68 protein-coding genes, 2 pseudogenes and 1 riboswitch (1 of these 71 running past the window's edge) are annotated in these 115,343 nt (G+C 65.4%); of the genes and pseudogenes, 36 read left to right on the forward strand and 34 right to left on the reverse strand.

Features of this window, described 5'->3' with window-relative positions:
* The 3 genes and pseudogenes from A8G18_RS06085 to A8G18_RS06095 all read right to left on the reverse strand — a co-directional run.
* Positions 1–182, reverse strand: a pseudogene (locus A8G18_RS06085) (excalibur calcium-binding domain-containing protein); the annotation flags it as partial.
* Positions 183–372: 190 nt separating this feature from the next.
* Complete coding sequence (locus tag A8G18_RS06090; protein WP_064063148.1) at positions 373–2,256, reverse strand: ketoacyl-ACP synthase III; 1,884 nt, start codon at positions 2,254–2,256, stop codon at positions 373–375.
* 46 nt (positions 2,257–2,302) lie between these two features.
* Positions 2,303–3,136: a 3-oxoacyl-ACP reductase family protein gene (locus A8G18_RS06095; protein WP_064063149.1), complete on the reverse strand. Its 834-nt coding sequence runs from the start codon at positions 3,134–3,136 to the stop codon at positions 2,303–2,305.
* A gap of 674 nt (positions 3,137–3,810) precedes the next feature.
* Between A8G18_RS06095 and A8G18_RS06100 the strand changes: the two genes are divergently transcribed.
* Complete coding sequence (locus tag A8G18_RS06100) at positions 3,811–4,590, forward strand: alpha/beta fold hydrolase (RefSeq protein ID WP_064063150.1); 780 nt, start codon at positions 3,811–3,813, stop codon at positions 4,588–4,590.
* Positions 4,591–4,674: 84 nt separating this feature from the next.
* Here the strand turns inward: A8G18_RS06100 and A8G18_RS06105 are convergent, their stop codons facing one another.
* Positions 4,675–10,152, reverse strand: a complete 5,478-nt coding sequence (locus A8G18_RS06105; RefSeq protein ID WP_064063151.1) for an ATP-binding protein — start codon at positions 10,150–10,152, stop codon at positions 4,675–4,677.
* Between the two features lie 836 nt (positions 10,153–10,988).
* Between A8G18_RS06105 and A8G18_RS06110 the strand changes: the two genes are divergently transcribed.
* From A8G18_RS06110 to ctaD, 7 genes are all read left to right on the forward strand, one after another.
* Positions 10,989–12,167, forward strand: coding sequence for a hypothetical protein (locus A8G18_RS06110; RefSeq protein ID WP_064063239.1), 1,179 nt, complete (start codon positions 10,989–10,991; stop codon positions 12,165–12,167).
* A 185-nt stretch (positions 12,168–12,352) separates the two neighbouring features.
* On the forward strand, positions 12,353–12,778 hold the full coding sequence (locus A8G18_RS06115; RefSeq protein ID WP_245207783.1) for a hypothetical protein: 426 nt from the start codon (positions 12,353–12,355) through the stop codon (positions 12,776–12,778).
* A gap of 95 nt (positions 12,779–12,873) precedes the next feature.
* Complete coding sequence (locus A8G18_RS06120) at positions 12,874–13,731, forward strand: ParA family protein (RefSeq protein ID WP_064063152.1); 858 nt, start codon at positions 12,874–12,876, stop codon at positions 13,729–13,731.
* Entirely contained in the window at positions 13,728–14,240 is a 513-nt protein-coding gene (locus A8G18_RS06125; RefSeq protein ID WP_064063153.1) for a hypothetical protein, read from the forward strand. The genes A8G18_RS06120 and A8G18_RS06125 overlap by 4 nt, the downstream gene beginning before the upstream one ends.
* Before the next feature lie 145 nt (positions 14,241–14,385).
* On the forward strand, positions 14,386–15,111 hold the full coding sequence (locus A8G18_RS06130) for a hypothetical protein (protein ID WP_064063154.1): 726 nt from the start codon (positions 14,386–14,388) through the stop codon (positions 15,109–15,111).
* Between the two features lie 136 nt (positions 15,112–15,247).
* Positions 15,248–16,231 (forward strand): TauD/TfdA dioxygenase family protein, encoded by a 984-nt coding sequence (locus tag A8G18_RS06135; RefSeq protein ID WP_064063155.1) that lies wholly within the window; start codon positions 15,248–15,250, stop codon positions 16,229–16,231.
* 422 nt (positions 16,232–16,653) lie between these two features.
* Complete coding sequence (gene ctaD, locus A8G18_RS06140) at positions 16,654–18,402, forward strand: aa3-type cytochrome oxidase subunit I (RefSeq protein WP_064063156.1); 1,749 nt, start codon at positions 16,654–16,656, stop codon at positions 18,400–18,402.
* 3 nt (positions 18,403–18,405) lie between these two features.
* On the opposite strand, the gene A8G18_RS06145 is transcribed toward ctaD, so the two are convergent.
* Both A8G18_RS06145 and A8G18_RS06150 read right to left on the reverse strand, forming a co-directional pair.
* Positions 18,406–18,612 carry a hypothetical protein gene (locus A8G18_RS06145; RefSeq protein ID WP_064063157.1) on the reverse strand — a complete coding sequence of 69 codons (207 nt, stop codon included), beginning with the start codon at positions 18,610–18,612 and terminating at the stop codon, positions 18,406–18,408.
* Positions 18,609–19,295: a TetR/AcrR family transcriptional regulator gene (locus A8G18_RS06150; RefSeq protein ID WP_064063158.1), complete on the reverse strand. Its 687-nt coding sequence runs from the start codon at positions 19,293–19,295 to the stop codon at positions 18,609–18,611. The genes A8G18_RS06145 and A8G18_RS06150 overlap by 4 nt, the downstream gene beginning before the upstream one ends.
* A gap of 174 nt (positions 19,296–19,469) precedes the next feature.
* Between A8G18_RS06150 and A8G18_RS06155 the strand changes: the two genes are divergently transcribed.
* From A8G18_RS06155 to A8G18_RS06180, 6 genes are read left to right on the forward strand one after another with little or no spacing between them, the layout of a single operon-like run.
* Positions 19,470–20,318, forward strand: a complete 849-nt coding sequence (locus tag A8G18_RS06155; protein WP_064063159.1) for an urea amidolyase associated protein UAAP1 — start codon at positions 19,470–19,472, stop codon at positions 20,316–20,318.
* Positions 20,315–20,965, forward strand: coding sequence for an urea amidolyase associated protein UAAP2 (locus A8G18_RS06160; protein ID WP_064063160.1), 651 nt, complete (start codon positions 20,315–20,317; stop codon positions 20,963–20,965). The genes A8G18_RS06155 and A8G18_RS06160 overlap by 4 nt, the downstream gene beginning before the upstream one ends.
* A 7-nt stretch (positions 20,966–20,972) precedes the next feature.
* Entirely contained in the window at positions 20,973–22,943 is a 1,971-nt protein-coding gene (locus A8G18_RS06165; RefSeq protein ID WP_064063161.1) for a 5-oxoprolinase/urea amidolyase family protein, read from the forward strand.
* Positions 22,940–23,707, forward strand: a complete 768-nt coding sequence (locus tag A8G18_RS06170; protein WP_064063241.1) for a hypothetical protein — start codon at positions 22,940–22,942, stop codon at positions 23,705–23,707. The genes A8G18_RS06165 and A8G18_RS06170 overlap by 4 nt, the downstream gene beginning before the upstream one ends.
* Positions 23,704–24,735 (forward strand): isopenicillin N synthase family dioxygenase, encoded by a 1,032-nt coding sequence (locus tag A8G18_RS06175; protein ID WP_064063162.1) that lies wholly within the window; start codon positions 23,704–23,706, stop codon positions 24,733–24,735. Before A8G18_RS06170 ends, A8G18_RS06175 begins: the two co-directional genes overlap by 4 nt.
* A 21-nt stretch (positions 24,736–24,756) precedes the next feature.
* Complete coding sequence (locus tag A8G18_RS06180; RefSeq protein WP_064063163.1) at positions 24,757–26,238, forward strand: high affinity choline transporter 1; 1,482 nt, start codon at positions 24,757–24,759, stop codon at positions 26,236–26,238.
* A gap of 52 nt (positions 26,239–26,290) precedes the next feature.
* Here the strand turns inward: A8G18_RS06180 and A8G18_RS06185 are convergent, their stop codons facing one another.
* The gene (locus A8G18_RS06185) at positions 26,291–27,187 is read right to left on the reverse strand and encodes a type IV toxin-antitoxin system AbiEi family antitoxin domain-containing protein (RefSeq protein WP_064063242.1); all 897 of its coding nucleotides are present in this window, start codon (positions 27,185–27,187) and stop codon (positions 26,291–26,293) included.
* Positions 27,188–27,812: 625 nt separating this feature from the next.
* Between A8G18_RS06185 and A8G18_RS06190 the strand changes: the two genes are divergently transcribed.
* Positions 27,813–28,733: a phosphodiesterase gene (locus A8G18_RS06190; protein WP_064063164.1), complete on the forward strand. Its 921-nt coding sequence runs from the start codon at positions 27,813–27,815 to the stop codon at positions 28,731–28,733.
* Here A8G18_RS06190 and A8G18_RS06195 read toward each other — a convergent pair.
* Entirely contained in the window at positions 28,730–30,226 is a 1,497-nt protein-coding gene (locus A8G18_RS06195; protein WP_064063165.1) for a stealth family protein, read from the reverse strand. The two genes, A8G18_RS06190 and A8G18_RS06195, sit on opposite strands and share 4 nt — an antisense overlap.
* A 262-nt stretch (positions 30,227–30,488) precedes the next feature.
* Positions 30,489–30,580: riboswitch (TPP riboswitch) on the forward strand.
* Positions 30,581–30,635: 55 nt separating this feature from the next.
* Between A8G18_RS06195 and A8G18_RS06200 the strand changes: the two genes are divergently transcribed.
* Both A8G18_RS06200 and A8G18_RS06205 read left to right on the forward strand, forming a co-directional pair.
* Positions 30,636–31,400 (forward strand): 3-oxoacyl-ACP reductase, encoded by a 765-nt coding sequence (locus tag A8G18_RS06200; RefSeq protein ID WP_064063166.1) that lies wholly within the window; start codon positions 30,636–30,638, stop codon positions 31,398–31,400.
* Positions 31,400–32,704 carry an LLM class flavin-dependent oxidoreductase gene (locus tag A8G18_RS06205; protein WP_064063167.1) on the forward strand — a complete coding sequence of 435 codons (1,305 nt, stop codon included), beginning with the start codon at positions 31,400–31,402 and terminating at the stop codon, positions 32,702–32,704. The genes A8G18_RS06200 and A8G18_RS06205 overlap by 1 nt, the downstream gene beginning before the upstream one ends.
* A gap of 15 nt (positions 32,705–32,719) precedes the next feature.
* Here A8G18_RS06205 and A8G18_RS06210 read toward each other — a convergent pair whose 3' ends face one another.
* Positions 32,720–33,664 carry a PDDEXK family nuclease gene (locus tag A8G18_RS06210; protein WP_064063168.1) on the reverse strand — a complete coding sequence of 315 codons (945 nt, stop codon included), beginning with the start codon at positions 33,662–33,664 and terminating at the stop codon, positions 32,720–32,722.
* A 61-nt stretch (positions 33,665–33,725) separates the two neighbouring features.
* Positions 33,726–35,006, reverse strand: coding sequence for a serine hydrolase domain-containing protein (locus A8G18_RS06215; RefSeq protein WP_064063169.1), 1,281 nt, complete (start codon positions 35,004–35,006; stop codon positions 33,726–33,728).
* Between the two features lie 180 nt (positions 35,007–35,186).
* Here A8G18_RS06215 and A8G18_RS06220 point away from each other — a divergent pair, with 180 nt between their 5' ends.
* Positions 35,187–36,233, forward strand: coding sequence for a zinc-dependent alcohol dehydrogenase family protein (locus A8G18_RS06220; protein WP_064063243.1), 1,047 nt, complete (start codon positions 35,187–35,189; stop codon positions 36,231–36,233).
* A 3-nt stretch (positions 36,234–36,236) separates the two neighbouring features.
* Here A8G18_RS06220 and A8G18_RS06225 read toward each other — a convergent pair whose 3' ends face one another.
* Positions 36,237–38,465, reverse strand: a complete 2,229-nt coding sequence (locus A8G18_RS06225; RefSeq protein WP_064063170.1) for a glycoside hydrolase family 3 C-terminal domain-containing protein — start codon at positions 38,463–38,465, stop codon at positions 36,237–36,239.
* A gap of 126 nt (positions 38,466–38,591) precedes the next feature.
* Here A8G18_RS06225 and A8G18_RS06230 point away from each other — a divergent pair, with 126 nt between their 5' ends.
* Positions 38,592–40,445, forward strand: a complete 1,854-nt coding sequence (locus tag A8G18_RS06230; RefSeq protein WP_064063244.1) for a TerD family protein — start codon at positions 38,592–38,594, stop codon at positions 40,443–40,445.
* 68 nt (positions 40,446–40,513) lie between these two features.
* On the opposite strand, the gene A8G18_RS06235 is transcribed toward A8G18_RS06230, so the two are convergent.
* The 5 genes from A8G18_RS06235 to A8G18_RS06255 all read right to left on the reverse strand — a co-directional run bounded on the left by A8G18_RS06235 (position 40,514) and on the right by A8G18_RS06255 (position 43,134).
* The gene (locus A8G18_RS06235) at positions 40,514–40,876 is read right to left on the reverse strand and encodes a hypothetical protein (RefSeq protein WP_064063171.1); all 363 of its coding nucleotides are present in this window, start codon (positions 40,874–40,876) and stop codon (positions 40,514–40,516) included.
* 24 nt (positions 40,877–40,900) lie between these two features.
* Positions 40,901–41,488 carry a DUF3558 domain-containing protein gene (locus A8G18_RS06240; protein WP_064063172.1) on the reverse strand — a complete coding sequence of 196 codons (588 nt, stop codon included), beginning with the start codon at positions 41,486–41,488 and terminating at the stop codon, positions 40,901–40,903.
* 85 nt (positions 41,489–41,573) lie between these two features.
* Complete coding sequence (locus A8G18_RS06245; RefSeq protein WP_064063173.1) at positions 41,574–41,933, reverse strand: hypothetical protein; 360 nt, start codon at positions 41,931–41,933, stop codon at positions 41,574–41,576.
* 20 nt (positions 41,934–41,953) lie between these two features.
* Positions 41,954–42,541, reverse strand: coding sequence for a DUF3558 domain-containing protein (locus A8G18_RS06250; RefSeq protein WP_064063174.1), 588 nt, complete (start codon positions 42,539–42,541; stop codon positions 41,954–41,956).
* 161 nt (positions 42,542–42,702) lie between these two features.
* A complete protein-coding gene (locus A8G18_RS06255; protein WP_064063175.1) occupies positions 42,703–43,134 on the reverse strand; it encodes a hypothetical protein in 432 nt (143 codons plus the stop codon).
* Between the two features lie 514 nt (positions 43,135–43,648).
* Here A8G18_RS06255 and acnA point away from each other — a divergent pair.
* Entirely contained in the window at positions 43,649–46,444 is a 2,796-nt protein-coding gene (gene acnA, locus A8G18_RS06260) for an aconitate hydratase (RefSeq protein WP_064063176.1), read from the forward strand.
* A 22-nt stretch (positions 46,445–46,466) separates the two neighbouring features.
* Here the strand turns inward: acnA and A8G18_RS06265 are convergent, their stop codons facing one another.
* Positions 46,467–47,378 carry a LysR family transcriptional regulator gene (locus A8G18_RS06265; protein ID WP_016934079.1) on the reverse strand — a complete coding sequence of 304 codons (912 nt, stop codon included), beginning with the start codon at positions 47,376–47,378 and terminating at the stop codon, positions 46,467–46,469.
* Between the two features lie 175 nt (positions 47,379–47,553).
* Here A8G18_RS06265 and A8G18_RS06270 point away from each other — a divergent pair, with 175 nt between their 5' ends.
* From A8G18_RS06270 to A8G18_RS06280, 3 genes are all read left to right on the forward strand, one after another.
* Complete coding sequence (locus A8G18_RS06270; RefSeq protein ID WP_064063177.1) at positions 47,554–48,756, forward strand: Glu/Leu/Phe/Val dehydrogenase dimerization domain-containing protein; 1,203 nt, start codon at positions 47,554–47,556, stop codon at positions 48,754–48,756.
* A 153-nt stretch (positions 48,757–48,909) separates the two neighbouring features.
* Positions 48,910–49,512, forward strand: coding sequence for a hypothetical protein (locus A8G18_RS22720; RefSeq protein ID WP_147290690.1), 603 nt, complete (start codon positions 48,910–48,912; stop codon positions 49,510–49,512).
* Between the two features lie 284 nt (positions 49,513–49,796).
* Positions 49,797–54,140 (forward strand): AAA domain-containing protein, encoded by a 4,344-nt coding sequence (locus tag A8G18_RS06280; protein WP_064063245.1) that lies wholly within the window; start codon positions 49,797–49,799, stop codon positions 54,138–54,140.
* A 50-nt stretch (positions 54,141–54,190) separates the two neighbouring features.
* Here the strand turns inward: A8G18_RS06280 and A8G18_RS06285 are convergent.
* The 5 genes and pseudogenes from A8G18_RS06285 to A8G18_RS06305 form a co-directional block, all read right to left on the reverse strand.
* Positions 54,191–55,179, reverse strand: a pseudogene (locus tag A8G18_RS06285) (linear amide C-N hydrolase).
* Positions 55,180–55,360: 181 nt separating this feature from the next.
* The gene (locus A8G18_RS06290) at positions 55,361–57,097 is read right to left on the reverse strand and encodes an alpha/beta hydrolase (protein ID WP_064063179.1); all 1,737 of its coding nucleotides are present in this window, start codon (positions 57,095–57,097) and stop codon (positions 55,361–55,363) included.
* Positions 57,098–57,206: 109 nt separating this feature from the next.
* Positions 57,207–58,922, reverse strand: a complete 1,716-nt coding sequence (locus A8G18_RS06295; protein ID WP_064063180.1) for an alpha/beta hydrolase — start codon at positions 58,920–58,922, stop codon at positions 57,207–57,209.
* A gap of 305 nt (positions 58,923–59,227) precedes the next feature.
* A complete protein-coding gene (locus tag A8G18_RS06300; protein WP_064063181.1) occupies positions 59,228–59,668 on the reverse strand; it encodes a hypothetical protein in 441 nt (146 codons plus the stop codon).
* A complete protein-coding gene (locus A8G18_RS06305; RefSeq protein WP_064063182.1) occupies positions 59,649–60,650 on the reverse strand; it encodes a hypothetical protein in 1,002 nt (333 codons plus the stop codon). Before A8G18_RS06305 ends, A8G18_RS06300 begins: the two co-directional genes overlap by 20 nt.
* Positions 60,651–61,129: 479 nt before the next feature.
* Here A8G18_RS06305 and A8G18_RS23310 point away from each other — a divergent pair, with 479 nt between their 5' ends.
* The 8 genes from A8G18_RS23310 to A8G18_RS06345 are packed head-to-tail and all read left to right on the forward strand — an operon-like array spanning position 61,130 to position 77,507.
* Entirely contained in the window at positions 61,130–61,477 is a 348-nt protein-coding gene (locus A8G18_RS23310; protein ID WP_245207785.1) for a hypothetical protein, read from the forward strand.
* Entirely contained in the window at positions 61,474–64,221 is a 2,748-nt protein-coding gene (locus A8G18_RS06315) for a vWA domain-containing protein (RefSeq protein ID WP_064063184.1), read from the forward strand. The genes A8G18_RS23310 and A8G18_RS06315 overlap by 4 nt, the downstream gene beginning before the upstream one ends.
* Positions 64,222–64,263: 42 nt before the next feature.
* Positions 64,264–67,839: a tubulin-like doman-containing protein gene (locus tag A8G18_RS06320; protein ID WP_064063185.1), complete on the forward strand. Its 3,576-nt coding sequence runs from the start codon at positions 64,264–64,266 to the stop codon at positions 67,837–67,839.
* Between the two features lies 1 nt (position 67,840).
* Positions 67,841–70,570: a magnesium transporter gene (locus A8G18_RS06325; RefSeq protein WP_064063186.1), complete on the forward strand. Its 2,730-nt coding sequence runs from the start codon at positions 67,841–67,843 to the stop codon at positions 70,568–70,570.
* Between the two features lie 14 nt (positions 70,571–70,584).
* The gene (locus A8G18_RS06330) at positions 70,585–72,597 is read left to right on the forward strand and encodes a SaeA-related protein (protein ID WP_064063187.1); all 2,013 of its coding nucleotides are present in this window, start codon (positions 70,585–70,587) and stop codon (positions 72,595–72,597) included.
* Between the two features lies 1 nt (position 72,598).
* Entirely contained in the window at positions 72,599–75,328 is a 2,730-nt protein-coding gene (locus A8G18_RS06335) for a GAP1-N2 domain-containing protein (protein ID WP_064063188.1), read from the forward strand.
* Complete coding sequence (locus A8G18_RS06340; RefSeq protein WP_064063189.1) at positions 75,328–76,344, forward strand: hypothetical protein; 1,017 nt, start codon at positions 75,328–75,330, stop codon at positions 76,342–76,344. Before A8G18_RS06335 ends, A8G18_RS06340 begins: the two co-directional genes overlap by 1 nt.
* Positions 76,344–77,507 (forward strand): TRAFAC clade GTPase domain-containing protein, encoded by a 1,164-nt coding sequence (locus A8G18_RS06345; RefSeq protein ID WP_064063190.1) that lies wholly within the window; start codon positions 76,344–76,346, stop codon positions 77,505–77,507. The genes A8G18_RS06340 and A8G18_RS06345 overlap by 1 nt, the downstream gene beginning before the upstream one ends.
* A gap of 292 nt (positions 77,508–77,799) precedes the next feature.
* Here the strand turns inward: A8G18_RS06345 and A8G18_RS23315 are convergent, their stop codons facing one another.
* Positions 77,800–77,970 carry a hypothetical protein gene (locus A8G18_RS23315; RefSeq protein ID WP_245207787.1) on the reverse strand — a complete coding sequence of 57 codons (171 nt, stop codon included), beginning with the start codon at positions 77,968–77,970 and terminating at the stop codon, positions 77,800–77,802.
* Here A8G18_RS23315 and A8G18_RS23320 point away from each other — a divergent pair.
* Positions 77,969–78,172: a hypothetical protein gene (locus A8G18_RS23320; protein WP_060651576.1), complete on the forward strand. Its 204-nt coding sequence runs from the start codon at positions 77,969–77,971 to the stop codon at positions 78,170–78,172. The genes A8G18_RS23315 and A8G18_RS23320 overlap by 2 nt on opposite strands.
* A 1,056-nt stretch (positions 78,173–79,228) precedes the next feature.
* On the opposite strand, the gene A8G18_RS06355 is transcribed toward A8G18_RS23320, so the two are convergent.
* From A8G18_RS06355 to A8G18_RS06375, 6 genes are all read right to left on the reverse strand, one after another.
* Positions 79,229–81,469, reverse strand: coding sequence for a 3'-5' exonuclease (locus A8G18_RS06355; protein ID WP_064063191.1), 2,241 nt, complete (start codon positions 81,467–81,469; stop codon positions 79,229–79,231).
* Positions 81,470–84,214: a DUF262 domain-containing protein gene (locus tag A8G18_RS06360; RefSeq protein WP_064063192.1), complete on the reverse strand. Its 2,745-nt coding sequence runs from the start codon at positions 84,212–84,214 to the stop codon at positions 81,470–81,472.
* 62 nt (positions 84,215–84,276) lie between these two features.
* Positions 84,277–90,612 carry a DEAD/DEAH box helicase gene (locus A8G18_RS06365; RefSeq protein WP_064063193.1) on the reverse strand — a complete coding sequence of 2,112 codons (6,336 nt, stop codon included), beginning with the start codon at positions 90,610–90,612 and terminating at the stop codon, positions 84,277–84,279.
* On the reverse strand, positions 90,612–92,354 hold the full coding sequence (locus tag A8G18_RS22335; RefSeq protein ID WP_084421551.1) for an ATP-dependent nuclease: 1,743 nt from the start codon (positions 92,352–92,354) through the stop codon (positions 90,612–90,614). The genes A8G18_RS06365 and A8G18_RS22335 overlap by 1 nt, the downstream gene beginning before the upstream one ends.
* Positions 92,345–96,985, reverse strand: a complete 4,641-nt coding sequence (locus tag A8G18_RS06370) for a DNA methyltransferase (protein WP_064063194.1) — start codon at positions 96,983–96,985, stop codon at positions 92,345–92,347. Before A8G18_RS06370 ends, A8G18_RS22335 begins: the two co-directional genes overlap by 10 nt.
* A 2-nt stretch (positions 96,986–96,987) precedes the next feature.
* The gene (locus tag A8G18_RS06375; RefSeq protein WP_064063195.1) at positions 96,988–99,888 is read right to left on the reverse strand and encodes a helicase-related protein; all 2,901 of its coding nucleotides are present in this window, start codon (positions 99,886–99,888) and stop codon (positions 96,988–96,990) included.
* A gap of 140 nt (positions 99,889–100,028) precedes the next feature.
* Between A8G18_RS06375 and A8G18_RS06380 the strand changes: the two genes are divergently transcribed.
* Both A8G18_RS06380 and A8G18_RS06385 read left to right on the forward strand, forming a co-directional pair.
* Positions 100,029–103,442 (forward strand): hypothetical protein, encoded by a 3,414-nt coding sequence (locus A8G18_RS06380; protein WP_064063196.1) that lies wholly within the window; start codon positions 100,029–100,031, stop codon positions 103,440–103,442.
* Entirely contained in the window at positions 103,442–108,346 is a 4,905-nt protein-coding gene (locus tag A8G18_RS06385) for a DEAD/DEAH box helicase (RefSeq protein ID WP_064063197.1), read from the forward strand. Before A8G18_RS06380 ends, A8G18_RS06385 begins: the two co-directional genes overlap by 1 nt.
* Positions 108,347–108,444: 98 nt before the next feature.
* Here the strand turns inward: A8G18_RS06385 and A8G18_RS06390 are convergent, their stop codons facing one another.
* The gene (locus A8G18_RS06390; protein ID WP_064063246.1) at positions 108,445–108,795 is read right to left on the reverse strand and encodes a hypothetical protein; all 351 of its coding nucleotides are present in this window, start codon (positions 108,793–108,795) and stop codon (positions 108,445–108,447) included.
* Between the two features lie 82 nt (positions 108,796–108,877).
* Here A8G18_RS06390 and A8G18_RS06395 point away from each other — a divergent pair, with 82 nt between their 5' ends.
* Positions 108,878–109,639, forward strand: a complete 762-nt coding sequence (locus A8G18_RS06395; RefSeq protein ID WP_245207788.1) for a ScoMcrA-related endonuclease — start codon at positions 108,878–108,880, stop codon at positions 109,637–109,639.
* 39 nt (positions 109,640–109,678) lie between these two features.
* Here the strand turns inward: A8G18_RS06395 and A8G18_RS06400 are convergent, their stop codons facing one another.
* From A8G18_RS06400 to A8G18_RS22725, 3 genes are all read right to left on the reverse strand, one after another.
* Positions 109,679–110,878 (reverse strand): DUF3761 domain-containing protein, encoded by a 1,200-nt coding sequence (locus A8G18_RS06400; RefSeq protein WP_209447001.1) that lies wholly within the window; start codon positions 110,876–110,878, stop codon positions 109,679–109,681.
* Between the two features lie 352 nt (positions 110,879–111,230).
* The gene (locus tag A8G18_RS06405; protein ID WP_084421556.1) at positions 111,231–112,001 is read right to left on the reverse strand and encodes a helix-turn-helix domain-containing protein; all 771 of its coding nucleotides are present in this window, start codon (positions 111,999–112,001) and stop codon (positions 111,231–111,233) included.
* 269 nt (positions 112,002–112,270) lie between these two features.
* Positions 112,271–113,272 carry a hypothetical protein gene (locus tag A8G18_RS22725; protein ID WP_147290691.1) on the reverse strand — a complete coding sequence of 334 codons (1,002 nt, stop codon included), beginning with the start codon at positions 113,270–113,272 and terminating at the stop codon, positions 112,271–112,273.
* Between the two features lie 316 nt (positions 113,273–113,588).
* On the opposite strand from A8G18_RS22725, the gene A8G18_RS06415 reads away from it, so the two are divergent.
* Positions 113,589–114,971, forward strand: coding sequence for a T3SS (YopN, CesT) and YbjN peptide-binding chaperone 1 (locus A8G18_RS06415; protein WP_147290692.1), 1,383 nt, complete (start codon positions 113,589–113,591; stop codon positions 114,969–114,971).
* A 147-nt stretch (positions 114,972–115,118) separates the two neighbouring features.
* Here A8G18_RS06415 and A8G18_RS06420 read toward each other — a convergent pair whose 3' ends face one another.
* Positions 115,119–115,343: the end of a M12 family metallopeptidase gene (locus tag A8G18_RS06420; RefSeq protein ID WP_064063201.1), read on the reverse strand. 1,647 nt of this gene lie beyond the right edge of the window; only the last 225 of its 1,872 coding nucleotides appear in the window; its start codon lies off the right edge, out of view; the stop codon is at positions 115,119–115,121.

The following is a 115,343-nucleotide window of genomic DNA, read 5'->3' on the forward strand; positions in this document are numbered from 1 at the left end:
GCGGGGGGAGCAGGGGCAGGTGCCGGCGGAGGCGCGAACGGGTTGAACGACCCGCTCGGGACGAGATCGGCGATGCCCTTCGGGAGCAGGTCCACGAGAGGGAAGGCACCTGCGGTCGAGGGCGCGGTGACCGTCAGGGCCACACACCCCAGCGTCGCAGCGACAATGCGGCGGAACTTCATGCGCGAGGCCTTTCTGTACTTCGTCAGGATCCGATGTGCCGGATTCGGACGGAATGTCGGATTGAGCGCCGCGCGTGTTACGTCGCCGGGTGACAGACGACGATCGGTCCGCCCGCGACCGGATGTCGCGAGCGGACCGATGTTCTCCGGACCTGCCGGGGGACGGCCCGGATGTCTTGTCGTACGCCGGTCAGCCGGCGTCCGTCGTCTCGAACGGCACGACCACCTTCGGGTCGATCCGCATGACGGTGTAACCCGCCACCGCTCCCGCACCGAAGCCGGGGGCGAATATGCGCACCGGTTCGGTGATCACCCCGTCGCGGACGGCGTCGTGGATCGCGAGCGGGATGCTCGCCGACGATGTGTTGCCGACCTTCTCGATGTTGAAGTACAACCGGTCGGCCGAGAGTCCCGCGTTCGCGGCGAGCTCGATGACCATCGTCTTGTTCGCCTGGTGGGGAACGATGAGATCGATGTCGTCGAGCAGCGACCGCTCGGCGTCGTCGGGGGAGGGGATGGCCTTGATCTCGTCGAGCATCTGCGCCAGGTAACGACCGGCAAGCGTCTTCACCTCCGGTCCGTAGACCGTGATGAAGTTGTCGAAGTCCGGGTTCGGCCAGATGATCGAGTTGACCTCGCTCGTCGGACCGCTCGCGTAGCTGTTGAAGAACTCGAGATCGGGGGCATCGCCCTCGGCGGCGGGCGAGACGACGATCGCCGCGGCACCGTCACCGAAGATCATGCGGGACGGCCGGACGTTGCCGATCTTGTCCGAGAACTTCTCGACGCACACCACGAGGACGGGACGTTTCACCTGCTGCAGGATGCGGGTCGCCTCGGCCAGGCCGTAGGGCATGCCCGCGCACGCCGCGATGAGGTCGAACGAGGCATGGGTCTGGCCGATACCGAGTTCACCCGAGATCCACGTGGCGAGCGACGGGATCAGCCGTCCGCTCGTGCACGTGCAGGTGATGACCGCGCCGATGTCCTGCGGACCGATACCGGCGTGGGCGACCGCCTGCTTCGCCGCGATCAGGGCCAGTTCCTCGAAGGTTCCCGAGGTGTACCGGCGCTGTTCGATCCCGGTCTTCGCCGTGATCTCGTCGGCCGACATCGGCGACCAGTTGTAGGCGGTGTTCCGGATCAGGTCCTCGTTGGTGCACACCTGATCGCCGTGGGCCACCGCGATCGCATCGATGTGCGGTGCGACCGTGAACTCCGAGCGCACGTCGACGGCCGGGTAGGGCGTCGACGGGGCAACCGGTTCGTGCCGCGTGAACGAGGTGGCCTTGCGGGTCTTCCCGGAGGCGACCCGGTTGATGAACCGCTGCACCTCACGATTGCGTGGGTGCGACACCACGACGTAGTCGTCGTCCTTCAGATCCGCCACCCGGGCGAGTTCGATTTCGTTTCCGTCCCAGGGCTGCTGGTTGTGCAGCACCATCGACCACCGGCTCAGGGCCTCGAGTTCGGCGACGTCCTCGTGGCAGTCGAGGATCTCGTCGTATCCGAACACGGGGTGGTTCGGATCGTAGTGGCGGATACGCAGGGTGATGTTCTCCGGATCGGAGAGCAGCTGCGCAACAGTGGGTTTGACGCTCGGCAGGTCGCCGGCGAAATGACGTCGCGAGCCGAAGACCGCGAAGAGCCGGTCGAAGATGTGATCCTCCGCGGCGCTGTCCCAGGCGCGGGGGAGCGAGTGGTAGGCCTCCTCGACGGCCCCCAACCGCTCCTCGGCCTCGGGCCAGGGAGTCAGGCGGGGCATGTAGACGTCGTCACGGTTACGGGGCACGTCGCCCCAGCGGGTGACCCGCCGCTCGAACATCATCAGGGCGAAGCGGTCGGCCCAGAACACGTTGAGGGCCATGTCCCGCATGATCTCGAACTTCGAACCGTAATTACCCAGTTCGTGCCGGGCGAGGATCTCCGAGACCGTGGGTGCCTTGGTGTCGAAGTCGCGGCGGATGACGGCGTCGAGATGTTCGACGCTGCTCAGTGTGGAGAAGTCGAGTTCGGGAACGAAATTGGAGGGAAAGACGATTCGGCCGTGCCGGTTGAGCTCGAAGGGCTGCATGTGCGAGAGGGACCGTTCGATTCGAAGTTGTGGTGGGAAAGCCGGATCACATGTCCAGCCCGCCGTTGACACCCCACACCTGACCGGTGATGTACGAGGAGGCGTCGGCGGCGAGGAAGTGCACGACCCGGGCGATCTCCTGGGGGTCGGCGAGTCGCTTCACGGGGATGGTGTCCGTGATGCGCGCGAGCACCTTCTCGGGGATGGCTTCGACCATCTCGGTGGCGACGAAGCCCGGAGTGACGGTGTTGACGGTCACGCCGATGCCGTTCGGATCCAGCTTGTCGTTCTTGGCCAGATGGAAGGCCGCTTCCTTGGCGAGGGTCTTGGTGAGGCCGAACAGACCGGCCTTCGACGCCGCGTAGTTGGCCTGGCCGATGTTTCCGGTCTCACCGATGACGGAGGAGACGTTGACGATGCGTCCGGTGCCGCGCTCGAGCATGTGCCGCAGTGCTGCCTGTGCCAGGTAGAACGCGCCCGAGAGGTTCACCCCGAGGACGGTGTCCCAGTCCTCGTCCTGCATCTTCAGCACCGTGCGGTCGATGGTGATGCCCGCGTTGTTGACCAGGATGTCCAGGCGGCCGTGTGTGGCGATGACCTCGTCGATCGTGCGCCGGCAGTCGTCGGCGTCGGCGACGTCGCCGCGATGCACCGAGTAGCGGACGTCCTTGCGGCCGTTGTCGTTCAGGTCTGCGAGGAACTGGTCCGCCTGAGCGGTGTTACGTCCGTAACCTGCGGCGACGGTGGCGCCCTGGCTCGCCAGGCTGCGGCTGATCGCCGCTCCGATGCCGCGCGTGCCGCCGGTGACGAAGGCGACGCGTCCGCGGAGCTTGTTTCCGCCGGCAGCGATCTGTGAGGTGGGTTCGATGGTGCTGGTCATGCTGATCTCCTCGCTGTGCGAGGGGGCGACGGGCGCGGCTGGTCGCCGACGTCGCACAAACGCCCCCTGCGCATTGATTTCCCTGTGGAGGAGCACGTTTCGAATCCCCCTGACTCGAACGCGTGTCCCCGTGAAACGAGCCCTCGTTGGCTCGTATCTCCCTGCGGAAACAATCATGCATCACGTCGAACATGTTGTCACCAGGAACAATTCGATCTTCGAATTTCGTCAATTTGTCCGAATGTCTCGAAAAATGTTGTGCGACAACGAGATATGTAGTTCATGCGGGGTTACCTCACGGTACGAACATGCTGAATGTCCGTAGCCGACCTGGACGTACAGCCTGCACGGATCGGGCCGTTCCGGAATGGCACACCGTGTTACCGGGGAGTCGGCCACAACTGTGTGCACATGGCGTGAACGTGATCGGTCTTCACGAAATGTTCCGAAATGTGTTTCGGCAGAATCGATTCGGAGACGATGCTCGGCCGGGGGATTGCCGCCGGCCATTGCTCGGGGAGGGCGCACTGCGTGCCGCCCGAGTCCGGCCGGCCGTGCGCCTCTCGGCATTCCCCGTTCGAGAACGAGCCACACCCCGTGACGGTGTGATCCTCGACACTACCGTGGGTGATTGTGTCGAAGCACAGCTCGTCCGGCGGTGAGAGGATGGCCCCGTGAGCAGCACTCGTCTTGTCGAAACACCCGTGGCAGAGCTCGAGGTGCGTGTCGACGGGGAAGGGCCGGCGGTCGTCCTGCTTCCTTCCCTGGGACGCGACTCCTACGAATTCGATCCCATTGCCGGCGATCTCGCGGCAGCCGGATTCACCGCTCTGCGACCGCAACCCCGAGGTATCGGAAGCAGCCGCGGGCCCATGGCCGGCCTCGACCTCCACGACCTCGCCGGCGACGTCGCCGGCGTCATCGAGAACTTCGACGCCGCACCCGCCGTGGTGGCCGGCCACGCATTCGGGCATTACGTGGCCCGGGTACTCGCCGCCGACCGGCCCGACCTCGTCCGGGGGGTCGCCGTGCTCGCCGCCGGTGCCCGCCGATTCCCGGCTTCGCTGACCGAGCGTGTCGCCAAGTGCTCCGACCTGTCGCTTCCCGACGGCGAACGGCTCGTGCACCTGCGCGACGTCTTCTTCGCCGAAGGGCACGATCCGGCGGTGTGGCTCGACGGGTGGTGGCCCGAGGCGATCGTGTCGCAGCGGGCCGCGATGGCCGCGACGGACAAGGAATCGTGGTGGACCGTGGCGTCGTCACCTCTGCTCGACGTACAGGCGGAAGAGGACGTCTTCCGGCCCGCGGAGACCCGAGGTGAGCTCGTCGACGAGTTCGGGAGCGAACTCGTCTCCACGGCCGTCGTGCCGGGTTGTGGGCACGCCCTCGTGCCGGAGGCGCCGCACGAGGTGGCCCGGATCCTGGTCGAGTGGATCCGTACGCGTCTCGAATGACGACCTCGTAGCATCGCTCCGGCCCCCACGACGACGAGACCCCACCGGAAGTGTCCCGGTGGGGTCTCGATCCGTCTGCGTGGGTTACGCGAGCGTGCGTGCCATGCCGCGCTCGACGGCCGCGATGATCTGCGGCCGCAGCTCGACCGCCGGCACGATCGCGTCCACGGACCCGACCTGCTGCGCCCGCTGGATGTTGTGGATCGCCTCGAACTCGGCCGCCACCTCACCGAGCTTCTCCGACCGCACCGCGGTACGCAGCGCGGTGAGTTCGACACCCAGACGCGCCTTGTCGCCGTCCTCCGCGGCCCGCAGCTGGGCTTCGAGTTCCACGACCCGCGGATCGCTCGCGGTGCGCTTGTTGACGTCGCGGGTGAAGACGACCGCTGCCGCGGGAGCGCCACCGAGCACGGAGGCGAACGAACCCTCCACGGCGAGGACTTCCATGTTCTCGTTCAGTGCGCCCGAGAACACCACGAAAGCACCACCGTGGTAGCGGGAGACCACGACGAACACGATCGGACCGTCGAAGTTGACGATGGCCCGGCCGATCTCGGCGCCGTACTCGAGCTGCAGGTTGCGCAGCGACTCGGGGGAGCCGTCGAAGCCCGACAGGTTGGCGAGCACCACGAGCGGACGATTGCCGCTCGCCGCGTTGATCGCCCGCGCCGTCTTCTTCGACGACTTCGGGAACAGCGTGCCCGACGTCCACTGATCCGGTCCGTCGGCGGGGAACCAGCCCTTGCGCGGGATCGCGCGGGACTCGATACCGATGACGCTGACGGGGATACCGCCGAGATGCGCGTCGAACACGACCGAGGTGTCGGCGTCGGCCATGTCGGCCCACCGTTCGAGCACCGCGTGGTCCTGGTCGACCACGGAGCGCATCACCGTGCGGATGTCGAACGGCTTCTTGCGATCCGGGTTGGTCTCGGACGAGAAGATGTCGCCGACGGTGGTGAAATCGCTGGACGGATGCACGTGCGGGTACACGCACACGTTCCGGTCCACCGGGTCGGCGGACACGGCCTTGCGCGGGAAGCGCTCGCCCGGTGCGACGTAGGCGTGGGCGTAGTGCGCGAACAGCGTCTCGATGGCAGCGCTGAGGTTGGGGGCCCAGTACTGCGCCTGGCCGTTGGGGCCCATGACGCGGTCGTATCCGCCGATACCGAAGTTGTCCTCGGCGGAGACGCCACCCGAGTAGTCGAGCGACTGCTTGCCGGTGAGCACCATGGCACTGTCCGGAGTCATGACGAGGATGCCCTTGGTGTGCATGAGCATCGTCGCCTCGGCGTTCCAGTACGGCTGCGCGCCGACGTTGATGCCGGTGACCACGACGTTGATCTCGCCGCCGTCCTGCGTGAACGTGATGATGCGACGCAGACCGCGCGACACCCAGTCCATGTTCTCGGTGCCCGAACCCATCGAGATCGTCGCGCCGGACGACAGGGCGAACCACTCGACGGGGGCGCCGAGGCTTTCGGCGAGATCGATCGCGGCGACCACGCGGGAACATTCCGCTTCCGCGACGGTGCCCAGCGCCTTGGTGGGATCACCGAACAACGCGACGCGCTTCATGCCCTCGGGATAGCGCGGGGTGGGGGTGTCGACGACGCCGACGATCAGACCGGCGGTGTTACGGCCGTAGGGGCGGTCCACCGGCACGAGTGCGCCCTGCTCGTCGAAATCGTATTCGACGAAGCTGCCGTCGCCGCCGGTGAGCAGCGGGATCAGCTCGTACGGGTAGACGGTGCCGCGGGCGCGCGAGCGCTGCACCTTCTGGGTGTACTCGTCGAGCGGCTGCAGCGGCTCCTTCGGAGGCTCGGTGACCCGCACGATGACGCCGGCGCCGGACCGGTACGAGAAGCGCAGAGCGACCTCACGTACCGGCTCGTCGTGGCGCTCGCGCCACGAACCGATGACGGTGATCTCCTCCAGGCCGGCACCCACGGTCAGCGGCGCGGCGTTGTTGCCGATGCGGCGCAGGTCCTCCATGTCGAGATCGACGACGGGCCACACGTAGAGCACCACGCGGTTCGCGTCGAGACGTCGCCCACCGCGGTTCGCCTGGGCGCGGCGCATGCCGTCGAGCGAACCGGCCAGTGCGCGTTCGAAGGCCGGAAGTCCGACGATCCTGCCGGTCTCGTCGCGCTGCGGCGTCAGGTCGCGCACCTCGGCCAGCGCGATGAATCGCTCGTCGGACGGATTGTCCTGCGACACCAGGTGATACAGGTAGGTGTCCGGATTGGCGGGCAGGCGGGTGCCGTCGAAGTTCTTCAGACGCCACAGATCCAGACGCTGACCCGTGAGCGGGTGGATGTCGCGGATGTTGGTCTCCTCCGCGTATCCGGTCTCGTAGGGGCGGAAGGTGAACACGTGCTCTTCGGCGGTGTCGGTGTGGCAGACGGTCACGGTCACGCGTCGGGCCGCACCCGTCACCGTGCGGGCGGCGAGTGCGGTGCGCAGCGCGTCCGCCTGGGCGTCGGCATCGGCCGGAGCGTCGTCCCACGCGAGATACAGGTCGATCACCAGGTTCTTCGTGTCGGGAACCGATGCCGCCGACTCCTCGACGGCGGCGAGCAGCGAGGCGAACTCGGCGTGCGGTGCCTCCGCGGAGATCAGGTACAGACGGGTGCCGCGCAGATCGAAGTTGCCGGTGACGAACTGGTGCTCGGCGACCGTGCACGAGCAGACGTCCTCGAGGGTGCGGATCTTGTACGCCCGTCGGGTGATGACCTCGAGCAACGGACCCGGAACGGTCTCGGGACGCGTGATCTGCTGTGCGAGAAGGTCGATCAGCGGCTCGGGGGTAGCGACCAGCGACTCGATGCGCTGCGCGTAGTCCGCCGCCTGCGCATGCTCGGCGAGGTACGCGAGCGAACCGCGGACCCCGTCGTAGACCTGCTCGCGGGCCTTGCGGATCACGGGTTCCTCGAAGTAGCGGTATCGCAGGTTGCGGGCGGTGTCACCGATGACGGGGAACCGGACCTGGGTCGCGACGATCAGACGGTCGAGGACCTCGTTGAGTTCGTGGGAGATGCCCACCTCGGTGTCGTCGCGTTCGATCCAGCGGTCGAGCAGCGCAGTGACCACGGGAACATGGGCTTCGATGCGCTCGAGTGCGAGGAACAGCCGGTAGACGGCCTCCTCGAGATCCGGGGTGCGATCGAGTTCGAGGACGTCGTAGTGCCGCAGGGCCCGTGCGAGGCGAGCACGGAAGCTGTCGGGCAGCCCTCCGACCTCGACGTCGAGCGACTGCAGGTAACCGTGGAAGAACTCGCGGGGGCTGTGCACCCGATCGTCGCTGTTCTTCTCGTCCTCGGTCGGGCGGTTGCGCGACAGTTCGCACACGTCGGCGAACGTCGTGAGCAGCGCCAGTTCGGCGCGGACGATATCGCACGAGTCGACGGCGCCGGAGAGCTGCTCGTAGTCGGCGATCAGGGCCGCGGTGCGCTTGGCGGACACGTCGTATCCGGTGACCAGCGCGGCCAGCGAGTCGAGGCGGGCAAGGGCGTCGGCGGCGACGTCGTCGCTCAGCGAGGGCGCCGGTGCGGCGAACTCCACCCGCTCGACGGCTTCGGTGACGACCTCCTCGACGATCTGGTCGACCCGCAGGAGCGGGGCACCCGCGTCGACCTGGGCGTTGACGACGGCCAGGATTTCGCGGACCTTCCCGGCGAAGGGGGCGCGGACCGCGGTCTCCATCTTCATCGACTCGAGCACGACGAGGGTCTGACCGGCCTCGACCTCGTCACCGACGGCGACGGGGACCGCGACCACCACGGCGGGGGCGGGTGTGCGCACCACACCGGCCTCGTCCTGGCTGATCTGGTGGCTGATGCCGTCGACCTCGACGAGGAAGTGGGCGGGACCGGCGATCGACACCACGTTGTGGCGGTGGCCGCCGACGGTCAGACGCGACTCGTAGGCGCCGAGCCGCTCGACGTCGACGTCGAACTCGGAGGTGCCGGTGTCGACCCGGTAGCGGTGCGGACCGACCTGTCCGACGACGAGTTCGTAGGCCTGTCCCTGGTAGCTCAGTTCGACCTTGCGTCCGACGGTGTGGCCGGCGCGCGGGCGGCCACCGCGGGCGGAGGCGAGGAAGGCGGCGCGTTCGCGGGCCTCGTCGGTGTCGTAGACGTCGACAGCGGTCGCGATGAGTGCGACGTCGGCGACCTTGGACGGTCCGGTCTCGGTGCCGGCGCCGGTGCGGTCGAGCCAGCCGGTGTCGGCGGAGGCGTCGATCACCTCGGGGCGATCGAGCAGATCGAGCAGGAACGACTTGGTCGTCGTGCCGCCGTCGAGGACGACGGTGGTCTCGCGCAGAGCGGTGCGCAGGCGGGCGAGCGCCTCGTCACGGTCGCGGCCCCACGCGATGATCTTGGCGACCATCGAGTCGTAGTCGGGCGGGATGACGTCGCCCTGGGCGATGCCGGTATCGACGCGCAGGCCGGACCCGAGCGGGAACTTGAGCAACTGCACGGTGCCGGGAGCGGGTGCGAAGCCGTTGGCAGCGTCCTCGGCGTTCAGACGGGCTTCGACGGCGTGCCCGAACTCGCCGGGGCACTCGCCGGGCAGCTTCTCGCCGGAGGCGACGAGGATCTGCAGCTTGACGAGGTCGATGCCGGTCGTGGCCTCGGTGATGGGGTGCTCGACCTGGAGGCGGGTGTTGACCTCGAGGAAGGTGAAGATCTTCAGGTCGGGCTGGTAGAGGTACTCGACGGTGCCGGCACCGGCGTATCCGGCCGCGCGGACGAGATCCGCGGAGACCGCGCGCAGGTGGTCCGACTGCTCCTTGGTGAGCAGGGGAGAGGCCGACTCCTCGATGACCTTCTGGTTCTTGCGCTGGATCGAGCAGTCGCGCACCCCCGGGGCCCACACGTTGCCGTGCTTGTCGGCGATGACCTGGACCTCGACGTGGCGCGCGTCGGTGACGAGACGCTCGATGAACACGACGGGGTCACCGAAGGAACGCTCGGCCTCACCCTGGGTGCGTTCGAGGGCGAGTTCGAGCTCGTCCTCCGCATAGACCTTGCGGATGCCGCGGCCGCCGCCGCCGGAGCGGGCCTTGATGATCAGCGGATAGCCGATGGCCTGCGCGTGGCGGCGGGCGTCGGCGCGGGACTCGACCGGTCCCCCGGACCACGGTGCGACGGGAACGCCGACCTTCTCGGCGAGGATCTTCGCCTCGACCTTGTCGCCGAGCAGACGCATGGCGTCGGCCGAGGGACCGATGAAGGTGATGCCGAGGCGGGCGCAGAGCTCGGCGAAGGCAGGGTCCTCGGCGACGAAGCCCCAGCCGACCCAGACGGCGTCGGCTTTCGCCTCGAGCAGAGCGCGCTCGAGTTCGGCGTGATCGAGGTAGGGGGTCGCCGCCGTGGTCGACGGGCGGAGGGTCACTCCTTCGTCGGCCTGACGGACGAACATCGCCCGTCGTTCGGCGTCGGTGTGCAGAGCGATCGTCCTGATGTCGTAGCCGTGCTCGGAGTTGAGCTCCCGGACTGCCCGGATGAGGCGTACGGCCGCCTCACCGCGATTGACCACTGCGATCCGCTTGAACATACTCGTTGCCACCGTTCTCCATGGTTTGTGCACGCATCGGGCGCGCGTCTCGAAGCTCCACCCCAATGAGGAGGACAAACTAACCGGTCCTACGTTCCACGTCTCGTGTTGGCGGCGCGAGCGGGAACATGTAGCGGTCGGCTCCTCGTGGTTGGCATGGGCATGCGTGTTCGTCGTCGATCCACCGGGCAGCATCCGCGGTGTCCGAAGGACCGTTTCGAACAGATCTTCGCAGCTACGGCCACCGGTTGCGGCGGTCACGTCCCCCAGGGCGAAGGCTCCGTTCGGATAACAGCATGGAGGAAACATGAGGGTTTGTCACGTTTCGCCTCCCGGTGGAAGGTCTCGCTGCGCCTCCTCGGCCGCAGTCTCCCACTGCCTCTCGGGCGCAGGGACTTTCGGTCGGGAGCGGGGCGCGGGAGGGGGCATCGCGCGTGAGGGCGCGGCCGGTACTGTGCAGTAACACCCATCGGTAACTTGCGGGACCGTTCGTGGCCCGCCTCGAACGACTCCTCGTTTGCGCTGGTACGCAGAGGTTTTCGGGTGCTCTGAACCGGTCCGCGATCCGGGACCGGGCACATCGTGCCGCACTCGGCCGGAAGTCCTGTGACATCCGTCACGAGATGCGAAAACGTGCAGCTTTCAACCGAACCGGGACGCGCGTGGCGATGCCCCGAATCGGGAGCGTCGGCGGTCCGGGTTCCGGGCCGGTTCCGGGCATTCCTCCGAGTCCTTGCGGAATCTGGAACAGTGGAAGTGTGCGCCTGCGACCCGAGTCGCAGGAGCGTGTACGGCGGACGAGCCCGCGAGGAGGATCCGTGCCCGATCGACCCCACATCCCCGACCGCGACGACGCGCCGGACCACGACGGCACGCCGGTGGACCGGCGCGCCCGGATCGCCGGGCAGGTCCGCCGATGGTGCGAGAGCGGCAGCATCGAGGGCCGGCACGCGCCGCTGTCGGATGCCGCAGCCGTCGCGCTGGCCGCCGGCCACCTCGACGAATCTGCACGCGCGATAGTGGCGAACCGCCGGCGGGCCGGACGCCGCCTGCCCGCGCTCGACGGCTTCGGGGAACTGCGCCGTCTCTCCGACGACCACGCTCGTATCCGCGCGCGCATCGCCGGTCAGCGGCCCGGCGCCGCGCGACTCGCGCTCGAGTACCGGGCCAACGAACTCGGCAAGCGCATCCGGATGGCGCGGCAGACCGTCGTGCACTCGCCGTTGCACTACGCCCAGGGGGTCCGCGCCGTGCGCCGCGACCGGCGCGACGGACTGCACCTCGAGATCGAGCAACGCGAAGCGCTGTTCGCCGCCCTGCAGCGCACCCCCGCACCCCTGCCGGTCGCTCCGGTGGAGCAGGCGCGCGAAATGGTGCTCGGTGTCGCCGTCGATCGTGTGAGCCGCTGGTCCGAGCACACCCCGCTGGCCGAGGCCGGACGCCGCGTGGCCGAACGGCTCGGGCAGGAGAGACCCGCCGGCGACGATCGCTTCGTCGACCGCTACGACACTCTGCTGTTCCTCGCCGGGTCGCTGTACGACCGCATCGAGGCCTCGGCGGCGTGGCGTTCGGATTATTTCGAGGTTCAACGAGCCCAGCTCGATCTCGCCGAGGAACTCACCCAGATCGCGGTGGACACCGTCGCCCTGCGCGATCTGCTCGACGAGCTGCGGGCCGCCGTCCGATCGGCGCCGGAAGCGCGTTCCGGGCTCGAATCGCGGGTGGCCGCGCTCGCGCCGGTATGGGATCAGATTCTCGCGCGCGTCACAGCCCTCGCGCGTATCGGAGACCTCCTCACGCGGGCCGAGGACCACCTGCACCTCGCGCACATCGCGCAGCGCACCGCGAATCTCGACGAGCGGATCGACGATCTGATCGGAAGGTCGGGTGTGCGCGAGTTGTCTGCGGAGAACACCGATTTCGTGGTCGACCAGCTCGGGGCGGCGGCCGGGTCGATGGTCGCCCTCCGCAGTGCCCTGCGAACGGACATCGCGGAGCTCACCGGGAAGGAGTGACCCGGAGTCACTGTCACCGCTCACACCGATTCGGCTGCAGGTCGGGGCGGATACCCGAAGTCGCGGGACGTGACCCGCCTCACTGGTGTATTTGTCCGAACCGGTGGTAGCTTCCTCGGGTCCGGTCGGGGGTCGATCCACAAGGGGGCGCGGTGGCGTCGCGGTTCGTGCGTACAGGTTCTGCGTTGGCTGTCGCTGTGGCGCTGGGTGTCTCGGGATGTTCGGGGTCGACGAGTGTGTCGGTCGTCGACGACCCGAGGCTCGAGGCCGAGTTCGAATCCGTCCTCGTCTCGGGGCAGACCCGCACGCTCGGGGAGATCACGGCCGCCGCGGGCATCGAGTCGTGGGACCGGATGTACTACTTCCGGGTGCCGGTGCTCATGAGCGAGCTCAACCGGATGATGCACACGCCGGGCGTGACCTGGCGCAACCTGCCGGGGGCCGATGCCGAAGGGTTGATCGTCTTCGTCTCGCAGGAGCAGGTCGTGCGCGCGGTCGCCGACCGCGAGCCGTCGCTGTACCTGAGCGGCTTCGGGACCTCCGATTCGAGCGTCACGCCCGATGTGCTCGCCGGAATTCCTCGTCTCGCCGTCGAGTCCAGGGGGCGCTGATCCGGTAGGCGGCACCCGGCTGCCCTGTATGTCCGCTCTCGGGTAGTTTTTCTCGCAACAACGAGTGAAGACTTTCTTTCCCGAAGAGGTGTGGGGTGGCACGGGTAATCGCGACGATCAACCTGAAAGGTGGCGTCGGCAAGACCACGACGACAGCAGCGCTCGGCGAGTTCATGGCGGCGGAGTTCGGGCAGCGAGTGCTCCTGATCGACCTCGACCCGCAGACCAACCTCACCACGATGATGGTGGGGGAGGAGCGTTGGCAGGAACTGAACGAACTCGGGCGGACCCTCGCGACGCTCTTCCGGAAGGCGATCGATCCCGATGCCGACGAGTTCGACATCGAGAAGGCCGTCCAGCGTGGTGTCTCGCCCGTGCGTACGGTGCGTGATCTCGACCTGCTCGCGTCGTCCCTGGACCTCATGGACATCCAGGAAGGTCTCACCCATCAGCAGTACGCCGATCCCGGCTCGCATCGTCCCGTCGAGATCCTGCTGTCGGCAGTGCGGCCCATCGCCGATCGATACGACTACATCCTCGTCGACTGTCCGCCGAATCTCGGCATCCTCACGCTCAACGGGTTGCGTCTCGCCGACGGGTATCTGATCCCCACGATCCCCGACATCCTGTCCACCTATGGAATTCCACAGTTGCAGAACAAGATTCGGGAGCTTGCGAAGCGGACCGGGCACTCGGTGCGGGAGATCGGTCTCGTCATCACGAAATATCGCAGTGCGTCGAATCTGCACCGCACCATCATCGAGCAACTCCAGCGCGACGATCGCATCGCGAACGTCGTTCCCGCCTGGGTGCCCGAAGCCAACCAGATCGCGGCGTCCGCCGAGTACGTGCCCTACGGCACGCTCAAGCGCAAGTACGGCAACACCGGCCAGTACGACGCACTCCGTATCCTCACCGAGACGATCATGATGAATGCGCAGGTGTACCTGTGACGAATCCCGGCACCGATACCGACATGGCACAGGCGCGTCTGCGGGTGCGCATCGGCGAGGCGAGTTCGGCGCTGCTCCGCCTCGACGAGACGGCCCCCGGAACAGCGGGCGCACTGGTCGCCCTCGTGCAGGTGATCGCCGACGAGGCGGCGCGCACGCCGCGCTTCGCGAAGGCGCTGGCAACGGCGCTCTCGGTCACCACCGACGCAGCGGTCCCGGTGTCTGTTCCCGCCCTTGCTGCTCCTGCCGCTGCAGCCAGGACGCCCGCACGCCGCAGTCGGCGTGCACCCGGAGCATTCGATCCGTTCGCGGTGTACCGCGAGAACGGAGAGGCGATTCTGCGGGAGAGGCTGTCGTCCCTCGGCGTCGAGCAGCTCAAGGACATCATCGCCGAGCACGCCATGGACTACGACAAGCTCGCGATGCGTTGGCGCACGCCGTCCAAACTCCAGGACCGCGTCGTCGAACGGGTCAAGGCGCTCACCACGAAGGGTGATGTGTTCCGGTGACAGGTCACAGACGGTTCTTGTTCTGTTCATAGCCACGTATGGTCGGTCGAGACCTCCGGTCTCGACAGAGACCGCAGGACGTGGGTGCATCGAGTCGCGGATCTCGCTCGACCGCTCGATGTGCGCACCGAGAAGAGGAGCCTACATGGGGGACATCGTCCGACAGGGAGTCACGGCCTTCGTCGCCGAGGTATCGGCGCGTGGCGGCCGGGCCGAGCCGATTTCCGGGCAACGGGACGTCCGCGTACGCGGGACGGACGGCTCCGAACGAGTGGTGCGGGTGTGCTCGACGGCGAGCGATCCGTGGCTCGCGCGACGCCGGGACGGAGTTCCCGCCGCCGACGGCTCCGGGGTGTCGCACTGGGTGTTCGTCGACCTCGCGCCTCCCGCACCCGAGTTCTTCGTGGTGGACGCGGACGATATCGAAGCGGGAATCGAGGAGGAGGTCGCTCTCTGGCTCGCCGACCGTCCCGGCCGGACACCCACCGGTAGCCATCCGATCCAGCGCAGCAACGTCCTTCACGGTCGCGATCACTGGGATCTGCTCGGTCTCGCGAAGACCAGGGATCCCGGGCACGACCCGGCGCCCGCGCCCGAAACGGGCGCCCGCGTGGAACGCCCGGCCGCACCGGCGGTCGCGGAACCCGAGGCCGACGACGGGCGGCTCGCGGTGGTGGCCGACATCGGGGGTTACCGCGTCCAGGGGCGCGTCGATCCGGCGTCGGGGATGCTCGAGATCACCCGGGGGCCGATGGAGGGGCGTCGCTTCCCCGACGCCACGGCCGCGGCACGGGCGCTCGTCGCCTTCTTCGACGACCACGAGACGCTGCCCGACGGAGACACCTTCTGGCGCAGCGAGGTCCTCAAGTGAGAGTGCGCGCTCCCGGCAACGGGGGCGATTCGTTTCGATCTCGGTGACCACAACCGTCGACTCGGACGACGGATGGCGGTGAACTGGTCCGGCGCAGTACACGACGCCCGGTTCAGCTCACCGAAGGGGAGATCGCATGACCATCACCGAACTCGATCGCGACACGACCACCGCCGAATCCGTCTATGCGGCCGGGGGTATCGCGGTCACCCGGCTGGGGCAGCACATCGGTGCTCGCATCGACGGAGTGCGCTTGTCCGGGTCGTTGTCGCCCGAGACGGTCGAGGCCGTCCGCTACGCGCTCGCCGTGCACAAGGCGATCGTCTTCCGCGGTCAGCATCATCTCGACGACGAGGAGCAGTGGGCCTTCGCGGGTCTGCTCGGAACACAGACCCAGTCGCACCCCACGGTCCATTCGAAGGGCACGCGGTTGTTGCCCATCGAGGGTGCCGCCAACAGCTGGCACACCGATGTCAGCTTCGTCGACCGCATTCCGAAGGCGTCGATCCTGCGTGCGGTGACCCTGCCGCCGTACGGTGGTGCGACGACGTGGGCGTCCACGACCGCCGCCTACGAGCAGTTGCCGGGCGCATTGAAAGCGCTCGTCGACAACCTGTGGGCCCTGCACACCAACCTCTACGACTACGCCGAGAAGCTCGACGTGGGCAGTTCGGATCCGGCACTGACCGAGGAACGCCGTCTCTATCAGGACGAGTTCCGCCGCACCACCTACGAGACGATCCACCCGGTCGTGCGGATTCATCCGGAAACCGGTGAGCGCACCCTGCTGCTCGGTCACTTCGTGAAGGAGTTCGTCGGCCTGAAGCCGTCGGAGACCGCGGCGCTGTTCCAGCTCCTCCAGAGCCGGATCACGAAGTTGGAGAACACCTTCCGGTGGTCGTGGGAGAGTGGCGATGTCGCGATCTGGGACAACCGTGCCACACAGCACTACGGCATCGCGGATTTCGGCGACCACACCCGGCGGCTGCAGCGCATCACTCTCGCCGGCGACATCCCCGTCGGCGTCGACGGCACACAGGCCCGGGTCGTGCAGGGCGACGCGCGCGAGTACTCCGTGGTGGAGGAGCCGTCGCGGTTGCCCGGTTTCGGCGAGCGCTGAGCCACCGGAACGCGACACGGTCGTCGGAGCGCGAAGCATCCCGCGTCCACGACCGTGTCGCGCTCCTCGCGCCGGCTGTGTCGCGTCGTCGAGGTGAAGATCGGCATGAACGGATCGGTCGGCCCCTTTTCCCGGTACGGCTCGAGCGGGCCGGCGCCGTCGACGAGTGCCCGCCACTCGGGACTCGCGACGTCGACGACGGTCACGTGGTAGAACACGTTCTCGTCCGGACACGGGAGGAGTTCCGGCGGCCCGTTCCCGTGCGGATATCCGAGTCGCACTTCCGTCCGCGAACCCGGTGCGTATGTGTGACGGAACGCATACTCTGGGTGCACCTGCAGCATCGCGGGTGGTGATCGTCGCGCGCGCCGATCCCGTCCGCGCCGCACCGTTGCCGCCGCACGGCGGCTCGAGGAGGCCCGATGAACGCGGTTGTCGCTCCCGTCAAGCCCACGCGGCCGTATCCGCCGCGAGCGCACTCCAAGGGGGCGGTCCTTCACGACCTGATCACCACGACGGACCCGAAGAAGCTCGGACTGATGTACATCTTCACATCGTTCGCGTTCTTCCTGTTCGGTGGTCTGCTCGCCCTGTTGATGCGCGCGGAGCTCGCGGTCCCCGGCCTGCAGTTCCTGTCGAACGAGCAGTACAACCAGCTGTTCACCAACCACGGCGGCATCATGCTGCTGATGTATGCGACGCCGGTCGTCTTCGGTTTCGCGAACTACATCCTGCCGCTGCAGATCGGCGCTCCCGACGTCGCCTTCCCGCGCCTGAACGCCTTCAGCTACTGGCTGTACCTGTTCGGTGCGCTCACCGTGGCATTCGGGTTCATCACTCCCGGTGGTGCCGCGGACTTCGGCTGGACGTCCTACATGCCGCTCGCCGACGAGATCCATTCACCCGGTATCGGCGGCAACCTGTGGTTCCTGGGTCTGGCGGTGATGGGTCTGGGCACCATCCTCGGCGGCGTCAACATGATCACCACCGTGGTCTGTATGCGTGCACCGGGGATGACCATGTTCCGCATGCCCATCTTCACGTGGAACATCTTCATCACGATGATCCTCGTGCTCCTCGTCTTCCCCCTCCTCGCCGCAGCGTTCATGGGGGCTTTCGTCGACCGCGTGATCGGTGGCAACATCTACGATCCCGCCACCGGCGGCGTGCTCCTCTACCAACACCTGTTCTGGTTCTTCGGTCACCCCGAGGTGTACGTCGTCGCGCTGCCGTTCTTCGGCATCGTCTCGGAGATCTTCCCGGTGTTCTCCCGCAAGCCGATCTTCGGATACAGCGGCCTGGTCTATGCGACCATCGCGATCGCGGCGCTGTCCATCGCCGTGTGGGCACACCACATGTACGCCACCGGCGCGGTGCTGCTGCCGTTCTTCTCGTTCATGACCTTCCTGATCGCCGTCCCCACCGGTGTGAAGTTCTTCAACTGGATCGGCACGATGTGGAAGGGCCAGATCACCTTCGAGACGCCGATGCTATTCGCCGTCGGCTTCATCGTCACCTTCCTCTTCGGGGGTCTGACCGGTGTCATCCTCGCGAGCCCGCCGCTGGACTTCCACCTGCACGACTCGTACTTCGTGGTGGCGCACTTCCACTACGTGCTCTTCGGCACCATCGTGTTCGCGACCTACGCCGGCATCTACTTCTGGTTCCCGAAGATGACCGGACGCATGCTCGACGAGCAGCTCGGCCGCTGGCACTTCTGGCTGACCTTCATCGGCTTCCACACCACCTTCCTGGTGCAGCACTGGCTCGGTAACGAGGGCATGCCGCGCCGCTACGCCGACTACCTGCCGTCCGACGGGTTCACCACCCTGAACACGATCTCCACCATCGGTGCGTTCATCGTGGGCGCCTCGACGCTGCCGTTCCTGTGGAACGTCTTCAAGAGCTACCGCTACGGCCAGGTCGTCACGGTCGACGACCCGTGGGGCTACGGCAACTCGCTCGAGTGGGCGACGACCTGCCCGCCGCCACGGCACAACTTCTACGAGCTGCCGCGGATCAGGTCCGAACGCCCGGCCTTCGAGCTGCACTATCCCGACATGGTCGAGCGGATGCGCGCCGAGGCACACGTGGGCCCGGGCAGCGACAAGCACGAGGTGAACGTGCTCGAAGGCGCCGACCGCACACCGGGCGACCTTCCTCGTAAGTGATCGTCACGCGTAGAACCACCGACCGAACGCACCCGCCGAGGGGCGGAGCCGAGCGAACACGACCGGAGTCGAACTCGGCGGGAGCGTGCCCGCCGAGGCGGATGTCCTGATCGTCGGCGCCGGTATCTCCGGCATCGACACGGTGTACCAGCTGAAGACGAAGCGCCCGTCGACGACCTTCGCGGTCGACGAGCCCGCAGGGCGCTTCACGCGTATGGCGGAGACGGGGGATTCATCGATCCCAGCAGATCGTCGGGAACCCCCACCACGAGTGCCCGAGCAACGCTCGTCACTGCCGCAACGTCGCCGACACCGAGAACGGTCAGCGACGCCGTCGCCAGCGCTTCGGAGAGCCCCGCGTCGATGTCTGCGTTGTCGGCGCGGATCCCGATGACCGATTCGACGATCCGGAACGGCAGGTGGGTGCGGGGATCGCCGTCGCCGACGATCCGGGCCGCGAGACGCCGGTAGCGTTCCATCAGTTGCCGGCGCTCGTCCCGGAAACGATCGAACGGCTCGGTGCGGATCTCCGGAAGGTGGTACAGCGCTCCGAGATTCCATTTGCCCGAGCACAACTGGGCGGTGTCGAACCAGGCGAGTGCGCACAGGCGCACCTCGGGCGGCAGCGTGTCGTCGAGATGGTCGTCGAAGTCGAGGGTCGGTTCGACGGTGCCCTCGAGCAAGGCGACGAGGATGTCGTTCTTCGTGGCGAAGTGGTTGTACAGCGACGCCTGCCGGATCCCGACCGCCTCGGCGATCGACCGGGTCGACGTGGGGGAGAACCCGCGGGTGGTGAACAGTTCCGCTGCGGCATCGAGGATCTCGGCACGCGCGGTCGGTCCGGGCCGACGCGGCGCGTGGAGACGGGGGCGTCCCGGTCCTGCATGGGTCACCTCTCCACTCTGACACGGCGAAAGTGACTGCAGCACCATGGTCTTCGGTCGTGAAGATTTCGTCACACGGATGAAACACACGTCACGGACTCGTTACGCCGGGGACATTCCCCGAAGATGAGCGATCGGAAAACTGTCGATCGACAGTTTCCCCGGACCGCCGATCGGAGCGCCATGACCGAGACCCTCGCGACCGCCACCACGCACGCCGCTCGTGCCCACGCCCGAGCGCAGGCCGGAACCGTCACGGACGCGATGCCGATCGTCCCCGCCTCCTCCTGGCCCGCCCCGCCGAACGGCCGTGCGGCAGCGATGACCTGGGCCGAGACCGTCCCCGGCGGCCGCTACACCGGCAAGGTTCTCGCCCGCGGCACCCGCCTGCGGTTGCGGGACGTCGACGGCACGGCCTGCGCGCACGTGCTGCTCTTCCGTGCCGATGCGCCGCACGAGCGGCTCAACGTCGCCGACACCGTGAAGGTGCCCTGGCAGGCCTATCTCGGAACCGGGCACCCCCTGCTCTCCGACCAGGGCCGAGTACTCGCGACCATCGTCGCCGACACCTCCGGCCGGCACGACGCCCTGTGCGGCACCACCCATCTCGCCGGAAACACCGCGAAGTACGGAGCGGGAGAACTTCATTCGCCGTCGCCGGCCGGCCGGGAACTGTTCTCCGTCGCCGCCGCCAAGCACGACCTGCAACCGCGCGACCTGCCGCCGTCCCTGTCCTTCTTCCACGGCGTCCGTGTCGAGGAGGACGGAAGCCTCGTCAGCACCGGTAACGCCGGGCCCGGCGCCTACGTCGACCTCCTGATCCACCTGCCGGTGATCGTGCTCGTCGCCAACACCGCGCACCCGCTCGATCCCGATCCCGAGTTCACCACCGGCAGCCTGGAGGTTCTCGCCTGGCGAGCGCCCGAAGAACTGAATTCGCTGCCGAACACCGATCCCGAATACCAGCGCGCCGTCCTCAACACCGACGACGCCTGGGCCGCCGCCACGTCCGAAACGGAGATCCGCCGATGACCCTCACCGCAGACACCGCAGAACTCGCCCTCGTTCCCGGTCGCGTCGTCCTCGACGAGATCGTCGGACTCCGCGGACCGTGGTCGGCCGTCGTCGCCGCGGGAGACGTCCTCACGATCGTCGACCTGCACGGCAATCAGGCCGTCGACACGCTCGTCTACGACGCGCACGACACGGGCCGGCGGTACAGCGCGGCGGCCACCGTCGCCGCACAGCAGAATCTGTTCCTCACCACCGGATCCGTGCTGCGCGACTCCGAGGGCGCTCCGCTGATGACGCTCGTCGCCGACGAGGTGGGAAATCACGACACCGTCGGTGGCGCGTGCTCGCAGGAGTCGAACACCCTGCGCTACGGGCACCACACGAAGCATCAGCACGCGTGTGTCGAGAACTTCCTCATCGAGGGCGCGAAGTGGGGCCTCGGCAAGCGGGATCTCGTCTCCAACATCAACTTCTTCATGAATGTGCCCGTCGAGGCGGACGGCACCCTCGGCATCGTCGACGGACTCTCCGCTCCCGGAAAGCGCCTCGCGATCCGCGCCGAGCGCGACGTGCTCGTCCTCGTCTCGAACTGCCCCCAGATCAACAACCCGTGCAACGGCTTCGATCCCACGCCGGTTCGCATGATCGTCACCCGCGAGGAGTGAGCCTGCCATGACCACCAAGATCGGCGTAGAACGCCCCGGAATGCTCACCACCGTCCAGGACTATCCGGGTCGCACCGGATACTGGCAGATCGGCGTACCGCCCTCCGGGCCCATGGACGACCTGTCCTTCCGTCTCGGCAACGTGGCTCTCGGCAACGACGAGGGCGCCCCCGGCCTCGAGACCACGATGGCAGGTCCCGCGCTGCGTTTCACCGAGGACACCGAGGTGTGCGTGACCGGTGCTCCCGCCGTCGTCCGGGTCGACGGAGTCACCGTTCCGCAGTGGCGGCCCGTCACCGTTCCGGCCGGCGGACTGCTCGACGTCGGCGTCGTCTCCGGTCCCGGCCTGCGCGTCTACATCCTGGTCCGGGGCGGACTCGACGTTCCCGAATTCCTCGGCAGCGCCTCGACGTTCACGCTCGGCACGTTCGGTGGTCACGAGGGTCGTACCCTTCGCGAAGGCGACGTCCTCGTCGTGGGTGACGACCCCCTCGGTGAGAGCGCGCCCGTCCCGTCCGAACACGTGCCGGCGCTCGGCACGCGCTGGGAGATCGCGGTGACCGAAGGCCCGCACGGCGCCCCCGAGTTCTTCACCCGCTCCGACATCGACACCCTCTACGCCACCGAGTACGAGGTGCACTTCAACTCCGACCGCACCGGGGTCCGGCTCATCGGCCCGAAGCCGGAATGGGCCCGGACCGACGGCGGGGAAGCGGGGCTGCATCCGTCGAACATCCACGACAACGCGTACTCCGTCGGTGCGCTCGACTTCACGGGCGACACCCCGATCCTGCTCGGCCCCGACGGGCCGAGCCTGGGCGGCTTCGTGTGCCCGGTGACGGTCGTCGCCGCCGACCGCTGGAAGCTCGGTCAGCTCGCACCCGGCAACACCGTCAGGTTCGTCCCCGTGAAGTCGCAGCACAGCGCGTCGCGCCGCGAACTGGGAGTCGGTCGTCGTGCAGGTCTGTCGCTGGTCGCGTCGGGCGGCGGCGACGGCGACGACGGAGTCCTGGCCCGCCGCGACGGGCACACCGCCGTCACCTACCGCCGCAGCGGCGACGACAACGTCCTCGTCGAGTACGGCGACATGACGCTCGATCTGGCGCTGCGGGCCCGCGTGCACGCCCTGCACCAGCGCCTCGAAGCGCAGCGACCTGCCGGCCTGCTCGAACTTACCCCCGGTATCCGGTCGCTGCAGGTCAAGGTCGATCCGGATGTCCTGCCGGTACCGGTCCTGCTCGGTCTGCTCGCCGAGGTCGAGGACGGTATCGGCGACAGCGACGAACTGGAAGTGCCCAGCCGTCAGGTGCGCCTGCCGCTGTCCTGGGACGATCCGGCGACCCGCGAGGCCATCCAGCGCTACATGCACGGCGTGCGGTCGGACGCGCCGTGGTGCCCGTGGAACATCGAGTTCATCCGTCGGATGAACGGCCTCGACACCGTCGCCGACGTGTTCGACACGGTGTTCGCCGCCGACTACATGGTGCTCGGACTCGGCGACGTCTACCTCGGTGCACCGGTCGCGACACCGCTCGACCCGCGGCACCGGCTGGTCACCACCAAGTACAACCCGGCCCGCACGTGGACACCCGAGAACGCGGTCGGGATCGGCGGTGCGTATCTGTGCATCTACGGCATGGAAGGCCCCGGCGGATACCAGTTCGTCGGCCGCACCACCCAGGTGTGGAATCACCGGCACCCGCAGCCGGCCGGGCCCTTCGAGGACGGAACGCCGTGGCTGCTGCGGTTCTTCGACCGGATCTCCTGGTATCCCGTCGACCCCGGGGAACTGCTCGATCTGCGCGCCGATCTCGCGGCCGGTCGTGGCGGGGGAGTGGAGATCACCGACGGGACCTTCTCGCTGGCAGACCACCGGAAATTCCTCGCCGACAACACATTCTCGATCGCGGAGTTCCAGGCGACCCAATCCGTCGCCTTCGCGCAGGAGCGGGCACGGTGGAAGGCGACCGGCGCATGACGACCGCCGAACGGATCCGGCTCGCGGGAACCCGGTTCGAGCGAACCCTGCTGGCGCGTCCGGGCACCGAACCCGACACCACCACCCGGGTCACCTGGGTGCAGGGCGAGAAGTTGTACTGCGATCTGAGACAACCCGCCTCACTGCCTGTGGTGACGGCCTCGACCGCGAACGACATGAACTTCGACGATCTCGTGGCACTCGCGACGCAGGACGGTTTCGCAGGCCGGTTGCTCGACCGCGGCGATCACGTCGAGTGGGAACGCGCCGTGTCGTTCCACCCGCTCGGTCCGACACCCGACGCCGGCAGTCTGGCCCTGCTCGACGCGGACACTATCGTCGAACACGGTGTGTACGAGGACTACACGGAACACTGGCACACCGCCGGCGTCTCGTCCGACATCGAGGAGTATCTGCTCGAGGACATCGACACCGGGGCGACCGCGGTACTCGTGCGGGTGGGGGAGACCTTCGCGTTCGCGCGCGGCCGCGACCGCACCCCCGGATCCGGTTCTCTGCTCGAACGCATCAGGGGGGCGGCGACACTCCGCGAGGCCCGCGCAGTGCTCGACTGCGAGGTCGCCGTCGGCCGAGTGTGCGCCGGCCGATGGAACATCACCGCATCGACTCTCCCGTACTGGATCGGGGACTACCTCGACCCCGCTTTCGGAGACGAGATCCACACGAGCGACGTCACATTCGGCGGAACACCCGTCACGAGGCGGTGGCGTCCGCTCGACCCGAACCTCAGGACGGAACCATGACCTTCACCAGCATCCCCGTCGTCGACGTACACGCACTGGTCTCCGCCGACGACAGCGGACGGGACGCAGTCGTCGAGGAACTCGGGCGTGCCGCCCGCGAGGTCGGTTTCGCTCAGATCGTCGGGCACGGTATCGATCCCACCCTCATCTCGGGACTGAAGACAGCCGCAGAACGCTTCTTCGCACTGCCCGACGAAACCAAGATGTCGGTCTACATAGGCACTTCGTCGAACCACCGCGGCTATGTGCCGCCGGGTGAGGAGGTGTTCGCCGGTGCCACACCCGATCACAAGGAAGCGTTCGATCTGTCCATCGATCTTCCCGCCGGCGATCCGGACTATCTGGCCGGCAATCCACTGCTCGGACCGAACCAGTGGCCCGAACTGCCGGACTTCGAGAAGCCCGTGGGGGCGTACTACGATGCCGTATTCGGTCTGGGCCGTGTGCTTCTGAGGGCTTTCGCCGAGACGCTCGGTGAGCCGTCCGACCTGTTCGATCGGTATGTGACGACACCGCCGGCGCAGTTGCGGATGATCCATTATCCCTACGATCCCAGTGCATCCGACCGCCCCGGTATCGGCACTCACACCGACTACGAAATGTTCACGCTGCTCCTGCCCACGGCGCCGGGGCTCGAAGTGGTCAACGCCGACGGAGACTGGATCGAGGTCCCCTACCGCGACGATGCTTTCGTACTGAATATCGGTGACCTGCTGGAGATCTGGACGAACGGTGTGTTTACAGCGACGTCACATCGGGTGCGTAAGGTTGCTCAGGAGCGTTACTCGTTCCCCTTGTTCTTCAACGTCGACTACGACACCCGGGTCGAGCCGCTGGAGAGGTTCGTCGACGCGGACGGACCACGATACGACGGAGTGACGGCCGGCGAACATCTGTTCGCGCAGACTGCTCAGAGCTTCACCTATCTCCGCAACCGGCTCGCCTCCGGCGAGATCGTTCTTCCCGACAATGCCCGCCCCCTCTATTCGCTCGGACGCGAAGCCCAACGCAGCGCTCCTGCCGTCTGACCTTCTCCATACGGAGCTGCCATGATCATCACCGGTGTTGCCGTGTGCCTCGTCGTACTTCTCGGGGCCGGCTTCTACTCCACCCGCAAGGTCCGCGGACAGGCGGGCAACTTCTTGCTCGCCGGTCGCTCGCTGGGCGCACCCGTTCTCGCCGTCCTGCTCATGTCCCAAGTCATCGACTCCAACGCGACCCTCGGTTCGGCCGACCTCGCGGCCGGATTCGGATTCTGGGCCGGCGCGGCGATGCCCCTCGGCGTCGCGCTCAGTGTTCTGCTCGTCGGAATCTTCTTCGCGAAGCGCCTGCGGGCGACCGGCGTGGTGACCCTGCCGGAGTTCTTCGCCCGGCGCTTCGGGCGCGGCACCGAGATCACCGCCTCCGTCCTCACCGTGGGCAGCTTCGGCATCCTCCTCGCCGGCAACCTCGTCGCGCTGGCCTACCTCCTGCAGTACTTCCTCGGTCTGAACTACACCGCTGCGGTACTGGTGATCATCCCGTTCGTGCTCGCCTACACGATGGCCGGCGGCATGTTCGCGAGCGTCTACACCGGCATGGTCCAGTTCGCCGTGATGGCCGTCGGCATCGTCTCCCTCCTCGCATGGGTGGCCCTCGGTCCCGGCTTCACCCACGGTGACGGCCTCGGCATCGGTGATCTCGGGCAGCTCACCGACCCGGCGCAGGGCGCCGCGATCAACTGGGCCACGATCGTCGCTCTCGGACTCGGCAACCTCGTCGCGATCGACCTGATGCAGCGTGTGTTCTCCGCCAAGTCGCCGCACGCGGCGCAGCGCGCCTGCTTCTCCGCGGCGACCGGCATTCTCCTGCTGTGCGTGCCGCTCTCGTTCGTCGCTCTCGCCGCGGTCTCGATCGTCGGTGACAGCGCTGCCGACGCACCGATCCTCTACGTCCTGCTCGGGCAGTACACCCCTCAGTGGTTGTCGATCCTGGTCCTGTCCGGTCTGGTCACCGCGTCGCTGACCACCATCAGTGGGGTGCTGCTGTCCACCGCGACGGTCCTGGTGCGCAACGTCTTCCGAGTCGGCGGCGAGAACGCCGCGATGTCCTCGGACGTCATGAAGGCCACGCGTCTGCTCATGCTGCCCATGGCGGCCTTCGGCGCGCTCGTCGCCCTGCGCGTTCCGCAGACGGGCATCCTTCTCACCCTCACCTTCGACCTTCTGCTCGCCTCGCTCGTCGTTCCGTTCATCCTCGGGCTGTTCTGGTCGCGTGGGGACGGGCGTGCCGTGGCCGCCGCCGCGATCGCCGGGATCACGGTGCGCGCCGGCTTCTTCGTCCTCACCCCGACGATCTACGGCGTCGACAACACCCTGCTGTACATCCCGAACTCACTGGTCACCTCGTCCGTCGACGGCTGGACCACCTTCATCGGATTCCTGGTGTCGCTGGTCGCCTACGTGACGGTCGCGCTGGTGCGACGCCCCGTCCGCGCGGTCACCGTTCCGGAGCCGGCCGTCCTGCCTGCGAAGCAACCGGTCGCGGTGTAGCTCGCGCGCCGAACCGGGGTTCGCTACCGCAACACGCGGGGCGAACCCCGGTTCACCGCGTCAGCTTCGCGGCGCGACGCGCAGCCTGCCGGAGTCTCTCCGTCACGACGTCGAACCGTTCCAACTCCGCCCACGTCCAGCGCACCACTTCGTAGCCCGCGTCGCGGATCGCGTCCTGCCGGAGCTTCTCGTCGAACACATCGCGCGGATCGGAATACTTGATCCGCCCGTCGAACTCGCCGACGACGCCGTTCTCCCAGAAGAAGTCGACGCGATAGCGTCGCCCGTTTCCACCCACGATCTCGTACTGGAGGATCGGTCGCGGGAGTCCCGCTTCGGCAATACGTAGACGCGACAGCGACTCTCCTGCACTCTCGCTGCGACCGTCCAGGAACGGCACCACCGTGCGGGCACGTGCCAGGCCGTGGCGAGTCCGGGCATCGACCAGCGCGCGTGAAACCTGTTCACGCATAACGGGGTACAGACGAAGGGCGGAATCGCCGGCGATCACGGCCTGCTCCTTCGGGAGCGTGCGTGCGAGGTCGACGACGGTCCGTGCGGCCGACGTGACGGGTACTCCGTCGACGACCACCACGTCGTCGCCGAGTTCGGTCGGATGCACATGGATCTGCGAGGTGACGCGGCCGCGCCGCGTGGCAGGTCGGGAGATGTGGACGAGATCGAGTGGGACGTCCCATAGCTCGAGTCCGTGCAGGGCCGCGGCCGACGCGTGGCTGAGCGCCTCGTCGGGACCGAGCGTCGCTCCGACATGTCGGGCACGGACTCGGTGGACGCCGACCGGCCCGAGTGCGTCGAGGTCGCAGCGGTGCAGATAGCAGCCGCGTCCGACCCGTACGAGTGAGCCGGTGCGAACGGCAGTGCGGATCTCGGTGTCCGAGAGACCCGCGAGGGCGAGCGAGGCGTTGGTGAGGATGTTCGGATCAGTCACAACGACGATCCTGCGCGGTACGACACCCACCGAACCTGCGACGATCTCCGATCCGGGGCACCTGTGGATCGATCGCGGGGTTGGGGACAAACTCTGTTGGGAGGCCGTTGACGCGCCGAACCGGGTTCGCGCGTGCTACAGCGGCGGCGAACCCCGGTTCGGCGCGTTCCTCGCTTCCTCGAAGACGATGTCCCCGAGGAGGGTGCACTGCTCCACCGCGGAAGGCGGCTGCATGTTTGGGGATCATGACGCCCCTCACCGGGATGGGTAGTGGTGAATCCATGGCACTCCCGGTGGGGACGTCGAGAGGGAACGGCAGTCGTGTGTCGGACGCCGAACGTCCGTCGACCCTGTTCGCGCGCCGAACCGGGGTTCGCTGCCGTAACACGCGGGGCGAGCCCCGGTTCACCGCGTCAACGACCGGTCCATGAACGACCCTCTGTTGTGAGCCAGATCACCAGGGCTGAAGCAGCTGTCCGTTTCCGCAGGTCACCAGGCAATAACACGCTGTTCGCCGCGGGGTCTGGGTCTCGATGTGATCCAGAAGCCATGGAGTCGTGGAAACACAATCGCTACCGTTGATGGCGATCGAGTGCCCGAAACGGGCGAATGGAAGTGAGAGATCATGGGCAGTTCTCCAGCCCCTGAGCGAACAGCCGAATATCCCAGACCTTCGCACACCCTCCTTCATCTCACCGATACGCACCTCGTCGGTGGAGACGAACTCCTCTACGGCACCGTCGACGCCGACACCCGCCTCGGGCTGATCCTCGAGGACATCCGTGCGTCACAGGTCCGTCCCGACGCCCTGGTGTTCACCGGCGACCTCGCCGATCGCGGTCAACCCGACGCCTACCGCAAGCTCCGCAGGCTCGTCGAGCCGCTGGCGGCGGCGCTCGGTGCCGACATCGTCTGGGCCATGGGGAACCACGACGACCGGGCCGTTTTCCGAGAAGAGCTCCTCGACGAAGCGCCCGCCGGCGCGCCCATCGACGAAGTCCACAGGGTCGGCGGACTGCGGATCATCACGCTCGATACTTCGGTTCCGGGCCATCACCACGGCGAGGTCTCTGCCGAGCAGCTCGCCTGGCTGGCCGACGAGCTCTCGACACCCGCGCCGTTCGGTACCGTTCTCGCACTGCATCATCCGCCGGTGCCCAGCGTCTTCGACATGGCCGTGCTCGTCGAACTCCGCGACCAGGCCGGTCTCGCCGAGGTGCTGCGCGGCACCGATGTGCGTGCCATCCTCGGTGGCCACCTGCACTACTCGACCTCGGCGACGTTCGCGGGCATCCCGGTGTCGGTTGCCTCGTCGACCTGTTACACGCAGGATCTGAACGTTCCGGTCGGGTCGCAGCGTGGGCACGACGGCGCGCAGGGCTTCAACCTCGTGCACGTCTATCCCGACACGATCGTGCATTCGGTGGTGCCCAGCGGAAGTTACGCCACCGCCGGGCAGCCCCACACGGCCGAGGATGCGGCGCGACGTCTGGCCGAAGCCGGCATTCGCATCCCCGAGAACCCCGACCTCACCGTTCGCGTCTAGTCGATGTCCGGTCGACCCGGGTAGTCGGTTTCCCAGGGCGCCGGAACGGGGTAGTACCGCTCGAGGAACTGCGTGACCTTCGCCGTCCGCAACTCCAGGTCGACTTCCGGTGTACTGCCGTCGTTCAGGCAGAACAGGTCGAGGTTGCGCCGGGCCAGGATCGTGTCCAGCCGTCGCAGTCCGGTCTTCGCCGTGGTGTCCACGTACGCCACCTTCGCCGTCGTCTGCTGTACCGCACGGCCGGTCAGCAGTGTGTAGTAGTGGTAGAAGGAATTCGTCACCGAGATGTTGTCGGCAGCCCGGAACGGGCTCGCCGCCGTCGCGGCGAACTCGTCCGCGAACTCCTGTTCCATCTCCGCCATGATCGACCTGCGAAGCGGGACCGGCGTGTGCTCGAGATGCCGGGTGATGGTGGCCCCGAATCGGTCCTGCAGCAGCGTCCGGTTCATGCGGGCGGAGTTCTCGAAACCGCTGCGCGACGAGTGGTTTCGGCCGAGACCGATCCGCACGTCGCACTCGATGAACTTGCCGACGCCGCCGCCGGAGAAGAACAGGCTCGGGCTCACCCGGCGACCGAAGAACATGTCGTCGTTCGAGTACAGGAAGTGCTCGGACAGCCCCGGGATGTGGTGCAGCTGCGACTCGACCGCCATCGAGTTGTAGGTGGGCAGCGCCGACGGGTCGGCGAAGAACTCCTCACTGCGGACGAACGTCACGCGCGGATCGTCGGCGAGCCACGCCGGTCGCGGCGAGTCGGTGGCGACGAAGATCCGCCGCACCCAGGGTGCGTACATGTGGACCGAACGCAGGGCGTACTTGAGTTCGTCGATCTGCCGGTAGCGCGCCGGCGAGTCGTCACCCTCACCGACGACATAGTTCTGCATGAGCTTCGCGCGCTCGGCCTGGAACGACGTCGACGACCCGTCGACCCAGGAGAATACGAGGTCGATCTCGAACGGGATGTCGCCGGGATGGCGGTCGAACATGCCTTCGATCGTGGGCCACAGCTGCCCGTACCGTTCGACGGTCGTCCGGCGCATCTCGTCGCGCCGTGCGGTCGTGCGGGTCAGAGCATTCGGGCGAGGCATGATCACTTCGTCGTCGGTGTAGGTCCACAGCTCGATGTCCACGCCGTTCGACGCGCCGTACCGCAGCCCGCTGGTCAGCTCGACCCGCGGGCGGAACAGCCGGAACACCCGATTCTTCTTGGCGGGCGACAGGTGTCCGTCCGCGACGAGGGTCGAGCGACGCTTCGAACCGACGGCCTTCGAGTAGAAGGGTTCGTCGGAGCATCCCTCGGCGAGAGCGGCACGCAGCCTCTTGCGGTCGGACCGGTCGATCGCCAGGATCGGACGTTCGCTGTCGTCGCGCACGAGCAGGTAGTCGATGCGCGCCCGGTCGAGCACGCGGCGCAGGAACAGCACGTCCTCGATCTGCGCTTCGTCCGGCGTGGTGGTGGTGATGGGGATCGCGTAGCGATCCTCGAACCACACGACGTCCTCGTGGCGCGCGGGTCCGCGGACCGGGGCACGGTCGAGCGGCGGGGCGTCTCCGACCTGCTGGGAAAGGGAGACGTAGGGAGCGTTGTAGGGGGCCGGCGAGTGCGTCGGAATCTCCTTTCGCGGGTCGGGTCAGGAAAGGCTCATTTTAACGCCGATCTGAGCTAAGTTTCCGGGTCGGTGATGTGACGATCCGATGAACGCCGACGCCGACGGTCTCGACGGGGTCGAGATCCCGAGGTGTAACCTGTGCGCAGGACTCGACACGGGGTGCCGGACACGGCTGAGAGAACACCCGTCGAACCTGATCTCGATTATGCGAGCGAAGGGATGCCGAGCCGGCGACAGGCCTGAGGTCTGTCGCCCTCACGCACCCTTCCCGACACAGGGAAGGCACAGAAAGATGTCACTGCAGAACCGGATCGTCCTCGTCACCGGTGCCGGTCGCGGCCTCGGCCACAGCATCGCGCAGGCGTTCGCCGACGAAGGAGCCGCCGTCGTTCTCGATTACCGGCGCAGCGGCGAGAGCGCGCACGAACTGGCCGACAAGATCGGACCCGAGCGGGCCGTCGCTCTGAAGGCCGATGTCACCGACCGCGCCGACGTCGAGTCGCTGTTCGCGCGGGCCCGCGAGCACTTCGGGCGACCCGTCACCACGGTCGTCAACAACGCCCTGCCCGACTTCTCGTTCAACGGCGACGCCCGCGCCAAGGCGGACGAGATCGGATACGCCGAATTCGGTGCCCAGTTCGACGGGGTCGTCGGTGGTGCCGTCAACGTCATCCAGGCCGCGCTGCCGGGCATGCGGGAAGCCGGCGGCGGCAGCGTCGTCAACATCGGCACCAATCTGTTCCAGCATCCGGTGGTCCCGTACCACGACTACACCGCCGCCAAGGCCGCGCTGCTGTCGCTGACCCGCACCTTCGCCGCCGACCTCGGCCCCGACGGGATCCGCGTCAACATGGTCTCCGGTGGTCTGCTGCGCACGACCGACGCATCGTCGGCGACGCCGGAGGCGGTGTTCGACCTCATCGCGTCGTCGACGCCGCTGCGGAAGGTCACCACCCCCGAGGATTTCGCGGCCACGGTGCTGTTCTTCGCATCCGACTGGTCGCGGGCCGTCACCGGGCAGAACCTGGTGGTCGACGGAGGACTGGTGATGAACTGATGCCCGGACCACGCACCCTCCACCTCAACGCCTTCCTCTACGGCGTCGGGCACCACTCGGCGGCATGGCGCCATCCCGACTCCGCCGCCGAACGCATCGGCGACATCACATATTTCGAGGAGCTTGCCCGCACCGCCGAACGAGGACGCCTCGACGCCGTGTTCTTCGCGGACGGTCACAGCGTCAACCCGAAGTACACGGCGGGCACCACCTGGTTCCTCGAACCCCTCACCGCGTTGGCGGCCATGGCGCGCGCGACCGAGCACATCGGTCTGGTCACCACCGTTTCGGCAAGCTTCTTCACGCCGTTCCACGCGGCACGGATGCTGGCCTCGCTCGACCACATCAGTGGTGGCCGCGTAGGAGCCAACATCGTCACCTCGATGTTCGACGACGAAGCGCGCAACCACGGATTCGACGCGCTCCCGCCGCACACGGAGCGATATGCCCGGGCGGAAGAGTTCATCGAAGTGCTGTGCGCACTGTGGGATTCGTGGGACGACGGCGGTGTCCTCGTCGACCGGGCCGGCGGCAGGTTCCTGGACTCCTCCGCGATCCGTCCGATCCATCACCGGGGCAAGCACTTCCGCGTCGACGGTCCCCTGACCGTGCCGCGGTGCCCGCAGGGCCGTCCCGTGTTGTTCCAGGCCGGAGCATCGGAGACCGGCCGCAACCTCGCGGCCCGCCACGCCGAGGCCGTCTACTCGGTCGCGTGGGACATGACCGCGGCGCTCGAGTACGCCACCGACGTGCGTGCACGCATCGCCTCCGTGGGCAGGGACGCCGGTTCGGTCGCCATCCTGCCGGGGCTCGTGACCTACGTCGGCCGCACCGAAGACGAAGCGTGGGCGAAGAAGGCGGAACTCGACGCTCTGCTCGACATCGACGCCGCCCTCGCCCAACTCGGAGTCTTCACCGGTCAGGACTACACGCGCCACGATCTCGACGCTCCCGTCGGCGACCTGCCGCCCATCGAGGAGTTCACCGGTCCGCAGGGCCGCTATGCGACGGTGCAGCGCATCATCGAGACCCGGCGTCCCACCTTGCGCGAGCTGCTCGGTTACCTCGCGGCGGGTGGTGGCCACGCGACGATGATCGGCACCCCCGAATCCGTCGCCGACAGCATCGAGGAATGGTTCACCGCGGGTGCCTGCGACGGTTTCAACCTGATGTGTCCCGCCTATCCGGATTCCCTCGACGACTTCGTCGATCTCGTGGTCCCGGAACTGCAGCGCCGCGGCCTGTTCCGGACCGAATACCCCGGGTCGACCCTGCGCGACTCGCTCGGTCTGAAGGCGGTGTAGCAAAGCGCGAACCGGTCATCGGAGCGGGTTGTAGCGCGCACCGATGACCGTTTCGCGCTCTGAAGCTTCGCGACGCGCCTGTTGCCGGCGACGTGCACGCTCGAACCGATCGACGACGACGTGGAATCGCGACAGCTCCGCCCAGTTCCAGCGGATCACCTCCAGCCCGAGATCCCGCAACGCATCCTCGCGCGCCTTCTCTGCGAGCAGGTGGTGACGTCCGGTGTATTTTCCGGCGCCGTCGAATTCACCGACGATGCCGAGTTCACACCACAGGAAGTCCACCCGGTACCGGCGTCCGTCGCGAACGGCGATCTCCTGCTGCAGGTCGGGTATCGGTAGACCCGCCTCGATCATGTGCAACCGCGACAGAGATTCGCCGACGCTCTCGCTCCGCCCGTCGACGAGGCGCGCGACCGACTCCGCCGCGACGATCCCGGTCCTGCCGCGACATGCAGCAACGATCCGGGGCAGGTCGAGGCGCGCCGTCGGATCCGCGCGCAACGCCGAGTCGCCGATGACGAGAGCGCGCGGACGCGACAGTGTGCGCGCGACGTCGACGACGGTACGAGCGAGCGACGTGACGCGCAGACCGTCCACGTCGACGACGTCACAGTCCAGGTCGGAGGTGTGGATGTGCAGGTCGTCGCTCACCCGGCAGCTGCGCGTCGACGGGCGCGTGAAGTGGATCCGTCCCAGCGGCGCGTCCCAGACGTCGAGGCCGTGGACGACCGCGGCCGTTACATGACTGAGCGCCTCATCGGCTCCGAGGCGGGAGCCGACGAGGTGTGCCCGGGCGAGGTGAACGCCCACGGGGCCGAGGGCGTCGACGTCCTCTCGTGTCATGTACGTGCCGCGAGCGATCCCGACGAGCTCGCCGTACCGGAGTCGTGTGCGCACCGCACGATCCGAGACGCCGGCCTCGGCGAGCATCGCCCTCGTCCACACCTGTCGGGTCATGGACCGATCATCGGGCACGGCCGGGGACCCGGCCGTGCCCGCCCACCGGACGCCGGTACGATCAGCCTCCCGGCGTCGGCGCGGGTGTGCTCTCCTCTGCGTCGGGAGCGCGTGCCGGATCGCCCGGCGCCTGATAATCGGAGCCGTAGAAGATCGGCAGGATGCCCTTGACGAGGGTGAGCGCCGAACCTTCACCCGACGGCACCGTCGACAGATTCGTGGCGATGACGATCGTCAGGTCGGTGTCCGGGTCGTGGCCCATGAAGGTCATGAAGCCCGGAAGCTGCCCGTCGTGTCCGAGCAGCGGCCCGAACCGGGCCATGCCGAGCCCGTATCCGGCGGTTCCCCCGCCCACCGATTGCACGCTGTCGAGCCGGGTCTGCTGCATCTGTCGGTCGAGCAGCCCACCGCCGACCAGTGCCTTCACATAGGTCGTCATGTCGTCGACGGTGGAGATCGCAGCGCCCGCCGTCCACGCCCAGGAGGGATTGTCGTCGGTCACGTCGTTCGGCTTCAGTGTTCCGGCGACCGCTGCGGCCTGCTGGTCGTCCGGCAGTTCGAAGGTGTCGATGGTGGAGACGTTGGTGCCGAACATGTAGCCCTGCGGATGCGGATCCGGGATCGAGGCGTCCTCGATCGCCGGGAACGAGGTGTTCCCGAGTTCGAGTGGAGCGAAAATGCGCTCGTCGAACGCATCCGCCACCGGCATGCCCGTCAGTTCCTCGATGACGAGTCCGAGCAGCACCGTATTGGTGTTGCTGTATTCGAACTGTTCCCCGGGCGGGAAGTTCACGGGCCGAGAGAACGCGATCTGCAGCAACTCCTCCTGCGTCCACACCTTCTCGGGTTCGCGGTCCAGTGTCGCGTTGAACTCCGGATCGAAGGTGTAGCTGTACAGGCCGCTCCGCATCTCGGCGAGCTGCGCGATGGTGATGGTGTCGCCGTTCGGGACACCGTCGATGTACTTCGAGATCGGGTCCTCGAGCGACACGCGACCTTCCTGCACCAATTGCAGGATGGCGGTGACGGTCATCGTCTTCGTGTTGCTGCCGATACGGAAATGGTCGTCGGCGGAGATCGGCTCGTCGGTGTCGAGGATGGACGTACCGAACGTGCCGGTCCAGTCACCGCGGTCGGGGGAGCTGATCTGTATCACCGCGCCGGGAATGGCGTTGTCGCGCATCAACCGGTCGACGGTCGATTCCACCTCCGCCACATACTCGGGCCCGGCCTCCTCGGAGGAGGCAGGGGACGTCGCGGACTCGGGCTCGGTGGTGTCGGAACTGCACGCCGAGACGGCCAGTACGACCACCGCCACGAGTGAGGTTGCGAGTGTCTTCATCGATCGTCTGCTTTCGGGATCGGTGGTCCCCGAAAGAGCAGGGGACTCTGTGGTGGTGTCACGAATCCGGACATTTCCCGCTGTCGAGGTGAATTTTTCACCCCCTCCGAACGATTCCGATCGCAGTGTCCCTCATGTCATCCTTGGAACAGGGCCGAATCCGTGTACGGAGGTCAGATCATGAAGGCACTGGTGTTCCACGGGCCGGGGAAGCGATCCTGGGAGGACGTTCCCGACGCAACCATCCAGGACAGTACCGACGCGGTGGTGCGGGTCGACGCGGTCACCATCTGCGGCACCGACCTGCACATCCTCGGAGGGGATGTGCCCGAGGTGACCGACGGCCGGATCCTCGGCCACGAGGCCGTCGGCACCGTGGTCGAGGTGGGGGACGGAGTGCAGACACTCGCTCCCGGCGACCGAGTGCTCGTCTCGTGTATCACCGCGTGCGGTACGTGCCGCTTCTGTCGCGAGAGCCGGTACGGGCAGTGCCTCGGAGGCGGCGGCTGGATCCTCGGGCACCTGATCGACGGCACCCAGGCCGAACTGGTCCGAGTTCCGTACGCCGACAATTCGACCCACCGCATTCCCGACGGCGTGAGCGACGAGCAGATGCTCATGCTCGCCGACATTCTGCCCACCTCCTACGAGGTCGGCGTACTCAACGGCTGTCTTCGACCGGCCGACGTCGTCGTCGTCATCGGAGCCGGACCCATCGGACTCGCCGCGATCCTCGCCGCACGACTGTTCAGCCCGAGCCGCATCGTTGCCGTCGACCTCGCCGACAGTCGCCTCGACGCGGCGAAGGCGTTCGGGGCTAACGTCGTGGTCAACAGCGGTCGCGAGGACGCGGCGGCCGTCGTCCGAGATCTCACGGGAGGTCTCGGCGCCGATGTCACCGTGGAGGCCGTCGGCTATCCCGAAACGTTCGAGCAGGCGGTCGCGCTCGTCAGGCCGTGCGGACACGTCGCGAACATCGGCGTGCACGGCAAACCTGCGACCCTGCACCTCGAGGACATCTGGATCAAGAACCTGACGATCACCACCGGCCTGGTCGACACCTACTCGACGCCCACACTGATCGGTCTCGTGAGCAGTGGTCAGCTCGACACGTCGCCGATGATCACGCACCGGTTCGCGCTCGACGAGTTCGAACAGGCCTACGACGTGTTCTCCCGTGCCGGCGAGACCGGTGCGCTGAAAGTACTCCTCACGGCCGGGTCGTGACGCTCATTCCTGCTGATCGGCGATATCGAGAAGCTGCTGGATCTGCTCCGGCTCGACCCCCGGAGCGAACCCGGCGAGACGACCGAGCGGCATCGACGCCGCCATCTTCAGAACACTCTCGTCGACCCCGACCTCGCCGCCGAGCGAACCGAACGCCTGCAGGACGATCTCGGCGGCCGCGGGGTTCTGGAACAGTTCTCCGAGAGACGACTCCATCGTCAGCGGAATTCGCACCGCGTCGCCCGTCACGTCGACGGTGAGCGTCTGCCGGATGTCGCGGCTCGACGCACCGATGTCGATGCTGTACGTGCCACCTTCGACCACCCAGGAATCGACGCGGGTGTCCCAGTAGGCGAGGTCGTCGCGTCGGATACTCACGGCGACACGTTGCGATTCGCCGGATTCCAGACGGACCTTGGTGAAGCCCTTCAACTCTCGCGGCGCCCGCGCAACGGACGAACCGGGTGCACCGGCGTACACCTGCACGACCTCGGCGCCCGCACACCCACCCGTGTTGGTGACGGTGACGTGCACCGTGAGATCGCCGTCGGATTCCACAGCGGCATCGGAGTATTCGAACGTCGTGTACGACAAGCCGTGACCGAAGGGGAAGGACACGTCGAGGCGACGCGCGTCGTACGAGCGGTATCCGACGAACAATCCTTCTCCGTACCGCACATGGCCGTGTTCGCCCGGGAAGTTCGTGTGCGCCGGGGTGTCCTCGAGCCGGATCGGGACGGTCTCCGCGAGGCGGCCGCTCGGATTCACGTGCCCGTAGAGCACGTCGGCGACGGCGCCCCCACCGGCCTGCCCGAGCAGCCACCCTTCCACGATCGCAGGAACACGGTCGGCGAAGCCGCTGAGCCGCACGACACCGCCGTTCGACAACACGACGACGACGTTCGGGTTCGCCGTCAGCACAGCATCGAGCAGCGCGGTCTGACGCTGCGGGAGTTCGAGGTCGTCGCGGTCGAAACCTTCGGATTCGAGTTCGGCGGGTACACCGAGGAACACGACCGCGATATCGGCGTCTGCGGCACGCTTCACCGCCTCGTCGACGAGTGCGGCCGAGTCCGATCCGTCGAGCGCGTAACCGGCGGCGAAGGGAACGTCCCGGCCGGACAGCGACCGGATCTCGTCGAGCGCGTTGTCGAGGCGCGTCGGTTCGATCCGGGACGATCCGGCGCCCTGGTAGCGCGGCGTGCGGGCCAGTTCGCCGATCACCGCGATGTTCGCGTCGGTGGCGAGAGGGAGCAGGTCGTTCTCGTTGCGGAGCAGGACGATGCTCTGCCCGGCCACCTCGCGTGCGAGGGCGTGATGGGCATCGGCGTCGAAGGTCGCGCGGGGATCGGACGCAGCGACGGCCTTCTGCACCAGTTCGATCACCCGCGCGGCTGCCGTGTCGAGGACCGATTCGTCGACCGTGCCCGCCCGTACCGCCGCGACGATCTCGGCGTCCGTACGACCTCCTGTGGACGGCATCTCGAGATCCAGACCTGCCGCGAGGGACGCGACGCGGTCGTCGACAGCACCCCAATCGCTCACGACCAGACCCTCGAAACCCCACTCGTCGCGCAGGACGTCGGTGAGCAGCCACGGGTTACGGGACGAGTACACCCCATTGATCCGGTTGTACGAGCACATCACCGTCCACGGCTGCGCGTCGCGCACGACCCGCTCGAAGGCACGCAGGTAGATCTCCCGCAGTGGCCGCGGGTCGACGTCGGCGGAGACCCGCATCCGGTCGGTCTCCTGGTTGTTCGCCGCGAAGTGCTTGAGTGACGCACCGACCCCCTGCGACTGCATGCCGTGCACGAGCGCAGCGCCCAGAACACCCGAGAGCAGCGGATCCTCCGACAGGTACTCGAAGTTCCGGCCGCACAAGGGGGAGCGCTTGATGTTGATACCGGGCCCGAGCAGGACACCGACCTGCAGTGCGCGGGCCTCCTCGCCCAACGCCGCGCCGACGCGCTCGAGCAACTCCGGGTCGAAGGAACACCCCAGCGCGACGGCAGGCGGGAAGCAGGTCGCGGGCACGGACGAGTGCAGACCGAGATGGTCGCCCTCGGCGGTCTGTTTCCGCACACCGTGCGGCCCGTCGGTGAGCATGATCGAGGGGATGTTCTCGCGCGCAATCGGTTCGGTGTGCCAGAAGTCGAGGCCGCTGGTGAGCGACGCCCTCTCCTCGACGGTCAGTCGCGCCACGATCTCGAGAGGTGAGCGGTCGGTCATGCTGCTCCTTCGGCGGGGTCGGTCCGCTGCACCATAACCCCTGGGGGAGACGGACGATATCGACGGAGCCGGCGCGCGTGGTACATCGGGAGGGCGGTGTCGATCCTGTCGGTCGACTGGTCGAGAATGTCCGATTGTGGCGGTTTTCGTCGGGGGACGAAGCGATCGGAGGAGTACGTGATCGAAGTGCATGCACCGGCGGAGGGGTCCGTGACGTTGCCCCGCGACCATCGATGGGTGGTGGTCGACGTCGAGACCTCGGGTGTACGTCCCAACGCCCACAGGGTCCTGAGCGTGGCCGCCCTCGTGTTGCGCGAGGACGGGTCCGTCGAGCGAGAGTTCTCGACTCTCGTCGACCCCGGCTGCGACCCGGGACCGGTGCACATCCACAACCTCACGCGGGAGCGCCTCACCGGGTCGCCGCGCTTCGAGGACATCGCCGGCGAACTCGCCGGGATTCTCGACGGCGCCACACTCGTCGCCCACAACGCGTCGTTCGACTACGGGTTCCTCGACGCCGAGTTCCGTCGGGCCGGCACCTCGCTTCCGGCGGAGCACCGCCTGTGCACGCTCGCGTTGTCGCGCCGGCTCGATCTCGACGTCCCCAATTACCGGTTGGCCACCCTCGCGCAGCACTGGCAGGTCCAGCAGTTGCAGGAGCACGACGCCTACGACGACGCGCGCGTCCTGTCGGAGATATTCCTGCGCAGCGCCGCCATGGCCGACAACCTGCAGTTGCCGCTACCCGTCGTGAACTGCCGCAGCCGAAAGTCGGTGTATCCCGCATCCATCCCGCGGGTCGCGTGCCAGTGGAAGAACCCGGGTCGTCTCGGCGACGACGGCCTCGTCCAGGGCATGAAGGTCGTGATCAGCGGCTCCACCGTCACTCCGCGTGTCGCGCTCGCGAACCGGCTGACCGACGCCGGACTCGACGTGATGAACAACGCGAGCAAGCAGACAAGCGTCGTGGTGTGCAACGACCCCACGGTGCAGACCGCCAAGGTCCGCAAGGCGATGTCCGAAGGCATTCCCGTGATCAGCGAACACCAGCTCGAGGACCTGTTGACGCGAGTGCGGCCGGGCGAACCGAAGGTCGCGACCGTCGTCGACATCATCCCACCGCCGGAACCGCAGGTCGCGATGGTGCCTCAGGTCCGAACACTGACGGGGCAGAAGCCCAAGATGTGGACCGGACGCACGGTGCTGTTGCTCGGCGGCACGCATCTGCAGGCCGTCATGATGCGCTCGCGCCTCACTCAGCTCGGTGCCCGGCCGGCCCTCAACTTCACGGCCGCCGTCACCGACGTGCTGGTCCTCGAAGGGGGAGAGGCCGACAAGCGGATGGCGCGGGTCGCGGCGCGCGAGCTGCCCGTCCTGCGACCCGACGACGTCGATGCCGCGGTGGAGAACGGAGTGGTGCCCCCGCACATGCGGGCGGAGTCGCGGCTGACGGCGCCGGTGCTGTCCCGCGGTGAGGTTACCGACCTGCCGTCCGACAGTCACCGCTGGGCCGTGAACGTCGCCTGGAAAGCCGAAGCCGTCGGCGACGAATTCGATCTCGACATTGTGGCCTTCCTGCTCGGCGCCGACGAGAAGGTCGACACCGACGACGATTTCGTCTTCTACAACAACCCGCTCTACGACGACGGTGTCGTCGAACTGACCATCGACGGTTCGAGTGAGCACTGCATCCGGGTCGACCTCGCGGAGCTTCCCGCCGAATGCGAACGCATCGCCGTCGCCGCGGCCATCGACGGCAACCGCACCTTCGGCGAACTCGGCGCAGTGTCGGTCGGAGTCGACAGCGACAGCGGTACCGCCGCGACGTTCGTGCTCGACGCCGGCACCACCGAACGCACCATGGTGCTCGCCGAGATCTACCGTCGCGCCGGCATATGGCGGCTGCGCGCGGTGGGGCAGGGGTACGACGACGACCTCGCAGCCCTCGCACGCCGGTACGGGGTGGAGGTCGACGACTGATTTCTGCTTCGTCGTTCGGGCGGAGATCAGCTGAGCGTGGCGGAGCGCGAAACGGTCGTCGGTGCGCGCTATTGCGCGCTTTGATGGCCGTTTCCCGCTCCGTTGTCGGGGTCGGTGGCGGCGAGTTGTCGGGCCCAGTCGGATTCGGTGTCGAGGAAGGCTTCTCCGCCGGTGGCGAAGGCGTCGCGGAGTTGAGTGAGGGCGTCGATGAATTGCTGCATGCGTTCGCTTGCTGATTGTGACGTTCCAGCGCCCTTGCGGCGGTATCCCGCAGCAAGCTGTTTGGCGGACTCGAAATCTCCGAATCCGCGCACGTCGTAGAGACTGTCGGCGAGTGTCTTGGACTCTCGGAGTTCATTGAGCATCACCTCGCAGATTCGAAGTATCTCCGCGACCACAGCCGGATCCAGTCGTACGAAGGGCGATGACATGCTGTCTCCTGACGATTCGACAGTTCAATCAGTGACGTATGGCTCGATCGAAGAAACCAACTCCTCGAAGTCGGTGCACCATTTTTCGATCGGCGGACCCCCGGGGTAGTCCGAGTGGTGAAGCCTGTTCAAGATGACGACCCCGAAACTTGTTTGCAACAGGTAGCTGCATGTGAGGCTTCGATCGGGATCGACCCTCATCGCAGCAGGGCGACCGTTGATGGTCGTCGGTGTCGCTCCGGTCGGATTCTCCGCAAGCTGCTCGTCGAGAGACACGTTTCCTGACAACAAAGTGAGGTCGTAGCGAGCGAGCACCCCCGGGATCTTGACAGTGCCTTTGTATCGGCACCCCAGGTAGGTGTACGTCCCCATCGGCATGTCCGCGATTTCCTTCTTTGCCGCGTCGTACCCGGCCGCATTCATGACGTCATCGGGGATGTCGTAACAGGGATCGAAAGCGACGGGCGGGCGGCCGGAGTCATCGGTGATGCGCGGAGTGTGGGTGGTCGAAGTAGCGGCCTCGTCGCTCGTGGCCGTCTCCGCCGAACCCGGACTGCACGCCGTCCCCATGACAGCCAGTGCTGCGAGCGCGACGATTCCCCACCTGCCCATGCGACCCCCCGATCGATTGTCGGCCAGACGCTAACACAACCGCCGATGGCAGTACTGCGGAGCGCAAAATGGTCATCGGTGCGCGTTATTGCGCGCTCTGATGACCGTTTCCCGCTCCGTTGTCGGGGTCGGTGGAGGCGAGTTGACGTGCCCAGTCGGCTTCGGTGTCGAGGAAGGCTTCTCCACCGGTGGCGAAGGCGTCGCGGAGTTGGGTGAGTACTTCGATGAACTGCTCGACGCGTTCCTTCGCAGACTCCGGGGTACCAGCGGCCTTTCGTCGGTAACCTGCGGCGAGTTGCTTGGCCGAGTCGAAATCGCCGAAGCCGTCAGCGAACAACAGGTTTCCGGTGGTAGCTCTCGACTTTTCGAAGTCGGCAAGCATGACGTCACAGATGCGCACAATCTCGTCAATGATTTCGGGTTCCAGTCTCAGAAATCCGGACATGAGACCTCCATGGTCAGAGTCTAATTGTCGATGATCGGTTCAATTGCCGAGACAAGCTCGTCCATGTCGGTGCACCATTCACTTTCGGGAACCGGTCCCGGACGGTCCTTGTTGTATAGCCGCAGGAAACTGACGATTCCGAAGTCGGACTGAAGGACATATGTACAGGCGTCCTTATTCGCCGGATTCACTTCTAGGAGCGCCCGACGCCCGTTGATGCTGATTTCGGTCGCCATAGCGCCGTTCTTCGCGAGTTCTTCATCAAGGGAGACATTCCCTGCCAAGATGCTGAGGTTATAGCCCCGCCGAATTCCGGGAACGTAGTCATCCTTCCGGTATGTACAACCGAGAAAGGTGTAGGTACCCATCGGGTAATCCGCGACTTCCTTCTTCGCCGCGTCGTACCCGGCCGCGTTCATGACGTCATCCGGGATGTCGTAGCAGGGGTCGAAGGTGACGGGTGGTCTGCCGGAGTCGTCGGTGATGCGCGGGGTGCGGGTCGTCGACGTGGCTGCCTCGTCGTCTGTGAGGTCATCCGCGGCGCTCGGACTGCACGCCGTCACCACTGCCACTGCTGCTGCGAGCGCGATGATTCCCCACTTACCCATGCGACCCCCCGATCGATTGTCGGGCAGACGCTAACACAAAGCGGGCGAGGGGTGATGAGGGCTGATTCGTCGTACACGAACGCTCTCGGCTTCCAGGAAGCCGAGAGCGTTCGGTTACCTCCGCGACCCGACTATCGGTTCGCGCGGGTCAATGCTGACGGTCAGTATGCAAAGGCATAGTTGTATCCGCCGTAGCTGCTATGGCTTTCGTCTCGTGCAACCAGGGTGTAGTTCGGCGGCGCACCGGTGCTACCCGAGAACAGCGGGTAGGAGACCGAGTAGACGGCGGCGTAGACATAGTGCGCACGCTCGTTCTTGATCAGAGCAGACACATACGAATCGGACTCGATGCCGACCTCGATGACGCCGCAGTAACTGCCGTCCTGCGCCTTGGCGGGCAGGCTGACGATCTTGCTGACCTCGCCGTACCGGTCGTCGTACGAGATCTGGTTGTTGTGCTGGTTGGAGCTGCAGAACACGTACTTCACCCCGCTGCCGGAGATGGTCACAGCCTGGGCCACGGGGGTGGTGAGCACTGCCGAACCTGCTGCGAGCGTGGCAGCAGCAGCGAGCGTTCCGATGAACTTCTTCATTGATTCCAATCCTTGTGTGAATGCTGTCGGCCTGGCACATCCCGCCTCGGATATGGGCTGCAGTCCGTATGTGGACGGGATGAGAGGAGGGCGAAGTGGCGGCTTATGACCGCGGGTCGTCGAATCCTCCGAGATATCGCGCCTTCCACCACAGCGGACTGTGCGCAGCGATCCGTGCTCGTCGGCTCAGGGCAGGCCGAGAATGACGCGGCTGCGAGCCGGCGAACAGGTTCACTGCAATGTCCGTTCTGTATGGAATGACCGTATGGGTGTCGCGTGTGCCGGCGCCCGCGTTACACACTCCCGAAGCGCTCTCACAGCACCCCGGACCACGGGCGCGAACTGGTCATCGGAGCGCGCAATAACGCGCACCGATGACCGTTTCACGCGTCGCTATCGAGTCGCCCTCTGCCGGTGTCCGGGGCCCCTGAATCCACCCGGTGATTGCCGCACAGCGGAACGGGCTACCCATCCGGGTAACCACCGGAAACATCGCAGTCGGGAGGGCACGTTCATGAGTGACGACAGTTTCGGCGCACGCGACACCCTGAAGGTCGACGACACCGATTATCGGATCTATCGCATCGACAGGGTCCCGGGCTCGGAGCGACTGCCTTACAGCCTCAAGGTCCTGTTGGAGAACCTGCTGCGCACCGAGGACGGGCGTCTCGTCACCCGGGAGCAGATCGAAGCGGTCGCGGGATGGGATCCGAAGTCGACGCACAACCCGGAGATCCAGTTCTCCCCGGCGCGCGTCCTCATGCAGGACTTCACCGGCGTGCCGTGCGTCGTGGACCTCGTGGCGATGCGTGACGCCATGACGCAGCAGGGCGGCGACCCGAAGCGCATCAACCCTCTGATTCCCACCGAACTCGTCATCGACCATTCGGTGATCGCCGATGTCTTCGGCACCGAGGACGCCTTCCGGGTCAACACCGATCTCGAGTTCCAGCGCAATCGTGAACGCTACGAGCTGCTGCGCTGGGCGCAGGGTGCCTTCGACGATTTCAAGGTGGTTCCGCCCGGCACCGGCATCTGCCATCAGGTGAACCTCGAGTACCTGGCCCGCGTCGTCTTCACGCGGGAGGACGGGGACGGCGGGCTCGTCGCCTATCCCGATTCGCTCGTCGGCACCGACTCGCACACCCCCATGGTCAACGGCCTCGGCGTGGTCGGCTGGGGTGTCGGTGGTATCGAAGCCGAAGCGGCGATGCTGGGCCAGCCCGCGTCGATGTTGATCCCGCAGGTCGTCGGCTTCAAGCTCACCGGCGAGCTGACGGAAGGCACGACGGCGACCGACCTCGTGCTCACCGTCGCCGAGATGCTCCGCAAGACAGGCGTGGTCGGCAAGTTCGTCGAGTTCTTCGGTCCCGGCGTGGCCAACGTGCCGCTCGCCAACCGCGCGACCATCGGCAACATGAGCCCCGAGTACGGCTCGACGATCTCGATCTTCCCGATCGACGACGTCACCCTCGACTACCTGCGCCTCACCGGCCGCGACGACCGGCAGATCCGCCTCGTCGAGGCGTATGCGAAGGAACAGGGTCTGTGGCACGACCCGGATCGCGAGCCCGAGTACAGCGAGGTCGTCGAACTGGATCTGGCGAAGGTCCGCCCGTCCGTCGCCGGCCCGAAGCGACCGCAGGACCGCATTCCCGTCGCGCTCACACCCAAGGCCGTGACCTCGCTGCTCAACGGTGAGGAGGTGCCCGACGTCGTCTCCCGCGTCCAGGATTCGGGTGTCGACGAGGGCGTGCTCGAATCGTTCCCCGCCAGCGATCCGGTGTCGGTGCGCAGCGAGGACTCCCGCGACGAGCCGCGCGAGCCCGTACCCGACGATGCCGATACCTCGGCGCCGCCGTCGAAGAAGGTCCCGGTGCGGATCGGCGACGGCGACGAGTTCGAACTCGACAACGGCCACGTGGTGATCGCGGCGATCACGTCGTGCACGAACACGTCGAACCCGTCGGTGATGATCGGCGCGGCGCTGCTCGCGAAGAAGGCCGTCGAGAAGGGGCTGCGGAGCAAGCCGTGGGTGAAGACCACGCTGGCTCCGGGGTCGCGGATCGTCACCGACTACTACGAACGTTCGGGTCTGACACCGTATCTCGACAAGCTCGGCTTCAATCTCGTCGGCTACGGCTGCACGACCTGCATCGGCAATTCCGGCCCGCTTCCCGACGAGATTGCCGCCGCGATCGACGAGCACGACGTCAACGTCTCGGCCGTGCTGTCGGGCAACCGCAACTTCGAGGGACGGATCCATCCGCAGACGAAGATGAATTTCCTCGCGTCGCCGCCGCTGGTGATCGCGTATGCGCTGGCCGGCTCGATGCTCGTCGACCTCTTCAAGGACCCGCTCGGCACCGACACCGAGGGCAACGAGGTCTACCTGCGCGACATCTGGCCCACCACGCAGGAGATCCAGGAGGTCATCGACGACGCGGTGCGCGCGGAGATGTTCGAGACCGGCTACCAGGACGTCTACACGGGCGACGAGACGTGGCGGAATCTCGACGTGCCCGACAGTGAGGTGTTCGAGTGGAAGGACGAGTCGACGTACGTGCGGCGACCTCCGTATTTCGAGGGCATGTCGTCGGAGCCCGACCCGCTGCGCGACATCGAGGGCGCGCGGGTGCTCGCGCTGCTCGGCGATTCGGTGACCACCGACCACATCTCGCCGGCCGGGTCGATCCGACGGGACAGCCCCGCCGGTCGCTACCTGCAGGAGCACGGCGTCGACCAGGCCGACTTCAACTCCTACGGTTCGCGACGGGGCAACCACGAGGTGATGATCCGCGGCACCTTCGCCAACATCCGGCTGCGCAACCAGCTCGTGCCGGACGTCGAGGGTGGTGTCACCCGGTATCTGCCGACCGGCGAGCAGATGAGCATCTACGACGCCGCGCAGAAGTACGCGGAGGACGGCACTCCGCTGGTCGTGCTCGCGGGAGCGGAGTACGGGTCGGGTTCGTCGCGTGACTGGGCGGCGAAGGGCACGCTGCTGCTGGGTGTGCGGGCGGTGATCGCGCAGTCGTACGAGCGCATCCACCGCTCCAATCTCATCGGCATGGGCGTGCTGCCGCTGCAGTTCCCGGAGGGCGAGTCGGCGCAGAGCCTCGGCCTGACGGGGGAGGAGGAGTTCACCATCACCGGTCTGGAGGGCGGCAACGAGATTCCCGAGACCGTGCACGTGAAGGCGGGGGATACGGAGTTCGACGCGACGGTGCGCATCGACACCCCCGCCGAGGCCGAGTACTTCCGGCACGGCGGAATCCTGAAGTACGTGCTGCGCCAGCTCGCGCAGTGACAACAGAAGCGGGGGCTCGTGGCTACTGGGCCGCGAGCCCCCGTTCCGCTGCGGCGGTGCGTACGGCGTCGATGACCAGCCGCAGCGGGGGCCGTTCCGCAGCGATCCCGCGATGGGCGATGGAGATCGTGCGAATGAGCGGTTCGGTCAACGCCACGACCTCGACTCCGGGTGGGCTCAACGTCAATCCGAGATCGGAGACGAGGGTGACGCCCAGCCCCGCGGCGACCATCGACAACGCTGTCGCCTGCTCACCGACTTCGTGGTTGATCCTGGGCTCGAACCCCGCACGCTGACACGCGAGGCTCACCGCGCGACCGAAATGAGAGTGGGGCCCAGCGAGAACCCAGGGATGCTCGGCGAGGTCGGCGAGTGCGATGGTGCCTGCCGGCACCGTTCCGGGTGGCACCGCGGCGTGCAGTCGCTCGACCGCGATCACCACCCTCGTCAGCTCCGGATCCCACAGCATCGGGTAGCCGGAGTATTCGATGACGAAGGAGAAGTCGAGGGAACCGTCGCGGACGGCGTCGGCGGTCTCTTCGGGCGTGAGCTCTCGCGTCCGGACCTCGATGCCGGGGTGTTCGGCGGCCAGCAGCGCCAGTGCAGTGGGTATCAGCGTGGACGCGACGGACGCCCACACGCCGGCTGTGAGGCGCGCGGTGACACCGTCGCGTGTCCGTTCGAGTGCGGTCGTCGCGCGCTCCACCGACTGCAGGATCTCTTCGGCGTGCTCGGCGAGCAGTACACCGGCTTCGGTCAACTGGACCCGACGCCCCCGACGTTCGAAAAGCCTTGCGCCGACATCCCGTTCGAGTTGGGTGAGCTGTTGCGAGACCGCAGAGGTGGTGTAGTGCAGGGCGAGCGCGGCGGCCGTCACGGTGCCACGGCGATGCAGTTCTCGAAGCATCCGTAACCGGCGCAGCGACAGCTCCATGTCGTCAGCGTAGGTAACGCGCAGAGGCTCGCAACTGCTGCGACATCGCGCTGTGTAGAAATCGTGAACTCTCACCTTCGAGTTTCGTAACTGGACGCTCCGCGCTACCCCCGGGCACGCTGGCGTCACCGGCCGAATCGCCGTAGCGACGACTCTGACGAACGGGGGACCGCACATGACCACGATGGCACGCGTCGACGCGGTGGACACCCGCCAGGACGAACCTTTCATACGCCTGATCTGGACGGACCCGGTGACGGGTGCGCACGGCTATCTCGTCGTCCACACCCTGGTGGGTGATATGGCGACCGGCGGCACACGCATGCGGGCCGCGTGCACGATGTCGGAGGTCGAGGATCTGGCGCGAGGAATGGCGGCCAAGACCGCGGTGTTCGACCTGCCGGTGGGCGGCGCGAAGGGCGGGATCGACTTCGACCCGAAGGATCCCCGTGCCGTCGGCGTGCTGCAGCGGTTCTGCCAGGCGATGCGTCCGTGGCTGAACGCGCATTGGGTCACGGCCGAGGACCTGGGTGTTCCCCAGCATCTTCTCGACGAGGTCTTCGCGCGGCTTGGCCTGCACCAGTCGTTCCATGCCGCGATCTGCCGCGCGGCGGATCCGGCGATCACCCTGGACCGGGTGCGGATGTCCCTGAACGCGCCGGTCGACGGCGGTTTCCTGCTGGGCGACGTGATCGGTGGTTACGGCGTTGCGCAGGCCTGCATCGCCACCGCGAACGCGTTCCGATGGATGCCGGCCGAGACCACCGTCGCGATCCAGGGAATCGGCACGATGGGTGGTGGCGCCGCCTGGTATCTGCACGAAGCGGGTATGCACGTGACCGCCGTCGCCGATGCCGCCGGAACGCTGTATTGCCGTGAAGGGCTGGATATCCCGCTATTGCTCGACCTGCGGGACGAATACGGGGAGATCGATCGATCCCGCGTTCCGTCGAATGTCGAGCAACTTCCGCGCGACGCGGTGATCGGCATTCCTGCCCACATCTTCGTTCCCGCTGCCATCTCCTACGCCATCACGGCGGAGAACGTCGGCCGGGTCGCCGGGCGGGTCGTGGTCGAGGCCGCGAACTCCGCGACGACTCCGGACGCCGAAGCCGTGCTCACCGGTCGCGGCATCCCGGTCATCCCGGATTTCGTCGCCAATGCCGGTGCGGTCGCGTGGGCGTGGTGGGTGCTGCTCGGGTGGGTGGGAACCGACCCGGAGGAGTCCTTCCGGCGCCTGCGTACCGAGATGCCGACCAAGATCACGCTGCTGGTCGAACGCTGGGCGCTGGATCGGGTGCCGCCGCGGCAGACGGCACGCCAACTCGGCGCGACCAACCACGCGCCGGCGGCCTCGCACACGATCACCATCCCCTGAGGTTCCAGTGCCCCACGCTCTCCGTGCAGATCAGCATGCCGGCCCTACGCGGGCACGCTCATGCCGCGGCACTCCGGTAACAGTCGCGAGCCGAACCTCCGCTAGGTGCAGCGGAGATCAACTTGTCGGACACCAACGCTAGTGTCTCCGTTCATGGGGGCAGACTCTGGAGATCAGACGCAATCGTTCGATTGGCAGAAGTGGACTGCGATTATTGCGGTTTTCGTTGCGGTGGTGTCGGCTGCCGCAGCCTGCGTCAGCGCGAATTCGTCGAGGGCATCTGCAGATGTCTCAGCGCGTGCATTGGAAGTGGACCGAGCTGATCTCTACTACGACGTCTTGTTGGCAGACTCCATTCCGGTGACGGGCGCGGTGCAACTCGTGCTCAGAAACCCGGGTAAGCGACCCGTCTCGGTGAATGGAGTTCGCGTCACTCACGGTGAACAGGAGGCGTTGGTGACTCTTGTCGATCTCACCAGCCCCGTGGAATCTGCAGAACTCGAGAGGAACGGGGCAGAAGGGGTGGGTCTCGGACGTGTTTCGCCGATCCCGGCCCACACGGTGGAGCTGAGTCCTGGAGGTGTGGACTTCCTCGTCATCTCGGCTGATGTACTCGGAAAGATCGTAACGGGACATCGCTGGTGTCGGGGACTCGACGAGGTCGGTTTCGAACTGATCACCGGAATCGGGTTCGTGGCGATGACTCCACCCGGCCCGCTTGTGGAGTACCTCCAAGGCTGGTGTGGCAACCAGTAGCGGACCGTGGAACCGAGTTCCTTCGGCCAACCGGGGCGTCGTGCGTGTCTCACTTCTTTCGGGCAGTGCAGCCGTAGTACCCCGTGCTTGTTGTTTCTACGGGCCGATGCGGTGGGCTCGATGCCGGAAAACGATCGTGTCGTGAGCGGGACCGGCCACGGACGCGTCGGCTGGGGCTTCTAAGGTGGACATACCCGTCCCCGTGGACGGGCGGAAGGACGTCCGCAAGGGTGAGTGGAGAGCGCGTGGAGTCAGGCGAGAGCGAACCCCAGCTGAGGGATCGCGTGCAACGTCTGCTCGCCTTCCTTGCCGAGCTCGTCAAGGCCCGCAGCGCGCCCGTCCGCGTCGTCGACAAACACCGCGCCGTGATGTCCCTCGAGGAGGGAAACATCAGAGCCGGGCTGCGGCCCCATGCCGCATCGGGCGACATCGTCCTGCGTTCGCGCCGCGCTCAGCTCGAGGACCCGCCGCGCCCGCCCGCAGAGCTCGCGAAGTACGTGCACGGGGACATCGCGGATTCCGCCGTCGAGCCCGAACTCGACCCGCAGACCATCGGCACCGACGGTCTCGAAGTCTGGCTGACGGACTGGCGCGCGTGGGCGGTCGTCGACCGTGAACGGCAGGCCGCCTCGCACCTGTACAGCTTCCTGCAGCGAGCGATGCTCGACCTCGAGGACCAGCCCGAATCGCTGGAGCTCGTCGTCGCGTCGGGGCTGCTGCACCTCTCCGAGGGCGTGGCGGGCGCGCGGGTCCACACGCACCTGATCACGCAGGCCGCGCTCATCGAGCGACAGGGCGACTCCGGCGACCTGGTGGTCCGGCTGAGCCCCAGCGCCGGGCCGTCGCTGGAGGACGTCCAGCTCCTCACCGGACTGGAGGTCTTCGACCCGACGAGTGTCCGCGAGCTGCACGATGCCCTCGTCACTCAGGTCGCGTCGCCTCTCGACCCCGCGGCCCGCGCGTTCCTGAAGAGCTGGGCCGACCGTGCGCTCACCGTGCCGGTCGACGTCGTCGAGCGGGCGGACGAAGCCTCGTCGTCGGACGCCTTCGTGACGCCGTCGCCGGTGCTCGTGCTGCGTAAGCGCGGCGCCCACGCGCTCATCGAGTACTACAGCCGCATGACCGAGGCCGCCGCCGACGAGTCGAACCCGGTGCCACTCGGGTTGGCGCAGCTCGTCGAAGCGATCGAACCGGCCGACCGGGTCGCATGGCTCGACCGCATCGGCACACCGTCGACCGAGTTCACCGGGGAGCAGCTGATGCCGCTGCCAGCCAACGAGGAGCAGCGCGACATCATCGACCGGCTCGCCGGTGACAGCGGTGTCGTGGTCGAGGGACCACCGGGCACGGGCAAGACCCACACCATCGCCAACATCGTCGCGGCGCTGCTCGCACGGGGCCAGCGCGTGCTGGTCACCAGTGAGAAGGCGCAAGCCCTGCGTGTACTCCGCGAGAAGCTCCCGTCCGAACTGCAGGAACTGTGCGTGGCCGTCACCGACCCGGTGCACGGCGGCACGGTGGAGCTCACCCGTAGCGTCAGCGAAATCGCCATCCGCAAGGCGCAATTCAACGTGCGGCGCGCACAGGAGCGCATCGACGAACTCACCACGCAGCGCAACGACGCGCTGGAGCGTCGCGCGACGCTGATGGAACAGATCCGGCAGGCGCGCGCGGAGGAAACCGAGGTCCACGCCGACGTCGCCGCCGGTTACGAGGGGACGGCCGCGTCGATCGTCCGGCGGGTCCGCGCGCACGAAGCCAAGTACGCGTGGTTGCCCGCGCCTCTGCTCACCGACACCCCACCGCTGACCGTCGACGAGCTGGTCACGCTCCACTCGTTGCATCAACGGTCGAGCGTCGAGCGCGCGCGCCGTCGCCAGCAGCGCTTCCCCGAACTGTCCCTGCCCACCCAGAGGGAACTGCAGTACGCGTGCGCCGCCGTCTCTCAGGCATCGAGCGGCACCACCAACGGTGAGACGCAGGGCCTGCTGCGGGTTCTCGAGAGTGCGTCGCTCGAAGCACTCGGCCGCATCCGCGACCTGTGCGAGCAGCTGCAAGGTGCCCTCGAGGACGCGGACCGGCTCGACGCGCGGATCCAGCGCGTCGCCGACGACGTCCTGTCGGGCCGGGCCCAGCATCTGTGGGGGAAGACCGCCGAACTCGCTGAGCTCGTGCAGGCCGCGCAGGAGGCCGACCGGATCATCGGTGCCGGCTCGGTGGAGACCGCCGTGACGGGACGGCAGGCCTTCGAGGCGTACGACGCGCTCGCGCGCAAGCTGGAGGGGGGCGACACCTGGCGCAGCGGTTTCACCCGCTTCCGGCGCAGCGACGAGCAATCCGCCGTCGAGGCACTCGGTGAACTCGCGACCGTCGACGGCGTCGCGGCCACCACCGCCCAGACCGCGCGCATCGTCGCCGAGCACCTTCGTGCGCTCGAAGCGATCCGGGTCGCGCGCGTCGTGCTTCGCGATCTGGGCATCGATATCGAACTCGACGAGTCGCGCAGCCGTGCGGTCGGCACCCTCGTATTCCTCGATCGGGACCGCGCCATCGTCGACAATCTGGTGGCCCGTGTGCACGACGTCGAATCGGCACTGCGCGAGGTCCATCCGGGTGCGCCGCGGATCACGAGCATCGAGCAGGCGCGCTCCACCGCGGAGTCGGCACGGACCATCGCCGCAGCGGGCACCGCGGAAGCGAGCAAGAACTGGCTCGAATCCATCGGCATGTACGTGCGGAGCCAGATCTCCGGGGGAGCGTCGCCCGAAGGACGCGCACTGGCACGGGCCTTCCACGACGCCGACTTCGACGCCATCAATGCGGCCTTGGATGCGTGGGACCGGGCGGCGGGGGAGCAACGCGAGGAGCTGGAACTCGTCTCCCTTCACGCGCGCCTGACCACCGCTGCACCCGCGCTCGCGCAGGCCCTCGCCGAGAATCCGTTGAGTCTGGCGTGGCCGGTTCGCCTCGCAGACGTCGAGGAGGCGTGGGCGTGGCGACGCGCAGACGAATGGGTGCGGCGCTTCCAGGAGCGAAACGACGACGGGCAGTTCGAACGCGAACTCGATGCCGTCGAGAAAGACCTCGCGCGTCTCACGACCGAGCTCGTCGAGGAGAAGGCATGGAGCGCGTGTCTCGACCGCACCACCGCCGAGCAGGTGCAGGCGCTCCATTCGTACCGCGACCATGTCGCGAGTATCGGTAAGGGAACCGGGCGCTACGCGGAACGTTATCGGGCGGCCGCGCGCGAGGCCATGCAGGTCGCGCAGGGCGCGGTGCCGGCCTGGGTGATGCCGCTGCAACAGGTGCTGGCTTCGATTCCGCCCGAGCAGAATTCGTTCGACGTCGTCATCGTCGACGAAGCGAGCCAGACCGACATCAGCAGCCTGTTCCTGCTGTGGTTGGCGCCGCGCGTGATCATCGTCGGCGACGACAAGCAGTGTGCACCGAGTGCGGTGTCGCTGGGTGCGCTCGACGGGGTGTTCAGTCGCCTCGACTCGTACCTGCCCGACATCCCGAACTACCTGCGCGACAGCTTCACTCCGCGGTCGAGCCTGTTCTCGTTGCTGCGGTCGAGGTTCGGCAGCATCGTCCGGTTGCGCGAGCACTTCCGGTCGATGCCGGAGATCATCGCGTGGTCGAGCGACCAGTTCTACGCCGACGATCCGTTGGTTCCCATGCGGCAGTACGGCTCCGATCGTCTGCAGCCGTTGCGCACCACGCTTGTCGAGGACGCGGCCGTCACCGGCCAGAACTCGACGCTGACGAACTACGCCGAGGCACACGCCCTGGTCGACACGCTCGTGAAGTGCGTCGAGGATCCCGCCTACGACGGCAAGACCTTCGGTGTGGTGGTGCTGCAGGGGCAGCTGCAGGTCGACATCATCCAGAACGAGCTGCTGGACCGGCTCACCCCGGAGCAGTGGGAGGAACGCAGGCTCCGTGTCGGCACGCCCCCGGACTTCCAGGGCGACGAACGGAACGTGGTGTTCCTGTCGATGGTCGTCGCGCCCGAACAGAACATCGCGGCGTTGACCCGGACCGAATACCAGCGACGCTTCAACGTCGCGGCCTCGCGTGCCCAGGACCAGCTGTGGCTGTTCCACTCGAGGACGATCGACACGCTGCGTCGCACCGACCTGCGGTACTCGCTGCTCACCCACATGCGGACTACGTCCCCGCGCCCGGCCGAGCCGATGCCCGCCGGCGTGACGCGCGACGAGCGGCACGAGGCGTTCGACAGCCTCTTCCAGCAGGACGTCTTCCTGGACATCGCTACTCGCGGCTATCACGTGAACCCGCGGGTCGAGGTGAACGGACACTTCATCGATCTCGTCGTGACCGGGGCGGCAGGCAAGCTGGCAGTCGCCTGCGACGACGAGCAGTGGCACACGAGCCCCGACCGGCAGAACGCCGATCTGGAGCGAGAGCGTGAACTGCACCGCAGTGGCTGGAAGTTCTGGCGGGTCCGGGAATCTGAGTACTACCTCGACCCGGTCGCCGCCCTGTCAGGACTGTGGGAGGAGCTGGAACGTCGCGGGATCGCGCCGGGCCGGATGGATGCAACGGTCGTCGGTGAGATCGCCGATCCGGGTACGCGATTGATGGCGGGAATGGACGACTACTGAAACGACTGGGCCGCCCCAGCGTTCGCGGTGGCCATCGGATAGAGAAAGATCTATGACGGCATAGCGATGAACGTCAACGGATCCGACTTCTCGAATCGGCCGCTGACACTGCCCGCGAGACCACCTTCGAGTGCCGTGTCGCCCAGGAGGTCGAGCTTGCCCGCCGGTGCGCCTTCCGAGAGGTCGAGATCGCTCAGGTCGACCCATACGATGTTGGGGCGCGTCGTCGATTCGAACACGTAACGCTTCTCGGCGAGGTCGGCCACCGTCTGCCAGATCGTCTGCGAAGCAGACGGTTTTCCGGGTTCGGGTACGCGGAACGGCTGCGCGGCATTGCGGATCACGCTGAGAACGCCCGCGATCGCCTGCACTTGGCTCTGCGGTTCCGGAAGGCTGCCGACGTAATGCGCTGCGCGAGCGAACCTGTCGGACGCATTACCGGTGCCGGGGAGTGGTGCCTCACCGCCGAATCCCTTCACCTTCTTCAGCAGTTCCAGCTGTTCGCCGTAGGCGGGGGAGTTCGTCATGACGGCGTAGTCGCGGCTGTGCCAGACCGTCGGTGTGCCGTCGAGGTATTCGATGATCGCGGAGTCGCCGGTCGCGTCGTCGAGTGCGAGATGCACGGCGGGTACCCACCGGTCGCCGGGTCGCCCAGCGGAACGACCTGCACGCCGGTCTTCTCGATCCAGTCGACGGCCTCGGCGACGGTCGCGAAGTGGTCGAGGAAGTACTGCATCCACACCGCAACGCTGAGCGCGGGTCGGCTCTTGTCGTGGGTGCCGTAGTCCGATTCGGTGAGCCACAGGATGTGCCCACCGAGGCCGGCCTCGTTGAGTCCGTCGACGGTCATCATGTCGTAGGCACCCGCGACCACACTGCCGTACTTCGACGTCCACGAGAGTTGTCCACCGACACCGTCGTCGCGAGTGATACCCCGGGGGAGCGCCCACAGATTGGTGGCGGTTTCGCGGTGGTAATCCATGTTGCGTCCCACGAGCACTTGACCGGACAGGCCGTTCCACACAACTCGTGTGCACATATGCGACACCTTCCCGCGGTAGATCCGCGTCGACGAATTATCGATCCCCGTGAATCGACGTACTCCGGTTCGCATTCCTGTGTCGATTCACAAGCGATATCGAGGTTGTATCACGGGGTGGTGCGAGAAACCTGGAGAAAACTCGATTCGCCGGACTAAGCGGGAGGGTGAATTCTCCTCGTCACTCATCCGACGACAGTGCGTCGAAGACCGCCTTCACGCGCACCTCGTCCTCGATGCCGAGAATGTCCGCCCAGAAGAACCCGGCCTCGGTCGTGTAGGCGTGGCCGTGGCCACCGGGCACTTCGGCGGCGAACACCATGTCAAGCGTGACCTGCCAGAACGTCACGAACGGAATCCACGACATCCCCTTGTCGATGTCGGCGCCGCGCTCCTCGCGCAGCCAGTCCGGGCGGTGCCGGACCAGTTGGGAGGACCACCACACGATCGGATCGCTGGGATGCTGCCAGTACACGATGCGGGGAGATTCCCAGTCGCGCAGGCCGTCGAGTTCGGTGAGGTCGTCGGGTGTCGCAGCGAATCGCACGTTCTGCCCGCCGTAGATGACCGGGAGAATTTCGCGACTTCCCGGATCGCGCGAATCGGTGATACGTCGCCACTGCTCTGTGAAATTCGGTGTGCCCACCCAAAGCGCGCCGTCGGTTCGGGTGATCATGTCCTGCACGCCGGCGAAGGCCGATTGACCTCCGTACGAGCCCAGTGATTCGCCGAAGACGAGCAGCTTCGGCCGGGTTTCCGGATCGAGGACACTCCATCTCGCGTACACCGCCTCGAACAACGCGCGACCTGCATTGCGGGGCGAGACCCGGTCGGCGAGGAAAGCCAGGGGACTGGCGAGAAACGAATACTGCATGGCTGCGATGGCCGAGTTGCCGTCCGAGAGGTATTCCAGGGCGGCGGCGACGTCCTGGTTCACCCAGCCACGACCTGTCGTCGTAGCCACGGCGAGGTACTCGCGCTCGAAGGCGCCTGTGCGGTCGAGTTCGGCAACGACATGGGACGCGAGCACCTCCATCTCGTCGTAGTCCGTGTAGCCGTCGAGATTGTCGAGGGAGCGGTAACCGGCGTAGACCCGGATGGGCATCATCGCGGGTCCACCGGTCACCGCGGTGATCTCCTCCGGAGACGGACCGCCTGCGACGAACGTGCGGCCCTCACGGCCCAGCGAATCCCACGGTTCGAGCGACGCGTCCGACCCGGATCGTTCCGGCGCCTGCGGCTGCTCGACTCCGTCGGCGGTGCCCTCGTCCACGGCCATCGCCGATCCGTTGGCGATACGCGCGATCTCCACCGACAGCAGGCCTTCCACCGCCCAGAACACGATCAACCCGACCAGCACGACACTCACGATCCGCGCCAACGGCCTCGGCAACACGCGGACGACGAGGCCGGTGACCCACTGCGCCACGCGCCGCAGACCGCGACCGATGATGAGCAGGAGCAGCGCCACGACCACGGAGACGAGCAGGACGCCGGGATAGTCCCAGCTACTGCCGGGTTCCATCCCGACGAGTTCGCGGCTGATGTCCTGCCACCACGAACCGAGGACGAGGAAGGTCGGCACCACCACGACGGCGACCACCGCGAGCAGGTACCAACCGACCTTCTTGACGGTCGCCGACCAGTTCGTCTCGAAGCCGCACTTGCGGACGATCCAGGCGAGGAGCACGCCGATCCCGTAGCCCGTGATGACGCTGATGCCGGTCGCGACGCCCTGCAGGTACCAGGGGCGGGGAAGCAGTGACGGTGACAGCGACCAGCAGTAGAACAGCAGCGCGACGGCGAGGCCGACCGGATGGAACCGTCCCAACCATCGCAGGATCCCGTCCTTCAGCCGAGCCGAGAACGAAGGGGACGGCTCAGGAGGTGCGGGCGGTGTATCGAGGGTCGTGGTCATCGGCGGTCACTTTCGTCGGTACCAGTGCGCAGGAAGGCATGGCGAAGAGACGGAATGCGAAGCCGTAGGGGAGAAACTATCAGAGCCTCGGGCAGCGTGCCGTGTTCGACTACTCGTCCGCGGTGTTCAAATGTCCGACGGCCTCAGCGATCCGCTGCGTGTCGGCGAACGTCCACCCCTCAGGTGACGTCACCGCGGCCCAGCCGTAGGGGATGAGGTCCTCGTAGTTGTGCCCGTGACCGACGGGTGGCGACGTGCCGACCATGATGTCGGCCGCGACCTGAGCGAAGGTGACGATCGGGTACCACCGCATCGACGGTGAGCGATCCGCACCGGGAGGTTCGGCGAGCCAGTCGGGTCGCTCGAACAGCAGTCCCGGTCCCCACCACACCACCGGATCGGACGCATGCTGCAGATACAGAATCCGCGGGTCGTTCCACGGTCCCTGCTGATCCTCGAGCGTCTGCAGGTCGGAGGCGAACCGCACCGCGACACCGTCCTCGTAGACGGGCAGGACCTCAGGGCTGCCGGGGTCGCGATGGTCGACGATGCTGCGCCACAACTGGTTCGAATTCGGCGGTCCGACGAAGAGCGCGCCGTCGATCTTCCTGCGCATGTCGTCGATGTCGTCGAAGGCCGCCTCGGCAGACTGCGAGCCGAGGCTTTCGCCGTAGACCACGAGCTTCGGTCGCTGCTCCTCCGGCAGTTGCGACCAGCGTTCGTGAACCCCGTTGATCAGTGCGTCGCCGGCTGCCTTGGCGGCGGAACCGTCGACGAGGAAGGAGATCCAGCTCGGCAGGAAGGAGTACTGGATCGCAGCGATTGCAGAGTTGCCGTTGTAGATCATCTCGATCGAGTCGGCGGCGAACGGGTTCACCCACCCGGTGCCGGTGGTGCCGGCGACCACGAGGATCTCGCGTTCCCACGCTTTCGTGCGGTCGAGTTCGTCGAGGATCAGCTGCACCTGCTCATCGGTGGTGCCGCCGGCTTCGAGCCCTGCGTATACCCGTATGGGTTCGAGTGCGGGAGCGCCGTTCAGTTCGGTCAGCTCCTCGGCGTCCATCCCACCGGCGACGAACGTGCGTCCCTGACGACCGAGGCTCTCCCACGACGACGGCGACGCCGGGCTGCCGGACCGCTCGGGAACCTGTGGCTGTTCCACGCCTGGGTCGGTGCTGTTGTTGTCGTCGGCGAAGACGACACGTGCCGCCGCAGAACTGCTCGCAAGCAAAACCTGGTCGACGAACACGACTACCGCGAGCACGAGAATCACCGGTGCGAGGATGCCTGCTGCGGCGACCGGAACACGAAGGCGGGTCGCGAGGAACTCCGCGAAGCGTCGTCCGACCCACCGCAAGCCCCGTGCAATGTAGAGGAGCACGGCAAAGATTGCGACGCTCACCAGACCGGTCCGCAGATACGCGAAGCCCGTCGTGGTCTCGATACCCATGAGCGCACGGACCTCGTTCTGCCATTCCGCCGCGGCGAGCAGACTTCCCGCGAGTGTTCCCACCGCGACGAGAGCGACCAGCACCTCGGCGATGAGCCGAGCAGTGTGGCCTCGCCGCCACGTGAGCCGCGGAGCGATCCATCGCCGCGCGGGAAAGGCGATGAGCACACCGATGCCATAGCCGACGATGCTCGTCACGCCACTGATCAGACCCTGGAAATACCACTCGCGGGGGATGAGTGAGGGGCTCAGGCTCCACGCGAAGAAGAGCAGGGCGACGACGAGGCCGACGAAGTCGAGGCCGAAGACAGAGAGGTGGCGTCGGGTGTTTTCACTCGACTCGTCGATTTCGAGGGGGGTGGCGGGAGCGGTCACGGTGCGACAGTAACTAATACGGAACGTGTACGCCGTCTATCGACCTTCCGCGCGATGGGGGTATGTCGGTAGGGCATATCTGCGACTCAGGTAATTTACGCTCGGATCTCAGGCTCCGCCGCCTACCCACGAACTCATCTTTTCAAAGTCGGTGCGCGCCTGGCCCGTCCCCAGACCTTCACCCGTCATCGTCCTCCCCTCGCCCTGAGCTCTCACCTGAGCGGGTAGGTCGACGATGGGATTGGGAATTCACCGATTGGAGTCGCTTTGCGGTCATGGTCGACTGAGAGAGGCAACGAGACGGCTCAGAGATCCCACACCTGATCGGGATCGTCGAGCGCCGCGCGAATCTGTCCGAGATCACCGAGGTCGGCCAGGGGAGAAGTCTTGGCGATATCGACGATCCCTCGCAGGACCTCGCTGATCACCTGTGAATTCTCTTGCTCCAGTGCCTGATCCAGTCGGGAGAACAACGCATCGAAGGTTGTGCGGCGTTCGGCGAAGGACTGCTCGAAGTAGTCCCTGACGATCGACTCGGCCGACTTGATGCGCTGAACTTCCGCGGTTGCGTAGGTGTGCAGACGGGCGCGTTTCGTTTGTTCGACAGCGTGGATCTCGATGCACTCCTGCGCGGCGGTGACCAGCTGCGAGAGCGCTGCGAAACCGTCGACCGCAGCAATATTGCGTTTCACCGAGCCCAATACCTCGCCCTCGTGCACTTTCCGGTCAGCCTTGTTCGGCGCCACGGTCGTCTCCTTCGGTCATCGGGCGGTACCGCACGGTCAGATTCGCGCTGTTCTCGGTGAGCTCGCCGTCTTCGTCGAGAATGGGAGTCGCGGCGACGTCCCGGACTGCCTTCGACAGCGTGATTGCCTGTTGGAAGCGCGACGCATGTATGCGCGCATCGAAGGGCTCGGACTCGAGTACGTCCAGGGCTGCGACTGCTTTGACGGTCAGTGCGCCGAGCACGGAGCGCAATTCGTCGATGCGGTGGTCGACGGCGGTCAGGAGAGTGTCGGTGGTGCCCAATTCGGCATTCGCGATGTCGATCTCGGCTTGGAACTCGGCCGCTTCGGTGAGTGCCTTCTGGCCTTGCCCCTTGATGACGAATCCGCTGATGAGGAGAGCGGGGCCGATCGTCACCACATTCAGCGCGGCCGCGCCGAGTGCCACACCGCCACCGCCGGCCGAGAGCGCGCCTCCGCCGAGCCATGCCATTGCGGCGCTCTGTGCGGCTGCTCCCGAGAGACCGGATATGGCGGCCCCTGTGCTTGCAACACCGAAGCTCGTGGCGGCCGCCGATACTGCGGATGCGGTGCCGACACCGGTCGCAACCGATGCCATGGCTCCGCCGAGCCAACCGCCCAGATTCAGGTCGAGGCCGTTCGGTCCGTCGACCTGCGTGATGCCGGCCTGGAGACCGTCGGCCAGCAGCCGTTCGTTCTCCCGTACCTGCTTCTCGTGTCGACGCAAGAACTCCGCCATGCGGATGACAACGTCGGTCAACGCCTGTTGCTGTTGCCCGCCCAGCGCTTCGAGTTGGGCGTTGGTCTTCTCGACGCGTTCTACGATCGCGTCGCGGCGCTTGGTGTACTGCTCGTGAGCCCTGCGCAGTTGGTCCGCCGCCTTCTTGCGGTCGGCGATGCCTTTGCCGCTGAGCGCGACGCCGCCGCCGCCCGTCACGGCGCCGATGGCGATCAGCGCGGCCGGAATCAGAGGTAGGACCATGAGCTCTCCTTCGTGTGGTCGGCCCAGTGTGCCACTCGACCCGGACAAATCAACCACCGCTCCGTCTGTATGGCAGGGACCGACGATTCCGAGGAAGGTTGGACCAGTCGGATCTCAGTGCCTGTAGGGACCAAATCCTCTGCCTCGGCGAGACCAACTGCGGACGATATTACGTTGGGGTAACGATCCCATTGGTACTCGTAACGGGCTGTGGGCGTCCCCCGATTGAAGGATCAATAACGCCGATATCTGCCGGGATGTACTCGCTCAGGAATCGGTCCGAAGCTAGCCCCCGAGAGAAGCCTGTGCAGTCACCGTCCGACCCGTTCGATTTCAGCGAGTACTCGAGTTCGCGAGACGGGATCGACACACCATCGACGACCCCGAGTGGACCTGCATGGGGGAGCGCTCCGACCTTCGGTTCCCACCCGGACCCGTTCGGGCCGGGAGCGTCGTCGCCGGCATTTGCGTCTACCGATGTGTTCGCTTCCGAACAGCCGGTGCGTTCGTCCGGATTCTCGCAGGGCAAGACCCCCGTCGGGCGCGTCGTCGCGGCGTGCGCGGTCGCCGTCGTGGGTTTGGTTCTGGCGATCATCGCACTCGCGCTCGGCTCTGCGGGTTTCGCTGTCGCAGGCTGGGCCCTCGCCGGACCGATCGCCGCTCTGCTCCTCGCCACGTACATGATCGCGGACACGAAGCAACGTGCCCTTCCGGTCTATCAGCCGTCGAAAGCGGCACAGGTCATCTATTGGGTAACCGTCGCGTGTGCGGCGGCGGGAGTGCTCCTCGGCGCATGGCAGATTGCGGATTGGTTCGGTCGACTGTGAAGAAGCTTGCAACCGTCATCATTGTTCTCCTCGGCTGCCTGCTGATCGCGCCAACGGCGTCCGGCCAACCCCGTGAGACCGCGGTGGCCGATTTCGGTGGCTGCTTGGCGTCGCAGCGCGAGGGCGACCTGCTCCTGATGATCGACGAATCGGGCAGTCTGCAGCAGTCGGACCCCGATGCTGCCCGCGTCGAAGCCGCGAATTACCTTCTCGGCCAGCTTGCTTCCTTCGGTGCGTCCGCAGGTGTCGCGCTCGATGTTGCCGTGGCGGGCTTCTCGTCCGAGTTCACGATGCATGCGCCGTGGACCCGCCTGGAGTCCGGAACGCTGGGCGGACTGCGATCCGAGGTCGATGCGTTCCGTTCACGGACGTCCGGGCTCGACACCGACTACTGGCTCGCGCTCGACGGCGCCCGAGGCGCACTGGCGGAGCACTCGTCCGGAGGCTCCACGTCGTGCCAGGCCATTGCCTGGTTCTCCGACGGCAAACTCGACTTCACGGCTCGCGACGGGGAGAAGCCCTATGCGCCGGGTCTCTCGCTGTCCACCGACGAAGGCGTCGCTCAGGTCGTCGGCGCGGCACGCGAGTCGATCTGCCGACCCGCGGGAGTCGCTGATCAGTTGCGGTCGTCCGGTATCGCGACATTCGCGGTGGGCCTCGCCAACGGCACCGCGCAGGCCGCCGATTTCGACCTGATGCGCTCCATCGCGACAGGCGAGCCGGTGGCCGGTCAAGCGTGTGGTGTGCGGACGGAACCCACGCCGGGCGACTTCTACCTCGCGCAGAACATCGACGATCTGCTGTTCGCCTTCGACGCGTTCAGCAGTCCCGGTCAGGCTCCGCTCGAGAACGAGACCGGTGTCTGCGCCTACGAGGTGTGCGAGGAGGCCCAGCACCGCTTCGTGCTCGACGACTCGATCGGGTCCGTCACGGTTCTCGGATTCGCCGACGCCGAAGGTCTGGTTCCGACGCTCGTCAACCCGAGTGGCGACGAGCTCCCCATGGCCTACACGTCGGCAGAGTCCGGTTCGTCGGTCGAGGGCGTCGCGGTCGATTACCGCTGGCTCTCCGACCGCTCGGTGTCGTTCACGATGGAGCAGCCCGAGAACGCCGCCGGCGAGTGGCAGGGCATGTGGGCTCTCGTGTTCGTCGACCCCGACGGGTCCGAGCCGGCTGCCCGCTCCAAGTCGAACATCCACATCTCCGGAAACCTGTTCCCGGCGCTGCTCGGCCAGGACGTCACCGCCATCCACGCCGGTGAGGTCACGTCCGCGGTCCGACTGGGAATCGTCGACTCCGACCGCGAGGAGATCGATCCGTCCGAGCTTCTCGGATCCGCGTACCTGGGCGTGTCGCTCACCGACGCGGCGCAGGTGGATCACACGTTGGCGTCCGGGGTGTCCAAGGACGCGATCGGTGAACCGATCGAGCTGGACCTGACGAACGTCGCGCCCGGTGAGGCGACACTGCGTCTCGTCCTCGAAGTGACCACCGCGGACGCCACCGACGAGTCGGGCTCCGTGATCGCTCCCGGCACCGACCTCACGCCGCAGTACGTGGACGTGCCGCTGAACTTGGCTCCGCCGATCGGCTACCCGACGGTGCCCGGCCGGATCGACTTCGGGCAGGTGGAAGGTTCCGGTACCTTCCCCGGCGAGCTCGTGATCCAGGGGCCCGGGTGCGTGTGGGTCGACCCTGCCTCGCCCGTCCGTATCGATGCAATTCCCGATGGCGTCGGAAATGCCGCACTCACCGTCGGCGGAGCCACTTCGCCGGACAACTGCCTCACCATCGAGGAAGGAACGAGCGGCAGACTGCCCCTCGAACTCGCTGTCCCGGAAGCGGGCAACGGTGCCTTCAACGGTGCGGTCCGTCTGATGATCGCCCCCGAAGGCGAGCCGGATCGCGCGATGCCCGTCGACGTTCCGTTCACGGCGGATCTGCTCAAGCCGCTCGACACCGCACGCTTCCTGCTGGGCTTCCTGGCGGTGTTCCTCCTGGGTGTCGGAATCCCCTTCGCCATCCTGTATGCGCTCAAGTGGTGGGCGTCTCGCATCCCGGCCGAAACCCTCAAGTCGCAGAGCTTCCTCGTGCGAGTGTCCGACGGTGGGCTGTTGCGTGACGGTCGACCGTTCACCCTCAACGACAACGACCTGCGAGAGATCGTCCGTAATCTCGACAAGCCGGCTCGAAACCTCGACGTCGACGGAGCTCGCCTCGAAGCCAAGATGGGTAGGGCGCCCGTCGGAGCCGGTTACGTCCTCGTCCGTGCCGAGGGGATGCTCGGCGCTTCGGGTGCGACTCCCGCTACCGATCGCAGCACCGGTCAGGCACGTCTGCCCCTCGCGGTGCACAACAACTGGGTGCTGCTCCACGACCCCAAGGGACCCGTCGACGAGGCGGTCCTGCTCCTGCTCGTCGGTGCCAATGCGTCGAACGAACGGGTACGGGGACTTGTGGACGAGGCAGGTCGGCGAGCACCACGGATCATCGACGATCTGCGAGCCCGCGCACAGGGCTCCGACAGCAACACACCGCAGAACCCGACTTCGCCTGAGCCGGCGACGGCCGGCGCTCCGTCGTCGTTCGATCCGTTCGCCGCACCGGGGACACCTTCGGCTCCGACCTTCGGTGCTCCGCCGCCGTTCACCGGTGGTCCCGGCTTCGGGGGTCAACCGCCGACCGGTCCCGGATCGACACCGCCGGGACAACCCTTCGACCCGTTCCGTCCGCCCGGTTCCTGACGGCCGCGCAACAACTCTCTATCTCGATTCGGAAGGACCGCAATGAGGCGATTTCTGGTAGTTGGCTGCGGCGGATCCGGTGCCGTCACCCTCGCGTACATGATGGACCAGCTCCGGTCCGATCTCGCCGCCGTGGGCATCGACAAGATCCCGGGCGGTTGGCAGTTCGTCAGCGTCGACGTGCCCACCGCCCCCGAAGCCGGGCCCGACGGTCTGGGCAACGTACGCGACCAGGGCGGCTACTACTTCGGCAGCGGTCCGCAGGGCGACTCGTATGCCGTGCTTGACAACGCGCTGAGCAACCAGTTGGGCGCACGGAACAGCCTCCACGAGATCGCGACCTGGGCACCCCGTGACCCCTCCGCGGTGACGGTGCCGATCGGCTCGGGCGCCGGCCAGTATCGGGCCCTCGGTCGCATGATCACCCTGAGCAAGGCCGGCGGCATCCGCGACACGCTGCAGCAAGCGTGGGACCAGCTGTTCACGGTGCAGACGGCGACCGAGATGTCTGCCATGAAGATCCCCGGCGGGGGAAGCTTCGAGCAGGAGGAGTCGCCGATCGTCCTGGTCGTCTCGTCGATGGCCGGTGGTGCCGGCGCATCGATGGCCCTGGACATCTGCCGACTGCTCACTCTCATCCCCAAGCTCGACCCGCGCCTGATGGGCGTGTTCATGGTGGCTCCCGACATCTTCGACGGTCTCGGTCGCAGCGCGACGACCGGTGTGCGCGCGAACGCGCTCGCGATGCTCGGCGAGATCGTCGCCGGCCAGCTCGGCTCCGCACGCGAACACGACGTCGAGATCCTGCGGGCCCTCGGTCAGCAGGCCGGTGAAGGCGAGAAGGTGCCCTTCGCCCGCGTGTTCCCCGTCGGTCGCCGCGTGGGTGTCGAGGGTGCACCCTTCGGTGACGGCTCGCAGAAGGCGATCTACCGCGGTCTCGCACGTGGTCTCGCCGGGATGATGATGAGTGGCGCCGCGACCCGCCAGTTCGTGCAATACGACCTGACCAACGGTGCGGGTCTGTCCGGCCAGCGCGAGAACATCGGCTGGGGCGGCCAGTGGGACAACCTGCCGTGGGGCACCTACGGGTTCTCCAGCCTGAGCATGGGACGCGACCGTTACGCCGAGTACTCCGCTCAGCGACTGGCGCGCAGCACCGTGGATCGCCTGCTCGACGGCCACCGCAACGCGGCCAGCGTCGCCTCCGACGAGGACCAGGTCAATGCGATCCTCGACAGCCAGTGGCAGACACTGCTGACGAACATGGGACTGCCGGTCATGCAGAACAATCCCGCTGGAGCGCAGGTCGGTGTCGGACCGTGGTTGACCGACAGCGTTCTTCCGTCGGCGGAAGCCCAGCGGATGGCACGTCAGATCGTGGAAACCGAGCTGCGTGCCTATCTGCCGTCCGGCAGTGGCCTGAGCGCGTCGCAGTGGGTTCCTGAGGTCCGACGTGCACTCGCGGCGCGTCGTCAGGCACTGGTGACCTCGGCCGAGCAACACGCGCTCGGTCACGCCTTCCAGTGGCACCGAGGGCTGGCGCAGCGCATCGAGCAGCAGGTCGCCAAGGCGGTCGCCGACCTCGGCCTGCCCTACGCGACGGCAGTGGTCAACAGGCTGTCGATTTTGGTGAAGGACCAGATCCGGGCCGGTGCCGAGGAACTCTCGCGCCATGCGCCCGAGGACATCACCGTCCAGTCCGCCGACACCCTGCAGATGCTCTCCGCGCTCAAGGGCAACATCGAGAGCGACGCCGACCTCCTCGAGCGGGTGATCTCCAGCTGCAGCAACAACGTCTACCGCCAGCTGTACGCGTCGTTGTCCGGCAAGGTTTCCGAGGTCGCGGCCGCACTCGTGCCGGAAATCCTCAAGCCGCTGCTCGACGCCCTCAACGAGTCTCAGACGGCGTTGCGCAAGGCGCGGAGCAAGCCGGCGAGCGACGTGGGTCTCGCTCGCCTTGCCACGGACCAGTACGGTGCCTGGCCGGCCGACAAGAGTGATCGCGTCCCCAAGCGTTTCGCCGAGGCCAACAACGAGGTGATGCTCACTCCGTCGGCCGATTTCATGGATCAGTACCGGTCCGACCTTCCGCTCGCCGTGGCATCGGACGGCCTGGGCACTCCGCCGTTCGAGGAGGCCGTCAATCGCGCGGTCGCCGAGGTGGTCACCGGTATCTGGACCACCATCGACGGCAGCCGGCCGCCGGGGGAGGAGCACCCGCTGCTCGAACGCACCTCGGCGTGGCGCACCCGTGCCTTCCCGTTCGATCCCGGTACCCGTGAAGCCCTCGTGCCCTCCGCCGCGCGATTCGACGTGCACGTGCGACCGGCCGAACTGCTCGAACGCGCACGGCAATTCGTGGCCAGGACGGGGGAGTCGTTCGACAGGTTCTGCCGGGTCTCCCTGCGTGAGTACATCGAGGACATCACGGTGCCCGAGTACGCACTCGACGAGCGTCGCGAGCGTCTCCGCTCCAAGTTCGTCGAGGCGCTCTCTCTCGCTCGGCCGCTGGCGAGTGTGAACCAGCAGGCACTCGAAGCGCTGCATCCCGGTCAGCAGATCGAGTACCGCTACAAGTTCACGTCGATCCCGTTCCTCAATCTCCCTGTGGCGGATGCTCTGTCGCAGGTGTTGCAGAAGAACCCGATGATCGATCACGAAACCCGGTCGGAGTTCGTCCGATTGTTGTCCGAGGAGGACAAGCTCACTCGCATCGACATCTTCGGGTCGTATCCGAACTACTCCCCGCTGGCATACGATTCCGTGCTCGCTCCGGCCGCGAAGCAGTGGGCGGATTCCACTCCGGCGCAGCAGGAAGCGTTCTGGCAGTGGCGTCGTGCACGTCCGCTCGCCGCATCGTTGCCGATGCACGAGAGCGAGCGGCGCGCGATGACCGCCGGGTGGTTCCTCGGTCTGGTGACGGGTCGACTGCGTCTGCCCTCCGAGCCCTACGACGAGCCGGTCCGCGTGTGGGACGGTGCCACGTCGAGTTGGGTGGACTTCCCGAACCCGCTGCTCACCCCGCCGGCACGGTTCCTCGCGAACAACGACTGGCTTCCCGCCGTCATGGAATCGGTGTTGATCGCGATGGCTCGCTCGCACGAGTCGCCTGTCATGGCGTCGATGGCTCCCTACCGCGCGTTGCGAGGGATCTACGACGCATCGGCGGAGAAGCCGGCCAGCGGCATCCTCGAGGTGTCGGCCAAGTCCGTGCTTACCGACTGGCTGCGCACCGGCGACACGGGAACCGGTTGGCAGTCCCAGGTCGCCGACACCGGCGCGGGCGTCTCGATCGACGCGCGCGCGAAGAACGCGATCGCCTGGTTGACGAAGGTCCGCGATCTGACCGGCCAGCACTACCTGGCACCGGGTCGGGAAGGAGCACCCGGCGGAGGCGTGTTCTCGACCATCACGGTGCGCGAGCAGGCGTCCCAGACCCCGATCTACCGCGACATCGCCGCCGATGTGTACTGGGCGACAGGCGAACTCATCGCTTTGGTCAAGGAATGCAAGACTCGCGCCGAGCAGCCCGAGCACGTCGACACGGTCACTCCCACCGTGAGTACCGCGACCACCTCGGCGCAGACCTTCCGGATCCCGGACATGGGGCAGTTCTGAGATGGCGACGGAGAGCAAGAGCGTTCTGACGGTCTTCGTCGGCTCGGTCGGTCCGGCTGCCGGCGTGCGGGACGTCCTGCGCGACCTCTCGACAGCGGAACTCGTGGGTTCGTTCGTGTGGGTGGACGACTCCGAGATCGGTGAAGCCGGAGCTCGGGTCCCGGCCGTGGAGACCGAGCGAGGAATCTCCCGGTCGGTCACGCTTCAGGACGTCTTGGCCTCGCGTCACTACGACCTGGTTCGCCTGTGTGTCCTGGTGCCGAGTGGGCCGGGCGCTGTACCCGTACGTCTGGGCACCGAGACGATGCTCGCCGAGCTGTTGTCGTCGAACTCCGGAGGCGCGCGGTGCGTGCGTCTGCGGGTTCTGCTGCGTCGCCCCGCCGATGAACAGCCTGCTTCCGCGACCCCTGCTCTGGCCGGTTGGCACAACCTGCTCGTCGCACCGGAGGACTCCCGTGGACCCGGCATGGGCCACGAGTCGCTGACGGTAACGCACGATCCGGTGGATGTGGGCCGCCAGGCCGCGCCGGTGATCGCCGGCATCACCGGCTTGTGGACGGATATCGAACACACCCCGTTCGACGATGCTCCCGTCCTTCCGGGCAACTCGCTGCGCGTGGTGCGGTCCTTCTACCGCCGCCTCGATACATCGCACGCCGAACACCGGTTGCACTCCGAACTGCTGGAGTTCGACGGACAGCTCCCGCTTCCGCGCGACGCGGGCACCGCGGTGCTCTACGCCGATGATGTTCCGGCAGCGACCCGGCAGATGGCACACGCCGTGTGGGTCAAGCACGGACACTTGCTGACCAGCCCGCGAAAGAGCGCGCCCCCGAAGCGGGACGTCCGCACCATCACCTTCATGGACGCGGTGCGGATGACCGGACGTTTTCTTCTCGCGGTGCTGAAGAACGCTCCGTCCCTCCTCATCACGCGGGCGATCCACCGAGCCTCGACGTCCGTGGCCTCCGCCGCGCAGCGAGCACTGTTCGGATCGACGCCCGGCGCATACCGGGTCCTCGTGGGTGGTGTCGACGCCGACGGTCAACGCGTGTCGTGGACCGAGTACGAATCGGCCTCGCGCCAGCTCGGCGCGGCACTCGACGAGGCGAAGGGCACCCCGCAAGTAGCAGCACCCGACCTGTCGGCCCTGTGGCGGGACTACGCCCGCGGTGCGCTGACACTCGCCGACGCCAGTGAACGATCGGCGGGTCTGCCCCCGATCCAGGTGGGTGCGCATCGTGCCGTCCTGCGATCGGCCGCCGACATCGTGCCCGGTCCTGATAACGACTTCACCGACATCCCCGGCGTCGTCTCCGCCACGACGCAGCTGCACGTGGCCGAGGCCCCCGACATCCTCGGTGTCGAGGAGCTCCGCACCACACTTCGTGGTCTCGAGCAGGATCCGGTGATCGGTCTCGATGCGCGACGCACCGGCGCAGCCATCCAGACGTGGGCCGCCAAGCGGCGCCACAGTTTCGCGGTGTCCTTCGGCTCCATTCTCACCAGCCGGCTCAGCGCGGACATCACCGAAGCGGGAACACTGCTCGAACGGATCAAGGGTGTCGAAGCCCTGCGTGACCCTGCGGAGGAGAGCGCCGAGGTTCAGAGGCGGATGTTCTGGCGCGTGCGCATCGCAACGTTGATCGCGCTCGTGCTGGGTGTGCTGGCAGGTGTCCTCGCGTGGAAGGAGTTCATCTCCTGGTGGGCGGGTGGCCCGATCATCGCGCTGTGTGTCATCGGGTGGGCCATCGCCGTCACGCTGATCTGCCAGAAGGCGCAGCAGTACCTCGAAGATCTGCTGGCGAGTCGCGAAGCCATCACCGCCGCCAACGAGGCCGACCGAGTGAATCTTCGTGCGGCTCTGCGCGAGATCGAGGTTCTGACCGGTGCCTACCGGCAGTACCTGTCGTGGAGCCGCGCGCTCGGCGCCTTCCTGGCCCGGCCCCTCGGTGTGCCGAAGCACGTCCTGACTGCTCGCCGGCGGATCGACTGGGGTCTGCCGCGCCACAGTGCCATCGGGTCCGGCAGCCCCGACGACGACAAGATCGCTCGCGTTGCCGATCAGTTGCGGCAGGATCTGTTCACCGTCGGATGGCTCACCGAACCGTGGGACACGGTCTCGGCAGGAGCCGGTGTGGCTCTCGGCGGGTCAGCACACGACATCACCCGCGACCCGAGCCTGCTGACCACCAAGGCCGGTGCCGGGTCGGGCTCTCCCCTCGACGAGTGGTCGCTCATGTTCTACCGCGGCCGGGTGCAGTCCACCGGTGCGGCGGTGCTCTGGCAGCGGGCGATGAGCGAACTCACCGGTCCTCGCACCGAACTCGCTCGTGACCTTCTCGACGTCATCGAGTACCGCATCGACGGCACCGTCCATCGCTCCGGTATCGACGACTTCCTCGCCGGGGTCGGAGTGCCGACCGAGGGTGGCTTCCTCGACCGCGCGGCCTTCACCGACACCGCGACGATGCGCGGTGCCTCGGCTGTATCCGGTGAGCTCTACTCACGGACACGGGTCGGTTGCGGCCTCGTCGCGGTCACCACCCAGTTCACCGAGGGTGTCTCTGCCGAGGATCTCGCCCGACCGACGTCGAAGCATGTCCGGACCGAGGAGATCCACGAGATCCCCGATATCGATCTGCGTCCCGCGCAACGCGAGGAATCGTCCGCCGACAATTCGGGTCGAACTTCGTACATCGCGCCTGCCGTCGACGGCATCAACTTCTGAGAGCGAGGATTTCCGTGTCGGAAGGTGTCATCGAAGCGCTGCAGGAGTGGCGGCAGACCGAGATCGACAAGGGTCGACTGCGGCCGGGACTGATCAAGGACACGCATCTGCAGCAGATCGTCCGGACGAATCGGCGCACGGTCGCCGAGATCGAGTCGATGCTCCCGCGCCACGCGAAGCCTCTCGTCGAGGGTCTCGTCGAAGCGCTCACGTCGGCCACCGCGCTGAGCACCGACACCGCTCCGTCCGAGACGACCTCCGCGACGCGGGAGCCAGAGCCGGAACCGGTGGTCGAACCGGTCGAGCCGCTTCCGGGCAGCGAATTCCTGGTGGACCTCGGAACCGAGGACTTCTGCGAGTATCTGCACGGTGAGTCGGAGTACGAGGTCGGTCCGCTCACCATCACCGCTGAACCGCGAGGTGGGCACCGCGTCGAATGGACACCGCTGCCCGGGCGGTCCGGAACGACGGTGCTGTATCGAGTGGTGTCGGGGGAGACCCATCGGGCCTACAAGCCCGAGGCAGGGCGACTCGTCGGCGTCACCCGTGGCTCGATGATCGTCGATATCGAACCTGCGGCAGCAGCGGTGCGCCATCTGCAGGTGTGGGCGCACATCGGCAGCAACGAGCGGGATGCCGCGGAGCGTCAGCCGGTGCTCATCGCCGAAGGACACGTTCTCAGTGCCGTCCAGGATTTCGTCGTCATCGAGGACGACGGTGCGGTGATCGGCCAGTGGTCGGTGTGGCCGGGGGTTTCCCGCGTCCGGGTTCTCCGCATCCCTCTCGACGGTCGCTCGCCCGTCACGAACGACCCGCGCTACCGGATCCTCGCCGATCAGCCGAACTTCGGTGGCTTCGTCGACCGTGATGCACTGCGTGGTCACCGCTACCTGTACCGCGCGATCTGCGAGATCGAGGTGGACGGTCAGACGCGTCTGTCCCCGGCGGCGCAGGCCGAGGTGCTCGTTTCCGCCGTACTCGAACCGGTGACCGATCTGCAGGTCACCACGCACGAACACGAGGACGGTCTCCACTTCGACCTCGGGTGGACTCCGCCGGACATCGGCAGCGTGGTCATGTACCGCACGGAGACCGCGCCGAAGGCGGGCATCGACCGGGAACTCCTGGAAGCGAGCGCCCTGGACGTCTCCGGTGGGCTTCCCGCGTCCGCGCGGCTCGTGCACCCGGTCGTCATCGATTCGCAGGGCCGCCACAGCATGGCCAACGTGTCGTGGCCGCGGGGGTGGGTGCGTGCCTACTTCACTCCGGTGACCGTTCTCGACGGGCAGGTGCAGGTGGGTCGTACCGTCATCGCAACGCGACCGCTCCCGGCGCTCGAGGGTGTTCGCATCGTCGAGCGGTGTGCTGAGCAGGTGGTGACCTTTCCGTGGCCGGACGGGGCAGCGTCGGTGTCGGTCTACGTGAGCGCCGCGCAGGTGCCTGCCGAACATGCCATCGAGCAGCGACCGGTCGCGGAGATCTCCCGTTCGCAGTACGAGCGGGACGGTGGGCTGCATCTGCGGGATCAACTTCCCGAGCAGGGGTGCGCCGTGCATGTCGTCGCCATCGCTTACACGGCGGGCGAACGCATCGTCGGTAAGCCGTCCACCGTCGACTATCCGGGACTGTTGCGAATCCAGTACACGATCGAATCCCGGCCTGCTCCGGGTGGAGTCCTGGTCCTGGCTATCCGGTTGGCGTCGGAGATCGAATTGTCCACCGCACCACCCTTCCTCATCGTGCACAATCTCAGGCGGCTGCCGTTGAGCGCGCGGGACGGTCAACCGCTCGAGGTCCGCGGGGGCAGTGGTACGCAACCGGGAGCGCGGAGCTTCCACCCGAACGGTCTGCGCCGCGAGTGGTCCCAGCCGTGGTTGGTCGACGTGAGCGACGCCCGGGGATTCGTGCGCGTGTTCGCGGATGTGCGACCCGAGAAGGCGCGCACCATCGCGTTGCTCGACCCGCCGGTGGAGCAGATCAACCTCGATCTGATCGACCGGCGTCCGATCGACGATCCGCTGGAGTGACGTGAGTGCCCACGATGCCGAACGCCCGAGGTTCGGCCAGCTCACCTATACCTCCTTCGACCGTCCGGGTACTGCGACCGCTGGAGGTTGGCAGGTCAAGGACACCACCGGCGACCTCTACGCGGACGAGAAGGAACGGTTGCGAGCGGGGATCGTGACCCGATTCGACGCGATACCTCCGATCCCTCGTTTCCCGAATGCGGAGGAGCTTCGCAATCGCCCACGACGGTTGATGTACGCGCCCGGAGCGGGCCGTACCGGTATGTACTGGCACACGGTTCCGGCCGGTGCGGATGCGACGGGACGACCCGGAAACGTCTTCGCGCACTGCCTCATCGATCGTGTCGGTAGCGAGGCGACCGATGGTCGTCCGATCGAGCGGTGGGGTTCGTCGGGTTGGCTCGTGCCCTACGGTGCGGACGAGGTCGCCGCAGCAACTCTCGGTGCCACCGAGCCGGAACCGAGTGATCTCGTCTCCCGCGACGCCGTGTTGGATTTCCTGCTCGATCCGGACACATGGCGCGTGGGTGTCTTCAGCGTTCTTCTGGATGCAGTGGCACGAACGCTCGAAGGCGGGCCGCCGGTGGTTCTCGGTTGTCGGGATCCGCACAGAGCAGCACTGTGGATCGCCTCGGTCTCGCACTTCATGTCGCCCGGCACGAGCCGGCGGTTCGGGTGGTCGACGTTCGATCGGCTACACGCAGTGGACGACGCTGTCGCGTGCGGCGCACACCTGATCGCCGTGCCGCTCGACGACCTGCCCGGAGATACACCTGGATGCGTCGTCTTCGGAGAAGGCGAGTCGCCCGATCTCGGTGAACTCGACGGCGAACCGCACTGTGTCGAGAACGGCGATCTCGTGCTGGTGACTCCCTGGTCGCTGCTCGCCCAGACGGTCTTGGTGGAGGAAGACCCAGCACGACGTGCGCTTGCCCGTCAGGACGCGATCGCAGCGGAAGTAGGCGACGACGGTCTCTCACCGATGTGGCCGTTGGCGATGGCCGTGGTGTCGGACGACGAACTCCACGACGCTCTCGACGAAGCGACGACGATTCTGTTGGAACACAGTCCGGAGACTGTCGCAGGTACGGAATGGGCGGCACTGATCGCCAACATCGTGGAACACAACCTCGGCGACAGCACCGAGGACGCGGCTCGAGGACTCGATCGCTGGTCACGCGACGACACCCTGGCACCGGCGGTGCGCACTCTTGCTGCAGTGGTCTTTGCGCATCGCGCATTCGACGAGGTCGGATGGATCTCAAGTGCCGACCCGATGCGCCGCGAACTCTTCGGTCACTGCGATCGTGCACCGGAACTCGTCACCGCGGCAGAGCGCGCAATCGACCGGCTCCGACACCACGTGGGTGTGGGAAGCGATCGCCTCGCCGTGGCTGTGGACGCTCTACGCACGATCGATGTGGTGGTGCGAGCAGGACTTCTCACCACACGCAGTGAGGATCGCGTTTTCGAGATTCTCGAACTCGCGGTCGTGCCCGTCCTGTGCGCTCCGAAGATAGGACCTGCGGTGGTCGCCGAAATCGGGGAGGTGGAGGAGACCACCTGTGTCGACTTCGTGCAGCCGGCGGTGGTCACGCATCCCGACTTCCTCGCCCGACCACTGGGGCGCCGCTTGGAGCGTTCGGTCTTCGCATGGGTCGCCAGCAGCCTGAGGGAGCGGCCGACGTTCGACGAGCTCGTGGCGGACAGCTCTGTCGTGACGTCGCCGGTGAGTGTCCTTGTTGCCGAAGGTGTTTTCGGGCTCACCGCCGACGGTGGACGTGTTCGCAGCGATCTGGCGACGGTTGCGCTGTGGCGTGCCTTCTTCGAACTCGAAGACGGCGCTGCGAGTGTCGACAGCCTGGATGAGGTGGTCGCAGCCCAGCAATGGAATGCCGTTCAATGGTGTCAGGCAATCGAGACGTTCCCACAGGTGGTCGCGCCGCGGTATCTGCAGGACGCTGTCGTGTGCAACGCATGGGCGTCGGATGTCGAAGCCGTCGCCGCTCACCTGATCCGAGTACGTCGCGGTGAGCTGAGGGGGCGCTGGCATGAGAATCGGCGTCTCGATGCCCTTGCGGAGAGTTGGGCCGCGATCCGTTGGCAGGAGAGTTGGTCGACCGTCGGGGGGCCTGAGTTCGATCGGGCCTGGCAGCAGGACGGACTACCGGTACTCATCGATTACGCCCGGCACTACGCAGCCGACCTTCCGAGTGACGTGCTCGCGCGGCTTGCCGTCTTTCTCCTGGCAGCACTTGCACGACCGTATGGAGATCCGTTGGCGGAAATCGATCTGCCGGCGGCACACCAGGACGCACTCGTCGACGCTGTTGCAACCGAAGTGAGATATGCAGTCGAGTCGATTGTCGAACTCGTCGAATCAGGTGTCGTCGGAATCGAGTGGCTGCTCGCGCATGCAGTGTTCAGTTCGCCCAAAGCCCCGAGAGCGGGTGGACTGTCGGCGCAGACCGAGTTGCTGAGTCGGCTCGTGATCGAGTCCGACGGTGGCCGGCAGGGACTGCTCGACGAGGTTGTGACGCGCCTGCTACCCGCGTCGTGGTTCAGAGGGCCCGGGGCTGTGATGACGACGATCCGCACTGAACTACGAGCGCGTGGTCGCCGTGACGCCGACCGGGTGTGCGAAGCCTACGAGGCCTTCGTCGTGTGGTGGTTCGACCAGCGGCTGGCGGACGCCGAACGTGTGATTTCCGGACCGAGAGGATCGATCTGATGCCGGGTTACGTACTCGACGGGGCAGGGCGAGTGGAGTTGCCTCGGCAACCGCTCGCCGTCACCGTCACAGCGCTCGACGTTCCGGTGGTCGTTCGTGCGACGACCGCCGACGGCCAGGACCTACCATCGGCGCTGCATCCGAAGCCCGGCTTCGTGGTGTTGCCGCGGATCGACAGGGATGTCGTCGTGGTTGCCACCCCTGGGAACGACTCGGGATTCCCGCAGGGCACGGTGCTTCAGGCGATCGTCGCAGTGGACACGACGAATGTCGTCGACCCGGACCGGGCCGAGCTCACGCCCCTGGACGTGTCGGGACTGCACCATGTCGAACTTGCCACCATCACTCCGGCAGATGATCGGCTCGTCGTCCGCGCGCGCAAGACCGCAGTCGACGTCCCGCTGAACGAACTCGGTGCGCGAGCGCGCTCGGCGGCCCGAGGAGTGCTGGGTGTGGACCGGTTGCCGGAGTCCGGACAGGTTCGGGTCGAGGTCGACATCGACACCACAATGTCGATGCTTCCCCTCATCGAGAACGGCACTGTACGCGACGTCGTCGATCTTCTGTCCGGCATCGCTGCTGTCGTCGGACGCCGGGAGGAACTGCACGTGAACCTGATCGGACACAGGGTCACGGCCTTGCCGATCGAGGAACTGCGACGCGCTGCCGACACCGTGCAGGGCGCTCTGGACGCTGCCGGACTGGGTATCGGTTTCCGGTCTTCCACCGTCGACCGGTCACACCCCGCCGAAACGACCCTTGTCTTCACTGTGACCGACGCCGTGCCGGCGGATCACACCGCGGTGCCGGTCGAGGGGGTGCGCCGGCGTCCCATCATCCTGCAGGCCGGAGAGGACTCGCGGAACGAACTCGAACCGGGCGGCACGGTCGTATCGACCGCGACCGAGACGCACGCGAGTCGGGGGTGGCTGGACGATCCGCAGGATCTGTTCCGCACCGTGAAGTCGCTCGTGGCGGGACTGGCCGCCGGCACGCACACGGAAGGTGCCCTCTGATGACGAAATGCCCACGGTGCTTCACCGAACTGCCGGCCGACCGGACTGCTTGGTTGCCCACTGCTCCCGCCGAGGTGGAGCCGGACCAGATCGCCACTGCTCATCAAGGGACGCCGGTTCGGTCGGGCAAAGTTGTGTACCTCGACCGCCCGGCTGCAGCGGGGGAGGACTGGTCGCCCGAGGCCGAGACGGTGGAGGAGAAGGCCGGAGGGCCGGCTGTCGAGGCATGCCCGACCTGCCACTACCGGCTTCCTGTCGGACTTCGGGGTGCGCAGACCACCTGTATCGCCATGGCCGGAGCGCGTGCCACCGGAAAGACCGTCTACATTGCGGTTCTCGTCAAGGCGCTCCAGCTGCTCGGCGAGCGACTGAACTGCGTCGTGGAGCCGGCGACATCCGAGACGGAGATGGTGTACCGCGAGCTGTACGAGAAGCCGCTCTATGAAGAACGCGGCATCCTCGAACCGACTCCAGCCGCGCACACGAGCAATCAGTATCAGCGTGAACCGCTGATCTTCTCGCTCGGAGTATGGAACGGACGCCGGCAGTACCTGATCCTGCGGGACGTGGCGGGGGAGGACCTGGAGAACCCGAACAACGTCCACGTCCAGCACATGCGCTTCTTCGCGCAGGCGGACGGCGTGGTGTTCATGTTCGATCCGCTCCGGGTCGAATCCGTACGTCAGCAGCTGCACGACCTGGTGCCGGTGCAGGAGCGGGTCGGCGGCGACCCGCGTTCGGTGCTGCGCACAGTTTTCTCGATCATCGGGAACTCCACACCGAATCTTGCCGTGGTGTTGTCCAAATTCGATGCACTCCAAGCACTTCACAACGTGGAGGGCAGCGACTGGAGTGAGATCATGGGACAACCGGGTGCAGCGTTCTCCCGCGACCCGAGCCTGCAGTACGCGCCGTACAACGAAATGGACGGGCAACTCCTGCACGAGGAGGTCCGGAGTCTGCTGGACAAGCTGGAAGCGAAGTCGATGGTGATGTCGGTGGATCAGCCGCATACCGGAGTGACGCTGAACAGCAGATTCTTCGCTGTGTCGGCTCTCGGCGAGTCGCCGGTGGGGGATCGGCTGCACCACAACGGCATTTCGCCGTTCCGGTGCCTGGATCCGGTGCGGTGGATTCTTGCGCAGCGGGGAGTGTGGGTGTGAGACAGCGCGTGCGATAGCTAGTTGGCGGTCAGAACGCATGCGCGGTCGAGGCTACCGTTTCGATCCCGAATCCCGTGTAACGACAGAGTTACTCGCGACGATTCTCCATTGTCCGGCTCGAAGTGCCGGTATCCAGAAGGAGATAGATCATGTCGTGGAGCGTCGGTACTTCTGTTCGTGCTGCAGGAGCCGTCTTGACGGTTGTGGGGTTGGCGGTAGGTCTGTCGGCCTGCGGTTCGGATTCCGAGTCCACGGCAGAATCGGCCTCGACTTCCGTGACATCGTCGGTGTCTCAACCGCCTACGACGACCCAGGCACGTACGTCGGCGGAGACCACGACGAAAGCACCCGTGAGTTCTTCCACCACCGAGCTGCCTCCTGCTCCTGTGGCTGCCCCGAGAGCCACCACGTCGTCGGCTGTGCCTGTCCCGACGACGGTTCCCATGCCGAACGTGGTGTGCATGAATCTTCAGGACGCGCAGAATCTTATTCAGGAGCTCGGCGTCTTCTACTCGCGTAGTACCGATGCGACCGGAAAGGGTCGGAACCAGGTACTCGATGCGAACTGGGTCGTGGTCGGACAGACTCCGGGCGTGGGGGTTCCGATCGGTGAAGGTGACGCGGTGCTCTCGGTTGTGAAGCTGACCGAGCCGAATCCCTGCTAGACCTGTCTCCTGCGAGCCAGTTGCACGTTGAGGCGAACGTATCGGTTGCGCAGACATCTTGATCATGCAAGGGTCTGCGTCTTGCGCCGAATTACTGGATAAAATAGGGGATTTGGATCACTTCCAGGGCTGATGTCCGCTCTGGGCGCACTGCCCGTGTGGCCGGAGCTGAAGCTCCTCCCGATTCGCTCACCGTCTAGTCTTTTATCTGACCCAGGTTGTCCGACCTGACTCACGTCTATGGGTTCTCATACATATGGGATGTTTGGGATACCCCATCCCTCCTAAGGAGTTTCAAGAATGGATGTTCTCGTCCTCGCTTATCTGCTCGTCGCGATAGTTTGTGCTGTAGTCGCAGGGAATGTAGCAAGTAGGAAAAATCGGGATGCACCGGGATTTGCTCTCGTAGGACTCTTGTTCGGTCCGATCGGAGTTCTCGTTGCTGCAGTTGTTGGCCCTGGAGAGCCTCCCGCTCCCCAAGGCTTCGTGGCGGTGACCTGCCCGAGGTGCAATACGAAGCAGAATGTAACCAAGGATGACCCGACTTTCGAGTGCTACCAATGCAAGACCAGTACTCGGGTGTTGGAAGCGGGCGGGGATCGCATCGTCCAGAGGTAGCGTGAAACGTAGCGATAGACAGCTGGTTTCCTAGCAGGTACTTCGTCTTGAGTCCATGGTGCCGACGGATTCGATCCGCTGGCACCATGGACTTCGCCACCACTTTCGGCACGCCGGTTGATTGTGTTCACTGATGAGCACGTCAGGTGCGCCCACCTTCATCGGCGTTGATCCTTTACTCGGGGTTTGGCGGCCCTGTCGAGAGTCAGATCCAAACTTCTTTGCGGCAGCCGGCACCAGTTCCAGAGGGGACTGGGCCTCGACGACGTCTTCGGTGCAGAATTCGTCTTGGGTAGCCCGGCCGGGCCATTGGTACCCGAACTCCCTGTGTCACGTCCCCCGCTGCGCGGTGTGCGAGCCGTCGACTCCGAGGTCCGGAGTGCAGGAGTGCGCCAGCACAACGTATCTGCGGTACGGCACTGCTGTCCACCCTATGCCTCAGTCGATTGAGCTCCCTAAAAGCGCAGACTTCCTACCACTCCACGTCACTACCAACGCGTCTCGTGCCCGGCTCGCCGCGACGTACAGCAGCGACCGCTCCCGTAGCAGCGCTTCGGGTTGTTCTTCTTCGGGAACGGAGCGCATCGTTGCTGCGGAGGGCACATGAGCGTCGTCAATGCCGGCGAGGACGACGCGGGAGAACTCCATGCCCTTGGAGCGGTGCATGGTGAGAACCTGTACATGACCACTGGTTATCGGGCTGTTGTCGAGTGCACGAGCTTCGACACCGCGTTCGCCAAGGGCGCGAACGAATTGGCTGCGGTCGTTCTGGCCACGGGTCAAGACCGCGATCGTGCCAGGGTCGATCTCATCCTTCTCGATCCAGAATTTGATGAGCTCAGCGACCTTGTCGAGCTCATCCGCAGGATCGACGCATTCGACAAATCTTGGATTCGGACCGAGCCGCGCCGACCGGTATTCGCTCGTAGATTCCTCTTCCTGCTCCAAGTCCTTGTACTCGGCCCCGGAAAGAATGCTGATTGCGAAATGCAGGTTCTGAGCGGTCGTGCGGTAATTCAGGGTCAACCGCCGCGCACGTCCCACGATCTTGATGCCGAGGCGGCTCAGCACCACGGGCTGGCCGTAGATCCGCTGGTGAGAGTCCTCGGCGATGAACAGATCGTTCGGGCCTTCTGCGACGAGATGGCGGAGCAGAGCCCAGTGCGTCGCGTGCAGGTCCTGCGCTTCGTCGACGAGCACGTGATCGGCGAGGAAGTTCTCTCCGGCCTCGGTGCGCAGCCGCAGCTGCTCAGCGGCAAGCGCCAGAATCTCGGCGAAGCTGAAGCTGCCGTCCATGCGGCTCTGTCGGCGATATGCCTCGACCAGCTTCCACACTGCGATCCGCTGCGGTCGGCTCAGGCGCACACCACGACCCGGCCGCGCGACCTTCGCGTACTGCTCGAGCGTCGTCACCTTGTTTGCGAGAATGACCGCAACGTATTCGTTTTCGAGGAATCCCGGCGTGGCGAGCTTGGGGTCGAGTCCGCTGTTGACCGTTTGCGCGACGTCTCGCCACACCTTGTCGCTCTGGGTACGCGCATGACTGAGTTCGGTGCGGTACCCGAGAACTGCCTCGGTGGCGTCGCCGATATCGCGGGAGTGACTCAGTGCGGCGTTGCCGAGAGCATCGATCCCGGTGACATAGATGCCGGGTTCGCCGAGCTGGTCCGCCGTGGGGATCTTCGGATCGAGAGTCTTGAGGGCAGCCTTGAGGTCGGCAGCGAGTGTCTTGTTGAACGTCGTCAGCACGATCCGTGCGGTCGGGTCTTCCTTGGCGAGGCGACGAGCTCGGTGAATCGCGACGACGGTCTTGCCGGTGCCGGCACCGCCCGACAGGCGGAAGGCGCCGTTGTAGTTCTGCTCGACGTAGGTGCGCTGTTCGGGATGGAGGAAGGTACGCCACGCGGCGAAGTCGCCGTCCTCGATGATGCGCTTGAGCTCTTCGTTGTCCTCGACGAACGTGAACTGCATCTTCGAGGCGGGCTGTTCGAGAGCCTTGAGGATCTGCTCGTCCTCGTCCAGGGACTCGTCGACGGGGTTCTCGGTGAAGCCGAGCTTCTCTCGGATGACGTCGATGTGTGTGCCGGTTGCGAGCTCGAGCAGTGCGCTGCCCTGCCACTCGACTGCGTGTGCTGCGATGGTGAGGAGCGTGGCCTCGTCGGGGGCGGCAAAGGCGCGTTCGGCCAGCTCGGCATCCAAGCCCAGTCGATCGGTGAGGTCGGTAAGGCTGAAGGTGCGACCGAGGTACGACGTCGGGGCAGCGGTGACAGCGCGGTTCAGTTCGCCGCGTGGGTCGGGGACCACGGTGCGCTTCTTGCGGTCCTCTTCGCCGTCGAGCTCACCGATGATGCCTTCGAGAACACCGTTGATGGGGTTGACCCGCAGCTTGGACCGCTCGGCGAGCTTGTTCGCATCGTCGTGCGGCCAGGTGCCCATGTAGATGAAGGTGGGGTCGTCGCCGAGCTTGGCTTCGATCTTGAACAGGATGGCTCGGAAGTTCAGGTCGATGCGACCGGTTCGGACGCGCGGATCGATCGCACCCTTGATCGGTTCGATGTGGAGGCCCGCGGCGGTGTGATCGGCGGAGAGCTTCTCGATGAACGCCCAAACCTTGTCGCTGACCGACTTGTCGAGCTTCTTCATCGCCTTGGTGTTCGACGCGATGACCAGATTCGCCACTTACGACACTCCATTCTTCAGCGCAGCCGCGATGCGTTCGGCATCCGGCGGGCACATCGTCCACCCCGATTCGGACATCGTACGAGTGACCTCGTCGTCCGATTCGAGGAGGACGCCGATGCGGTTGTTTTCCCACGCGAAGTCCAGGACGTCGGCTTCGCTGGTCTCGTAGCCGACGGTCGGTACCGGCAGATCGGCTGCGGCGAGGGCGAGCACCAACTGCCTCTCCACGTCGGAGACGGTGGCATCGAAGAGTTCCTGCCACTGCGGGGCGAGCGTTATTGTGGTCTGCACGGTGGCAGGATCACCCGTGCGATCCCTGCTGGTGGTGATTCCCAGCGTGCTCGATGTCAGCGTGGTCAGCCACTGCGCGATAGTTCCCGTGGTGATCAGACGGTGGAACTGAGGCGCGATGCTCTCGACCTGAAGCGTCATGCTCACCGCAGCGAGAATATCGTCGGCTGTTGCCTTCTCGATAAAGCCGGATGTTTCCAGATCCAGGATGTTCTTGCCAGGAAGGGCCGCTTGGGGGTTCGCGACGGTGAACCCGGCGAACGCCTTGGTGAACTCGTCACGGAGGTCACGAGTGTCGTCCTCAGTGGCGGTGGAAGATGAGTATTCCTCCATGGCAGGAAGGAACTTGGTCAGCTCCGCAAACGGACCGGGTTCTTCGACTGTGTCCTCGGGCTCGGCGGTGTCGTTGTTGCGGAGTGTGAACACCAGGTCGTCGGTGTCCAGATCGAGATGGTTGAACAGTTTCCGCAGTATCACCAGCTTCGCGCGAGTGGAGTTCCCCGTCACCACCGTCAGACCCGGAACCACCAGTGATTCCCAGTCCGTGATCTCATGCGAGTCCGATACCAACGTCAGCTCGTTCGAGTCGCCGGCGTAGGCGAAGAGCTCCTCACGGTGGTCCTCGACGAGTGTGCGGATCACCTCGACAAAAGCGTCCTTCCAACTCGCGATGGTCTTACGGATGTCGCCGAACTCGAACGAGACGATCTTGCGGTTGGTGAACGACTCGTCGTCGCCCATTGGGATGGAGGGCAGCGGTGGCACGTACGGTTCGAAGTCCGTGGAGGGCAGCGGCCAGTATTTCAGGGCGATGGCGGTCAGCGCCCTTGTTCGCTCTTCGAGCTGGGGAACCGTCCACACCTCGGAGCTCTTCAACAGCGCATTGAGACGATACGGCGAGGCATCGAACCCGTTGTCGCGCTTCTTCTTATCTGCGAACGTTGAGTTGGAGTAGCTGGAGTTGTAGCCGGTCACGGTCAGGTTCCCGATGCGGTTACACCAGGTTGCGTGGATCTCTTCGGCGTCGGGGCCCAGGTCCTGCCGCCACGCCGAGGTCAGCGTCTGCGGCATGATGTGTTCGATACTGATCGACTGGCCCTCGAGCGCGATGGCGATGTCGTGGGTGTCGTTGGACCAGTTGTTCTCGAGGCACTCGAACAGGTAGCTGCGGTTCTCGCTCTTGATGTTGTACAGGTTGCGGGTGGCGAATGACTCCTTGAACTCGTCATCGGTCGGGAAGCGGCCGGAGGCGGCTCGTCGGCGCAAGGAATACGCCAGCACGTCGGAGAACCGGTCTCCTTCGCCGCGGAGGCGGTGAATCTCGGAGTACAGGGTCGCGAAGATCTTGTTGAGGGCGCTGGTGAGGACACCGCTGACGAAGCGTCGGAACAGGTAGGAATCGAGGATGATGATCACATCGGTGAAGTCCTCACCCGACACCGTGCCGGCCTTCACCTCGCCCAGCAGGGGCATGGTCAGCGGCAGCGTCACGTCGTGCTTGACCATGTTGAAGCGACGTAGCCTCTTGTCCGCCGCGGGAATGCCGGTGCTGGCGGTGTTTAGCTCGCGACTGTACTCGGCGTAGTCCCGCATTTCCGAGAGGATGTCGCGGGTGCTTGCCTTGACGTTATTTTGATAGTCGCGGAACGCCTCGTACACGCCGTCCTGTCGAGGAGTTTTGCCTGTCTTCGAAACGAGGTAGAAGCGGATGAACCAGTCAGTGCGGTACTCGACCGCCTTCTCGATGCGATTCCAGTAGTTCTCGTACAGGTCTTCTTGCTCGTGGCTCGGATGGTGCATGAGCACCACATTGCGGATCTTGTCAGCCTCGCTGAGTTCGAGGCCGGTTGAGTTGATGCTCTCGAAGATCCGCTGGGGATCATCCTGTTCCTCCAGGTCCAGTGCCATTACCTGGAGGCGGAAGATGGCGTCCCATATCTGGTCCCCATCGAGCTCGCCACGTGCGATTCGGTTGCGGAAGTACCGGTAGTTGGCCGTGATGGTGGAGGACTCGATCGGGGTGTCGTTATTGTGCAGCAAGCGGCTGTATGCAGCGTTGTCGTTCTTGACAGGCTTGAGCTTGAACTTGACGGCATTGTGTTCGTTCTTGAGTACGAGATAACTCTCACGGATCTTTGTCGATAGATCTGGATCCGTTGAGGTGACGTCGTTGGCATCGAGTGCGTGGACCAAAGCCAGCATGAGCAAGCTGGTGGTGGTCAATCGCTGTTGGCCATCGATCACAACGTAAGTGAACGAAGTCTCCGGGTTTCCCACGATCGCACCGAAGAAATGTGTCTTGCGGTCAGTGCGAATGATGTCTACGAGATCGTCGAAGAGCCGAGCACAGTGCTTTTCCTTCCAGTCGTAATTGCGCTGGTAGACCGGGATCAGAAGGTGCTTGCTGTTTCCGTCGAAGAGATCGGTGATTCGTCTGATGCTGCCCTGCACTGGTTAGCCCTTCCTTGAGACCGCTGCGCTTCTATATTCGTTGCGATGGCCAGGTTCGCTACTCACGAACCTGCACGCTTCACCACTGCTGCGATCTGTTCGACATCTGGCGGGCACATCGTCCACCCCGATTCGGCCATCGTACGAGCGACCTCGTCGTTCGGCGCGAGCAGCACGCCGATGCGGTGTTCGCCCCACGCGAAGTCCACGACGTCGCCGTCGTCGGTCTCGTAGCTCAGCTCGGGGACGGGCACGCCGCTCTCGGCGAGCGCGAGGACGAGCTGCTTCTCGGCGTCGGAGACTGTGGAGTCGAACAACTCCTGCCACTCTGGGCTGAGCGTGGCGGCCGTCGGTGCCTCGACGGGGGCGCTGGTGTCGAGCTCCAACAGCTTCCGGGTGGTGATGCGGTGGCTGCCCCCGAGCCCGAACCAGTTAGACAGCCGCAGCCATTCCTTCCAGGCGCGGCCGTCGAGGATCTCGAGCTGATCGTCGTGGTCGTCCACGACGACAACGGCATTCATTGCGCGGGTGCCCGTGCGCATGGTGGCGGTGACGGTCAACGGTCCGTCGGTATATGACCAGCACATGTCGACGCCGTCTCCGAACGAGGGTTTGCCGCCGTTGAGGAGATCCAGCGCGGCGGCGGCGATGGTGTCGCCGTCACCCTTGCTGCGGTTGCTGCCGCCCACGAATCCGAACGGCAGCCAACGACCGACGGTTTCCCACGCTTCGAGGTCGGGGTCGCTGATGAACGCGAGCAGCATCGTGATCGGGTCCGCGGACAGCAGTTTGACGAGTGCCGGCCGGAGGTTGCCTGCCTTCATCATGTTGGTGGTGGCCTGTTCGGAGAGCCACGTCGGTGTGGCGGCTACGTTCTCCTTGAACCGCTGCAGGTCCTCGTGGCCGAACGACCACACCAGATGGCCGCTGTCGCGCAGGATGGCCCGCTTGCCCGCATCGTCGGCAACGCGATTGCAGCCGGCCATCGCGTGGTACTTGCGGCCATCGGCGAACAGCGCGATCCGCGGGATCTCCGGATCGGTGGTGCTCAGCTCGTAGTCGGGCTTCGAATTGGCCATGTGCACCTGCGGAGTGAGCTTCCAGGTGCGGATCTTCTTGCCGGGCAGCACAACCGTCGCAGACGGACCGTAAGTGCCGGGGGATTCCTTCACGGTCGCACCGATGGACCGGAGCCGCTCCACGAACGCGGCGTAGAACTCCTTCTCCAGCGGTGATTCCTCACTACCGACCGGTTGGGACGGGGCTTCCTCGGTGACGGCGTCGAGCCACGCCTGCCGATCAGGTTCCGCGTCGTTGTCGACACCGAGGATCTGTTCGAGGACCCGCAGCGCGACCTTCCGCGACACCTTGTCGAGTTCGTGCGGGGGAGAGAACGGCAGCAGGCACTTGTGGCAGGCGAGCCGGTCGTGTTGGGAGCAGTCGCAGTCGCGCACCACGGTGCGCGCGGCGTCGAGCACCGCCCACACCTTCGCCGGGTCGGCGAACTCGGCGAGGTATCCGGTGCCGCCGGGCACTGTGTCGTGGATCAGCAGCGCGCGTTGCGTCGGTGCGTAGAGGGCGTCGGTGATGGTGACGACGTCGAGGTGTTCGGGGGAGCCGCCGATCACCTGCCGAAGACCGAGCAGGATCGCCGCGCTCAGGCTGGGATGCGCGAACATGTCGTATTCGAGCGAGCGCGGCAGGTGCAGCAGCACCCCCTGGGTGCGCAGGGTGCGGGCGAGCGCGATCTCCCGCACATGCTCGGTCGCGGCGTTGCGGTGCCGGCACCAACTGCGGTGTTCGTAGCGGGAATTGCGGCCCGCGGCCTTGTCGAGCTGTCCGCACGAGGAGCACACCCGGAACAGGCCGGTGGTGGTTTCCTGCCCGGCGATGTGCCGGGTGCGGCCCTGTGACGTGCGCCGACCCATGTTCAGCCAGCGAACATCCATGCGGCGCAGGTACTCCGCGCCGAACTCGTGCTCCTCGACGAACCACGCCCGGTCCACGTTGACGGGGTCGATGTCGGCAGCGGTGACGACGGTGAACGATTCCTTGTGCCGCTCGTCGCGGGAGTCGTTGATCGACGCCTCGTCGCGACGGACCTCAGCGGACACCCGCGCCATCTCGACGACCTGCAGTTGCTGGCTGACGTCGGCGATGGCCCCGGTCCCGCAGCGGGGGCACGAATGCAAGATCGGGGGTTCCTCCCCGGCGAGGGTGATGCCCGCCCACCCGCACTGCGGGCACAGCCGCCACGTGTGGATGTTGGACTCGCCGGCACCGAGGTCGACGGCATCGATGCGCGCCGCAAGGCCCTGCGCGTAGAAGGTGGCGCCGGGGGCGAGTTCGGTCAGCGCGACGCGGGAGCCGCGCTGATAACTGGTGGCCTCACCCATGTACTGGTTGGTGTCGGGGTCGATCCAGGTGACGCCGACATCGAGGGTGACGGAGTCGTCGAGCAGCGTGTAGTTGGGCAGTACGCCGTAGCGTTCGAGGACGCTGATCCAGTAGTCGTCGGTGAGGTCGTGGATCTGCCCGCCGAGCAGGCGCAACGACCCCTTGGCGGTGCGCAGGTCGCGCAGGTCGTCGTCGGTGGCGGCGGGCGAGGCCGCGCGGCGCTCGAACTCGGACATCTCGGCTTCGACGGCGGCGCGTCGTGCGGCGAGTTCGGTGAGGTCGCGGTTCCAGCGGTGCACGGCCTCCTGCAGATCAGTGACGAGTCCGCTGGGCATCCCGTCGTCACCCGGGGTTGCCCAGGTGCGCAACGAGTCTCGGGTGTGGGCGTCGAGGACTTCGTCGAACTGGGCGAGGAATTCGTCGACCTGCTGATCGGCGTCGGTGTCCACTGCGGTGAGCAGACCGGCCATCCAACTGTCCGGGTCGAAGCTGCCGAGCACGGCGCGGGCGCCGCGCGGGGCGACGGTGTTGGGGTCGCGGGCGAGCCGGTCGATGACGTGCGCGACGTACTGGCGTTGCAGGATCTCCTCGGCGGTGAGGAAGGTCGCGGGCGGGCGGACGTCGCCCTGGATCACCGATGTCGGGTCGTACAGTTTCGGCAGGTGCTCACCGCGACCGCGGACGAACGCGAGGACCAGCGAATTGCCGGTCAGGCGTCCGGCGCGGCCGACGCGCTGCAGATACGACGAAACGGTGCGCGGCAGCGAGCCGAGCATCACCGTGGACAGGTCGCCGATGTCGATACCCATCTCGAGCGTCGGGGTGGCGACGAGGACGTTGGGGGCCTGCGGGTCGGCGCCGCCGCGTTTGAACGCGGTTTCGTAGCCCAATCGGGTCGCGGTGGGCAGCAGGGAGGTGTGCTCGCGCGCGACGACCCGCTTCATCTCGGAGCTGTCGTAGAGGCTCCGGTAGAAGTTCTGTGCCTTCGGTGCGCGGGTGAGCGTGCCGGGGCAGCGGACGAGCAGGCACGGTGCGCCGTCGAGCTCGTCGACGACCGTGGCCGAACCCGGGGTGGGGGTTTGGCACACGCTGCACACCAGCAGGTGCCGGCGGGCGGCGAGGTCCTCGTCCGACGGAGCGGACACGGTGATTGAGGTGGGCGGCAGTCCGTAGGCGGTGAGTCCGCTTTCGGTGAGGACCGCGGTGAGTACTCGTTGTTCGGCGAGGACGGAGAACAGCGACCGCGCGAGGAAGCTGCCGTCGAACGGGGAGACGTCGAGGCACTGCGACGCCCAGCGTGCGTACCAGGAGGAGACAGCGGTGATCGCGTCGAATCCTTCGGGGACCGTGCGTGATCCGATCGCGGGGAACGCGGGGGCCGGTCGGCCCTTGGGGAATGCGGGCATGCCTTCACCTTTGGGGCGTGCGCCCCACACCCAGCGGCGGTTGGCGTCCTTCTCGATGTATTTGAGCAGCCACGGGTGACGGATGGCGCCGCGGGTGCGGACCCGCTCGACGGTGCCGCGGACCCAACGAGCGATGGCTGCGTTGTCCGGAGGCGTGAGCGAGAGCTGGTGTTCGGTGGCGTTGAGGGCAGCACGACCGAGCCGCACCGGTCGCTCCGCGCCGCCGAGATCGACCTCGGCGACGGTGCTGCCGGTGAGCTCGAGTGTGCGGCCGAGCCTCGACTGCAGGCCGAATTCCAGATCGATGTCGAATTCGAGCCGCTTTCGCACCTTGTCGGTGGCGTTCTTTCGGGCCTGGTTCGGCGCGTCGGCTTTCCAGAACGGGGTGAACTCGTCGTGATCGACGATGTCGGGGGCGAGGAGGTGGTAGCGGCGGGCCGGGTCGTCGCCGGCACGTGCGATGACCGCATCACGTAGTTCGGGCAGGCTCAGCGCGGAATCGCCGAGGGCGCTGCGCAGCGTCGAGCGCAGGCTGAGGGTGTGCGAGCGGGCCTGCACGAAACCGGCGCGATGCGCGGCGTCCTGCACGCTGTCGGTGAACATCAACGCCTTCTTCTCGTCGGCGTCGAGGGAGGCGTCGCCGAACAGATTCGACAGTGTCACCGAGAGCTGGGTGGCGACGGCACTACCGAGGAAGCGGATGCCATCGGCGACACCGCAGGCCGGGCACATGTCGTTCTTGGAGTCCTCCTCGGCGTTCTCGCCGGTGAGGACGAGCACCGGCAGGACTTTGCCTTCGAGTTGTTCGGTGCCGTCGGGGTCGGGCGCATCGTCGGAGATTTCGCGGTCGTCGATGCGGAACCAGCGCAGACCCTCGATGGGTGAGTCGGGTCGGGTTGCGGCGAGTAGCGCTTCGGCGGGCGCGGAGATCAGCGCGCGGAAGCGGGACGCGCCGGCGGCGTGGTCGGCACGGATGGCGTCGTCGGTGACGTCGAGGGTGTGCCCCGTAGGCGCGAGGCGCGCACCCCATCCGGAACGACCGCAGTGTCGGCAGAAAACTGCCGGTAGGTGCATGACGTCGCCGTCTTCGTGGACGCCGTCGTCGGACCAGCGGTAGGACGTGGCGGTAGCGACGACCCGGTCGATGCGGGACAGCTCCCGAATCCACAGGTGCACATCGACGCTCAATGCGGCACGGCCGACTTCGGCACGGATGTGGGAGAGCGCTGCGAACAAATAGTCGAGGAAGCGTTGCTGCGCAGCGCGGACGCGGCGGGTATCGCGCTCGGAGGCGGGTGCGTCGAACAGAGCCTCTGCGAGGTCGGCGAGAGAGATCGCGTCGACGGCCTTCTCGAGTAGTCGCCGCATCAGCGGATGGCCCTTGAGCAGGTGTAACTGTTCGGCGGCGTCGAGGTGTCGCAACTCTGTGGGAGAGAGACGATGGTCCGTGTCGAGGTCGTCGGCGCGCTCGAACAGTTCCGCGAGCATGGCCGCCGTCAGCGCGGCGTTTCCGAGGGCTTCGGCGCTGTCGTCGAGGCGCGCGGAGGTGTCGGCGACGGGCGGCGAGATCGGCCGGTAGAGCCGATCAAGCGCAGTGTCGCGATCAGCGAGCCACTCGGACGGGCTCAGCCGGGTCTCACCGATCACGGCGTCGGCGTCGAACTTTTCGCCGAAGACGGTGTGTGCAAAGTCGAGCATCGCGGTGGGTGCGGCTTTGGAACCGAGGGTCGCGGAGGTCGCGACGGGGGTGATGAGGCCGAGGGGGCGAGCGCGATCGTCGTCGGTGACAGGCGAGGCGTCGGTCCAGTGGGCTTTGACTGTGAGGCCAAGGCGGCGAAGGAGCATCGCGACGTCGGTGCCTTGCGCGCCGTCGTAGGTGTGGAACTCGTCGAGAACGACGTACTGCAGCGAGTCCGCCGAGAGACGCCAGATGTCGGCACGGTCAGGGTGCAGTAGCAGGTGGTCGAGCATCTTGTAATTGGTGAGCAGGATGTCCGGAGGAGCGGCGTGCATCAACGAGCGGTCGGTGATGAGGCCTTCTTCGGAGACCTTGGTGCGTCCACCGGTGGATTGTTCGCCGGTGTAGAGACCGGCGGAGACACCCGAAAGTTCGGGGTGTTGGGTGATGAGTCGGGCGAGCCGTTCGGCTTGGTCGTTGGCGAGCGCGTTCATCGGGTAGAGGATGAGCGCCTTCATCCCGGTGACACCGGCAGCTTTGGCACGAAGGACGTGGTCGAGGATCGGGTAGAGGAATGCCTCGGTTTTGCCGGAGCCAGTGCCGGTGGTGACGAGCGTGGGTTGCGGGCGGTCGTGAAATTTCGTGGAGAGGCGTTCGAATGCGCCCGCCTGGTGGCCGTAGGGGGTGAATCTCTTTGGCCGCCAGTCCAAGTGCATGCCCCAGTTGCCGCCCGCCGGTGCGAACGGCAGGCGCAGGCGGGCGTAGGGACCCTTGAACATGCCGGTGTCGGGATGGCCGACAAAGTCCGACAGCGCATCCTGAGCGTCAGGGTCGGTGAGCGCGAACGTTGTCGAGAGGTAGTCGGTCAGGCCCTCGCGCAGATGGTTAGCCTGGAGAGTCGGAAGCAATCGCGACACTATCTTCCACCCCAAATTACATCGCGCAACGACGTAATTGCTTCAATTGCGGCTTCCGAGGCAATCGGTCCTTCTGTGTTGCTGATGGCCTCGGCCACTGCGGTCTTCGCAACACTCGGCAGGTCCTCGGGGTCGACCGCAACACCAAGTGAATGCGCGGCTTCGACCAGATTGTCGGTCCACTTGCGCGACCTATTCGAGAAGTGTCGTCTTGAGAAAGATCTCCCGAACCTCTTTGATATTGCTGGCAAGAAGATTTCCGGTTTTAGTAAGTCTTCAATCTCGGTGTTCTTGCGTCCGGATCCCCTCAGCTGAAATACGCATTCGTCACTGAGTAGGTTGGCGCCTATTAGGCGTTTCGCTTCCTCTCGGCCTGCTGCATCGTCGTCGAGGACGGCGACGATGCGACAGACTGTTGATTTCTCCCTCACGATGGACTGTCGCATCTTTCCGGCGCCGGTAACCGCCTTGAATACGACGCGTTGATTTCTGATGTCGCTAGCTTTGCTTGGGTCGAACTCGATGATAAGACGTGGGAGGAGCTTAGCATCGGTGTGCCCCTCTACGAGAACAATGACTTCGGCTGATGACAGGTTGTCGTGAAGCTGGACACCGAGTGCTTCTCGCACCTGTGGAATAGATTGCGCAGGTCGCGCCCTGTTGCCGAGCACCAGAATATTCGATCCGACGTGGTCTCTGTTAACAAAAATTGGATTGTGGGTAGCTAGAATTACCTGCTGTGATGCCGAGAGCTTCGTGAACAGGATCTGCAATTCGTGAACTGCGGAAGAGTGCAAATGTGCTTCGGGTTCGTCGACAGCGAGAATGAAGCTGTGGCTGTGGCTTTGCTCTCCAACTAGTTCCTGAATCAGAGCGAGTGTTACGAGGCTTTTGACCCCATCGCCCTTGCGTGAGAGTGATGTGATCGAACCGTCGTCCATGAGGATGTCTTCGACCGAGTCGCTCCGCCCAAAGTCCTCCGGGACAATCTCTACTCCTTTGACGCCTGGTAGGTATCGTTGGATTGATCCGACGAGTCCCTTTCCTACTTCCGCGACTGCATTGTGCCGTAGGAGGTTGATTTCTTCGATAAGGGCTAGGTACTCTTTGGAGCGTGCGAGCTCGCGCATACGCAGTCTTGCCAGGTCATTAACCAATCTCCGTGCTTGGAGCACCGTTCGAACGGCGGGGATTGACACCAGGCTTAGTCGCTGGGAAATAAACTCGGCAATCGCTCGGGCCTTTGCGCGGTGCGTAGCCGCCCCACGTCCAGGCTTCACCACGCCGAAGGATGCGTTCGTGCGTCCCAGGTTGATTTCTACAGGAAGTACTCCATTGTTTTTGATTCCTGTCGAAGTTGTGAAGTCGGCTCGTTCCGACTCGTCCAATTCGAACTTTAGGCGGATTACAGTTGGCTGACTGCCGCGCTTTTCTTGCTTAGCTATCGGATAGTCGTCGCTCCAGCTGAAGCCCGGGCTATCGCTGCTGACACTCCGCATTGTGTTGCGGTTCATCTGGAGCAGCATGCGCGCGTCAAGGCCGGTCAGTTCCGTCTGCTTTGAAAGGCGGTCGGGTAGTCGGCTCCAGCGGTCAATGAGTGACATAGCAAGGTCGAGCGCCCTTAGTAGATTTGATTTTCCCTCGTTATTGGGTCCGACAAGTGTGGTGAGGTCCTCGACGAAGAATTTTGTCTCCGACTCGATCGATCGGTAGTTCCTCACCGTAACTTCGATTAGTCGCATTGTTCTATGGTTCCGTTCGGGTTCGGGTCGGAAGTAGCAATGGATTGGCTGCGGAGCAATCGTTGAAAGTGTTGGTGAGCCAGTTCCATGTCGCGTTCGCGGTCGACGTCGCTGAAGGGTTCCTGGTAGGTGGTGCCGTCGACCGTGAGGTCGGCCGCCTTGAGGGAGCCCTTCTTGCGGTACTCGGAGGCGAGCTTGGTGGGGAGCTGGCGGCCGGTGGCGTCATACAGGGCTTCGCGCTCGTACTTCTGCAACACCGGGAACTGGGTGCGGTAGATCGTCAGCAGTTCCTCGGCGGTGATACCGAGCATGATCGCGACGATCGCGTCGATCTCGACCAATGCCTGGCGGCGGTCGGCGCCGCGGCGCATGGGAGTTTCCCATTCCCACGTCGGGCTGACTTCGCCGAGGGGTGCGCGGTCGGCATAGCTGACGCCGACACCCGGAACCCACGAATCCTGCTGCCATGCCTCGTTGTACAGCTCCTTCCACAGGGGTGCGAACGGCCGGGTGAGGCAGTTCAGCCGGAGGATTCGCAGTATCAGTTGAGCTTCAAGGTCGTGGTCCATTATGTGGGGGACCTTGCCGATCACGCCGATCTTGATGTTCGCGACGCCAGTCACTTTGATGAGAAAGTCTGCGACTAACGAGCCAGAGAAGGCGGATGCGAGCGCAATATCTGTGTGTGAGTGGGTTGTTAGCGAGAACAGTCCCGATACGTGTGTGGGACCAGGAGGCAATATTGCTGAATGAAGGGTGCGCACGGTGGCTGAGTCAGCCATTGCACGCCAGGCGAGGCGGAAAAACGATGAGCTGGGTTCATCGTGCCACTTCGGGTAGGCGGCGATGTACTCGTCGTATGGCTTGGCGATCTGGTAGTTGGTGCGGGGGATGTAGTCTGCACCGAACTTGCAGGGGTCGAGCTGCTGAGTGTCCTGCCTACTCTTCGGGTTCGGATTTGGCTGTTGATAGAGCGGTGTCGCGACTGTGAGATGCGGGCCTTGCAGGATCGCTTCGTCCCATTGGTCGGGTGTTGTGGTTCGCGTTTCAAAGTATCCGAGCTTGCGGTCGCGGTCCTCTTCCCATCCTCGTGTCCACTCAAAGCTAATGTCTCCGAGTCGTGGTGCAGTCGAGATCTTCTTGAGAACCTGGGTACTCGCGCGATTCACGGGATAGAGCATGCGTGCTTCATCAGCGGGTGTGCCTGGCTCGTCGATTAGTTCAGCCCAGCCAGCCAAAACTGCGGCATCAACCACAACAACACGCTGTTTGTGCGGTCGCGTGTCCCACTGATCGTCTTCATCTCGTACTCCGGGTTCCGGACCAGAACCGTCATGCGCGAGTGATCTCTCGGCGACAGATGGGTGGTAAAGCCATGCGCCTTGAACGAAGCTCACATCTGGTGAAGCATGCCCGTAGATGTGGACGCCAAAGTCGCGCTTGTCGCTGATCTCGCGGAAGATGTAGGCGTTGTTCTTGAACTGCCAGTGGCGCCTTAGCCTGCGATATGCCTGGCGACGTAGGTGTTTCGCTCGTAGTTCGGTGAAGTGGCTTTCAGGGTGTATCAGCGCGGTTATTCCGCTCGAGGCTGCGGACCGCCATGTGCGCTCCATAAAGCAGCGATACAGATCGGGCTGTAGACCGGTCAGTGCCGGCCGGTCGATCCCTGACCCAAGGCTTTCCTTGGCTCCGGCCTGTTCAGAACGCTCGTCGATGAAGCAGATCAGTGCGTTCGGGTCGCGCAGGGCAGACTCGCGCTTGGCACGTTTTACGGCCTCGGCCGGTTTGTCCGCCAACTGCCACCACGGGTCGAACTCGGCCAGCACCCCAGCCTCATCCCAGTCCGGCCGCACCCATGGCGGGTTACCAACCTGGAGTTCAAAGCCGCCACGTGCGAACACCGGTGCAAAGTCGAGCTCCCAGTGGAAGAAGCCCTGCCGCTTGGCGATCTCCTGTGCCACCTCCAGCCATGGGAACTGGTGGTACGTATGACCGACCGCCGTGGCGCGTGAAAGCAGTAGGTCGTTCTCCTCGCCGACTCCGAGCTCCTGCCAACTGGTGTCGCGGCCGATGCTCAACTGCCCGCGGCGTTCAGCTGCGGTTTCCTTGACCTGTATGCCGAGCACGGCCTCGAGGCCCCCGACCCACTGATCCCAATCCGGCGGATCGAACTGTGATGTCAACGGCCACGACCAGATCGCACACCACGCATCCATCACCCGACGCAGACGCTGGTACGCGCCGTTCGGATTGCTGAGGACGTTCTCGATCTCCTCACGCGACACCGCCGGTGTGTGTTCGACCGGATCCGATCCCCAGAGGTGAATGTCGCGTCGAATCTCCGATTCCGCGATCGTCAGCCGTCGCAGGGTGAACTCCCACAACGTCTCTACTCGCTGTGCGAGCGCCTGCAGCCGCTTGACGATCACCTTGCTCGGTGGCTTCCGGATCTCGTTGCGCCACAGTCGCAACTCCTCGCGCTTCTCCGACGCGTACGTCTTGGCCTCGGGGGTATCGATCACCGCGCCCCAGCCCTCGGACGGCAGGAGGAAGTGGTGGATACCGGCGCCGATCTCCTCGCCCAGCGGAACGTCCTTCGCAGGTGTCTTGAGCCACTGCTTCTTCGAGAGCAGACTTGGTGCGTAGACCGAACGCCGCGCACCGATGAGCGAGTTGCCGCGGCGCAGGTGCAGACCGAACCACGGGGCCTGCAATCCCGCCACCATCGTGTCCAGCCAGAGCGAGATCTCGGCGAGTTCGACCGCGGTGGTGTTGAGGTCCACCCCGTATACCTGGTGCAGGGCGATGTGCGCCTTCACCTTCTGCAGCTCGATCGGGTACTGATCGGCATCGATCAGCTCGCCCAGGTCCTCCTGCTTGCGCTTGAGGTACTCGGCGGCGAGCTGACGGACCGCCTCGATCGCGAACGCGCCCGACCCGAGGGCGGGCTCGCAAATCGTGAGTTCCAGTATCTGCTCCGGCGTTGTCCGCTCGTCGTTCTGATCCAGCAACTCTTCGAGGGCCTGCGATACAACGAACTTCGTCAGCACCTCGGGGGTGTAGTATGACGCCGACTGTTGGCGTTCGCGGCCCGCGAGGCGGAACACGAAGGTGCCCTTTTCATGCAGGACCGGCTTCTCCTCGCCGGTTACCGCGTCCACCTTCCGGACGAAGTCGGTAGGTGAGAGGTGATCGGAGCGGTCCACCGGGACCACCCAGGATCCCTTCTCCGGGTCACCGTTCTTTGCGACCTCGTACAGATCCCCCTCGGCGAAGAAGCCGGTGTACGACATCAGACCCTCGTACACCGCACCGAGCTGATTGATGCCCAGTTCCGCATACGAGATGAAGCCACGATCGGCGCCCTTACGCCCCTTGCTTTCCTTGGACAACAGCAGGTGCTCGAGAACCCGCTGGGTAGCCTCGTTTCCGAGACCTACCTCGTCGATCAGGGCGGTTGCGGCGGGGGAGAACAGGTCTGCGCGCAGAGGCTGGAACTCGATACCCGGCGCCGGATCATCGGCGATGTGCTCCCGGACGGCGGGCGTATGCCCGAACTCGACGAGACGGAACAGTGTCGCCAGCGACTCGTACAGGTGCGTGCCGTGGCGGGCTTGCTCCGATACCAGCTCGGTGAGCGTCAGCTCCCGGAGCCGGTCCAAGCCGTAGCCCTCTTCGTATTCGGCGGCACCGGTCGGCAGCACCCGCATCTCGGGTGATGCCTCCGCATACAGCAGGAACAGGATCCGATACAGGAACCGCAGCGAATGCTTTGCCAGGTCCTGCCCGTCGATCCCGTCGAGGGTCAGGCCGTTCGCGGCTCGGCGTCGGACCACCTCGTTGGCGATGATCTCGATGGACAGGCGGATGCCCTCGCGCAGATCCTTCGACACCCCGACGGTGTGCTTGACCGAATCCTCCAGCACCCCCGCCCACCAGAGGTTGCCGTCCGCGTCGGGCAGTAACGCCTGCTTGCCGAACATGGCAGCGACACGGTCGATTTCGCCACCCTTCGCTTCGTGGCGGCGCTCGGTGACGACCAGCATGTCGACAGCGAGGTAGCGGCCCTCGGCCCAGCGCTCGGCCTCGGCGAGCAGTAACCACTGCCCAGCCTGCACAACCACGAACGTGGGCGGTGCGTCCGATCGGAACGCGGCGGACACGACCTTCGACGCGGCCTCGATCGGCTTGTTGTCCTCGACTGCGGGGGTGATCAGAAGGCCGGTGTCGGGGTCGAGGAGGTCCTCGATCGACGCGATAGGAACGGCCTGCAGGAACAACACCTCGGCGACACCGTCGAGCTTCGCGTTCGGGATCTCCAACTCGGAGCCCGCGCGTTCGGCGGTGAAGGTCGACAGCGCCGCCGGGTAGCCGAACGTCGTCCGCACCAGGGCATGCACCTCGGAGGCGTTATCCGGGTTCTCGGCGAGCGCGGCAAGCGCGGTCTGCAGGTCCTTGGTGGCGGCGAGCAGGTCGTCGCGGACCGTCGTGCGCCCTTCCTTCTTCTCCGCATCCCACAGCTTGCGTAGTTCGAGCACCTTGCCGTGGAACGACTCCTTCGCCGAGTCGGTGGTGAAGTAGTGCTCGCTGATCCAATCCTCGCCGATGACGATGGAATCGAAGGAGGCCACGCCTACTGGTCCTTTCCGTTGGTCTGAACAGCAGGAACGATCAGGAGCAGCGGACGCACCAACTGCTGGGTGGGGGCGAGAGATTCGGCGAGGCGTTGTTCTTCCGCGATCCGTCGCGACAACACGTCCACCTTCTTGCGTTGCCCGCCGAAGAGTTCGAGCTGTTCGGCACCGGAGTGCCATCGGTCGGCACGCTTACGCCACCGATCGAGCCGTTCGGTGGCGGTGGCCTCCTGCGCGTCGAGCACCATCTGCATCGCCGTTGTCGCCTCGTCCACCGCGATCGGGACCAGCGTGCGGTACTGCTCGGCGTTCGGCACGGGACCGGGATTCGCGGACCCCGCCCGCAGTCCCGTGTCGGTGGTGAGGAAGTCGAGGTCCGCGAGCGTTTCCACCACACAGAACGACAGATTGCTCGGATTGGGGAACGCGGCGGTCGAGAACACCCGCGAGATCAGCTGCCCGCGCCGGTTCATCAAGGTGCCCATCAGCAGCACCGTGGGGGCGTGCACGTCGCCGCGGATCACGAAGATCTGATTGCGGCCCAATGCGCTCAGCGCGCGGTCGCTGGCCCAGTCCAAGACCGGGTGTAGCGGGCCGAGGTAGTGCGCCTCCGGCCACGTCGTACCCGCGACACCCTTGCCCTCCCGCGCGGAAGCGAGCTGGGCGTTGCCGATCTCGGGGGACGTGGCGAGGGTGAGACGTTCGAGGACCTTGCCGTGCTGCAGGTAGTTCTGCGGCAACTGGGCCAGACGCTGCCGCAGATCCCGTGGCGGCGTCAGCTCAGCGACCGCATGATTGGCGTGCACCGTCCACCCGACACCACCGTCCTCGAGCCTGGCGTTCGGCACATCGTGGAACGCGGCCTTGAGTGCCTCGTCGAGGAAGGTGAGGTCGTCCGGGTACAAGCTCTGCCGCGGTGCCTGTGGCAGCGCGGCTTCCGGTGCATCGTCAGCGGTTTCGTCGAGGTCGAACTGCGCGAAGAACGCATCCAGGTCGTCGCCGTCGGCGACCTCGTCGATGTCGCGGATCTGCTCGTCGAGGGTGGACTTGCCGACCAGCACGTCGCGGATCGCATTCTCCTCGTCGGTCACCGAGTGCTTACCCATCAGCGACGCGACGTCGCCGAGGGTGCCGTGCGCCTGGTTCTCCCGCTCGAGCAATCGGGAAAGCACCCGCAGGTCGCCGGAGAAGTCCGGGTCCGACGGTTCGAGGATCAGCGACGAGATCACCGGTGGATGCTTCTGCCCGTACCGGTCGACGCGACCGTTGCGCTGTTCGATGCGGATCAGCGACCACGGAATGTCGTAGTGGATCAGGTGATGACACTGCGCGTGCAGGTTCACGCCCTCGGATGCGACATCGCCAGTGACGAGCACCCGGATCGGGGAGGTCCCCAGCTTGAAGCTGTCGACGATCTCCTGCTGCTCCACGTCGGACAGGCCGCCATGCAGCATCGCGACGTTCTCGGCCTTGAGACCCAATGCCTTCGGCAAATGCTCGGAGAGCCACCGCAGCGTCGCGACACGTTCGGCGAACACCACCGCCCGAATCGGCGATTTCGCGCCGACGCCGATGCCCTTTAGTCGCTGAACCAACGCGGCCTGCTTGCCGGCGGACTCGTTCAACGCTTTCGCATTGAGTTCGTCGAGTGTGGTCAGTGCCGTCAGCTCGGTGGCCTGTACGGGGTTGTGCGGGTCGAGCTTGTTGCGGCGTTGCTTGATCGACTCCGCGAGCGCGGCGGGGGAGGACAGGAATGCCTTCGCCAACGTCCACGGGAACAATGCCCTCGTCTCACCCGAGTACGGGGAGCTACCCGATTCCGGATGCAGCCAGGTTTGCGAGAGTTCCTGCGCGACGGCATCTTCCGCTGGGGACGGCGTGACCAGCATGTGCACCGGCTCGGCGCGTTCGGCCCAGTCGCTGCCGACCTCCGCAGCCACCTCCGGGTGGTGGCGATGCCGGCGGATCAACAGGGCGGCTACGTCGTCTTTGGTGAACGAGCCGTCGGCTGCGACCGCCGTCGGATCCAGCAGGCGCAGCAGCTCCGCGAACGACTCTTCCCGTCCGTTGTGCGGGGTGGCGGACGCGAGGATCAGTGCTTCGGTGTTCGGGGCGAGGACACGGGCCAGCTCATTGTTCTGGGTGCCGACGTTGGTGAGGTTGTGCGACTCGTCGATCACCACCGCATCCCAGTGCTGACGCTGCAGGTGCGCCTTGTAGCGGGGGCTCTTGAGCGTGTCGATCGAGATGATGGCCCGCTTGAAGTAGGTGAACGGGTTGCGGGTGGCGGGCAGCTTCTGCCGCACCTTCTGGATGCCGGCCGAGTCCAGGCGAACGAACGGCAACGCAAATCGGCACCACAGCTCGTGCTGCATCTGCTCGAGCACATGCTTCGGCGTGACGATGAGGATCCGCTCACCGCGGCCGCGTCGCACCAGCTCCGACAGGATCATGCCGATCTCGAGGGTCTTGCCCAGGCCGACCGCGTCCGCGATGAGGATGCGCGGGCGGATGTGCTGCGGGTCGAGGGCCATCGCCACCGCGGCCCGCTGATAACCCAGCGAGTCGGCGAGCATCTGGGTCGACACCGTCAAAGTCTGATCGCCGTACGGGAACGGCGTCTTGCGCAGCAGCGCTTCGAGCCAGAGCCGCGACTTGCGGTATCCGGAGGAGTCGTCGGCGATCACCTCGGTGTCGCGCGGATTCTGCACCTTGATCTTGTCGAGGCTCGAGTAGAACGTCGCCGTGGTTTCCGCGACCAGTTCCGACAGGCCACGTGCTTTGACCAGCCATCCGTCCGATCCTTGCTCGGCCGATGTGACCAGCCACTCCTCATCGCGGACGACCACGATCGAGCCCGGGGCGACGTTGAGCTCTTCGCTCGGTACGGAGGTGGTCATGTGCTGGTGACTCCTGGCGTTCGACAGTTTGATGTACCAACTTAACGTTTGCGAACGAAACACTTGTTACATGACCTTTTCGTGAGGTCTGTCGGTTTGGTGTGCGAAGGTGTCGGCGGGCTGGTACGGGAGGAGTTTTCTTGAGTGGGGCGTCGTTCAGACAGCAGTGGCTGTCCGACCAGGAGTTCGAGATCACGCGGCGACTGGAGAAGGCGTCTCTCGTAGTCGAGATCAACCTCGATGAGGACGAGATCCGGCGTGCTCAAGACATGTACGGTCGCCAGGCCGCCGAGATGTTGCGTGTGGGCAAAGCCGCCGAGGATGTCATCGCCAAGTACCCCGCACTGACGCTCGCCATCCTCGTCGGTCAGGCGGCCCTGGGATACGAACAGCATCGCTACTGGGACGAGTTCTTCGCCCGGCTCGACCTCCCGCGCGAGCAGACCTTCGAACAAGCGCTCCGCAAGTCGCTCGAGCGCCTCTTGACGCGGTTCACGCTGCGCAAGTTCCCCGAGCTGAAGAACGACTACGTGCAGTTGATGGCCCTGCACGCCGGCTTCCCGGTGTATTGCATGGGCGACATCATCGACCTCCTCGAGGAACGTATGGTCGCAGGTACGGAGGCCACGGGCGCGGCGATCATCGAGTGGTTGCGCGAACCGGGCAAGAAGCACCGGATGAACTCGTTGGATGTGCCTGTCCGCAACTTCATCCTGTACGGCGACCAGCTCGCGGTGGACATCCTCAACCGGATCATCGAGTTCGTCCAGTTCACGGTGGACAACGAGGGGTGGGCTGCTTCGGAGATCGACCTCGAGACATCCACGACCGGGCTGCCGACGCTGCTGCTCGACAAGCTCATCGAGCTGCTGCGCGATCGGCCGTTCGGAAGCGGACCGCGGCCCGTCACACCGCGAACCCGGCGTCGACGCAAACCGACGATTGCATACCTGCCGCTGGATCGGCAGATCGTCGTCGAGGTGCCATACCCGGATGTCGAACCCGACGTGCCGTGGCGCGTGTCGTTCGACGGAGTATCTCGGGAGGCTCTGGCCGAACGCGGATGGGGTGTCCGTGCCGACGAGGAACATCCGCCGACGCAGGTCCCCGTCACCGGTCCCGTCCGCGAGATCTTGCTGCAGCACGTACCCAGCGAGGAGTCTGCTCAGCTCTCGGTGATCGACAAGGACGACCCGCTGCTGATCTTCGACCTCGATGGTCGATGGATCCCCCGTCACACGGTGCTCCCGCGCCAGTGCGTGCTCGCCGTATACCCCAGCGATGCTCAAGTGGTCGATACGGCCACGGGGCACACGCTGATGCCGACCTTCACCCCCGACGTCCCTGTCGGTTGGACCGGTTGGTCCGTCGCCGAGCTCGACCTCTCGACATGCAGATCTATCGTTCTGACTCGGCGCGGTTCGCGCGCGCCCGGTGGAGTTCGCACAGTCCGCGACGCGACGACTCCGACCTTCGAACACGGCGAGGCTGTCGACGGGTTGCAGACCCTCAACGGTCTCACCGTGTACGGATCGCGTCCGGAAATCACACTGCCTGCCAATCCCGGCAAGCAGGAGATGGTCTGGCGCATCCGTGTGAAGCGGCCCGACTCGTCCGGCTGGATGGTCGATACCGAAGTGCACGGAACGGACGAAGAGCTCGTCGTCGATCCTTTCGAACCGATCGAGGACGCAGTGCTGGGTCTCTTCGAGATCCACGTTTCGGGTCCGATCGGGTCTGATCTGCGGCAGCAGGCGTTCCTCGCCGAAGGTATCTCGATCGAGTACACCCGTCCGTTCCGCTTCCCGGTGGCCGGAGGTCTCGCCCCAGTAGTCGCTACCGTGAGCAGCGAATGGGACCTCGCGGTGCCACATCCGCGCGTCGAGTTCGCACCGGGCGATCGCGACAAGCTCGTGACGATCACGCAGCGTGAGCGTGCCTATCGGCTGCGAGTGACTCCGCCGTACGTGCAGATGCGCGTCGATCCTGTGGGCGCGGCTGCGGCATGGCGCACGGCAGCCGCAGTCCTCACGCCGGCCGAACTCGACGAAGACCGGAACCTCGCTCTGCATGCTCCGAAGTCGGAGGCCGCGGTCTTTCAACTGGAGACTGTCGACGGCGCACTGATCAAGGATGTCACTCCTGACACCCCGCATTACGACTACTTCCAGGCCCCCAGTCGTGTCTTCGTCGACGCTGCCCGGACAGCCGGTCAATGCCGCATCGTCGCCCTCGTCGACGACGAACACGGCCGTACGACGAAAATTGTTCTGGCACATATTCGACCGGCAGCGCTGTGCACGGGAATGACCGTCGACGACGGTGTTCTGGTGCTGGAGAATCCGGCCGAAGAAGAAGACCTCGCCGTCTATCTCTGGGCCCGCACTGCTCCGTGGCTGCCTGTACAGACGGTCCAGGTCACCGAGGGGCGTGCCAAACTGCCCGAAGCCTATGTCGATGCCGGGCCTCTGCTCGCGCACGTGTTCGTCGACGATCCGTGGGTGACGGTCACGCCCCCGTCCTGGCCGGGGGACAACGCCCTCGAGATCGACCAGCCCGGATGGATGCACGACCTGTCGCGCGAACGCGACAATCTGTCACGCTTCCTCGCTGGCGAAGGTCCGGCACCGGCCGACGCCGTGAGCATGCCCGAGGTATGGGCTGCGTTGGCTCTCCTCCCTCAGGATTCGGAAGACGTCCACACCCAGCAGTTGCGGTCCGCGTTGGGTCGTATCCTCTCCGAGAACCCGCGGGCGGCGCTCGAAGCGCTCGGGAGCAGCACGATTCCGTTGCCGGAAATGATGGCACTTCTCATCCGCACTGGGCTGGTGTACCGCAGTTTCGCGGCGGACTTCACGATGAACGATCTGCACCCGAATCCGTGGGTGGGCTGCATGATCGAGATCTCCGACCTACCTTCCCTGTACGACCGGCGCGACTACGTGGCAGCCGAGCGCGCGGAGACACTGGACTATTTGGAAGACAAGGGTGGAAAGACACTCATCGAAGTACTGATGAGAGGTAAGTCCGCCAAGCTCTACGGCGGTGTCTTCGACAAGGACACCATCCTGCTCGACGGGATGCCTGCATCGCAGGTCGAGTCGATCTTCGAACACGCTCGTCTCGTCCCGGGCGCCGTTCTCGACGAGGACACGCGTGTCAGCGCAGTCATCGACGCGTTCCACAATCGCAGGACATGGATCGAGCAGGGATGGTCGCAGTCCTTCGGCTCGGCCACAGTGCGGACGCTCGAAGTCATCAAACGCACCCGAGGTCAGATCTACAGGGAAGTCGCCGCACGCAACGAGAAACTCGAGGGTGTCAGCACAGGGAAACACCCCTGGATGTTGTTGTCCCTCCAGTCGCTGACCTTCGCTGTACTGGCGCGCATGAAGGCCCACGACATGCTGCGGCACCCACCTGTCACATCGGACTTCGAGGAAGCGTGGGCAGTGATGGCCCGACTGTGCCCAGGTCTCGTGATGACAGACCTCCTCATCGCTGAAGCTCTTGTAACACACGCCTGCTACGGCAATCTGATCGGAGAGAACTGATGTCGACTCGACTCGACCCGTTGGTCACTGCGCGCCAGATCGATGAGACCTACAAGCGGTACCTGAAGACACTGCTCGGTCCGAGCGATCCTGCGATGGCGGCTGCATTCGATTCGGCGATCGACGAGACACGTCTCCTCACCAAGGGACCGCTGTTGGAGCTGACCCCTCCGTATGCGCCGGGCAAGTCGATTCCGGAGCTCATCGCGGAAGGGGTGCTGCAGCCCGGATTGACTGCGCTGTACAAGAACCCTGATGACCTGAGCCGGCCGCTCTATCAGCACCAGGAACGAGCGATCCGCAAGGTCACCTCGGGTCGCAATATCGTGGTGAGCACCGGTACAGGTTCGGGTAAGACCGAAAGCTTCCTGCTCCCGATCATCAACTCGTTGATCGCCGAACGCGAGGCCGGCACCCTCGGACCTGGCGTGCGTGCTCTTCTTCTGTATCCCATGAACGCTCTCGCCAACGACCAGCTCAAGCGCCTACGCGGGATGCTGAAGGACCTTCCGGAGATCACTTTCGGGCGCTACACGGGTGAGACCGAGCAGTATGCCGACAAGGCCGAGAGTCTGTTCCGGGCTACGAACCCGGGGCAGGAGCGGTGTAGCAACGAACTGCTCAGTCGTGAGGAAATGCGGACCCACCCGCCACACATCCTTCTCACGAACTACGCCATGCTCGAGTACCTCCTGCTGCGACCCGCCGATCTCGACCTTTTCGACGGACCCTATGCCGGTACGTGGAAGTTCATCGCTCTCGACGAGGCTCACGTCTACGACGGTGCGCAGGGTTCTGAGGTTGCCCTTCTGCTCCGGCGCCTGAGGCAGCGGGTCGCGCCGAACAACTCCCTGCAGTGCATCGCTACGTCCGCGTCGCTCGATGGCGATCCAGAAGAGGCGATGACGTTTGCACGCAATCTTTTTCATGCGGACTTCGAATTCGTCGAGGACGATCCTGCTCGTCAAGACCTGGTGACCCCAACGCGTCTGGAGCGGCGCGAGCCCGCCACCTGGCAAATGACCGACGCCGAGCTGATGGACTGGGCCAGGCCGGGGGCTGACCTCACCGAACTGGCTTCGCGCTCGCCAGATAGCGACGCCGCTGAGGCGCTGCATTCGGAGAAGACCATCGTGTCCTTGCGTGAGACCTTGGCTGAGGGGCCTCTCGATGCCTTCGCATTGGCAGATCGTTTGTGGTCCGGTGACCCGCACGCAGGCGAAAGGCTCCAAGCGCTCGTCACACTCGGTTCCTCGGTGATGGACTCGAGTGGGAATCCGGTGCTTTCCGCGCGGTACCACATGTTCGTGCGCGCCACGGAAGGTGCCTTCGTCAGCTTCGGCGACGACGAGCCGACAGTGCTGTTGGGTCGACATGAGATCGATCCGACGACTCGGCGCGCGATGTTCGAGTTCGGTACCTGCCAGCGCTGTGGGGCCGTGCACCTGGCCGGTGAAGTCTCGATTCGCAAAAACGGAAAGTTCTTCACTCCGAGTGTCAAGGAAGACGCATCGGTGAAGTGGTTGGTCCTCACCGATGCGCCGGACACAAGCGTGGACGAGGACGAGGAAACGCTGGGCGACAGCGCCACTACGCATGAGTCCGGGGTCCGATACCTGTGCACGGGGTGCGGCCTGCTGAGTGACTCGGACGGCTTGTGCCCGATCGCCGACTGCCCCGGCGGTGAATTTCGCCGAGTACGTGAACATCGCGGCACTAAGAAGGTCATGAGCACCTGCACCGAGTGCGGAGGCAGTGCGCGCCAGCTCATTCGTCGATTGCGTACGGATGTCAATGCTGCACCATCGGTTATCACCACAACGCTGTACCAGCAACTTCCGGCCGCAACCGATGAGACCGTCAAGGAGGTGGGGGAGGGTAGGAAGCTTCTGATGTTCTCCGACTCCCGTCAAGCCGCAGCATTCGCGGCGCCTTATCTGGGCCGCACATACGGGCGACTTCTCGAGCGTCGCTATCTGACCATGGCGCTACAGGACCGTAAGTACGCAGACGAGGATCTCACAGTCGAAGACCTCGCTTATGTCGCGCAGAAGAAGGCCAAGGCGGCGCATCACTTTCCCCAGACGGCCGGCCGGGTCGTGATGGAGAAGGCCGCGAACGAATGGGCCATGGGCGAGCTCATGACGATGGACCACAAGCAGTCCTTGGAAGGTCTCGGGTTGATGCGGGTGGCTATTTCCCGGGACAACGTCACCGTGCCGAGGGGTCTTATCCAGCTCGGCCTGTCGGAGGACGAGTCGTGGGACCTCATCGACGAACTCCTCAAGACCGTTCGCCTGCAGGGCGCAGTGAATCTCCTGGACGAAGTCGACATCCGCAGCGAGCGCTTCGAGCCCCGCAACATGCGAATCCGAATCACCCGTGTGGGTTCCAGCCCGAAGAGCAAGGTCCTGTCGTGGCTTCCGAGTGGACGCGCGAACGGAACGAACAATCGTGTCCGCTTCATGTCCAAGGTGTTGGCCGAACTCGGTAAGGGCATGGATTCGACCAAGGTTCTCGACGGTTGCTGGCGTTTCCTACTCGACAACGGGTTCGTCAAGCATGAACCCGACAAGTTCGAGGCCGACGCTTACCAGATCGATCACACGAGGCTCGCGGTTCACAACGGAATGGACTGCCACTGGCATCGGTGCGATACCTGTCGGCGCATCACTGCGTTCAATGTGCGAGGGGTGTGCCCCAACAGCAGTTGCACAGGGAAGCTGCTCCCGTACGAGGTTCCTCCGCTCGAACGGGACACCAACCATTACCGGAACATCTACGGCACTCTCAATCCCGCCCCGCTGAGGGCGAAAGAGCACACCGCGCAATGGACAGCGCGGCAGGCGGCGGAGATCCAGCGCGAATTCATCGACGGCAAGGTCAACGTGCTGTCGTGCTCGACCACATTCGAGCTGGGTGTCGACGTCGGTGACCTGCAAGCCGTAGTGATGCGCAACATGCCACCCAAGACTGCCAATTACGTGCAGCGCGCAGGACGTGCCGGCCGTCGAGCGGCGTCGGCGGCGCTCGTCCTGACCTACGCCAAGCGCAGTTCCCACGATCTGTCCAAATTCCAGGACCCGAAATCGATGATCGCAGGCCAGATGCGGATCCCTTGGATTCCCATCGAGAACGAACGGATCGGTCGACGCCACGCCCATTCCGTCGCGTTGGCCGCATACTTCAGGCACGGTGTCGAGGCGACCGGAAAGCCCTGGACACAGGCAGGTCAGTTCTTCCGGGCGGATACTGAGGGCGGTGTGTCTCCCGCTGCGCAGGTGAAGGACTTCCTCACCCCTGTCCCCGAGCAGATGCGCGAAGACCTCCGAAGGATTCTTCCGCCTGAGGTACGTCAACAGATCGGGGTGGAGAACGACGAATGGGTCGATTACCTCGCCGACCTCTTGGACAAGGTCGAGAAGGACGTGGAGAACGATTTCCAGACTTTCCGTGAACTGATCGAGGAAGCAAAAACCGCGGAACAGTTCCGGGTCGCCGATCATCTGCAGAAGACACTGCGCACGATCGACGAGCGCCAACTTCTCGGATTCCTCGCGAACAAGAATATTCTGCCGAAATACGGATTCCCGGTGGACACCGTCGAATTGAGAACCCAGCACTGCCAGGAGCCGGTCGGGCGGAACCTCGAGCTGTCACGTGACCTGAGTCAGGCGATCTACGACTATGCTCCGGGCAACCAGATCGTCGCTGGCGGAAAGGTGTGGACCGCGCGCGGCGTTCATCGAGTGCCGAAGCGTGAACTCGAACAGTTCGAGTATCGAGTGTGCCGAAACTGCGACAGATTTGAAGCGGCGCATACTCTCGATGCGGGTGAAGTATGCGGTGGTTGCCAGGAGCCGTTCACTTCGATCCAACGGTTCGTCATCCCCGAGTACGGTTTCGTTGCGGATGGCAAGGCTGACGATGTAGGAACTGCTCCGCCGGAACGCAAGTGGAATGGCGCCAGCTACGTCGAGGACATCGGTGAGGTCGTCGACACCTTCACCTGGAAGTCCACGGGTGGTATCACGGTCGAAGCCAAGGCCGGAGTCCGTGCCCGCATGGCAGTGATTTCCGAAGGCCAAGGCGCCGGTTTTGTGCTGTGCAAGTGGTGTGGTTGGGCGACACCTCATTCCGGACGTAACACTGTCCGCACACACGAGCGTCCGGCCACCGGAAAGGCATGCGACGGACCGCTCGACCGCGTGTCCCTCGCGCACCGTTACGAGACGGACGTTGCCGAGTTCACATTCGGAGATGTGAATTACGACAAGGAAACCGAAGCGCGTTGGCTTTCGGTTCTCTACGCCCTTCTGGAAGGGGCGTCCAAGGTGCTCGAGATCAGTCGAGATGACATCGACGGCACCTTGTCCTGGAGTCGCGACGGGCGCAGAAGCATCGTGCTGTTCGACACGGTGCCTGCCGGTGCCGGGGCAGCCAAGAAGATTGCCGAGAATCTGGAGACTGTTCTCGCGGGGGCGATCGAGCGTCTGAATTCGTGCGACTGTGGTGAAGAAACGTCATGCTACGGATGCCTCCGGACCTACCGGAACTCCAAGCATCACGACAAGTTGACTCGCGGCGGAGCGCTCACCATCTTCCGAGAGATCTCGATTGCCGGTGGAACATCGACACCATGGCAAGAAGCACTCGACCTGGTGGACAGTGAGGCGCGACCGTTGCTGTCGCACCTCGCAGAGTCCGAAGTGACAGTCCCTGAGATCGGCGTCGAAATGGGTGACGGTTGGCTCGTAGAAATCATGTGGAAGAACGAGAAGCTCGCAGTCCTCGTTGGAGACGACAGCGATCGCGACGAGTGGTTGACCACGAATGGGTATGACTCTGTGCCACTCGAGCAGGCCGATGTCGCCACCTTGATCGCGAAACTGACACTCGACTGATTGGCGCTCGTGCTCGGTGGGGTCTTCAGAGAAGGCTCGGGACCCCACCGAGGTGCCTGTACGTGAGTGCCCGTGGTGGTACCTCGCAGGCGCATGCCTCAGTCGGTGATTCCGAGCTCCTTGAGAAGCGACTGGAAAATGGGGGACTCGTCCGCCGGCCACGCGACATCGGTGGTATTCCGAGAGCTCGGCAGCGCTGCCTTGGCCGCAGGAAGAATGTCGGGGAAGGCCTTCAGCAGGACCTCGATGAGCTGCACCGCCATATCGCGGTCGAGCTGGATGGATTGGCTACTCTTCGGCTTCGATTGTCGGTAGTCTGATCCGAACGTGCTCAGGTGAAGCAGTCGCGGACCGTCGTTATCGTCGATGATGTTGTAGAAACAGTCGACTTCCGTCGGATGAGCTTGAACCTTCTGTGTACCTGCGTCAATGGAGCGAATGCGAGCCATGGCGGAATTGTAAGCGACGCTCAAGATCATCCAGGTCGGACTCCCACTCAGTTCGTTGCATGCGAACACTAAGATCACAGCTGTGGCTGTGAAGGTGGACCTTTCTGCGATAACCCGACCGACGGTCCTGTCCGCGATCGAAGAGTTCGACACACTCGGACAAGAGGAGTTCCTGCGTACACGGGGCTATGCCGAAGCGCGAAACTTCAGGCTGGTCTATCGCGGCCGCTTCTACGATTCGAAAGCGATCGCCGGTGTCGCACACGGGTACGCGACGGGGCACTTCTGCGACAGCTCTGAATTCTCCGGTGGGCTCGCAACGGTTTCCGATTGCCTCACCGCACTCGGGTTCGTCGTCGATCACGGCGGTAAGCACGCCCGTGGTGGTCTCTTGTGGGACCTCGAGACCACCCAGGTGTTCAAGATGGGTGGCCGAAGTGCTGCGTACAAGTTCGTCGTGCTGCTCTGGGCCGTCATCCGTGCAGATACGTACACCGGGCTTGTGCCGTTCTCCGAGGTTCGGAAGGAACTGGCGGCATTATTGGCGCCCTTTGCGCTGGCTCAGTCCGCACCGAACCCCGCGGACCCCTGGGTGGCGTTGAGGGGAAGCAGCTGGTGGACGCTGGAAGTCCCCGAGGGAGTCGATCAAGCCGAAGCCCGGCATCAGGTCCTGAGCTCGCTGGCCGTGCGGAAAGACTTACGCGCCGGCCTCTCGGAATCTGTCAGGTACAGACTCCGAGAGGCCGAATGGCGTCAGGAAGCTACCGAAGTACTCGAACGGCGAATCGCGGAGCTGTCCAGTCCTGCCCGCGCTTACGACCTCGTCAAGCAACTCCGCAATTGAGGGGCTACTGGTGTATTCCGGGCCGGCCCGCCTGCTCGCCTACAGCCATTCGTCCACGCCACCATGGCCCGAACACGTGCCGCGTCGATTCTGGCTGAAGGAGTACGTGCCATCAGCGCATCGGGCGGATGCTCCAGCCGGAGCTGTGGGCGCCTGGACAGGGCCGGGAATGCAGTTGCCGTTCACATTGACGTAGCTGTTCGCTCCGCAACCGCCGCTGTAACCGCTGTCGGGAGCGGGAGCGGGAGCGGGAGCGGGAGCAGGTGCTGGTGCCGGTTCGATCTCGACCGGCGCCGGTTCGATCTCGACCGGCGGGGGAGGAGCGACGAACGCAGCCGCCGGCGGCGGTGTGTACTGCTCTGTGGTCGGCGCGGGCTCGGTCGTCGTGGGCGCCGTGGTTGGAGCAATACCACCGCACGAAAGCAATTCACGCTCGAGCGCTTGGTGTTCCGTGATCGTGGTCCACAGCTGGTAAGCGGCTTTCACCTCGACCTGTCGTACTGCATACGTGCAGCGGTATCCCTCGTTCGATGGAAGCCATGCAGAAGCGTCCCTCTCGTCCTTTTCCGTGCTGACGCTCTGTGCGACCGCCTGAAGGTTACGAGGATCGTTTGCCAGGTCCCGGAGGGTCTCGGCATCGAGTTCGTACGCACCCTTCTGCCATGCATCGCTCAACGAGACGACGTGGTCGATGACGACATCGTCGAATGCGACCGAATCACCAGTGTAGACGTCTCCGAGCGTTCCGGTGCGGACTGTGCACGCAGACTGCGGATCGAGTGCTACGGCCGTCAGGTCGCGGCGGAGGATGTCGTTACGCGTGTCGCAGCCATTGTGGCCACCGTCGACTGCCACGTCGTCGGACCATTCTTCGCCGAAACGAGAGAGATCGAACTGCGTGGAAGGTGCTTCATCGCGGACGCTGATCGTTGCAAGAGTCTTCAGCGCTTGCGTTGCGCCATCGCTGTCGACCAACTCGAAACTGGCCGGTGCCGGTAGTGGCTCCGGTGGCGGCATAGTCGTAGTCGATGTGGAGGAGGAGATGGGTGCTGCAATAGCGGAAGTCTGCTCAGCAGTAGGCGTTTCCGGCTCAGATTCGGGCTCCGGGGCAGTAGCGCCAGCGAGTATGAAGCCGGGGATCAGGGCCCACGCCGCCCATTTGTAGCGCGCAGGCCGGGTGCGGTCCTCGCGCAGGTACATGACGCCTGCAGCAATCGCAAGGAGTCCGAAGACTGCCATGCCCCACGCTCCCGTGAAACCGGCCAATGCAAATATCGCGCCGAGCACGATCGCGATTACAGCGATGAGCTTCCCCAGGCGAGTGCGTGCTCCCCGATCACGTTGGGACGTTCGGGAGGGATTCGTCGACATGGTTACACCTGCCCGACGCGGAAGCAGGTATGGATGACCGCGGCAAGAATGGAATGCGCGGGGGTGGAGTAGAGCATGTGGATACCAATTCATAGGGGCTGGCAATGGACGCCGAACCGGTGCACTTGCTTGTTTCGGCGGCAGCGTGAAATCCGTTACGGCATGTCCGAAAAGACTGAAATTCTGCTTCTCAGAGGTGATCCAACGGGTGTAAGCCTGCTTACGCGACGCGAGCGACGCGGCACCGGCACTTCACCGCACGCCCGTACTCGTCGTCCGGTAACCATCCGTACTCGTCGCAGTCGTCGCACTTCTCCGGGACGCTGCGCGGGACGGTCAATTCTTGCCACATCCGCACCCACGCTTGTGCGTACTTCATGGGGTTCTCCGGACGATGGACTGCCCTGGCTGCTGCGACCAGCTTCGCGGTGCCGTGGGTTTCGATCAGATTCTCGATTGCAGCTGCCGCCTCAGGCTTGAGGTACGCGAACGTCGCCATCAATCCCGCTTGCTTGCAGGCTGTTGCCAGACCTGCCACGGCCGGAGTGAGCGGAGCATTGGACGCCGGTGGGGTGCGGTTGGTTTTCGTTCTTGGTTCATCAGTACTGATAAGAGCGCCTGGCATACCGTTGTCCGCGCGACCGCGCGTCGGCTTTTCAGGCTCCGGGCCGGTGCGCGGCTCCTCGTAGATCGTCTGGATGGTGATCCACTGTCCGCGCTCGTTCTGGATCTTCTCGCGGATCAGGTAGCCAAGCTCTGCCAGCTCTCGGAGGGCGGAGCGTATGGCGTCTCGTCCCTCTTTCGGTGACTGGGCGGCTATCGAGTCGGATCGAGTGCGCCAGTCGTCCGGCTTCGACAGCAACCAGATGAGCACGCCACGGGCGCGGAAGGACAGGCGTTCGTCGTTGATGACGGCATTGCTGAGGATGGTGAAGTTGCTGGCGAGGCGCGGTCCACGACGCACGCCGCCAGCCAGGGTATTCTGGCCCACGTTCGACTCCCAACTAGTCGGACATCCGGCCCGTCGGGAGTTGCCGCTCCTGGCGGGCCTTCTTCAATTGTGACGCCACGCCGGTCGGTGACGATCTTGGAATCTTGGCACCAGTTCTGCGGTAAGCGCAAGAGATCCCTCAATGTTGTTTCGAGTCAAGGCATTTCATGCGCTCCATGAAGGAAGGGTCTACCTGAGTCTTTGGCGGAACGGCCACGTACGTCCTGGAACCCACCGCCGAATAGACGAGGGGTTCCAGGACAAATCCACTACGCCGGATCGGGCAATGCCGAGTGAAGCGCGGCCTGTGCGAGCTGTGCGCAATGTGACCGGGTTTGCGAGCTCCGGCCCTTACGCATCAGCGCGAGGTTCATGCTCGCAGCTGCGCGCGCAATCACAGGGTCCGTAATCATTGCCGCGATAGCCTCGGGGCCGCGTGCAATGAGGTGTTTCTGGGTCGGCCCGCCCGGCGCGTGCGTGATGCCGCTTCGGCGGATACCTCGTCGTCGGAGATAGAGGGCCTGCCGGATCCGCCCTTGTGGAAGCTCTTCGCCGTCGACGAACAAAGATGCGCGTACTTGTCCCGAGGGGGCGACGAACAGGACGAAGGTTTCCATCCAATTCAATGTCATGCAGGCCAGCCGATTCGGGTTCGAGGTCGGGAGGCAGCTGATAGACCAGAACTGGGCCTCTGTGCGGTGCGGGTGGCATACCGCATTCGACAGATAGACGTTCACGAGCCGCACTAGCTCGTCGGCATCAGGGCGATCGGTGAATCGTTTCCAGCGATGCGCGTAACCCTCGATATGACTCGCGGGCAGCTCCGGTGACGCGCACACGTCGTCGAGAGCGTTTCTCACACTCGGCTCTTCGAGCCATAGCTCTTGTTCGTCGGGATCCACGACGTCATCGAAGACCGACGTGCCTTCGAAACAAAGTGCGTGCTCCCGGTTACGTACAACAAGCCCGTGCTTTTCGGCATCGTGAATGAGTTCACGTTCTCGCGCGCGCAACGCCGAATACGAACCGGAGAATCGTTGCAACCGAAACGCCGAGATGTCGTCGTAAGTCTTGCCGTGTGCGGCTAGGCGATGAGCGCAATTGCTACCGGAGATCCCGATGTAGCAGGCTCCGTTGGAAAACTCGACGAGGTAGATGCCACGCGCACCTCGAGGTCCGCGCGGTGAGCGTGAGACCGATAATGCTTCGGGGGTGTAGGTGACGCGTGGACCGAAGCCGTTCGTCGAAGCCCATGAATCTATCGATTGCATCAAATGTCCTGCCTGATGGATCTGGTTGCACCGCTTGAGGACCCGCGGTGCGAAGAGCTGTTGTACGTGAGGGGGATAATCGTCCGACTACCTGTCGCCACACTTGCGATGAAAGGCTCGTCGATGACCGCTGCCGTTTAGAGCTCCGACCATATGTTTCGTCGGTCTTCCGTCCCTTTCTGCTGGCTGCTGGTACACGCCGACCTGGCCGTGTGCCCGGGCTGCTTTGGAGACATCGGTTCGTCAATGCGAAATGTAACAACTATCCAGTATGTCGCTCTCATCCGATCTGAGTGAACAGGCATACTTCCCGCTCATGAGCGGTATACGAACTGACGATGTCTTGGTGCCGGACGGACGTCTTCTCGGGGTCAGGCCGTGGGAAGAGCGGCGGACAGAAGGCTGGTTGGCGTTCAAGAATTGGCTCGCGAAGGAGACCGAACTTTTCAAGGAACCGTCCTCCATCACCCTCATGGGGGTTATGGACGATCGTGAAGTCCGTCTCGGGGTCGAAATAGGTTCCTCGAGCGGAACGGCCAGGCTCTCGATCGCTCCGGAGTCTGTGACAGCTGACCAGGTCGAGCGTTTGATGAAGCGGCGCGAATGGTCGGTGCGGCACGCTCCCTCTGAGCGCGGCGCTGAAACCAAGGACAAGACTGTAGTGGAGTACCGGGCCTCACGCCCCACAGCACTCGGTACCGGCCTCCTTGCCGATGTGGTCGACATCTTCCAGCACGTATTCAAGGTCCCTCACGCCGACGGCATCACCCTGAGAATGACGTTCCGTCTGACTGGGCGCGTACGAGCATCTCAGTTCGTTCAGTCCACTCTTCCGATCATCGGAGGTCGGTTGTCGTCGATAACCGAGGACGAAGTGAACACCGCGGTCTTTGCTCGAGACCAGGATGATCTCGGCCGCATCGTCTATCGGCACCTGTGCCGGATACTCGGGCGTGCACCGAAAATCGACAAGGCGAACTCGTGGGAATTTTCATTGGGCAGTCGCACAGTGCACACAAGGGTGAGCCCTACCTACCCGAGAGTGATCCTGATAGTCCCGGCAGTCCCCAAGCCGTTCGGGCTCAAAGAATTCCCGAAACGGCACGTGGAGCTCGTCGTCAAGACCGCGTATCTCAGGTTGCTCGAACATGAGAACTCCTTGTCGGCAATGATCGACATACCGGCCTACCCGTTCGTTCCTCGGCATTTTGACGACGCAATCGATAACCTGCACACTTTCTTCAATCGGCTCGCCAGTGAGTACTCGATGAGCACAGAGGGCAGCATGCGGTATCGCGCGATCTTCCCCGAGGTCGGGAAGACAGCAACCGAGCCGAAAAGCTCCGAAGAAGACGACCCGCTTCCTCCAGCATTGCAAGCTTTGACCCATCTCGATGAGGATGGAACAGGAACCCTCGACCCGCATCATGTCGCCCACGTTTGTGGACATGATCGGGATGCAATTCTCGCCTACTTGAGAATCGTGCAGGAACAAGAAATCGATTGGCGTTCCGGTGCGGATGAGGCCACGGCCGATGGCGACGAAGAGGAAGCAGCTGCGCAGAACCACGAGGCCGATGGCTGGGCAAACACGTACCGACATTTGAGGTCGGCGTTGGAAGTTACGGTGCTGCCCGGTGGTAAGGGTTCATGCGTGCACTGTGAAGTGCCCATGGCCACCGCAGTATCGAGTTCTTGACCATAGTGCCGACATTCGAGTCGAGCCGTCGCGACCTCGCGCGCCGAACCGGGGTTCGCTCGCGCTACACGCGGGGCGAGCCTCGATTCAGCGCGCGGGAGTTGTACGGGCGCAGTCGACCCGGGAACGACGCCCGGTTTTGCTGGACTACGAACCCTTCCACCACGACGTGTACACGCGACCGTCGTTGCCGCAGATGACCGCGTCGAGGTTCTTCGGCCCCCGCGCGATCGCCGTCACCTTGCGACCGGCCGGGAAAACCCCGCCGATGTTGCGCCAGCGGTCGCCGATGCCGGACCAATCACCACCCTGATACCACCACGACGTGTAGATGCGACCATCGTTTCCGCAGATGAACAGGTCGATGCTGTC

The organism is Rhodococcus gordoniae (assembly GCF_001646655.1).
Taxonomy (GTDB): Bacteria; Actinomycetota; Actinomycetes; order Mycobacteriales; family Mycobacteriaceae; genus Rhodococcus; species Rhodococcus gordoniae.

What these genes read in the sequence shown, in the direction of transcription:
- A8G18_RS06160 (WP_064063160.1), top strand. Translation starts at nt 20,315, where the DNA reads ATGACCCTCACCGCAGACACCGCAGAACTCGCCCTCGTTCCCGGTCGC.
- A8G18_RS06220 (WP_064063243.1), top strand. Translation starts at nt 35,187, where the DNA reads ATGAAGGCACTGGTGTTCCACGGGCCGGGGAAGCGATCCTGGGAGGAC.
- A8G18_RS06340 (WP_064063189.1), top strand. Translation starts at nt 75,328, where the DNA reads ATGCCGGGTTACGTACTCGACGGGGCAGGGCGAGTGGAGTTGCCTCGG.
- A8G18_RS06130 (WP_064063154.1), top strand. Translation starts at nt 14,386, where the DNA reads ATGGGGGACATCGTCCGACAGGGAGTCACGGCCTTCGTCGCCGAGGTA.
- A8G18_RS06170 (WP_064063241.1), top strand. Translation starts at nt 22,940, where the DNA reads ATGACGACCGCCGAACGGATCCGGCTCGCGGGAACCCGGTTCGAGCGA.
- A8G18_RS06090 (WP_064063148.1), bottom strand. Translation starts at nt 2,256, where the DNA reads ATGCAGCCCTTCGAGCTCAACCGGCACGGCCGAATCGTCTTTCCCTCC.
- A8G18_RS06265 (WP_016934079.1), bottom strand. Translation starts at nt 47,378, where the DNA reads ATGGAGCTGTCGCTGCGCCGGTTACGGATGCTTCGAGAACTGCATCGC.
- A8G18_RS22720 (WP_147290690.1), top strand. Translation starts at nt 48,910, where the DNA reads ATGGGGGCAGACTCTGGAGATCAGACGCAATCGTTCGATTGGCAGAAG.
- A8G18_RS06270 (WP_064063177.1), top strand. Translation starts at nt 47,554, where the DNA reads ATGACCACGATGGCACGCGTCGACGCGGTGGACACCCGCCAGGACGAA.
- A8G18_RS06180 (WP_064063163.1), top strand. Translation starts at nt 24,757, where the DNA reads ATGATCATCACCGGTGTTGCCGTGTGCCTCGTCGTACTTCTCGGGGCC.
- A8G18_RS06415 (WP_147290692.1), top strand. Translation starts at nt 113,589, where the DNA reads ATGAGCGGTATACGAACTGACGATGTCTTGGTGCCGGACGGACGTCTT.
- A8G18_RS06165 (WP_064063161.1), top strand. Translation starts at nt 20,973, where the DNA reads ATGACCACCAAGATCGGCGTAGAACGCCCCGGAATGCTCACCACCGTC.
- A8G18_RS06225 (WP_064063170.1), bottom strand. Translation starts at nt 38,465, where the DNA reads ATGACCGACCGCTCACCTCTCGAGATCGTGGCGCGACTGACCGTCGAG.
- A8G18_RS06250 (WP_064063174.1), bottom strand. Translation starts at nt 42,541, where the DNA reads ATGGGTAAGTGGGGAATCATCGCGCTCGCAGCAGCAGTGGCAGTGGTG.
- A8G18_RS06230 (WP_064063244.1), top strand. Translation starts at nt 38,592, where the DNA reads ATGTCCGATTGTGGCGGTTTTCGTCGGGGGACGAAGCGATCGGAGGAG.
- A8G18_RS06320 (WP_064063185.1), top strand. Translation starts at nt 64,264, where the DNA reads ATGAGGCGATTTCTGGTAGTTGGCTGCGGCGGATCCGGTGCCGTCACC.
- A8G18_RS06200 (WP_064063166.1), top strand. Translation starts at nt 30,636, where the DNA reads ATGTCACTGCAGAACCGGATCGTCCTCGTCACCGGTGCCGGTCGCGGC.
- A8G18_RS06155 (WP_064063159.1), top strand. Translation starts at nt 19,470, where the DNA reads ATGACCGAGACCCTCGCGACCGCCACCACGCACGCCGCTCGTGCCCAC.
- A8G18_RS06190 (WP_064063164.1), top strand. Translation starts at nt 27,813, where the DNA reads ATGGGCAGTTCTCCAGCCCCTGAGCGAACAGCCGAATATCCCAGACCT.
- A8G18_RS06385 (WP_064063197.1), top strand. Translation starts at nt 103,442, where the DNA reads ATGTCGACTCGACTCGACCCGTTGGTCACTGCGCGCCAGATCGATGAG.
- A8G18_RS06375 (WP_064063195.1), bottom strand. Translation starts at nt 99,888, where the DNA reads ATGACCACCTCCGTACCGAGCGAAGAGCTCAACGTCGCCCCGGGCTCG.
- ctaD (WP_064063156.1), top strand. Translation starts at nt 16,654, where the DNA reads ATGAACGCGGTTGTCGCTCCCGTCAAGCCCACGCGGCCGTATCCGCCG.
- A8G18_RS06390 (WP_064063246.1), bottom strand. Translation starts at nt 108,795, where the DNA reads ATGGCTCGCATTCGCTCCATTGACGCAGGTACACAGAAGGTTCAAGCT.
- A8G18_RS22725 (WP_147290691.1), bottom strand. Translation starts at nt 113,272, where the DNA reads ATGCAATCGATAGATTCATGGGCTTCGACGAACGGCTTCGGTCCACGC.
- A8G18_RS23315 (WP_245207787.1), bottom strand. Translation starts at nt 77,970, where the DNA reads ATGCACACCACGTTCGGCATGGGAACCGTCGTCGGGACAGGCACAGCC.
- A8G18_RS06245 (WP_064063173.1), bottom strand. Translation starts at nt 41,933, where the DNA reads ATGTCCGGATTTCTGAGACTGGAACCCGAAATCATTGACGAGATTGTG.
- A8G18_RS06290 (WP_064063179.1), bottom strand. Translation starts at nt 57,097, where the DNA reads ATGACCACGACCCTCGATACACCGCCCGCACCTCCTGAGCCGTCCCCT.
- A8G18_RS06255 (WP_064063175.1), bottom strand. Translation starts at nt 43,134, where the DNA reads ATGAAGAAGTTCATCGGAACGCTCGCTGCTGCTGCCACGCTCGCAGCA.
- A8G18_RS06235 (WP_064063171.1), bottom strand. Translation starts at nt 40,876, where the DNA reads ATGTCATCGCCCTTCGTACGACTGGATCCGGCTGTGGTCGCGGAGATA.
- A8G18_RS06135 (WP_064063155.1), top strand. Translation starts at nt 15,248, where the DNA reads ATGACCATCACCGAACTCGATCGCGACACGACCACCGCCGAATCCGTC.
- A8G18_RS06215 (WP_064063169.1), bottom strand. Translation starts at nt 35,006, where the DNA reads ATGAAGACACTCGCAACCTCACTCGTGGCGGTGGTCGTACTGGCCGTC.
- A8G18_RS06240 (WP_064063172.1), bottom strand. Translation starts at nt 41,488, where the DNA reads ATGGGCAGGTGGGGAATCGTCGCGCTCGCAGCACTGGCTGTCATGGGG.
- A8G18_RS06205 (WP_064063167.1), top strand. Translation starts at nt 31,400, where the DNA reads ATGCCCGGACCACGCACCCTCCACCTCAACGCCTTCCTCTACGGCGTC.
- A8G18_RS23320 (WP_060651576.1), top strand. Translation starts at nt 77,969, where the DNA reads ATGAATCTTCAGGACGCGCAGAATCTTATTCAGGAGCTCGGCGTCTTC.
- A8G18_RS22335 (WP_084421551.1), bottom strand. Translation starts at nt 92,354, where the DNA reads ATGCGACTAATCGAAGTTACGGTGAGGAACTACCGATCGATCGAGTCG.
- A8G18_RS06105 (WP_064063151.1), bottom strand. Translation starts at nt 10,152, where the DNA reads ATGTTCAAGCGGATCGCAGTGGTCAATCGCGGTGAGGCGGCCGTACGC.
- A8G18_RS06400 (WP_209447001.1), bottom strand. Translation starts at nt 110,878, where the DNA reads ATGGCAGTCTTCGGACTCCTTGCGATTGCTGCAGGCGTCATGTACCTG.
- A8G18_RS06210 (WP_064063168.1), bottom strand. Translation starts at nt 33,664, where the DNA reads ATGACCCGACAGGTGTGGACGAGGGCGATGCTCGCCGAGGCCGGCGTC.
- A8G18_RS06175 (WP_064063162.1), top strand. Translation starts at nt 23,704, where the DNA reads ATGACCTTCACCAGCATCCCCGTCGTCGACGTACACGCACTGGTCTCC.
- A8G18_RS06305 (WP_064063182.1), bottom strand. Translation starts at nt 60,650, where the DNA reads ATGGTCCTACCTCTGATTCCGGCCGCGCTGATCGCCATCGGCGCCGTG.
- acnA (WP_064063176.1), top strand. Translation starts at nt 43,649, where the DNA reads ATGAGTGACGACAGTTTCGGCGCACGCGACACCCTGAAGGTCGACGAC.
- A8G18_RS06095 (WP_064063149.1), bottom strand. Translation starts at nt 3,136, where the DNA reads ATGACCAGCACCATCGAACCCACCTCACAGATCGCTGCCGGCGGAAAC.
- A8G18_RS06345 (WP_064063190.1), top strand. Translation starts at nt 76,344, where the DNA reads ATGACGAAATGCCCACGGTGCTTCACCGAACTGCCGGCCGACCGGACT.
- A8G18_RS06325 (WP_064063186.1), top strand. Translation starts at nt 67,841, where the DNA reads ATGGCGACGGAGAGCAAGAGCGTTCTGACGGTCTTCGTCGGCTCGGTC.